Annotated in this window: 107 protein-coding genes and 1 riboswitch (2 of these 108 cut by a window edge); of the genes, 96 read left to right on the top strand and 11 right to left on the bottom strand. The window is 52.0% G+C overall.

What is annotated here, in order from left to right; all coding sequences use genetic code 11:
• The 13 genes from PVA01S_RS07850 to PVA01S_RS07790 all read left to right on the top strand — a co-directional run.
• Positions 1 to 209: the final stretch of an MFS transporter gene (locus tag PVA01S_RS07850; protein WP_127606596.1), read on the top strand. 1,018 nt of this gene lie to the left of the window's left edge; 209 of the gene's 1,227 nt are visible here — the last part of the coding sequence; its start codon lies off the left edge, out of view; the stop codon is at positions 207 to 209.
• Positions 210 to 304: 95 nt separating this feature from the next.
• Positions 305 to 2,518 (top strand): xanthine dehydrogenase family protein molybdopterin-binding subunit, encoded by a 2,214-nt coding sequence (locus PVA01S_RS07845; RefSeq protein WP_127606594.1) that lies wholly within the window; start codon positions 305 to 307, stop codon positions 2,516 to 2,518.
• Positions 2,515 to 3,039 carry a (2Fe-2S)-binding protein gene (locus tag PVA01S_RS07840; RefSeq protein ID WP_054795348.1) on the top strand — a complete coding sequence of 175 codons (525 nt, stop codon included), beginning with the start codon at positions 2,515 to 2,517 and terminating at the stop codon, positions 3,037 to 3,039. Before PVA01S_RS07845 ends, PVA01S_RS07840 begins: the two co-directional genes overlap by 4 nt.
• A complete protein-coding gene (locus tag PVA01S_RS07835; RefSeq protein WP_164751771.1) occupies positions 3,026 to 3,910 on the top strand; it encodes an FAD binding domain-containing protein in 885 nt (294 codons plus the stop codon). The genes PVA01S_RS07840 and PVA01S_RS07835 overlap by 14 nt, the downstream gene beginning before the upstream one ends.
• Positions 3,907 to 4,359, top strand: a complete 453-nt coding sequence (locus PVA01S_RS07830; RefSeq protein ID WP_127606591.1) for an SRPBCC family protein — start codon at positions 3,907 to 3,909, stop codon at positions 4,357 to 4,359. Before PVA01S_RS07835 ends, PVA01S_RS07830 begins: the two co-directional genes overlap by 4 nt.
• Positions 4,360 to 4,412: 53 nt before the next feature.
• The gene (locus tag PVA01S_RS07825; RefSeq protein WP_127606589.1) at positions 4,413 to 5,345 is read left to right on the top strand and encodes a hydroxymethylglutaryl-CoA lyase; all 933 of its coding nucleotides are present in this window, start codon (positions 4,413 to 4,415) and stop codon (positions 5,343 to 5,345) included.
• 38 nt (positions 5,346 to 5,383) lie between these two features.
• Positions 5,384 to 5,881: a hotdog family protein gene (locus PVA01S_RS07820; protein WP_127606587.1), complete on the top strand. Its 498-nt coding sequence runs from the start codon at positions 5,384 to 5,386 to the stop codon at positions 5,879 to 5,881.
• A 54-nt stretch (positions 5,882 to 5,935) separates the two neighbouring features.
• Complete coding sequence (locus PVA01S_RS07815) at positions 5,936 to 6,469, top strand: FAS1-like dehydratase domain-containing protein (RefSeq protein WP_164751770.1); 534 nt, start codon at positions 5,936 to 5,938, stop codon at positions 6,467 to 6,469.
• Positions 6,470 to 6,518: 49 nt separating this feature from the next.
• Positions 6,519 to 7,610, top strand: coding sequence for a CoA transferase (locus tag PVA01S_RS07810; RefSeq protein ID WP_127606583.1), 1,092 nt, complete (start codon positions 6,519 to 6,521; stop codon positions 7,608 to 7,610).
• Between the two features lie 68 nt (positions 7,611 to 7,678).
• On the top strand, positions 7,679 to 8,839 hold the full coding sequence (locus PVA01S_RS07805; protein WP_054798887.1) for a CaiB/BaiF CoA transferase family protein: 1,161 nt from the start codon (positions 7,679 to 7,681) through the stop codon (positions 8,837 to 8,839).
• A gap of 42 nt (positions 8,840 to 8,881) precedes the next feature.
• Entirely contained in the window at positions 8,882 to 10,285 is a 1,404-nt protein-coding gene (locus PVA01S_RS07800; RefSeq protein WP_127606581.1) for an FAD-dependent oxidoreductase, read from the top strand.
• Between the two features lie 187 nt (positions 10,286 to 10,472).
• On the top strand, positions 10,473 to 11,516 hold the full coding sequence (locus PVA01S_RS07795) for an XdhC family protein (RefSeq protein WP_127606579.1): 1,044 nt from the start codon (positions 10,473 to 10,475) through the stop codon (positions 11,514 to 11,516).
• A gap of 29 nt (positions 11,517 to 11,545) precedes the next feature.
• Positions 11,546 to 12,178, top strand: coding sequence for a nucleotidyltransferase family protein (locus PVA01S_RS07790; protein WP_127606577.1), 633 nt, complete (start codon positions 11,546 to 11,548; stop codon positions 12,176 to 12,178).
• 45 nt (positions 12,179 to 12,223) lie between these two features.
• Here the strand turns inward: PVA01S_RS07790 and PVA01S_RS07785 are convergent, their stop codons facing one another.
• Together PVA01S_RS07785 and PVA01S_RS07780 are read right to left on the bottom strand one after the other, a co-directional pair.
• A complete protein-coding gene (locus tag PVA01S_RS07785; RefSeq protein WP_127606575.1) occupies positions 12,224 to 13,249 on the bottom strand; it encodes a cytochrome d ubiquinol oxidase subunit II in 1,026 nt (341 codons plus the stop codon).
• A complete protein-coding gene (locus tag PVA01S_RS07780; protein WP_127606573.1) occupies positions 13,242 to 14,603 on the bottom strand; it encodes a cytochrome ubiquinol oxidase subunit I in 1,362 nt (453 codons plus the stop codon). Before PVA01S_RS07780 ends, PVA01S_RS07785 begins: the two co-directional genes overlap by 8 nt.
• Before the next feature lie 213 nt (positions 14,604 to 14,816).
• Between PVA01S_RS07780 and PVA01S_RS07775 the strand changes: the two genes are divergently transcribed.
• The 24 genes from PVA01S_RS07775 (at position 14,817) to PVA01S_RS07660 (ending at position 42,735) form a co-directional block, all read left to right on the top strand.
• On the top strand, positions 14,817 to 15,770 hold the full coding sequence (locus PVA01S_RS07775) for an MBL fold metallo-hydrolase (RefSeq protein WP_127606571.1): 954 nt from the start codon (positions 14,817 to 14,819) through the stop codon (positions 15,768 to 15,770).
• Between the two features lie 86 nt (positions 15,771 to 15,856).
• On the top strand, positions 15,857 to 16,066 hold the full coding sequence (locus PVA01S_RS07770; protein WP_127606569.1) for a hypothetical protein: 210 nt from the start codon (positions 15,857 to 15,859) through the stop codon (positions 16,064 to 16,066).
• Positions 16,067 to 16,353: 287 nt separating this feature from the next.
• Positions 16,354 to 17,658, top strand: a complete 1,305-nt coding sequence (rpoN, locus tag PVA01S_RS07765; RefSeq protein ID WP_127606567.1) for an RNA polymerase factor sigma-54 — start codon at positions 16,354 to 16,356, stop codon at positions 17,656 to 17,658.
• Positions 17,659 to 17,772: 114 nt separating this feature from the next.
• A complete protein-coding gene (locus PVA01S_RS07760; RefSeq protein ID WP_127606565.1) occupies positions 17,773 to 19,740 on the top strand; it encodes a sigma 54-interacting transcriptional regulator in 1,968 nt (655 codons plus the stop codon).
• A 420-nt stretch (positions 19,741 to 20,160) separates the two neighbouring features.
• Complete coding sequence (locus PVA01S_RS07755; protein ID WP_127606563.1) at positions 20,161 to 21,438, top strand: ABC transporter substrate-binding protein; 1,278 nt, start codon at positions 20,161 to 20,163, stop codon at positions 21,436 to 21,438.
• A 96-nt stretch (positions 21,439 to 21,534) separates the two neighbouring features.
• The gene (locus PVA01S_RS07750; RefSeq protein WP_127606561.1) at positions 21,535 to 22,404 is read left to right on the top strand and encodes a branched-chain amino acid ABC transporter permease; all 870 of its coding nucleotides are present in this window, start codon (positions 21,535 to 21,537) and stop codon (positions 22,402 to 22,404) included.
• A 4-nt stretch (positions 22,405 to 22,408) separates the two neighbouring features.
• A complete protein-coding gene (locus tag PVA01S_RS07745) occupies positions 22,409 to 23,392 on the top strand; it encodes a branched-chain amino acid ABC transporter permease (RefSeq protein WP_127606559.1) in 984 nt (327 codons plus the stop codon).
• Positions 23,393 to 23,396: 4 nt separating this feature from the next.
• Positions 23,397 to 24,173, top strand: a complete 777-nt coding sequence (locus PVA01S_RS07740; RefSeq protein WP_127606557.1) for an ABC transporter ATP-binding protein — start codon at positions 23,397 to 23,399, stop codon at positions 24,171 to 24,173.
• Positions 24,157 to 24,858, top strand: coding sequence for an ABC transporter ATP-binding protein (locus tag PVA01S_RS07735; protein WP_127606555.1), 702 nt, complete (start codon positions 24,157 to 24,159; stop codon positions 24,856 to 24,858). The genes PVA01S_RS07740 and PVA01S_RS07735 overlap by 17 nt, the downstream gene beginning before the upstream one ends.
• Before the next feature lie 18 nt (positions 24,859 to 24,876).
• Positions 24,877 to 25,944, top strand: coding sequence for a zinc-binding dehydrogenase (locus PVA01S_RS07730; RefSeq protein ID WP_127606553.1), 1,068 nt, complete (start codon positions 24,877 to 24,879; stop codon positions 25,942 to 25,944).
• A gap of 16 nt (positions 25,945 to 25,960) precedes the next feature.
• Positions 25,961 to 27,415 carry an aldehyde dehydrogenase family protein gene (locus PVA01S_RS07725; protein WP_218029631.1) on the top strand — a complete coding sequence of 485 codons (1,455 nt, stop codon included), beginning with the start codon at positions 25,961 to 25,963 and terminating at the stop codon, positions 27,413 to 27,415.
• A gap of 48 nt (positions 27,416 to 27,463) precedes the next feature.
• Complete coding sequence (locus tag PVA01S_RS07720; protein WP_127606551.1) at positions 27,464 to 28,816, top strand: MmgE/PrpD family protein; 1,353 nt, start codon at positions 27,464 to 27,466, stop codon at positions 28,814 to 28,816.
• Positions 28,817 to 29,011: 195 nt separating this feature from the next.
• Complete coding sequence (locus tag PVA01S_RS07715) at positions 29,012 to 29,773, top strand: fumarylacetoacetate hydrolase family protein (protein ID WP_127606549.1); 762 nt, start codon at positions 29,012 to 29,014, stop codon at positions 29,771 to 29,773.
• A 54-nt stretch (positions 29,774 to 29,827) separates the two neighbouring features.
• Entirely contained in the window at positions 29,828 to 30,742 is a 915-nt protein-coding gene (locus PVA01S_RS07710; RefSeq protein ID WP_218029630.1) for a hydroxymethylglutaryl-CoA lyase, read from the top strand.
• Positions 30,743 to 30,789: 47 nt separating this feature from the next.
• Entirely contained in the window at positions 30,790 to 31,575 is a 786-nt protein-coding gene (locus PVA01S_RS07705; RefSeq protein WP_127606545.1) for an enoyl-CoA hydratase/isomerase family protein, read from the top strand.
• A gap of 37 nt (positions 31,576 to 31,612) precedes the next feature.
• The gene (locus PVA01S_RS07700; protein ID WP_127606543.1) at positions 31,613 to 32,770 is read left to right on the top strand and encodes an acyl-CoA dehydrogenase family protein; all 1,158 of its coding nucleotides are present in this window, start codon (positions 31,613 to 31,615) and stop codon (positions 32,768 to 32,770) included.
• Positions 32,771 to 32,841: 71 nt separating this feature from the next.
• Positions 32,842 to 33,939 carry a CaiB/BaiF CoA transferase family protein gene (locus tag PVA01S_RS07695; protein WP_054795375.1) on the top strand — a complete coding sequence of 366 codons (1,098 nt, stop codon included), beginning with the start codon at positions 32,842 to 32,844 and terminating at the stop codon, positions 33,937 to 33,939.
• A gap of 88 nt (positions 33,940 to 34,027) precedes the next feature.
• The gene (locus PVA01S_RS07690; RefSeq protein WP_127606541.1) at positions 34,028 to 34,786 is read left to right on the top strand and encodes an electron transfer flavoprotein subunit beta/FixA family protein; all 759 of its coding nucleotides are present in this window, start codon (positions 34,028 to 34,030) and stop codon (positions 34,784 to 34,786) included.
• 15 nt (positions 34,787 to 34,801) lie between these two features.
• Positions 34,802 to 35,773, top strand: a complete 972-nt coding sequence (locus PVA01S_RS07685) for an electron transfer flavoprotein subunit alpha/FixB family protein (protein ID WP_127606539.1) — start codon at positions 34,802 to 34,804, stop codon at positions 35,771 to 35,773.
• 45 nt (positions 35,774 to 35,818) lie between these two features.
• Complete coding sequence (locus tag PVA01S_RS07680) at positions 35,819 to 37,939, top strand: (Fe-S)-binding protein (protein ID WP_127606537.1); 2,121 nt, start codon at positions 35,819 to 35,821, stop codon at positions 37,937 to 37,939.
• A 298-nt stretch (positions 37,940 to 38,237) separates the two neighbouring features.
• Positions 38,238 to 39,218: a sugar ABC transporter substrate-binding protein gene (locus tag PVA01S_RS07675; RefSeq protein WP_127606535.1), complete on the top strand. Its 981-nt coding sequence runs from the start codon at positions 38,238 to 38,240 to the stop codon at positions 39,216 to 39,218.
• Positions 39,219 to 39,291: 73 nt separating this feature from the next.
• Positions 39,292 to 40,770 carry a sugar ABC transporter ATP-binding protein gene (locus PVA01S_RS07670; protein WP_218029629.1) on the top strand — a complete coding sequence of 493 codons (1,479 nt, stop codon included), beginning with the start codon at positions 39,292 to 39,294 and terminating at the stop codon, positions 40,768 to 40,770.
• Positions 40,771 to 40,786: 16 nt separating this feature from the next.
• Positions 40,787 to 41,785 (top strand): ABC transporter permease, encoded by a 999-nt coding sequence (locus PVA01S_RS07665; RefSeq protein WP_164751768.1) that lies wholly within the window; start codon positions 40,787 to 40,789, stop codon positions 41,783 to 41,785.
• A 5-nt stretch (positions 41,786 to 41,790) separates the two neighbouring features.
• A complete protein-coding gene (locus PVA01S_RS07660; protein WP_127606529.1) occupies positions 41,791 to 42,735 on the top strand; it encodes an ABC transporter permease in 945 nt (314 codons plus the stop codon).
• A gap of 61 nt (positions 42,736 to 42,796) precedes the next feature.
• On the opposite strand, the gene PVA01S_RS07655 is transcribed toward PVA01S_RS07660, so the two are convergent.
• Positions 42,797 to 44,392 carry a helix-turn-helix domain-containing protein gene (locus PVA01S_RS07655; RefSeq protein ID WP_127606527.1) on the bottom strand — a complete coding sequence of 532 codons (1,596 nt, stop codon included), beginning with the start codon at positions 44,390 to 44,392 and terminating at the stop codon, positions 42,797 to 42,799.
• Positions 44,393 to 44,609: 217 nt separating this feature from the next.
• Here PVA01S_RS07655 and PVA01S_RS07650 point away from each other — a divergent pair, with 217 nt between their 5' ends.
• The 28 genes from PVA01S_RS07650 (at position 44,610) to PVA01S_RS07515 (ending at position 73,991) form a co-directional block, all read left to right on the top strand.
• On the top strand, positions 44,610 to 45,395 hold the full coding sequence (locus PVA01S_RS07650) for an SDR family oxidoreductase (protein ID WP_127606525.1): 786 nt from the start codon (positions 44,610 to 44,612) through the stop codon (positions 45,393 to 45,395).
• Between the two features lie 17 nt (positions 45,396 to 45,412).
• Positions 45,413 to 46,462, top strand: a complete 1,050-nt coding sequence (locus tag PVA01S_RS07645) for a zinc-dependent alcohol dehydrogenase (RefSeq protein WP_054795385.1) — start codon at positions 45,413 to 45,415, stop codon at positions 46,460 to 46,462.
• A 48-nt stretch (positions 46,463 to 46,510) separates the two neighbouring features.
• On the top strand, positions 46,511 to 47,377 hold the full coding sequence (locus tag PVA01S_RS07640; RefSeq protein ID WP_127606523.1) for a transketolase: 867 nt from the start codon (positions 46,511 to 46,513) through the stop codon (positions 47,375 to 47,377).
• 3 nt (positions 47,378 to 47,380) lie between these two features.
• Complete coding sequence (locus tag PVA01S_RS07635; RefSeq protein ID WP_127606521.1) at positions 47,381 to 48,343, top strand: transketolase family protein; 963 nt, start codon at positions 47,381 to 47,383, stop codon at positions 48,341 to 48,343.
• 78 nt (positions 48,344 to 48,421) lie between these two features.
• Positions 48,422 to 48,592 carry a GapA-binding peptide SR1P gene (locus PVA01S_RS27480; RefSeq protein WP_127606519.1) on the top strand — a complete coding sequence of 57 codons (171 nt, stop codon included), beginning with the start codon at positions 48,422 to 48,424 and terminating at the stop codon, positions 48,590 to 48,592.
• A gap of 205 nt (positions 48,593 to 48,797) precedes the next feature.
• A complete protein-coding gene (locus PVA01S_RS07625) occupies positions 48,798 to 49,199 on the top strand; it encodes an alcohol dehydrogenase catalytic domain-containing protein (RefSeq protein ID WP_127606517.1) in 402 nt (133 codons plus the stop codon).
• Between the two features lie 439 nt (positions 49,200 to 49,638).
• On the top strand, positions 49,639 to 50,637 hold the full coding sequence (locus tag PVA01S_RS07620) for a Gfo/Idh/MocA family protein (protein WP_127606515.1): 999 nt from the start codon (positions 49,639 to 49,641) through the stop codon (positions 50,635 to 50,637).
• Positions 50,638 to 50,686: 49 nt separating this feature from the next.
• Positions 50,687 to 51,925, top strand: coding sequence for an MFS transporter (locus PVA01S_RS07615; RefSeq protein WP_307720670.1), 1,239 nt, complete (start codon positions 50,687 to 50,689; stop codon positions 51,923 to 51,925).
• Between the two features lie 81 nt (positions 51,926 to 52,006).
• Positions 52,007 to 53,455 (top strand): aldehyde dehydrogenase family protein, encoded by a 1,449-nt coding sequence (locus PVA01S_RS07610; RefSeq protein WP_127606511.1) that lies wholly within the window; start codon positions 52,007 to 52,009, stop codon positions 53,453 to 53,455.
• A gap of 39 nt (positions 53,456 to 53,494) precedes the next feature.
• Complete coding sequence (gene iolG, locus PVA01S_RS07605) at positions 53,495 to 54,508, top strand: inositol 2-dehydrogenase (protein WP_127606509.1); 1,014 nt, start codon at positions 53,495 to 53,497, stop codon at positions 54,506 to 54,508.
• A gap of 46 nt (positions 54,509 to 54,554) precedes the next feature.
• The gene (iolD, locus tag PVA01S_RS07600) at positions 54,555 to 56,420 is read left to right on the top strand and encodes a 3D-(3,5/4)-trihydroxycyclohexane-1,2-dione acylhydrolase (decyclizing) (protein ID WP_127606508.1); all 1,866 of its coding nucleotides are present in this window, start codon (positions 54,555 to 54,557) and stop codon (positions 56,418 to 56,420) included.
• 33 nt (positions 56,421 to 56,453) lie between these two features.
• Positions 56,454 to 57,311 carry a transketolase gene (locus PVA01S_RS07595; RefSeq protein WP_127606506.1) on the top strand — a complete coding sequence of 286 codons (858 nt, stop codon included), beginning with the start codon at positions 56,454 to 56,456 and terminating at the stop codon, positions 57,309 to 57,311.
• On the top strand, positions 57,311 to 58,270 hold the full coding sequence (locus tag PVA01S_RS07590) for a transketolase family protein (protein WP_127606504.1): 960 nt from the start codon (positions 57,311 to 57,313) through the stop codon (positions 58,268 to 58,270). Before PVA01S_RS07595 ends, PVA01S_RS07590 begins: the two co-directional genes overlap by 1 nt.
• A gap of 11 nt (positions 58,271 to 58,281) precedes the next feature.
• On the top strand, positions 58,282 to 59,088 hold the full coding sequence (iolB, locus tag PVA01S_RS07585) for a 5-deoxy-glucuronate isomerase (RefSeq protein WP_054795416.1): 807 nt from the start codon (positions 58,282 to 58,284) through the stop codon (positions 59,086 to 59,088).
• Positions 59,089 to 59,104: 16 nt separating this feature from the next.
• The gene (locus PVA01S_RS07580; RefSeq protein WP_127606502.1) at positions 59,105 to 59,932 is read left to right on the top strand and encodes a sugar phosphate isomerase/epimerase family protein; all 828 of its coding nucleotides are present in this window, start codon (positions 59,105 to 59,107) and stop codon (positions 59,930 to 59,932) included.
• Positions 59,933 to 59,952: 20 nt separating this feature from the next.
• The gene (locus PVA01S_RS07575; RefSeq protein ID WP_127606500.1) at positions 59,953 to 61,104 is read left to right on the top strand and encodes a sugar ABC transporter substrate-binding protein; all 1,152 of its coding nucleotides are present in this window, start codon (positions 59,953 to 59,955) and stop codon (positions 61,102 to 61,104) included.
• 132 nt (positions 61,105 to 61,236) lie between these two features.
• Complete coding sequence (locus PVA01S_RS07570; protein ID WP_280531811.1) at positions 61,237 to 62,742, top strand: xylose ABC transporter ATP-binding protein; 1,506 nt, start codon at positions 61,237 to 61,239, stop codon at positions 62,740 to 62,742.
• Position 62,743: 1 nt separating this feature from the next.
• Positions 62,744 to 63,913 carry a sugar ABC transporter permease gene (locus PVA01S_RS07565; protein ID WP_230875979.1) on the top strand — a complete coding sequence of 390 codons (1,170 nt, stop codon included), beginning with the start codon at positions 62,744 to 62,746 and terminating at the stop codon, positions 63,911 to 63,913.
• A 25-nt stretch (positions 63,914 to 63,938) separates the two neighbouring features.
• The gene (gene iolG, locus PVA01S_RS07560) at positions 63,939 to 64,943 is read left to right on the top strand and encodes an inositol 2-dehydrogenase (protein ID WP_127606615.1); all 1,005 of its coding nucleotides are present in this window, start codon (positions 63,939 to 63,941) and stop codon (positions 64,941 to 64,943) included.
• A 94-nt stretch (positions 64,944 to 65,037) separates the two neighbouring features.
• Complete coding sequence (locus PVA01S_RS07555) at positions 65,038 to 66,036, top strand: LacI family DNA-binding transcriptional regulator (RefSeq protein WP_127606494.1); 999 nt, start codon at positions 65,038 to 65,040, stop codon at positions 66,034 to 66,036.
• Between the two features lie 39 nt (positions 66,037 to 66,075).
• A complete protein-coding gene (gene ppaX / locus PVA01S_RS07550; protein WP_127606492.1) occupies positions 66,076 to 66,720 on the top strand; it encodes a pyrophosphatase PpaX in 645 nt (214 codons plus the stop codon).
• 288 nt (positions 66,721 to 67,008) lie between these two features.
• The gene (locus PVA01S_RS07545; protein ID WP_307720668.1) at positions 67,009 to 68,043 is read left to right on the top strand and encodes a zinc-binding dehydrogenase; all 1,035 of its coding nucleotides are present in this window, start codon (positions 67,009 to 67,011) and stop codon (positions 68,041 to 68,043) included.
• Between the two features lie 286 nt (positions 68,044 to 68,329).
• The gene (locus PVA01S_RS27475; protein WP_230875980.1) at positions 68,330 to 68,491 is read left to right on the top strand and encodes a GapA-binding peptide SR1P; all 162 of its coding nucleotides are present in this window, start codon (positions 68,330 to 68,332) and stop codon (positions 68,489 to 68,491) included.
• Between the two features lie 168 nt (positions 68,492 to 68,659).
• A complete protein-coding gene (gene thiM, locus PVA01S_RS07535; protein WP_054798912.1) occupies positions 68,660 to 69,472 on the top strand; it encodes a hydroxyethylthiazole kinase in 813 nt (270 codons plus the stop codon).
• 69 nt (positions 69,473 to 69,541) lie between these two features.
• A riboswitch (cyclic di-AMP (ydaO/yuaA leader) is annotated at positions 69,542 to 69,680 on the top strand.
• A 167-nt stretch (positions 69,681 to 69,847) separates the two neighbouring features.
• On the top strand, positions 69,848 to 70,192 hold the full coding sequence (locus PVA01S_RS07530; RefSeq protein ID WP_127606490.1) for a hypothetical protein: 345 nt from the start codon (positions 69,848 to 69,850) through the stop codon (positions 70,190 to 70,192).
• 80 nt (positions 70,193 to 70,272) lie between these two features.
• On the top strand, positions 70,273 to 70,875 hold the full coding sequence (locus PVA01S_RS07525; protein WP_127606488.1) for a DedA family protein: 603 nt from the start codon (positions 70,273 to 70,275) through the stop codon (positions 70,873 to 70,875).
• Positions 70,876 to 70,993: 118 nt separating this feature from the next.
• Positions 70,994 to 72,397, top strand: a complete 1,404-nt coding sequence (locus tag PVA01S_RS07520; RefSeq protein WP_164751767.1) for a diguanylate cyclase domain-containing protein — start codon at positions 70,994 to 70,996, stop codon at positions 72,395 to 72,397.
• Between the two features lie 142 nt (positions 72,398 to 72,539).
• Complete coding sequence (locus PVA01S_RS07515; RefSeq protein ID WP_164751766.1) at positions 72,540 to 73,991, top strand: FAD-dependent oxidoreductase; 1,452 nt, start codon at positions 72,540 to 72,542, stop codon at positions 73,989 to 73,991.
• 226 nt (positions 73,992 to 74,217) lie between these two features.
• Here PVA01S_RS07515 and PVA01S_RS07510 read toward each other — a convergent pair whose 3' ends face one another.
• Entirely contained in the window at positions 74,218 to 74,895 is a 678-nt protein-coding gene (locus PVA01S_RS07510) for a GntR family transcriptional regulator (RefSeq protein WP_054795400.1), read from the bottom strand.
• A gap of 464 nt (positions 74,896 to 75,359) precedes the next feature.
• Here PVA01S_RS07510 and PVA01S_RS07505 point away from each other — a divergent pair, with 464 nt between their 5' ends.
• From PVA01S_RS07505 to larA, 14 genes are all read left to right on the top strand, one after another.
• Positions 75,360 to 76,424 carry a sugar ABC transporter substrate-binding protein gene (locus tag PVA01S_RS07505; protein ID WP_054798918.1) on the top strand — a complete coding sequence of 355 codons (1,065 nt, stop codon included), beginning with the start codon at positions 75,360 to 75,362 and terminating at the stop codon, positions 76,422 to 76,424.
• 227 nt (positions 76,425 to 76,651) lie between these two features.
• On the top strand, positions 76,652 to 78,199 hold the full coding sequence (locus PVA01S_RS07500; protein ID WP_127606482.1) for a sugar ABC transporter ATP-binding protein: 1,548 nt from the start codon (positions 76,652 to 76,654) through the stop codon (positions 78,197 to 78,199).
• 32 nt (positions 78,200 to 78,231) lie between these two features.
• Complete coding sequence (locus tag PVA01S_RS07495) at positions 78,232 to 79,263, top strand: ABC transporter permease (RefSeq protein ID WP_127606480.1); 1,032 nt, start codon at positions 78,232 to 78,234, stop codon at positions 79,261 to 79,263.
• A gap of 142 nt (positions 79,264 to 79,405) precedes the next feature.
• Complete coding sequence (locus tag PVA01S_RS07490; protein WP_127606478.1) at positions 79,406 to 81,067, top strand: GMC family oxidoreductase; 1,662 nt, start codon at positions 79,406 to 79,408, stop codon at positions 81,065 to 81,067.
• 19 nt (positions 81,068 to 81,086) lie between these two features.
• A complete protein-coding gene (locus PVA01S_RS07485) occupies positions 81,087 to 81,794 on the top strand; it encodes a gluconate 2-dehydrogenase subunit 3 family protein (protein WP_127606476.1) in 708 nt (235 codons plus the stop codon).
• Positions 81,795 to 81,994: 200 nt separating this feature from the next.
• Entirely contained in the window at positions 81,995 to 83,506 is a 1,512-nt protein-coding gene (locus tag PVA01S_RS07480; RefSeq protein WP_054798927.1) for an aldehyde dehydrogenase, read from the top strand.
• A gap of 140 nt (positions 83,507 to 83,646) precedes the next feature.
• Positions 83,647 to 84,309 (top strand): GntR family transcriptional regulator, encoded by a 663-nt coding sequence (locus tag PVA01S_RS07475; RefSeq protein WP_127606474.1) that lies wholly within the window; start codon positions 83,647 to 83,649, stop codon positions 84,307 to 84,309.
• A 56-nt stretch (positions 84,310 to 84,365) separates the two neighbouring features.
• Entirely contained in the window at positions 84,366 to 85,370 is a 1,005-nt protein-coding gene (locus PVA01S_RS07470) for an amidohydrolase family protein (protein WP_127606472.1), read from the top strand.
• 17 nt (positions 85,371 to 85,387) lie between these two features.
• Positions 85,388 to 85,711, top strand: a complete 324-nt coding sequence (locus tag PVA01S_RS07465; RefSeq protein WP_054798920.1) for a NifU family protein — start codon at positions 85,388 to 85,390, stop codon at positions 85,709 to 85,711.
• Between the two features lie 157 nt (positions 85,712 to 85,868).
• Complete coding sequence (locus PVA01S_RS07460) at positions 85,869 to 86,807, top strand: FAD synthetase family protein (RefSeq protein ID WP_164751765.1); 939 nt, start codon at positions 85,869 to 85,871, stop codon at positions 86,805 to 86,807.
• Between the two features lie 29 nt (positions 86,808 to 86,836).
• Positions 86,837 to 87,262 (top strand): GlcG/HbpS family heme-binding protein, encoded by a 426-nt coding sequence (locus tag PVA01S_RS07455; RefSeq protein WP_054795410.1) that lies wholly within the window; start codon positions 86,837 to 86,839, stop codon positions 87,260 to 87,262.
• A 98-nt stretch (positions 87,263 to 87,360) separates the two neighbouring features.
• Positions 87,361 to 88,962 (top strand): malate synthase A, encoded by a 1,602-nt coding sequence (gene aceB / locus PVA01S_RS07450; protein WP_127606468.1) that lies wholly within the window; start codon positions 87,361 to 87,363, stop codon positions 88,960 to 88,962.
• A 56-nt stretch (positions 88,963 to 89,018) separates the two neighbouring features.
• The gene (locus tag PVA01S_RS07445) at positions 89,019 to 89,807 is read left to right on the top strand and encodes a fumarylacetoacetate hydrolase family protein (protein ID WP_127606466.1); all 789 of its coding nucleotides are present in this window, start codon (positions 89,019 to 89,021) and stop codon (positions 89,805 to 89,807) included.
• A gap of 84 nt (positions 89,808 to 89,891) precedes the next feature.
• The gene (gene larA, locus PVA01S_RS07440; RefSeq protein WP_127606465.1) at positions 89,892 to 91,175 is read left to right on the top strand and encodes a nickel-dependent lactate racemase; all 1,284 of its coding nucleotides are present in this window, start codon (positions 89,892 to 89,894) and stop codon (positions 91,173 to 91,175) included.
• A gap of 157 nt (positions 91,176 to 91,332) precedes the next feature.
• Here the strand turns inward: larA and PVA01S_RS07435 are convergent, their stop codons facing one another.
• Genes PVA01S_RS07435 through PVA01S_RS07425 form a run of 3 tightly spaced genes read right to left on the bottom strand, consistent with a single transcriptional unit; the run spans position 91,333 to position 93,610 of the window.
• Positions 91,333 to 92,073 carry an ATP-binding cassette domain-containing protein gene (locus PVA01S_RS07435; protein ID WP_127606463.1) on the bottom strand — a complete coding sequence of 247 codons (741 nt, stop codon included), beginning with the start codon at positions 92,071 to 92,073 and terminating at the stop codon, positions 91,333 to 91,335.
• Positions 92,073 to 92,741, bottom strand: coding sequence for an ABC transporter permease (locus PVA01S_RS07430; protein WP_127606461.1), 669 nt, complete (start codon positions 92,739 to 92,741; stop codon positions 92,073 to 92,075). Before PVA01S_RS07430 ends, PVA01S_RS07435 begins: the two co-directional genes overlap by 1 nt.
• Before the next feature lie 20 nt (positions 92,742 to 92,761).
• The gene (locus tag PVA01S_RS07425) at positions 92,762 to 93,610 is read right to left on the bottom strand and encodes an ABC transporter substrate-binding protein (protein ID WP_127606460.1); all 849 of its coding nucleotides are present in this window, start codon (positions 93,608 to 93,610) and stop codon (positions 92,762 to 92,764) included.
• Positions 93,611 to 93,813: 203 nt separating this feature from the next.
• Here PVA01S_RS07425 and PVA01S_RS07420 point away from each other — a divergent pair, with 203 nt between their 5' ends.
• Entirely contained in the window at positions 93,814 to 95,622 is a 1,809-nt protein-coding gene (locus PVA01S_RS07420) for an aldehyde ferredoxin oxidoreductase family protein (protein WP_054795411.1), read from the top strand.
• Between the two features lie 46 nt (positions 95,623 to 95,668).
• Here the strand turns inward: PVA01S_RS07420 and PVA01S_RS07415 are convergent, their stop codons facing one another.
• Both PVA01S_RS07415 and PVA01S_RS07410 read right to left on the bottom strand, forming a co-directional pair.
• Positions 95,669 to 95,941 carry a MoaD-like domain-containing protein gene (locus PVA01S_RS07415; RefSeq protein WP_054795412.1) on the bottom strand — a complete coding sequence of 91 codons (273 nt, stop codon included), beginning with the start codon at positions 95,939 to 95,941 and terminating at the stop codon, positions 95,669 to 95,671.
• A 7-nt stretch (positions 95,942 to 95,948) separates the two neighbouring features.
• Positions 95,949 to 96,224 carry a ubiquitin-like small modifier protein 1 gene (locus PVA01S_RS07410; RefSeq protein ID WP_127606458.1) on the bottom strand — a complete coding sequence of 92 codons (276 nt, stop codon included), beginning with the start codon at positions 96,222 to 96,224 and terminating at the stop codon, positions 95,949 to 95,951.
• A gap of 92 nt (positions 96,225 to 96,316) precedes the next feature.
• Between PVA01S_RS07410 and PVA01S_RS07405 the strand changes: the two genes are divergently transcribed.
• The 5 genes from PVA01S_RS07405 (at position 96,317) to PVA01S_RS07385 (ending at position 102,045) form a co-directional block, all read left to right on the top strand.
• The gene (locus PVA01S_RS07405; RefSeq protein WP_127606456.1) at positions 96,317 to 97,558 is read left to right on the top strand and encodes a molybdopterin molybdotransferase MoeA; all 1,242 of its coding nucleotides are present in this window, start codon (positions 96,317 to 96,319) and stop codon (positions 97,556 to 97,558) included.
• 53 nt (positions 97,559 to 97,611) lie between these two features.
• On the top strand, positions 97,612 to 99,516 hold the full coding sequence (locus tag PVA01S_RS07400) for a molybdopterin biosynthesis protein (protein WP_127606455.1): 1,905 nt from the start codon (positions 97,612 to 97,614) through the stop codon (positions 99,514 to 99,516).
• Positions 99,517 to 99,544: 28 nt separating this feature from the next.
• Positions 99,545 to 100,570 carry a GTP 3',8-cyclase MoaA gene (gene moaA, locus PVA01S_RS07395; RefSeq protein ID WP_127606452.1) on the top strand — a complete coding sequence of 342 codons (1,026 nt, stop codon included), beginning with the start codon at positions 99,545 to 99,547 and terminating at the stop codon, positions 100,568 to 100,570.
• Positions 100,571 to 100,697: 127 nt separating this feature from the next.
• Positions 100,698 to 101,348 carry a rhomboid family intramembrane serine protease gene (locus PVA01S_RS07390; protein WP_127606451.1) on the top strand — a complete coding sequence of 217 codons (651 nt, stop codon included), beginning with the start codon at positions 100,698 to 100,700 and terminating at the stop codon, positions 101,346 to 101,348.
• A gap of 67 nt (positions 101,349 to 101,415) precedes the next feature.
• Positions 101,416 to 102,045 carry a TVP38/TMEM64 family protein gene (locus PVA01S_RS07385; protein ID WP_127606449.1) on the top strand — a complete coding sequence of 210 codons (630 nt, stop codon included), beginning with the start codon at positions 101,416 to 101,418 and terminating at the stop codon, positions 102,043 to 102,045.
• A gap of 93 nt (positions 102,046 to 102,138) precedes the next feature.
• On the opposite strand, the gene PVA01S_RS07380 is transcribed toward PVA01S_RS07385, so the two are convergent.
• The gene (locus PVA01S_RS07380; RefSeq protein ID WP_127606447.1) at positions 102,139 to 102,633 is read right to left on the bottom strand and encodes a metal-dependent hydrolase; all 495 of its coding nucleotides are present in this window, start codon (positions 102,631 to 102,633) and stop codon (positions 102,139 to 102,141) included.
• Positions 102,634 to 102,863: 230 nt separating this feature from the next.
• Between PVA01S_RS07380 and PVA01S_RS07375 the strand changes: the two genes are divergently transcribed.
• From PVA01S_RS07375 to PVA01S_RS07345, 8 genes are all read left to right on the top strand, one after another.
• Positions 102,864 to 103,229: a hypothetical protein gene (locus PVA01S_RS07375; RefSeq protein ID WP_054795414.1), complete on the top strand. Its 366-nt coding sequence runs from the start codon at positions 102,864 to 102,866 to the stop codon at positions 103,227 to 103,229.
• A gap of 199 nt (positions 103,230 to 103,428) precedes the next feature.
• The gene (locus PVA01S_RS07370; protein WP_127606445.1) at positions 103,429 to 104,427 is read left to right on the top strand and encodes a LacI family DNA-binding transcriptional regulator; all 999 of its coding nucleotides are present in this window, start codon (positions 103,429 to 103,431) and stop codon (positions 104,425 to 104,427) included.
• Positions 104,428 to 104,433: 6 nt separating this feature from the next.
• Positions 104,434 to 104,595 (top strand): hypothetical protein, encoded by a 162-nt coding sequence (locus tag PVA01S_RS26535; RefSeq protein ID WP_164751764.1) that lies wholly within the window; start codon positions 104,434 to 104,436, stop codon positions 104,593 to 104,595.
• Positions 104,596 to 105,021: 426 nt separating this feature from the next.
• Positions 105,022 to 106,026, top strand: coding sequence for a sugar ABC transporter substrate-binding protein (locus tag PVA01S_RS07365; RefSeq protein WP_127606443.1), 1,005 nt, complete (start codon positions 105,022 to 105,024; stop codon positions 106,024 to 106,026).
• Between the two features lie 256 nt (positions 106,027 to 106,282).
• On the top strand, positions 106,283 to 107,272 hold the full coding sequence (locus PVA01S_RS07360) for an ABC transporter permease (RefSeq protein ID WP_127606441.1): 990 nt from the start codon (positions 106,283 to 106,285) through the stop codon (positions 107,270 to 107,272).
• Positions 107,273 to 107,323: 51 nt separating this feature from the next.
• Positions 107,324 to 109,012: a methyl-accepting chemotaxis protein gene (locus PVA01S_RS07355; protein WP_127606439.1), complete on the top strand. Its 1,689-nt coding sequence runs from the start codon at positions 107,324 to 107,326 to the stop codon at positions 109,010 to 109,012.
• Between the two features lie 21 nt (positions 109,013 to 109,033).
• Complete coding sequence (locus PVA01S_RS07350; RefSeq protein ID WP_127606437.1) at positions 109,034 to 110,524, top strand: sugar ABC transporter ATP-binding protein; 1,491 nt, start codon at positions 109,034 to 109,036, stop codon at positions 110,522 to 110,524.
• Positions 110,525 to 110,565: 41 nt separating this feature from the next.
• Positions 110,566 to 111,393, top strand: a complete 828-nt coding sequence (locus PVA01S_RS07345) for a sugar phosphate isomerase/epimerase family protein (RefSeq protein ID WP_127606435.1) — start codon at positions 110,566 to 110,568, stop codon at positions 111,391 to 111,393.
• Positions 111,394 to 111,513: 120 nt separating this feature from the next.
• Here the strand turns inward: PVA01S_RS07345 and PVA01S_RS07340 are convergent, their stop codons facing one another.
• Positions 111,514 to 112,191, bottom strand: a complete 678-nt coding sequence (locus PVA01S_RS07340) for an SIMPL domain-containing protein (RefSeq protein ID WP_127606433.1) — start codon at positions 112,189 to 112,191, stop codon at positions 111,514 to 111,516.
• Positions 112,192 to 112,323: 132 nt separating this feature from the next.
• On the opposite strand from PVA01S_RS07340, the gene PVA01S_RS07335 reads away from it, so the two are divergent.
• The 3 genes from PVA01S_RS07335 to PVA01S_RS07325 all read left to right on the top strand — a co-directional run.
• Positions 112,324 to 112,908, top strand: coding sequence for a hypothetical protein (locus tag PVA01S_RS07335; protein WP_127606431.1), 585 nt, complete (start codon positions 112,324 to 112,326; stop codon positions 112,906 to 112,908).
• Positions 112,909 to 113,536: 628 nt separating this feature from the next.
• The gene (locus PVA01S_RS07330; RefSeq protein ID WP_372813946.1) at positions 113,537 to 114,667 is read left to right on the top strand and encodes an ROK family transcriptional regulator; all 1,131 of its coding nucleotides are present in this window, start codon (positions 113,537 to 113,539) and stop codon (positions 114,665 to 114,667) included.
• A gap of 62 nt (positions 114,668 to 114,729) precedes the next feature.
• On the top strand, positions 114,730 to 115,343 hold the 5' portion of the coding sequence (locus PVA01S_RS07325) for an extracellular solute-binding protein (protein ID WP_127606609.1). 466 nt of this gene lie beyond the right edge of the window; only the first 614 of its 1,080 coding nucleotides appear in the window; its start codon is at positions 114,730 to 114,732; its stop codon lies beyond the right edge, outside the window.

The following is a 115,343-nucleotide window of genomic DNA, read 5'->3' as shown; positions in this document are numbered from 1 at the left end:
AGATGTTCTCTTCTGATTTGCGCTCCACCGGTGTTTCGGCAGCTTTGCAGATCGGCCGTGGTCTGGCGTTCTTCCCTCCGCTCATTGCGGCGAGCATGTCGGCTGCATGGGGATATCAATCCGTTGTTCTGGTAGGCGCGCTTGAGTTTTTGGCACTCGCCGCATGGGCTTGGGTGTTCAAAGAGACGCGCGGCATCAAGCTCGATTAACCCGGGAGTCGCCTGACGCTCCTGTGTTCGGGCTCGGGCGCTCCTCACGCTCGCAGTTACACGTTGTCCATCTCACTTAGAGGAGGGGGTAAGCGATGAGTTCGCAAACGCCGCCAATTACACAAAAATCGAATCGGGTCGACGGCTTTCAGAAGGTTCGTGGCGAAGCGCGGTATACGGATGACATCACCTTGCCGGATATGCTCTATGGGGCCGTCTTGCGAAGTCCCTATGCACATGCGCGTATCGTATCGATTAACACCGAGGAAGCCGCCCGATTGCCCGGTGTTGTTGCCGTTATTACGGCAAAAGACATTCGAAGCGGCACATTTGGCCGGATCGTAAGGGATATCCCGGTTCTTGCGAGCGACAAGGTTTTGTTCGCGGGCGATCGCGTCGCTGCCGTCGCCGCCACAACAAGAGACATTGCGGAAGAAGCCTTGGCGCTCATCGAGATGGAGTACGAACCGCTTCCGGCCGTTTACGATGCCAGAGAGGCGCTGCAGGAGGGGGCGCCTATCCTGCACGACTCTCCATGGAATTACAAGGGAGCCGTCACGAAGGATACCGATGCTGCGAATTTGCAATCCCGCATATGCTTGTCGAACGGTGGAGACGTATCCGAGGCGTTGGCCCGTTCGAAGTATGTCTTCACTGAAACGTTCACAACGGCGGCTCGTCACCAGGGGTACCTGGAACCGCACTCCTGTATCGCCCGAGTCCTTGGAGATGAGGTTGAAATTTGGGCGCCGAACAAGTCACCGTACCGGCTTCGCCAGCAAATGGCCGATTGGCTGGCGATTGACGCGTCGCACGTTCACATTCATCCTGTTTTTGTCGGCGGCGACTTTGGAGGTAAAGGCTCTCCTATGGAAATTCCGTTAACGATCGCCCTTGCGAAAGCTACAGGGCGCCCGGTGAAGCTTCGAATGACCTATGCCGAAGACCTGATGGGAACGAATCCCCGGCATTCGGCTTCCGTTAAGGTTCGTCTAGGTCTCGATGAGCATGGCAAATTTACTGCGCTCGATGTCGACGCGGTGTTGAACGGCGGCGCTTATGCGGGGTACAAGGCAGGGGTTAACGTGAACCTTATCGGGATTCCGGACGCGGGTTCCGCTTACCGTATTCCGGTCGCCCGTATTCAAAGTACGATCGCCTATACGAACACCGTCCCCCGTGGCCATGCCCGTGCGCCAGGCTCGGTTCAGATGCACTTCCCTGTGGAAAGTGTGATCGATATGGCTGCACGCCAGCTTCAGATCGATCCGCTGGAGCTGCGGGAGCGGAATATGCTTCAGGATGGAGACCCTTCTCCCACCGGCGATCACTTTCTGGAGGTCCGTTCCCGGGAGACGCTTGCAGCCGTGAAGGAGCTTGCGGACAGCGTGCCTGTTCGCCCGCTTCCGAAGGAGGGAGAGTGGGTGCGGGGCACCGGGTATGCCTTCTATCAAAGGCCGACACACGGCGGTATAACTGAAATCGGACTGGAGCCCACGAGTTCCGGACAATTAGTTGTGCATGTTCCGTTCCCTGACCAAGGGGGCGGACAAATGACGCTCGGCCGCAACATTTTAAGCCGGCTGTTATCACTTCCGGGCGAGCTGATTACCGTTCGCCAAGCTGAGACCCATGAACTGAACTACGATACGGGTTGTGGGGGAAGCCGTGTGACGGTCACGGCCAGCGAGGCGTTTCACAAGGCAGCCAAGCTGCTTGTGCAGGAGCTCCAAAGCCGGTTCGGCTTGCCGGGCACGTATGAGCTGCCCGATCTTCGGGCCGCCTTGGCCCGGTTCGCACGGGAGAGGGAGGGCGACTGGCTTCGTGTCGGTCATGATGCCAGTGAAATCGAACATGTCTGTTCCTACAACGTAACCCTAGCAAGAGTTCGCGTTGACCTTGGAACCGGTCAAATTGTCGTGGAGGATCTCATCGCAGCGTACGACGTGGCGGGCATTATCAATGAGGCGTCACATTACATCCAGTTGGAGGGCGGCGTTGTTTTTGGCTACGGCGAGGCTGTTCTCGAGGACTTGGTCATTGAGGAAGGCCGCGTTACCCACGCCAGTCTGGGCGAATATAAGCTGCCGTCTCAAGAGGATATTCCAGCCGTTCACATGTCTTTGGTCGAAGGCGGACGGGGCATTGGGGCGGAAAATATTAAGGCGGCAGGCGAATTGTCCAATGTAGCGGTCCCGGCCGCCATTGCCAACGCGATCGCGGATGCGGCAGGCGTGCGGATGAAGCAATTGCCGATCACCGCCGAGAGCGTGTACTTCGCGCTTCGCGGGAAGGAGGAGGCACAATGACGCAATCGATTCAGCTGCAGGTAAACGGCCGCCGTATTTCGGCCGAGGTGGATGAGGGCGAGCTATTAATCGACTTTCTGCGCAATCAGCTTCAGCTGACAGGTACGAAGGAAGCATGCTCCATCGGAATTTGCGGACTATGCACGGTGCTTGTCAACGGGAAAGCCATCAGCTCCTGCCTGATGCCGGCCGTATTTGCCCATGAAGCGAATGTGTTTACCGCGGAAGGGCTTCGTATGCTCACGGATCAGGATACGCTTCCGGAAGCTGCGCCGGATCCGAGGCTGTGGGCCATTGTGCAGGAAACATTCGTCGAATGCGAAGGACTCCAGTGCGGCATCTGCACACCCGGGCAAGTTATGTCGGCCGTCAGCCTGCTTCGCGAGCATCCCGATCCGACCGAAGAGGAGATCCGCCGGTACATGGCCGGGAACCTATGCCGGTGCACGGGCTACTTGTCGATCATACGGGCGATTCAACTTGCTGCGCAGAAATGGGGGGCTGAACGTGCCGTCCTTTAAGCTTACTGTTCCGAGCAGTCTTGACGAAGCCTTATCGTTGTTGAATCCGGACGACGACGTCCTCTTGTGGGGCGGCGGGGTGGCGTCGACGATTCTTATGAAACAAAAGCTGCTTGCGCCCTCCGTCGTGATCGGTTTAGAACGCGTGCAGGAATTGTACGGAATTACACAGGAGGAAGACGGGAGCCTCCGGTTGGGGGCCATGGTACGGCTGCGTGACATGGAGCTCTCTCCCTTGCTTGCCGGGTTGCTTCCAAGCTTGTCCGAAACGGCCAAAGTCATTGCGAACGTCCGCGTCCGGAATGCCGCCACGCTCGGCGGCCACCTCATCCACGCGGACCCGGCGCAAGACTTGCCGCCTATGCTGCTGGCCTTGGATGCGGCCGTGAAGCTCCAATCGAAGACGGGTCAACGCATCGTCGCGCTGAACGAGTTTTTTGCAGATACGATGGAAACGGTCATTCGTCCCGACGAAATTCTGGTCGAGGTCGCGATTCCGGCCAAGGCATTGGCCCGGGCTTCCCGTTATGTAAAGTTTCGGCCCCGCAGCCAGGACGATTACTGTACGGTCGGGGTCGCAGCGAGCATCGCCTATGAAGCGGACGGCAGCACGGTCCGTGAAGCATCCGTTGCTGTAGGCGGTGCGGGACCGGTTGCGTGCAGATTTCCCGATGCGGAAAGGCTCCTGGTAGGCAAATCCTTAACGAAGTCCCTGTTAAACGAAGTCGCTGAGGTTGTTCATGAGCAAGCTGAGCCATGGGACGATGCGCGAGGAAGCGAAATTTACAAGCGCGACATGGCGGCTGTCTGGACGAAGCGCGTGCTTGCTTCGTTGGCTGGAGATCCGACAAGTGAGGAGACGATCGCGTGAAGTTTTTGTATAAAATCGCTGTAGCGAGCGAAGCTGCGCAGACGTGGGAGAAGATGCAGGATACGCTTGCGATGGTTCACTGTATCCCGGGCGTTGAGGAGGCCGATGAAACTTCGGAAGGCCATTATGACGTGAAAATTGTGACGAAGCTCGGACCGGTTTCGCTGCGGTTTAACGGCAGCGCAGAGCTGGAGATTCATCAAGAGGAGCGGGCCATGCAAGCGGGCGTTACCATGAGCGATTCCCGCTCGGGTAATGTGTACGGTCAATTCACGATGAGGCTGGTTCCGGATGAGGCCGGCAACGGCTCGATCCTTCAGATCGACGCCGATATTGTGATAGCCGGCAAACTGGGCGAGCTTGCACAGCCGCTGATCAAGCGAAAGGCAGACCAGATTGTCCAGGAGTTTTCCAAAAAACTGACCAACTACCTCGAAACGGCACAGTAAGCATCGCGTGGGCAAAAACAACCAAATAAAAATGACCGGGGGAGTGACGAATCTTGAGCAATTCGAATCGGGTATGGTTTACTGATGTGGCGGCGCGTGACGGATTTCAAATCGAGCCCCAGCGGGTATCGACGGAAACGAAAGTTGAGACGATTAACGCGCTGGGCGCGGCCGGCGTGCCGTGCATTGAAGCTACTTCCTTTGTCCATCCCAAGGCCGTGCCGCAGATGGCTGACGCCGAGGAGGTCATGAAGCGCATCACCCGGTATCCGGGAACGCGCTATACCGTGCTTGTGCCCAATTTACGCGGCGCAGAGCGGGCTTTGGCGTGCAAGCCGGACATGATTACAACCGTCGTTTCGGTGAGTGACAGTCACAATCGAGCCAATATCCGCCGCCGCACCTTCGAAACGTTGAATGAATTCGAGCAGGTGGCGCACCTCGTCCATTCGGCCGGCGTCACCCTGCAAGGGGCGATGAGCACGACGTTCGGCTGCGCCTTTGAAGGGCGGATTCCGCTGGAACGGGTACTGGAAGTCGTAGAACATTACGTGGCGCTTGAGGTGGATGGGGTCGTCTTGGCCGATACAACCGGGATGGCTAACCCGGCCCATGTACGTCAGGTCATTCGCGCGATTCAGGATCGTTGGCCGGACCTGGAATTGCATCTGCACTTCCATAACACAAGGGGGATGGGCTTGGCTAATGTGTATGCGGCCTACCTGGAAGGCGTCCGCCACTTTGAAGGCTCGCTCGGCGGGATCGGAGGCTGCCCCTTTGCTCCGGGGGCCACTGGAAACATTTGCACCGAAGACGCCGTGCACATGTTCATGGAGATGGGAGTGGAGACCGGCATAGACTTGGATAGGCTGCTGGAAGCATCCCGGGATATGGAGCGGGCCTTGGGTCACGAACTGCCGGGTCAGGTCATGAAGGCGGGCAGAACGCTTGATCTTCATCCCTTGCCGCCTGGTGAGGCGGGTTAAGCGCGGTAGGTTCAATCGTACAAGGAGAGGTGAAAGCTGTGAGTGAAAAATACTATGAGGATGTCGACGAAGGGCAAATATTAACCCCGCTGCAGCGAGGCCCGATGAATACGATGCTGATGATGCGTTGGTCCGCATTTCAGGAAAACTGGCATCGTATCCATTACGATTATCCATTCGCTACCGGGCATGACGGGCTGCCTGACATCGTGGTCAGCGGCTCATGGAAGCAGCATATGCTCGTTCAGATGTTGAAGGAGTGGGCTGGACCGCTGGGCTGGATATGGAAGGTCAAGTACGAATATCGCGGTTGGGATGTAGCCGGGGACGTATTGACGGCGGGCGGCCGCATTGACCGGAAAGAAGTTCAAGACGGGCTCGGCTGTATTCATTGCACCATCGGGATCGAGAATCAAAGAGGGGTGCGTTCTACAACGGGCGAGGCCGTTATTGTTTTGCCCATGCGGGAAGGCCGGAAGATTCCGTACCCGTTCGTGCCGCCCCGGCAAGCTGCGCAGGACGGAACGCTGGAATAGCCGTGAAGCATGGACGACAACAGCCGCATCATTACCGTAAGGAGGATCTGTTGCATGAATTATATAACTTCAGAGGTTCGCTCCTTTATCGGACGCGAATCGGAACCGGTTGTCGCTTGGGACCCTGTGGAAACAGGCGCAATTCGCCGAATGGCTCAGGGGATTATGGACGACGATCCCGTCTACTGGGATCAGGACTATGCCAGCACCACGAAGTTTGGCGGCGTCGTTGCCCCGCCGCTTTATCCTATGCACGCGATCCGGCGACTTCCCGGCACGCCCGATCCCTTGGTGTTCAGCGATGCGGACCCCGACTTTGACGGTGCGGGTCAATCGCACGGGGAAGGGTTGGGGCTGCCTCCCGTCCCGATTCCTTTAACGCGATTGATCAATGGGGGCAACGAGGTCGAGTTTTATGCCTTTGCGCGCCCGGGCGATCGGATTGTGGCGACAAGCCGGTACCGGGATATTTACCAGAAGGAAGGATCGTCCGGTCCGCTTGTGTTTGTAATAACCGAAACGTCCTATACAACCGAGAAAGACAGCACGCTGCTGATGATCAGCCGGCGCATTCAAATTTTTCGTTAACGCCGAGAACGCAGCATGGAACCGGCGGTGCAGGGGAGGTTAGTCGGATATGTATCCGTTATTAGAGGGCGTACGGATTCTGGAGGTAGGAAAGAGCGATTCGGCGCGATATTGCGGTAAAATTTTGGCCGAATTGGGTGCGGAAGTGTCGATGCTCTCAAGCATCGGGACGGCTCGCGCAGAGCAACGCGACAACCAAAGTCAACCTAGGCGCACACGGGAAGTGTTCGACCGCTACCTGAACCAAAACAAGGCAGTCCGCACCGGAAGCGGGCGGCTGGCGGACGAAGAAGAAATCAAACGGTGGAGCGAAGAAGCCGAGCTGTGCATTCTAGGTTATGAAGCTGCCGATATGGCACACCTGCCGTCAGCATTGCTGGCCGGAGGCACGAGTGTCCTCGCCATTACGCCGTTCGGGCTGACAGGGCCGAACGCCCATGCTCCCGGCGGAGATCTTATAGCCAGTCACGCTGGAGGATATGCTTATCACCTGGCCTTTCCCAGCAGCTCTCCCGAGGACAATCCGCCTACACGCGGTCCGGCCGGACAATCGCTATTATTCGCCGGGCTCATCGGCGCGGTAGCGGCCATCGGCGCTCTGCTTGGAACCGGGCGAGGCCAGCCATCAACATTCATGGACCTGTCGGAGCAAGAGGCCGTTGCTTCCTTATTATTCGAGGAATTAGCCGCCTACAATGAGGGCCATCTGCCCGCTGCGAGGCAGGTGGAGAACGCGGCGGAAGGTACGCCGGTTGCCGGAGGCTTGGTAGGCATTATGCCATGCGCCGACGGATTTGTCATGTGTTCCCCCCGCGAACAGCACCAATGGGATCGGGTTGTGGAATGGCTGGGTCGCCCCGGTTGGGCTGCGAGGCCCGAATTTGCAAGCCCGTCGTCAAGGATGCAGCATTGGTCTCAATTACAGGCCTATTTGAGCGAACAGACCCGTCACATGACGAAGCGGCAAGTTCACGAGGAGCTGCAGAAAAATAAGGTGGCGTGCTTCCCTGTCAATACGATTAAAGAAGCTTTTGCTATTGAGCAGCTTGACTTTCGGAAGTTTTGGCACACCTTGAATCCGGAAACAAGCGGACCTGCCGTCGTCTTGCCGGGGCTGCCTTTTTTGTTGAAAAGTACGTAGGTCTCGTTGATTGGCGACTCCTTTCATAAGGCAAGATTGCTCCAATCGAAGGGGAGGTAAGCAACCTGATGCTGCTTAAAGGTATCCGTGTGGTCGATTTTACTTGGGTCGTAGGAGGGCCGATTGCTACGCAATATTTAGGCCTGATGGGGGCGGAGGTCATTAAAGTGGAGTCAGCTACCCGGCCGGAATATCGGAAGCGAAGCGGATGGTTTCCTGCATTGAATGGTTCCAAGCTTAGCTGTACCCTCAATCTTAAGGAGCCGGAGGGCCAGGAATTAGTTAGAGAGCTGATTCGGAAGAGCGATGTGGTGGTTGAGAATTTCTCGACAGGGGTTACCGAGAAGCTGGGTATTGATTACGCACGGCTCCGTCCGATCAATCCGCGGCTCATCATGCTGTCGATGTCCGGTTTAGGGCGGGAAGGCCAGGCGCGGGATCTTCTCGGGTACGGATCGCTGCTGCAAGCGTACAGCGGGTGGACGTCATTGGTCAAGGAAACGGACTTGAGCGTCGAAGGGATGGGCGTCCGTCCGCCGTTGACGGATCATGTTGCAGGCGTTATGGGCGTGCTCGCCATATTGGCTGCGTTAAGGCGGCGCGACCAGTCCGGGCATGGAGCGTTGATTGACTTGTCCCTGCTGGAGTCGATTATGACGCTGCTGGTCGAGCCGCTGATTGAGGTGTCTTTGACCGGCGAATCGCCCCCGGTGGTCGGCAACGGTTCGCCCCATGCCGCCCCGCACGGTTGTTACGCTTGCTCGGGCGAGGACCGGTGGATCGCTTTGGCTATCTATGATGATGACGAGTGGGAGCGATTGGCCGATTTGATGGGGAACCCGGAGTGGGCACGGTCTTACCGCACAGGCGCGGAACGTTTGGCAAATTCGGAGCTCATCGATCGCACAATAGCGGGGTGGACCCGGTCCTGGGATTGTCATCAACTGGCAGAGCGTCTCAGGGAAATTGGAATTGCCGCTGCAGCGAGCAGCTCTTTTCACGACTTAGTCGCGGATCCGCATCTCCTGGATCGGGGGTATTTCACTCCGCAAGGCGACCAGACCGGCACATGGGTCAGGGGGCTCCCCTGGATCGATTCGCGCATGCAGCGCGGACATATACGGCCAGCCCCCGGTTTGGGCGCCGATAACGAATATGTGTTCAGGCAGCTATTGCAATTGAGCGATGCACAAATGGACGATTTGCGTTTCCGGGGCGTCTTGACATAAGGCGCAGCTTCCATTCCGGTCAAACCAAGGGAGGGTCATGTCATGGAAAAACAGGTTGACTTCGATATTGTGATTGTCGGCTGCGGCGTCGCAGGAGCGGCTGCCGCTCTGTCTGCAGCGGAACATGCCAAGCAAACCGGAAAAAACGCGCGCATTGCCATACTGGAGCGGACCGATTATCACCATCGGGGCGGAAACTCCCGTTGGACGGCAGCATTCCTGCGCATGGAGAGCCTGGAACGGACAGCAGACAACTTTGTCGAGGATATGCTGTCGTTCTCAAGCTATTATTCGGATAAGAAATACATCGAAACTCTGGCTGAACATGCTGGCGAAACGCTCAAGTGGGTGCATGAAAAAGGCGTCGATTTTGACCACCTCCCGACGATGTTTCTCACTTCTTCCAAACCGCGTTTACTGCCCGTCGGCGGGGGGCGCGCCATTATCGATTGTCTCTTGCGGCGTGCCGAAGCGCTTGGCGTACAAATGATTTATGAAACGACCGCCTGGCAGCTGCTGCTGGACGATGAAGGCGCGATAGAAGGGCTTATGGTCCGCGTTAAGGGCGGAACCTCGTACCGGCTCGGAACGAGAACCGTCATTCTCGCAGCCGGCGGATTCCAGGGCAATCCCGAAATGATGGCGCAATATATCGGCAGAGACGCCCATCAAATTCCGACCATAGCGGAAGGCGGGCTGGCCAACAAAGGGGAATGCATCCGGATGGCGATGGCCATAGGGGCCAAAGGGGCAGGTCAGTGGGATTCCTTCCATGCGGAGCCTGTTGACCCGCGAAGCAAGCGGGAAGAGGCTACCGTCATGACATACCCGTATGCCATATTGGTGGACCGGAACGGCAGGCGTTTCCTGGACGAAGGGATCTCCACGGTGGATGAGCAATACGAATCGGTTGCGCGAACGATCTTCTATGACTTGCCGGGCCGAATGGCTTATATGGTGTCCGACCAAAAGATGTTCGCCATTCCGAATTACGAACGGGCGCTGCAAACCGAACAACCGCCCATCGAAGCGGACACGATTGAGGAGCTTGCCGGGAAAATCGGGGTACCGCCGGAAAATCTCGGTGAAACGGTGCGGGCCTTCAACGAAGCGATCCAGCCTGGACCTTTTTACTGGGACCGGAAGGACGGTAAACATACCAGCGGGATTACACCGCCCAAATCGAACTGGGCGATTCCGATCGATCAAGGTCCGTTTATCGCCTACCCGGTCATCTGTTCCAATGTGTTCTCCTACGGCGGCTTGTTCACGGACACGGATGGACGTGTATTAACGGGCGATAACGATGCCATTCCGGGTTTATATGCCGCCGGTGAAATAACAGGTCTTTATTACGGCAAGTATCCCGGGGCCACGTCTGTCCTGCGCGGGCTTGTGTTTGGCCGCCGGGCCGGGGCGCATGCGTTAGCCTATGGGCTAAAGTAGAATCGGTATGCGATTCCGCGTGCCGCCCTTCATGCCGCATTTGATGCGGCAAGGCTGCTCTTAATGGACGGAACAAGCGAGCGTATTCCGATGCTGTCCTGGGAAGACCGGCAATCACTAGTGAGATTCCCGGAATTATCGGAGCTTGAGAAGCGGTATCAGGATTAAAACCGGAGGTAGAGTGACCATGAACGATGCTTACCGGATTTTAAAAAAAATGAAAGAAAAAAAGGAACAAACATTTGCTCTGGCGACGATCGTTCATGTGGACGGTTCGGCTTACCGGCATGCGGGAGCTAAAATGCTGATCGGGGAAGACGACAGTCTATACGGGACCCTTAGCGCCGGATGTCTGGAAGAGGATTTGGCTTATCATGCCCGGGAGGTGCTTCAGACCCGGCAGCCGCAGACGTTAATTTATCATTTAAAGGCCGAGGATGATTTATCCTGGGGGCAGGGAGCGGGCTGCAATGGGAGTATTCAGGTGTATGTGGAGCCTTGCGAATGGGAAGCCAGGCCGCGCTTTCAGGATGAACCGGTATGGCCTCAAGTGGAATCGCTGCTGGATTCGGGTAACAAGGTCGCAAGTGCAAAAATAATAGGCGAAGATAACGGCCAAAGCGTACCGCTCTTTTATGCGGACAACGGCACGGTACTTGGGGACGCGGATCAAGAAACGAGGCGGAGAATCATCCCCGGACTCAAGAGGTTTTTGCAAAGCGGGCAAAAGCTGCAGGTCGTTAAGCCAGCCCATGCCGATGCCGATCTCTTGTTCGAATTGTATGAGCCCCGGGAGCAGCTCTATCTATTCGGAGCAGGGCCCGATGTAGAACCGATTGTCCGGCTGGCCTCCAGCCTGGATTTCTATGTTACCCTCATTGATCCCAGAAGCAGCCGCTGCAACAAGACGGTATTTCCGGCGGCGGATCGATGCATACCCGAACATCCGGAAGCTTATTTGCAAACGAATCCGATACCGGGGAAAAGCTATGTGCTCATCATGACGCACAGCTTTCAGCGGGATCGGCATATTTTACGTCATCTGCTTTCATCGCCCCCCTATTATGTAGGGGTACTCGGGCCTAGACGAAGGACAGAACGTCTATTCTTGCCCGATGCAATGCCGGACTGGGTTCATGCTCCGGTAGGACTGCGCATCGGCGCCGAAGGACCTGAAGAGATCAGTGTAAGCGTCATGGCCGAGCTGCTCCAAATCAGGAATCGAAGGTAACGCGAGTAAGGAGTGAAACCATACCGGATATGGGCGCGATCGGAGCGGTTATTTTAGCGGCGGGGATGTCAAGGCGAATGGGACAGCCCAAATTGCTGCTGCCTTTTTTGGGGAAGCCTCTTTTTCGTTACAGTGTGGATGCGGCTATCCAGGCCGGTTTGCAGCCCGTAGTGATAGTCGGAGGCAGCCGCATGGAGGAGCTGCTTCGGCATGTCGCGGACTGCGCGGACATCGAAGGCATCGAGAACAAAGATTATCAATCGGGGATGGCTTCTTCGCTTCAAGCCGGCCTGCAGGCGGTAAAGGGGCGTGCCAATGCCGCGATCGTATTTTTGGCGGACCAGCCTCTCGTAGCTCCTGTCGTCATCAACGAGATCGTACGGCATTATAATCTTCATCGCCATGAGGGGATTCGTATTGTACGACCCGAGTATCAAGGACGTCCCGGACACCCCGTTTTGTTCGATGCCGATTTGTTTGCTGAGCTGGAACATATCCAGGGCGATGAAGGCGGAAAATCCATCCTGATCAAACATCGTTCCCTGCTGCACGTCGTTCCATTCGCTAATGAGCAATGGGGGATGGATATCGACACGCCCGACGATCTGCGGAAGCTTGAAAAAATAGCTTATGCGGCTGGCGGTGAAGACGGGCCGAAGTGAGCTTCGGCCCGGTTATAGCCTTCATCGTTATAAGCGGTTGTCCGGCTATTCTTGGCGCAAATAACGCTTGTCTTTCAAAAACAGTTTCCAAAACAGGTAGAAAGCCGGGCCGAGAATGAGCAGTCCGATGACATAGGCGACAAGCAGAGCCCGGAATGTGCTGGGATTGGTGAACCCTTCCTCCACCGTCAAGTACGGATAGATGATGTACGGAAGATGCGAGAGGCCGTAGCCGATGCTGGCGAAGGCGTACTGGACGATAATCGCCGTGAACGCGACTCGCGGCACACCCGGCCCGCCATCCGGCCGGCCCCACAGCAAAGCCGTGTATCCAAAGACGAATGCGAGAATCGAGAAGATGAACCACAGGCTGTTGCGTTCGATGGCTTCCACGATCCAGTACGCCTCCGGCACCATGCCAAAGGTGGTGATGACCGCAAAAAACAGCGTGAAGGGACCGAGCCAAATCGCTGCTTTGCGGTACAGCCTGTAAGCCCCGTTGTCTCCCGATTCGTTGGAGTAATCGGCCAGAAACAACGCGGCCAGGTAGAGCTCGGTGGACAAGCCGAAGCCCAGGTGGGTCCAAAGCGTCCGGGAAGCCAGCAGCTGGCCGAAATGCAGCGAAGGCACGCCATCCACGATGTCGATGAAGCCGCCTAGCGAAATCGGCAGTACGGCTACAAGCAATCCGGGGATAAGAAGACCGGTCACGCCGGAGACGACGTTAAGCTCTTTGCCGTATCTTTTGGAGGAATAAGCGTATACCATAAAGCTGCTTCGGATCAACAGCAGGATCAGAACCAAGCTCACCGGCAGCAGCAGGGCGGTTCCCAGCATGGCGACGGCCTTCGGGAAAAAACCGACCAGCGCGACCACCACCAGAACGAGAAACGTATTGGTCACTTCCCAGGTTGGCGACAAGAATCGGTTCGCCAGCGCCCCCGCATTCGTCGCGTCGCTGCGGCCGAATACCATCCCCCAGAAGCCAGCCCCGAAATCGATGGAGCCCAGAATGGAGTATACGAATAACAGCAGCCAGACGAGCATAATCGCGAGTGTCGGTTCAGACATGAGTCCGTACCCCCTCATCGTCCAGCACCGGCATCTGCGGGTTCAGCTCTTTGGAGGCCGGATGGCGCTTGAAGTAGTAGAGCAGGACGAAAGCGGTCAGAAACAGCAGAATCACGTAAATGCCTACAAATAGCGCGAACAGCAGTCCCAGGTTGCCCGTTTTGGTGGCGGCATCCTTCGTGAGCTGCATGTGGTAAATCGTCCACGGCTGGCGGCCGGTGCAGCTGAAGATCCAGCCCGTTTCGATGCCGATAAGAGATAGCGCGCCCGAGCTTGCGAGAAGCCACAGCCCCCATCGGGGCAGCGTCCGCTTCAGCACGTAACGCCAAACCAGGGCGCCGAAGGACAAGCCGATGAGCACCATGCCGATCACGACCATAATATTGAACAGCGTATGAATATAAAGCGGCGGCCACAGCTCTTCGGGGTATTCGTTCAATCCCTTCACGACCGTATCGAAGCTGTTGCCCGCCAGGAAGCTGAGCGCCCCCGGAATTTCGATGCCGCCCTTCACTTCTCCCGATTCCGGGTCGGCCACCCCAAATATAGCGAGCGGCGCATGGTCCGTCGTTTCGAACAGTCCCTCCGCGGCGGCCAGCTTCTCCGGCTGGTAATGGTGCAGCATTTGCGCGGTGGCGTGCCCGTTCAACGCCGTGAACAACGAGAGCGCCCCGCCCACGACCAGCCCGAGCAGCAGGCTCCGGGAATGGTATTCGCGCTCTTCCGCCGATCTCCCCCGTTTCAACAGCTTATAAGCGGCCAACGACACGATGCCGAACGCTCCCGTCATATAGGCGGAAGATAGGACATGCAGCGCCGTCGTATAGAGGCTCGGGCTGAAGATCGCCGCGATCGGGTCCACGTTCGAGACTACGCCGTTCACGAGATCGAATCCCCGCGGCGTATTCATCCAGGCATGGGCGTCTGTGATGAGGACGGCGGACGCACTGGCTCCCAAGGCAACGAAAAAGACGCTGACGATGCGAAGCAGCGGCGAGAGTCTATCCGCGGCGTACACATAGATCGACATGAATAAAGCTTCAAGCAGGAAAGCCCAGATTTCCACCTGAAAAGGCACGGCGATCACCTGGCCCACGATGGCCATAAAGCCGGGAAACAGCAAGGACAGCATGACCCCGACGATCGTGCCCGATGGAATCGCCACCCCCAGGATGATAGCAAAGCCTTTGGTCCAGCGCTTTGCCAGAATGGCATAATATTTATCTTTCCGGATATGGTACATCAGCTCCGCGAATAAGACCATGATGGGGATTCCAACCCCGAGCGTCGCAAAAATAATATGAAATGCCATTGAAGTGCCGAACAGAGCGCGGGCCAATACAACGTTATCCATTGTTTAAACGCTTCCCTTCAAACCACCGTTGGAATGTGTTCCTTCATCGAAGTTAATATGAACGGAAATGTCCCAGAATATGCATAAATATCCTGTAACGGATTTTCAAACCAACAAAGCTCGAAGAGATGATGATTGTTTATTCGGAACGAGGAGGATAGAATAGACAGAGAATGATTTTCGGGGAAGAGACGGAAGGGACGAGGGAAGTTCATGCTAATTCCAGTAGCAAGTCATATCGATAAAGTGGTCATTGCATTCCCGCAAGGCGGGGACGTCAATTGTTATCTCCTGAAGGGGGAAAGCGGGTACACCCTGGTCGATACGGGAATTCATTCCGAATCGGCGATCCAGCAATGGGAGAACGTGCTCGCGAACGGACTGACGATCGACAAGGTCGTGCTTACGCACACGCATCCCGATCATATCGGATTGGCAGGCTGGTTTCAGAAGCGCCTGGGGGTTCCTGTTATCATGTCGCGGATCGGGTACGAGACGATGCGCAAGGCCTATGAGCTATGGCTGGCCTATGCGGACGGCGAGAATGAGCCGTATCGGTTTTTACTGAAGCATGGCGGACCTGCCGTGCCGTACAAGCGAATGCTGAAGCAAGCGAGCGCCGGGTTTATGGAACCTGACGGACTCTTCGAGAACGGAGAGGAAATCCGCCTTGGCGACGGCATGTATGAAGCGTTATGGACACCTGGACATGCATTCGATCATTATTGCTTTTACGATCGCGAGAACGGCCGCCTGCTTGCAGGTGACCATGTGCTCGGCGATATTTCGCCCGTGATCACGCTTTGGTCCGATGACGGGGGAAATCCGCTTGAAGATTATTTCCGATCCTTGGAACAGATAGAGAAGATTTCGGCAGAGCTTGTCCTTCCTGGCCATGGGGGGCTAATTTCCGATTTGAAGCAGCGGGTATCGGAGATCCGGGACGGTCATCATGTTCGCATGCGCCAAATTATCGATATTCTCGGAGAAGAGGAAATGACCGCGGGAGAAGTGAGCCGAATCGTATATAACAACCAGGATGACAACGCCCGATTCATGATGGAAATTCAGTCGTCGCTCGCCCGTTTGACTTACCTTGAATCGCGGGGAGAGGTGTCTTCACGGCTTCAGGACGGGAAGGTGTTATTTGGCATCGCCCGATCCTGATGTTGTTTTGTAAATCCAATGTCAAAAAATTGTCCAGGACTTGGGGCCGGTCGCCAAAAAGGACCGTTTCTGCAAGAAACAACCCTTTGGCTAGAGAGCAAGTTGCCGATTGGATGGAAGAGACAATGAATGAAGTGGGGGGAGACGGCTTTCTCTTAAGTCCAGCCTATTTGCCCGGTTCGGTGGAAGAGTTTGTGGAGTTGGTTGTGCCGATTTTACAAAAACGCGGGTTGGCCAGGACGGAATATGTTGAAAACGGAACATTGAGGGATAATATGAGGGCGCTTAACGCCTAAAAACGCATTGTATCTACCAGAAGATCAAACAGGAGTTTAATGGCAGTAATTTGAAAAACCTTTGCCGGAAATATGCGCCCGAGCGATCGGCAAGTGCGTCATATCCTTAACACGCCATAGTATGCGAATCGCCTGAAAAGCAGGGGTGCAAAGACACCCCTGCTTTCACTTCGATTTTGACAGCTATTTTGAGAAAACAACCCTCCGGAATAATTAATGCTTCCAATTCCAAGGGTCGTTATATTATAATTAGCAAAAAAGAAAGCGCTAACAGAGGAGGCGGGAAGATGGAACTAGCGTTGACGTCCGCGCAGCACCAGAAGCTGTCGATCACGCCGCAGCTGCGGCAATCGATGGAAATTTTGCACATGTCCTCGCTTGACTTGAGCGAGTATATAAGGGAGCACACGGCCGATAATCCTTTTATCGAAATAAACGCCGATCCCTATAAAGCAAAGTTCGGCCCATCTATGAAATATAGAAGCCTCTCCCCGAATGAATGGTGGTTAAATAGGAATCACAAGACTGAGAGCACCCTGGAGTCGGCTCTTCTGGAACAAGTGAAATATTTGAACCTCGACAAAGTAACCTTCGAGTTATGTACGCTTGTCATCGGCAGTCTGGATGAGAGGGGATACTTGCTTCAACAAAAGGAATGGATCGTCGAGCGTCTGGGCGTTTCGATCGAACAGGTAAACCATGCGGTGCAAATTATACAAAGCCTGGAGCCCTATGGTCTGGCTGCTTCTTCGCTGGAGGAATGCCTGCTTATTCAATTAGACCAGCTGGGGGATACGGATACGTTAATTCGCGATTTGGTCCGGTATGATCTGATGAGCATCGCCAAAGGCAAGATCCAGCAGTTGGCTAAAAAATACGCGACGGATGCTGCCGACATTCAGCAAAGGATCGACCGGATAAGCAAGCTCAACCCAAAGCCAGGCTCGATATTCAGTAATGAAAATCCTCATTATATCATTCCGGATCTTGTTCTGAAGAATACCGGACATACGATACAGCTATTCATCGAAGAACAATCCCTTCCCCAACTTTCATTAAATACCTACTATCTCGACATGATGAAACAAAACGATTCGAAGGAAGTATCCGGTTACCTGAAGAAAAGATGGCAAGCCGCCAAATGGGTGATGCAATGTATCGATCAAAGAAAAATGACGCTCTTGAGAGTAGCCGGCGTTATTTTTGAAAGGCAATCCGAATTTTGCAGGAAAGGTCCGTCATTTATTCAGTCCATATCCATGAAGCAAGTCGCCGATATGCTGGACATCCATGAATCGACGGTTAGCCGCTCGGTCAACAACAAGTATGTCATGACGCCATGGGGATTGTATGAATTGAAGCATTTCTTTACCTCCTCCATTAAGCAGTCGGACGGGGAATCCGTATCCGCGGTACAGATGAAAGAACGGATTCGCGAAATCATCCGACAAGAAAATAAGTTGGCCCCGCTGTCGGATCAAAAAATTGCCGAGTATTTGCAAAAGGAAGGGCTCACGATTTCGCGACGAACCGTCACGAAGTATCGGGAGGACTTGAACATATTGTCGACCGCCCAGCGGAAAAAGTATTGAGCGGTTGCAGGGTTGGCATCGGGCAGCCGCCGTCATCCATAAGAAGAGCCGTTTTCTTCCTTCCATGGGAGGCTGTTACCGGCTCTTCTTTTACGCTTGAAGGAGGGATCGAGTTTGTCTACGGTAATTTTTACTTCGCCCTATCATGAAATGACGGTCATGGCCCATAAAGTGGCTAAAGAACTGAAATTGGAAATGACGATTGTGGAAACGGCGCTGGACGAAGCGGTGGAGATGGTCCGACCGTTCGTTCATCGGGACGGAGATGCCATTCTGGTGAGCAGAGGGGCCACGGCCAACCTGTTGGAAAAGGAATTTCCCGCCGTGAAGCTGTTAAGGGCGGAGTCGACGGAGTTCGATGTCATCTGTGTGCTGCATGAAGCCAAGAAAACTGGGAAACGGACAGGTTTGCTCTGGTCCAAGGAAGAGGAAATGAGATATAAATTGGACCATCTCATCCAAATTATCGGCATGGAGGTTTCTTATTATTTTTTTGAGAATTCGCTTGACTTTGCCTATCAAGTGGACCGGGCTAAATATGACGGCATGGAGATTATGATCGGCGGAGGATTGCGCGGCAAGCAAATGTGTGCGGAACGGGGAATCGGCCATATCAACGTGATTCCCGGTCTATCGACGATCCAGCAGGTGTTAGCCAGGGTTTGCGATATTTTGCATACAAGGGCGAAGGAAAAGCAGGCCTCTGAATTTATCCAAACCGTCATCGATTTGTCTCATGAAGGAATTATAGCCATCGACGAGCATGAACAGATTGTGGTGTTTAATCCGAAGGCCGCGCAGTTTTTTGGCGTTCAGGCTTCCGAGGTGTTGTACAAGAAGTTGACCGAGATCCATGAATCCGCGAGGTTCGGCAAGCTGTTCGGCGGGCCGGTGAACAGTCTGGAGGAAATTCAAGAAATATCCGGCATCACGCTTTTGGTGAATCGGGCGTCCTACATGGTCACCGGCGAGAACAAAGGAATCGTCGTCACCTTCCGGGATGCGACTCAAATTCAAGAATCGGAGCAGCGCATCAGGCGCAAGCTGTACTCCAAGGGGCTAGTGGCGAAATATACGTTTGACGACATCTTATATACCAGTGTGCCGATGAACCGGCTCATCCAAAAAGCGAAAAAATATGCTCATGTCGATTGCAACGCTTTAATCATCGGCGAAAGCGGCACCGGCAAGGAACTGATGGCGCAAAGTCTTCACAATGCACATCCCGAGAGGAAAAACGGACCCTTCGTCGCCGTCAATTGCGCCGCGCTAAACGATCAATTGCTTGAAAGCGAATTGTTCGGATATGAGCCGGGCATGTTCACAGGCGCGCAAAAGCAGGCCAAGCCCGGTTTATTCGAGCTGGCGCACGGTGGAACTATCTTCCTGGATGAGATCGGTAAAGTTTCCATGGATCTTCAGGATAAGCTGCTGCGGGTGATCCAGGAGCGGGAGATTCGCCGGATCGGGGGGGAACGTAACATTCCGATAGATGTACGGGTCATTGCGGCCGTTAATGACGATATCCATGAGCTGATTGAGAAAGAGAAGTTCAGGTCTGACCTGTATTACCGTCTGGAGGTGCTAGTCTTGCCTATCCCACCGTTGAGGGACAGGATTGAGGACATTCCGGATCTGGTCAATTTCATGTTGAAAAAATATGCCCTCAAATACGGCAAGCGCGTTGCGCCTCTGCGGGAAGACCTGATTCGCCAATTGTGCGCTTACAACTGGCCGGGAAACCTGCGGCAGATGGAGAATATCGTAGAACGGTGCATGGTTATGGCGGACAATTCGGACGAATTGTCCACGGTTCTGATCCAAAACTTACAGGATGAATTCGGCAGAAACGAGGTCCGACAGGCTGATCCTCCGAAGGTTGACCAGCCTGACCCGGCCGATTCCCATACGCTTGCGGTAACCATTGGGACAATGGACGACATGCAGCGAAGCTTAGTGAAGCAGCTGCTGGAGAGAAGGGAGTATACCAAGACTCAATTAGCCAAAAAATTAGGAATCAGCAGAACAACCTTATGGAAATTGCTTCAGGAAGGCGACGATATCCTCATGCTGGACGGCTAGGCGGGCCTAACTGTTCGGCAGACGGTATGACCATGGTGCGGTGATCTCTTCCCGGTACATGCCACGGAGAGGTCACTGTTTTTTTTCTTGGCTGTTCACTTTATTGACAAAGCCGAATCCTATTCACAATTTAAACAATAACCGTTTGTATGTTCATATATTTAACAGAATATGTTTAAAATGAGAACAATTCTGTTGTGAATAAAAAAATCCCGGTCATTTTTGTTGGCATGCTACTTGCTTAATAATTAGTATTAGAAGAACTTGCTTTGATAAAAGGGGCTTCTAGAGGAATGGGGGTGACGTTAACCAATTTGATAGCGCTTTCAATTCTTTCTTAAAGGTGGAACGACTGACTTGATGACTAGAGGAACAGGCAGGCAAGCGAGCGGGGAATTTCATTAAAATGGAGGTTCTGAGATGAAAAAGAATACATTATCCAAGCTTTTGGCTGTCGGTCTGGCAGCGGTGCTGACGTTAACCGCTTGTTCGGGGGGAAGTCCCGCAGGCGGCAGCTCCAAGAGCGGCGGCCCGCAAAGCGGAGGAACGGCACAGCTGGCCCAAGGGGTCTCGGAGAAAGAGATTCTTGTCGGTCATCTAGCGCCCCAGAGCGGTGTTTCCGCTGTCTATGACTTGATCCGGCAAGGGATTCAGGCCTACTTCAACTATACAAACGAACAAGGAGGCGTACACGGCCGCAAGCTTAAGCTGATTGCTTATGACGACGGGTATCAGCCGGCGAAAACTGTACAGCTCGTCAAAAGACTCGTAGAAGAAGATAAGGTATTTGCCTTGCTGGGCAGTGCATGCACACCGTGCAATGCGGCCGCACAGCCTTATCTTACGGAAAAAGGCACGCCCGTCATCATGGTCAGCACGGGAGCCAAGCGCTTCGTTGACCCGCCGGTTAAAAATTACTTCGGCTCCTCCTTTCTCAATTATCGCGTAGAAACGAAAGTGTTTATGGACTACACCGTGAATAAGCTCGGTAAAAAACGGATCGCGATCGTGTATCAAAACGACGACTTCGGAAAAGAAAATTTGGAAGCCAGCCATGAGGCCGTGAAAAATTACCCCGGTGTTGAAATTTTAGGAGAAATTCCTTTTGTCGTATCCGATCCCGATATGAGCTCCCAAGCGCAAAAGATCAAGCAGCTCAACCCTGAGGCCATCATCATGTTCGGCCCGCCCAACCCGGTGGCCAACTTCAAGAAAGAACTGCATAAATACGGGATAAAAGATACTCCTTTTATTGTTTCTTCCATTGGAGCGAACGATCTTAATTTATTCAAACTGGCAGGAAGCGACGTCTGGGCGGGGACCATTAGCTCCGCGGTCATTCCTATGCCGGACGCCGTGGACGATCCGGGGATGAAGCTGTACGTAGAGCGTTTCTCGAAGGACTTCCCGGGCTCCTCCTACCATGGATTCGCCCAGTGGGGATGGTCCGCAGCGCAAGTCATGGTAGAAGGACTGAAGCGAACCGGACCGGACATCACTTACGATAAATTTTTCGACGCTATGCATACATTCGATAACTGGAAGGGATCCATGTATTCGGGCGTCACCTTCGCGCCGGATAACCATTACGGACTGACGAGTATGTTCATTACACAGGCCGTCGACGGGAAGATCATTCCGATTTCCAAAACGATCAACTTCAACCCGAAAACCAATGAGATCACTTATGAAAAATAAAGCATAAACAGAGCATCGCGGAACGGAAAGGAAGTGTCCGGTCTTTCAACGGACCGGACACGGCAGCAAGGTTAATGAAAGGCGGGATGGACGCATATGCTTCAACTCATTGTGAGCGGTCTTATTTTTGGCTGCATCTATGGACTCGCGGCTTTGGGGATTGTGCTGATCTTCAAAACCACGGATATCGCCAATTTTGCGCAGGGTGAAATGGCCATGATTACAACTTTTGTCAGTTTTATGTTTTTGACGAAGCTGGAACTCCCGTATCTGATTTCGTTTATTTTAGCTTTGGTTTTTGCCGGTATATTCGGCACTGTTGTCCACCGGATATTTATGAAACCGATTCAATCGGCGCCGCCCTTGAATCAAATCGTGCTGACGCTAGGGCTGTTTCTGGCGTTCAACGGGGTGGCCGGTTTGATCTGGGGGCACACCCCGGCTCCATATCCGCCGGCCTTTGCGGGAGACCCGTATGATCTGGGCGGCGTGTTCATCTCGATGAACGAAGTTTTCGTCATTGGCGTTACGGTGATCCTGATGCTTGGATTTTTCCTGCTCTTTCGCTTCACGGCAATCGGGCTCGCCATGCGCGCGTCCTCACAGGATAGCATGGCGTCGGAGTTGATGGGCATCAAAGTTTCCAGCGTCTTTACATGGACCTGGGGAGTAGGAACCGTCCTCGGCGGGGTGGCGGGAATGCTTACCGCTCCGTTCACCTTTCTTCAACCGAGCATGATGGCGGACGTGCTGATTATGGGGTTTGCGGCAGCGGTATTGGGAGGTTTCATCAGCCTTCCCGGAGCGGTTATCGGCGGCTTGATTATCGGCGTTTTTGGCAATTTGATCAGTTTTTATGTATCGCCCGAGATGAAATTGGTTTACACGTTCCTGCTGATCATCGTCGTTCTGTATATTCGACCGACCGGCTTATTTGGCGGAAACCAGTACTTGAAGAAGGTGTGAAGACATGCTGAGAAACCATTGGGTCAAAAAGGTCTTGCTGGCGCTGGTTGTCCTGCTGATGGCGGTCTACCCGCTGCTCGTTGGCTATTCGAACTATTTCCTGACGCTGTTCAGCATCACCTGCATCTATATTATTTCTTCGTTATCGCTCAACATCCTGGTCGGTTACGGGGGGCAGGTGTCCGTTGGTCATGCGGGATTTCTGGTGATCGGGTCGTATACGGTAGCCATATTAGGGGAAAGAGGAGTTCCATTCTTCGTATCCTTCCTGATGGCGGGCATCGTCAGCGGGGTGATCGGGCTGCTGATCGGCCTGCCCGCTGTGCGGCTTCGCGGTCACTTTCTGGCTGTGGCTACGCTCGGCTTCGGGCTGTCGGTGCCGTTGCTGGTTCTGAACTGGGATTCTTTAACGAAAGGCTATCAAGGCATGGCCGTATCGAGACCCGTTTTTCTATCCTCCGATATCGAATTTTTCTATGTGATCGTCGCCATGACGGTTCTCGTCACCTGGTTCATCCGCAACATTGTCGCAAGCAGTCTGGGCAGGGCTTTCGTGGCCATCCGGGATAGCGAGGTGGCGGCGCAGGCGATGGGCATTCATGTCGCGTTGTATAAAACCGTCATGTTCGTCATCAGTGCCTTCTTCACCGGATTGGCGGGCGGGTTGTATGCCTACTGGCTGGGCTACATCAGTCCGAGCGATTTTTCGGTGACCACATCCTTCCTCTTGCTGGCGATGATCGTGGTTGGGGGACTGGCCTCCATACCCGGCGCCATCATAGGCACGATTTTGTTTTCGGTGCTCCCTCATTTCACAGAACATCTCATTGGCATGCACAGCATCGTGATCGGTTCGGCGATGGCGTTAATTATTTTATTACGGCCGGCAGGGCTTGTGTCCTTGAAGGGGCTTTTCAAGCGGAAGCTGAATAAAACCGTGGCGGAAGACCGTAACTCATGGTTATCGCAACAGGCAGGAGGTGAATAGGCGTATGCTGACGTTCCGTCATGTAACGGTAACTTTCGGGGGAATTAGAGCGATCAACGACCTCTCGTTTGAAGTGCCCAAGGGGGTAATTTACTCGCTCATCGGACCTAACGGGGCTGGCAAAACGACCGTGTTTAATTGCATCAGCCGATTCTATACGCCGATGTCCGGGGAGATCGTATTCAACGGGGAAGATCTGAACAAATACAAGCCGCATCAAGTCATCCGGAAAGGGATCGCCCGAAGCTTTCAAAATGTGGAGTTGTTCAAAAAAATGACGGTCATGGATAACCTCCTGACGGGTTACCATCCCAGAATGAAGAAAAATATCGTCTCCATCGCTCTGAATTTACCGGCCAATCGGGCCAGTGAACGAAATGCGGTGAGAAAAGCGCATGAAGTGTTGGAGCTGCTCAATATTTCCCATCTTGCCGGTGAAGAAGTATCGAACCTGTCCTTCGGCTATCAGAAGATGGTTGACATCGGGCGGGCGATGATGGCCGACCCGAAGATGATTCTGCTTGACGAACCGGTAGCCGGGATGAACCCGGTGGAGACGGAGCGTATCAGCCATCTCATTGTGCAATTGAAGAAGGAGATGGGTTATACCGTTCTGCTGATTGAGCATGACATGTCGTTGGTCATGAAGGTTTCCGATTATGTCACGGTCATGAACTTTGGGGAAAAAATAGCCGAAGGCCAGCCCAAGGAGGTCCAGAACGATCCGGCTGTCATTGAAGCGTATTTAGGGGAGGTGGATAGCTTTGTTAAAACTTCATGACATCCATGTTTACTATGGGCATGTCCATGCCTTGAAGGGTATTTCCCTGGAAATACCGCAAGGAAAGATCATTTCCTTGCTCGGGGCCAACGGCGCCGGGAAGTCGACTACCTTGAAGATGATTTCCCGTCTGATTCCGCCCAAGCAGGGAAGCTATGACCTGGAAAGCGAATCTATGCTGAAAAAAACGCCCAGCGATCTCGTGAAGCGCGGGGTGATACACTGTCCGGAAAACCGAAGGCTGTTCCCGCTGCTGACCGTTGAAGAAAACCTCCGCATCGGCTCTTTTACCCGAAAGGACAAGAAGGTGGCGGCCGATCTGGAGAAGGTGTTTGCCTACTTCCCGCGGTTGAAGGAACGGCTGAACCAATACGCCGGCACTTTAAGCGGCGGCGAGCAGCAAATGCTTGCCATTGCTAGGGCTTTAATGGGAAATCCGAAAATTTTACTGCTCGATGAGCCATCCCTTGGCCTCGCGCCCAATATCATTCGTGACATCTTCCAAATCATTATGAGAATCAATGAGGAAGGGACGATGATTCTGCTTGTGGAGCAGAATGTCCATTTGGCGCTGGAAATATCGCATTATACGTACGTGCTGGAGAACGGCAGAATCGCACTGGAGGGCGAATCCCGGCACATTAAAGAAAACGACAAAATTCGCCAGCTTTACCTTGGGGCATAAAGGATGAGGTGCTAGCACATGAAGGGTAAAATTGTTTATCAGACCGAACCGATGAAAATTGAGGTTCGGGAACATGAGTTTTCCGAGGAAGTCGAAGCGGGCTCCGTGCTGCTGGAGGTGCTTCAAACGAACGTATGCGGTTCGGAACTGCACGTGTTTAAAGGCCATCACCCTACCTTGAAGTGCGGAGTCATCGGTCATGAAATGATAGGCCGGATTGCCAAGCTGGGGGACAACGTAAAGACGGACAACGCGGGCAATCCGGTGCAGGTAGGGGATCGCGTCGTGCCGGTCTATTTTGTAACCTGCAATCAATGCAGAGAATGCTTGGCAGGTAATCTCCATCATTGCATTCATATGTATAAATACCAGGGGCAGAGCGGAACATTCGCCTCTTATTACATGGTTCACCACGATCAATATTTTTTCAAAGTGCCTGACGGCGTGTCCAATGCGGAAGCGGCCAGTGCGAACTGCGCTTTCGCCCAAATCTTATTCGGCCTTGACAAAATCCATATCAACCCGGGCGATTCCATCGTTATTCAAGGGGCCGGCGGATTGGGATTAACCGCTTGCGCCGTCGCCAAGGAGAGGGGGGCTAAAGTGATCGTGATCGACAGCGCGCCCTCGCGTTTAGTTACGGCTAAGAAATTCGGAGCAGATGAGCTTATCGATATGAACGCCTACGATACGCTGGATGCAAGAGTGAACCGCGTCAAGGAGCTGACCGGCGGCTGGGGGGCCGATTTTGGCTTGGAGGTAGCCGGCGTCCCCGATGCGTTTAGCGAAGGCATCCACCTTGTGAAGCAGAATGGCAAATATGTCGTCATGGGAAATATTACGCCGGGGCATACGACGGCATTTGATCCCGGTTTGCTGGTCCGGAAAGCCATTGAGATTATTCCTGCCAATCGCTATAACCCGGAGTATCTGTATAAGTCCTTGCAATTTTTAGAGAGAAACGCAGGGAAATATCCGTTTGCCGGCTTGTTGGACGCTGCATTCTCCTTGGAAGAAGCGACGCTTGCTCTGGAGAAATCCGCAAACCGTGAAGTAACGAGAGCCACAATTCTAGTAAATAAATAATAAGGAGTGAGGGCGAATGGATCGACAAATCGCTTTGCAGGAAACATATGGGCATTTCATTGGCGGTCAATGGGTGGAGCCGGCCAATCATCAATATTTTGAAGGGGTGGACCCTTCTACCGGGAACAAGATTGCGAGCTTTGCCCGCGGGAACAAGGAGGATATCGAGCGCGCCGTCCGCAGCTCGGAAGAAGGGTTTCAGGCTTGGTACGCCTTGAAGCCGAGTGCCCGCGGACAAATTTTAAACCGCGTGGCCCAGCTTTTGCGTAAATACAAACAAGATTTTGCTTACATGGAAACGATCGATACCGGGAGACCGCTCGTTTTTTCAGCATCTTTGGTAGAAACGAGCGCCAGGTATTTCGAATATTTGGGCGGGGCGGCGGACAAAATTTTCGGCGAGGTGATCCCGGCCAGCAACGAACACCTGACGTATACATATCGCGAGCCGTATGGGATAACGGGACATATTACGCCATGGAACGTGCCCATTACGCAGGCGGCGAGAGGAGCGGCCAGCGCGCTTGCCGCGGGGAATTCCGTCGTGATGAAGCCTGCCGAGCAGGCCTGCCTTTCTACGTTGGAGCTGGCTAAGCTTTGCGTAGAGGCGGGGATGCCGCCCGGCACTTTCAATGTGGTCACGGGCTACGGCGAGGAAGCAGGCGCCCCGCTCATCAACCATCCTGCGGTACGGAAAATCGCTTTTACAGGCTCGGTCGAAACCGGACAAATCGTCATGCGGGCCGCCGCCGATCGGATTGTTCCCGTTTCCCTGGAGCTGGGCGGTAAATCGCCGAATATCGTGTTTGATGATGCGGATTTACATCCGGCTGCGGCAGGTTCCTTGCGAGCCTTTACATTTAATACCGGCCAGGTGTGTTCGGCGGGTACGCGCTTAATCGTCCAGCGTTCGATCCTGCCTGCCTTTGTCGAACAATTAATTGAAGAAGCCCAACAAATAAAGATCGGGTATGGCATCGATAATCCGACGATCGGTCCTTTGGTTTGTGAAGAGCAGCTGCACCGCGTGCTCCGGTATGTGGAAATCGGCAAACAAGAAGGAGCCCGGTTAGTTTACGGCGGCAGCCGCATGCAAGAAGAGAAATTGAAAGACGGCTATTTCATGCAACCTACCATTTTCACGGATGTTACAAACACGATGACCATTGCCCGGGAAGAGATATTTGGCCCTGTCGTCGTCGTCATTCCCTTTGATACCGAGGAGGAAGCGATTCGATTGGCCAACGATACAGAGTTCGGTCTGGCGGCTGCAGTATGGACGGAAAATATACACCGGGGGCATCGTGTCGCCAAACAACTGCAGGCCGGCCAAGTTTATATTAACGATTACAGTCCGATCGATGTGGAAGCCCCTTTCGGAGGGTACAAGAAAAGCGGAATCGGCCGGGAAAAAGGCTTGGAATCGCTGCACACGTATACCCAAGTAAAAGCGATAAGCGTTAAGCTGTAAAAATTTCTTATACGCTCCGGTCTGGAGGGCGGTGGAGGATGGATCGATATGAGCTTGGTTGATGAGATGGCGAAGTTTACAGTAAGCGAAGCAGTCGGGAAGATCGGGGAGAACCACCGCCGGCGTGCGATTGAGCATATCCTGGATACCCTTGGCGTCGGATTGGCCGGAAATACCGATCCGATCGCTTCCAGCCTGCTAACCTATACAGAACGCCTGGGAGAGCGGGGAGGCTATACCCTGCTGGGGAACGCTGTTTCTGCATCGTTGTTACAAGCTGCGTTTGTAAACGGGATTCTTTGCCACGCCCTGGATTATGACGATTCGTCCTGGCGGCTGATTGGGCACCCGAGTGCCGTCGTTCTTCCTTCCGTCATGGCAACGGCAGAAAGCATGGATGCCGGCGGACGGGAGCTCGTAACGGCTTATTTGATCGGAACCGAAGTTTCCTGCAAAATCGGGGCAGCGGCGGAGCCGGAGCTTTATCAGGCCGGCTGGCACGCGACCGGCGTCGTCGGCGTTCTGGGCGCAGCGGCGGGAGCGGGGTATTTGCTTGGTTTGAGTCTCGACCAGATGATCCATGCTTTGGGGATAGCCGCGTCCTCGGCTAGCGGCTTGAGGCAAAATTTCGGCTCCATGACCAAGCCGTTCCACGCCGGAATCGCCGCCCGCAATGGAGTTAACGCCGCCTATTTGGCCCAATGCGGCTTTACCTCCAATCCGGAAGCGTTGGAAGGAAAAACAGGTTTTTTCGCCAACTTCGCCAATAAACAACCGGTGTTGAAAGAAAGCATGGGAGAACCCTTCGACCTCTTGCAGCCCGGTTTTTTTGTCAAGCCGTATCCGTCGTGCGCAGCTACCCATACGGCCATTGACGCCATGCTGTCGCTGGTCAAGGAGTATGGATGCCAAGCGGACCAAATCGAGAGCATCTATGCGGGCTGCGGTCCGGTCGGGCCGATCATGCTGGTTCACAACCGGCCGCTTCAAGGGACCGAGGGAAAGTTCAGCATGCCCTTTGTTCTCGCGGCCGCAGTGGCGGACGGCGAGGTGGGGCTGGATACGTTTACCGATGACAAAGTGAACGATCCGGTCATTCGGGCGCTCATGGAGAAGGTGGAATTTGGAATCGATGAGCAATATCGGACCCGAAGCGTGGAAGAGGCCCCTGCTCTCATTCGGGTCAAGCTGAAGGACGGGAGGGTGCTGGAAAGGAGCAAGCAAATGGCCGACGGCAGCCCGGAGCATCCCCTTAGCTATGAAGCGTTAATCGGCAAATACCGGGATTGCGCAGGGCGGGTACTCAGCCCTGACCGTGTCGAACGCAGTCTGGAAAAGATTGTATTCCTGGACAGCCTGCCGCGTATTTCTTCCCTGACGACAGAACTGAGACCCGGCTGAGTTCCAGATAGGGATGTTCACTTTTTTAACAACTTTAACGACGGGCGAGATGAGTTCAAATAATGAACATCCTTCGTTCAATATTTGCACAGCTTAACGGTACGAGGCTGGAAAAACCCGCATGAAACGGTTGGCATGATACTTGCAATATGAATAATCATAACGAAGATTATTATTCCAGGAGGTAGAAGGGACATGATCGTTCGATATCAGGTTCAAGATGAAGTTTGTTACGGCTGGCTGCAGGAAGGGGAAATCGCCAAGCTGCAGGGCGATATTTATGGGGAATATGCTCGCGGCGAAGCGCGGACGCCTCTAAGCAGGGTCAAGCTGCTGTCTCCCGTTCAGCCATCCAAAATCGTTTGTGTCGGCTTGAATTATGTCGACCATGCGAAGGAAGTTAACCTGGATCTTCCCAAAGAGCCGCTGCTCTTTCTGAAGCCGTCCACCACGGTGGTCGGACCTGGAGACCCGGTCATCTACCCCGCCCAAAGCAAACGTCTCGATTATGAAGCGGAGCTGGGGGTGGTTATCAAGAAAAAGGCTTACCGGATTCGTGAGAACGAAGCAGCGGATTATATCCTGGGCTATACATGCGCGAACGATATTACGGCCCGGGATATCCAGTTTGCGGACGGTCAATGGACGAGGGGGAAATCGTTCGATACGTTTTGTCCGATCGGTCCCGGCATCGTTCCGGGTATCGATCCGTCCGGCCTGGAGATCAAGCTGACGGTAAACGGTGAAGTGAAACAGAGCTCCAATACGAAAAACCTGATTTTTTCCGTCCCTTATCTGGTTCATTATATCAGTCAGGTCATGACGCTGCTGCCGGGCGACGTCATCATCACAGGAACTCCTGCAGGCATCGGGCCTATGCAAATCGGCGACGAAGTAAGCGTTTATATCGAGGGAATCGGCGAGTTGAACAACGATATCGCCGGCGATGAGCGGTAGCGAAGGGCGAGTCAGGGGACCGCTCATGAAAGGTGAACAGGAAGGGGAATGAAAGTGTCTGACAATCGCGTATGGATTTCGGATGTATGTCCGAGGGACGGGTTTCAAATTGAGCCCGAGCTCGTCCCGACCGAGGTCAAAATTAAGGTGATCGACGCTTTATCGGCTGCAGGAGTTACCGCGATCGAAGTTACAGCGTTCGTACATCCGAAAGCGGTTCCGCAGATGGCCGATGCGGAGGAAGTGATGCTGAACATCAAGCGAAATCCGGGCACCCGCTATGAGGTGCTGGTGCCCAATTATCGCGGGGCGGAGCGCGCCCTAAGGACCAATCCCGATCAGCTCAATTTGGTCGTATCGGCGAGCGAGAGCCATAACCGCTCCAATCTGCGCCGTGGGACCTTTGAAACGTTGAACGAATTTGTGGAGGTTGCCAAACTGTGCGCCGAAGCGGGAGTGCCGGTGCGGGGCGGTGTCGCGACATCGTTCGGTTGTCCGTTCGAAGGGAATGTTGCCCGGTCTCGCGTACTTGAAGTGATTGCTCAATACCTGGATTTGGGAGCGGAGTCGGTTACGCTCGCCGATACGACCGGAATGGCCAATCCCGAGCTGGTCCGGGAAACGGTTCGAGACGTGAAAGCGAAATGGCCGCATCTGGAAATTCATATGCATTTTCATAATACGCGGGGAATGGGGCTGGCCAACGTTTATGCGGCCTATGTGGAGGGAATCCGTCATTTCGACGCTTCCTTAGGGGGCATTGGTGGTTGTCCTTTTGCGCCGGGGGCAACGGGAAATATTTGCACCGAAGATACGGTGAATATGTTTCATGACATGAATATCGCAACAGGCATAGATCTGGATCAGCTGTTGGCCGCAAGCCGCCGTTTGGAGCGGCAGCTGGGTCATCAGCTGCCGAGCCAAGTGTTGAAGGCAGGTAAAACGATGGAGCTGCACCCGCATCCCTAAGGGAATAGTAAAGCCCGGACCCGACGATCGGGAAAGAGGAGGATCTGATGAACGGTTTGCTGGAGGAAAGAGTGGAGCAGGGCGCTGTTGCGGTGCTTACGTTACATCGCCCGGAGGTCATGAACTCGATTAACACCGAATTAGGGTTCGCGTTAAGAGATGCGCTGGACCGATTAAACGAGGATGCATCGGTTCGGGTTATTGTTTTCACGGGTGCAGGCGAGAGGGCCTTCTGCACCGGCGGGGATTTGAAAGAACGAAATCAAATGACCAATGAGCAGTGGCTTAAACAGCATCGGCTGTTTCAAGACGTATTCCGCAAAATTCGTCAATCCGACAAGCCGGTCATTACGGCGGTCAACGGGTTTGCTCTCGGAGGCGGGTGCGAATTAGCGTTAAGCGGTGATTTTGTATATGCTTCGAAATCCGCCAAGTTCGGGTTACCCGAAGTGACGCGCGGCATAATCCCCGGGGTGGGCGGAACGCAGACGATTGGAAGATTCCTTCCCCGGGGGCTTGCCCTGGAGCTGCTGTTGACAGGGAAACCTCTCTCCGCGGAAGCAGCGTTCGAATATGGAATGGTCAATAAACTGCTTGAGCCGGGTGAATTGTTGAAGGAGACGCTGCAAGCAGCCCAGACGATTGCGCAAAATTCGCCCTTGGCGGTAAGAATGGCCAAGAAAGCATTTCGCTTGGGCATCGATCTTCCGCTGGAGGAAGGGATCGAACTCGCCCTTGAGTGCTACAACCGCACCATTGTGCACCCGGACCGGGAAGAAGGGATTCGGGCATACAACGAAAAAAGGCCGCCCGTATTCCTGGATATCGTCTGAGTCTATAACAAAATCCAACTGAAACGAGGAGAAAACTATGAAATCGACGGAAAGCGAACACCAGATCATACGGGAAAGCATACGCGCTTTATGCAAGAAATTCCCCGATGCTTACTGGAGAGACAAGGATGCGCAGCATCAGTACCCGGAAGAGTTTATTGACGAGCTGACCAAGGAAGGATGGTTGTCGGCGTTGATTCCCGAACAATACGGGGGCTCGGGTCTCGGCATGATGGAAGCCGGCATTATCCTGGAGGAAATTAACCGCAGCGGCTGCAATGCGGCGGCGGGCCATGCTCAGATGTATACGATGGGGGCTTTGCTTACGCACGGAAACGAGGAGCAAAAGCAAAGGTGGCTTCCCCAAATCGCCTCAGGTGAAGTTCGGCTGCAGGCGTTCGGCATTACCGAGCCGACGGCCGGATCGGATACGACGAGCATCACGACGTTTGCCGAAAGAAAAGGGGACCGGTATGTGATCAAGGGCCAAAAAATTTGGACCTCCCGGGTGCAGCATTCCGATTTGATGATGGTGCTTGCGCGCACCACGCCTAAAGACAAGGTGGCGAAGAAAACGGACGGACTTAGTTTGTTTATTCTCGACTTGCGGGAGCAGGAGGGGAAAATTCAGGTCAGGCCGATCGAAACGATGATTAATCATGAAACGAATGAGGTGTTCTTCGAAGGGGCGGAAGTGCCGGTAGAAAATTTGATCGGCGAAGAAGGCAAAGGATTTAAATATTTGCTGAGCGGGGTCAATGCGGAACGGATTCTCATCTCTTCGGAATGTATCGGAGACGGCCTGTACTTTGTCGATAAAGCGGTGGAATATGCCTCCTCGAGAGTGGTATTCGGGCGTCCGATCGGACAAAATCAAGGCGTTCAATTTCCAATCGCGCAGGCTTATATGGATATTGAAGCGGCAACCTTGATGCGCAACCAAGCCGCCCGGGAGTTCGATCAGGGCGACACGCGCGGGCCGGAGGCGAATATCGCGAAATATTTGGCCTCCGAAGCATCCTGGAAGGCGGCCAATATGGCCATGAACACATATGGCGGATTTGGTTTTGCAACCGAATACAACATTGAGCGGAAGTTCCGTGAAGCCAGACTGCCGCTGGTCGCGCCAATTGCCAATAACCTGGTCGTCAGTTATGTCGCCCAGCATGTGCTCGGGCTGCCGCGCTCCTATTAGATTCCGGATTGTTGCGCGGCGATCGTCAGGGTGGGATCAAGCTTGAAGACTAACGCATTACAGGAGGGAATATGTGGCCTTTAGATGGAATTCGCGTCGTTGATCTTACGCAAAATGTCGCCGGTCCCTATACCGCTATGATATTGGCCGATCTAGGGGCATCCGTGACGAAGGTGGAGCCTCCGGGCGGGGATGCGACCCGCGGTTGGGGTCCCCCCTTCTGGGAAGAAGCCAGTCCGACTTTTCTTGCGTTAAACCGGAATAAAGCCCAAGTTTATCTCGATATCAAAACGCAAGAAGGAATAGATCAGCTGCATGGCCTTCTCCAGGATGCGGATGTGCTGCTGGTCAGCAGCCGCCCGGGAGCGATGGAACGTCAAGGATTGGACTTCGAAAGCTTGGCGGAAAGCTACCCCCGGCTTATTTACGGGGAAGTAACCGCATTCGGGAACCACGGCCCGAGACGGATGGAGGCCGGATATGATCCGCTGCTGCAGGCGATGGCGGGAATCATGAGCGTAACGGGTCATGAGGGTCAGGAGCCCGTTCGCGTAGGGACTTCCATCATTGACATGTCGACCGGCATGTGGCTGGCGCTAGGCGTGTTTGGGGCTCTGCGGCTGCGCGAGCAGACAGGAAGAGGACACCGGATCACCAGTTCGTTGTATGAAACGACGATCGCTTGGATGTGCTATCATATTCCGGCCTATTGGGCATCGGGCGTATCGCCCCAAAGATGGGGATCGGGACCGGCCATGATTGTCCCCTACGAGGCCTTTCCGACGCAGGACAAATGGGTTGTTATCGCTGCCGGCAACGATGGTTTGTTTCATAAGCTTTGCGGCGTTCTGGGCAGGGAGGAATGGATCGCCGACCCGCGTTTTGTCACCAATGCGGAGCGCGTCATCCATCGAAATGAACTAAGAGCCTTGATCTGTGATATTACCCGGCACGAGAGCTCGGCCTATTGGATCGAAACGCTGGTCAAGAACGGCATTCCGGCGTCGCCTGTCCTCAATGTGGCCGAGATGATGAAAGAGCCCCAGCTTGAAGCCAGCGGCATGATTCAATCTATTGGACACAGCCGGATCGCGGATTTTAAATCGGTAGGGCTGCCCTTGAAGATTGACGACGAACGTCCGCCGCTTCGAGTCCCGCCACCCTTGTAAGGGCACGCAGAGGGCTGTCTGATGTCCGCCCAGAACGGCCCTTGTCTTTTATAGACAGGAAGCAGCACCATCAAAGGAGGGGAACGGTTTGAACATTTGGGTTTGCTTGAAGCAAACGTTCGATACCGAAGAGAAGATCAAGCTGGTAAACGGTCAAGTGGTGGAAGACCAGGCCAATTGGGTGATTAATCCGTATGACGAATATGCGGTGGAAGAAGCGCTCAAGCTGCGCGAGCAATTCGGCGGCGACGTTACCGTCATCTCGGTCGGTCCCGCGCGCGTGGAAACGGCGCTTCGCCATGCACTCGCCATGGGAGCGGACCAGGCCGTCGTCATCAGCGGAGTGGAGGGGGACGAATATGTCGTCTCCAAAGCGTTGGCCCATTATTTGAAAGACAAGGAAATCGATATGATCCTTACGGGAAACCAGTCGGTCGATAACGGGGCGGGGCAAGTGGGGGTTCGTCTGGCGGAACAATTGAAGATTCCTTATGTCACATCGGTCGTCAAGCTGACCGTCGAACAAAACCAGGTGCAGTTGGAGCGGGATGTGGAAGGCGACATTTATCAAATCGAAGGCCAACTTCCGCTGCTTCTCACATGCCAGCAAGGACTCAACAATCCACGATATCCCTCGCTTCCTAACATTATGAAATCGAAGAAAAAAGCGATACATACGATCCCGTCCGATGCATTCGCCGGTATGGATCAGAACGCCAAGACGGAAACGGTGGACCGGTACTTGCCTCCTCAGCGAAAGGCGTGCCAATTCGTCCATGAAGGCGATTCGTCCGGTTCGGCGCGCGCACTCGTCAGCATCCTATTCGATAAAGCTGTTATCTATTAGGGAGGAGAACGTCTGATGAATAAAAAAGTGTTAGTGTTCGCGGAGTCGAAGGGCTCCGTCCTGCGCCAAGTATCGTTAGAGGCGCTGTCGCTCGGCAAACAAATCGCAGGTCAGGGCGAATTGATCGCCGCCGCATTCGGCAGCGGGGCCGACGGCTATGTGGAAGCGCTCGGTCAACATGGCGCGAATCAGGTATGGACCTTATCTGATGATCGGTACAACCGCTATCATTCGGATCTTTATTTTCATGCTTTCGTCCAAGTCATTCAAGAGACGAATCCGGATGTGATCATCGTCGGACATACGGCGAACATGAAGGACGTCGCACCGCGGATTGCTTCCCGGTTCGGATATGGCTTGATTACGGATTGCACCGGGGTGGAATTCGAAGGCGAGGAGCCGATTTATATCCGCCCGATTTATGCCGGGAAAGCTTTTGAGAAGAAACGGTTTACCTCCTCCGGGGCTATGTTTATTACGATTCGTCCGAACAATTTCAAGGTCGAGCCGTCCCCGACCCTGCCGGCAACGGTTCCGTTTCAAGCGGAGCCTGTCGATCTGCAAACCGTGATCCGCGAAATCGTGCTCAAATCGACCGGAGCGATCGATTTGGCGGAAGCCAAGATCGTCGTTTCCGGCGGGCGCGGCGTGAAGCATCCGGATGGATTCGAGCCGCTGCAAGAGCTCGCGTCCGTATTGGGCGGGGCCGTAGGAGCTTCCCGTGGGGCATGCGATGAAGGATACTGCGATTACGGCTTGCAAATCGGCCAGACGGGCAAAGTCGTCACACCCGATCTCTATATCGCATGCGGAATCTCCGGGGCGATCCAGCATGTGGCCGGCATGTCCAATTCGAAAGTGATCGTTGCGATTAATAAAGACCCGGAGGCGCCGATTTTCCAGATTGCCGATTACGGCATCGTGGGCGATCTGTTCGAGATCGTTCCATTGCTGACGGCAGAGTTTAAAAAGAAAATCGCCAATTGATTTGAAGTGATCGATTATATAGATTACATACGGGGAGAGATTGCGATGTGGGCTGGGGTCCAACTTTTATTGTTTTTGATAGTAACGGGAACCGGGCTTTATTTCGCTGCCAAAGTCATCTATGCCCGCTACAGTTATATACGATTAGGCCAGCCTGCATCCGTCCCCTATACGATTAAAGAGCGGTTGAAGGCGTTTGCCGCTGAAATTTTCGGTCAAACGAAGCTGCTCAAAGACCGGAAAAGCGGATGGATGCATGTCATCATCTTCTATGGCTTCTTGATTGTGCAATTGGGCGCCATCGACTTGATTTATAAAGGCATAGCCGGAAAGCCTTTGCCCATTCCGGGGTATTCCGTTTTTTCGCTGCTGCAGGAAACGACGGTCGTTCTTATCCTGCTCGCCACGGGCTATGCCGGATACCGAAGGTATGTCGAGCGAATCAAACGGCTTAAGCGGGGCTGGAAGCCGAGTATCGTCATCTTTTTCATTTTCTTTCTGATGCTTTCCGTTATGTTGTCTCTAGCTTTGGAGCGCGCTATGCTGCGGCATGTTGAATTTTCCTGGGACGCTCCCCTGTCTTCTCTGATGGCCATTCCGTTTCACGGTATGTCAGCAACGGCGAACCATGTTTTGTTTCTTGCCTGTTGGTGGATGCATCTGCTGATCCTCCTTTCCTTTGCAATCTACGTCCCGCAATCGAAGCATTTTCATATTATTGCGGCGCCGATCAACATATGGTTCAAGCGAAGCGAACCGGTCGGAAAGCTGAAAAGCATCGATCTGGAAGATGAGAACGCCGAATCGTTCGGGGTAGCGAAAATTGAAGATTTTAGCCAAAAGCAAATGCTGGATTTTTATGCGTGCGTCGAATGCGGCCGATGCACCAACGTTTGTCCCGCGTCGAACACCGGAAAATCTCTTTCTCCGATGCATATGATTTCCAAGATGCGCGATCACTTAACGGAGAAGGGCCAACGCTTAACGTCGCAATCCCCTTGGGTGCCAAGCTTTGTAATGGGCTACGAAGGCGTGCATACGTTCCGCAACGGGAGTCCGCACGGCTCTTTCCCGGAGCGCGACGGAACCGATATTGCGCCTACGATGCATTTGCAGCAAGCGGGCTGGTCGGTTTCGGATCAATCTATCGAAGACGTCAACTTGATCGGCGACGTCATGAGCGAGCAAGAAATATGGGAATGCACCACATGCCGGAATTGCGAGGATCAATGTCCGGTCGGGAATGAACATGTCGACAAAATTATCGATCTGCGGCGGCAGCTTGTCCTTATGCAGGGCAGCATCCCTTCGGGCGGGCAGCGTGCGCTCCAAAATATTGAAAGACAAAGCAACCCGTGGGGGTTCAGCCAAAAGGACCGTTTTAAATGGAAGCACGATTTCGTGGATTTGCACGTCCCCACGGTCCAAGAAAATCCCGACTTTGAAATTGTTTATTTTATCGGCTCGATGGGCTCTTATGACGCCAGAAGCAATAAGGTGACCCGTTCGTTCGTCCAGCTGCTCAACAAAGCGCAGGTCAATTATGCCGTGCTCGGCGAAGAGGAGAAAAATTCCGGCGATACGCCACGCCGGCTGGGCAATGAGTTTTTGTTTCAGGAGCTCTGCAAGGAAAATATGGAAACGTTCAAGAAATATAACGTAAAAAAGATTGTGACGGCTTGTCCGCATACGTATAACACGTTGAAAAACGAATACCCGGAGTTTGGGCTCGAAGCGGAAGTGTATCATCATACGGAATTGCTGGATGCATTGATCAAAGAAGGAAAGTTAATTCCCAAACGCGAAGTCAGGGAGCGGATTACTTACCACGATTCCTGTTACTTGGGACGGTACAACCAGGTGTACGATCAACCGAGGGACATCTTAAGAGCGATCCCCGGCGTGGAATTGGTGGAAATGGAGCGAACCCGCGAGAACGGGATGTGCTGCGGAGCGGGCGGCGGTTTGATGTGGATGGAAGAGACGGCCGGCAAACGCATTAACGTGGCGAGAATCGAACAGGCGATGTCCGTTAACCCGACAACGGTCAGCAGCGCCTGCCCCTACTGTCTGACGATGATGAGCGACGGGGCGAAGGTGAAGGGCATCGAGGAGCAAGTAAAGGCGAAGGATATCGCGGAAATCTTAGCGGAATCCGTTTTGTGAAATGGACCTTCGCATCCTATGTATATAGGCGAGCGCCAAGACTTACAGGCTGTATGCTGTAGGTCTTTTTGCGTTGCGGCAATCTGTGATCATTACCCCGGGCCTCTGCGCCCAATAATAATGGAAAAGCACACGTATTGATAAAAAAAACACACCAATTCCCGAATCAATCTAAGTAAAATACAAGTAGTAAAAACAATAAACCAATGGGGGGAAATGATCCGGGGCGGTTAGAAAACTTAAAAATGTAAGCGTATTATTATCTGATTCTATTACTTATATAATTTGGAGGAGAAAGATGAAAAAAATAACTAGTGTCGTTGCAAGTGTATTACTCGTTGCGTTGCTCCTTACAGGATGCGGTACATCAAACCCGGCAAATACGGCAAACCAGGCAAATTCATCCGGCAATAGTCAGGCGGGCAATAAAAAGATCGGCGCCTTGTGGTCCACGACATCCATCCCGCCGGTACAGGTCATTATTAACAAAGCGGAACAAGACGCCAAGACAGCAGGGGCCGAGATTGTCAATATGGATGCCCAATTCGATCCCTTCACGCAGGCTACGCAAGCTAAAAATTTGCTGTCGCAGCGTGTTGGCGCCGTTCTTGTGAACGTCATAGATCCCGAGGGAATCGTTCCCAGCTTAAAGCAATTTCATGATGCGGGAATCCCCGTAATCATCGGGACGCTGCCGGTATCGAAGCAGGCAGATCCCTATATTACGTCGTTTGTAGGTCCGGACAACATCGCCGCCGGTAAGCTCGCAGGCGAGTTAATGGCCGAGGCCCTGGGGAGCGCCGGCGGTAATGTCGTGATCATTGAAGGTGCGCCGGGGATTACGGTACAGGATCGTACGGCCGGATTTAAAGAGGGCTTGCAAGGCAAGAACATCAACGTGCTGAATATTCAAACCTCGCAGTGGGACCGTGCCAAAGCTTTATCCATTATGCAGGACTTCTTATCCAAGTATCCGGATTTGAACGGTGTGTTCGTCCATAATGACGACATGGCGATGGGGGCTATTCAGGCGATTAAGCAGGCGGGAAAGACGGACCAAGTCAAAGTGATCGGGTTCGGTGGAACGAAAGAAGCGGTCAAAGCTCTCGAGCAAGGAGACATGTATGGAACGGTTACGGAAGATTTAGTCTGGACCGCTCAGAAAGAGATCGAAGTGGCTTTGGCTGCCATAGAGAAAAAACCGGTAGAAAAAGCGATTTATGTTCCGACAGGGAAGCTTACGAGAGCAAACTTAGCCGGTTACACCCCGACCTATTGACGGGCACCCGTCAGGGCTACATGCCTGAAAGAGCCGGTTGATTAAAATATGAATGGATTGCAGGTGTTCATCCATGGATGTATTAGAGATGAAAGGGATAAGCAAATCGTTTCCAGGCGTGAATGCTCTTCAGGACATCAATTTAATTGTCAAAAAAGGAGAGGTTCACGGTTTGCTGGGCGCTAACGGGGCCGGGAAGTCCACGTTAATGAAGGTATTGTCGGGCGTCATCCAGCCGGATGAGGGAGAGATCCTTTTTCAAGGAGAACGGGTAAGCTTTAGCTCTCCGCTGGCTGCTCAGCAGAAGGGAATCGCCATTATTCATCAGGAGCTTAGCCTTGTTCCGGCCTTGTCCATCGCCGAAAACATCTTCTTGGGGCGGTTATTCGGCAAGTCCCATAACATTGACTGGAAGCAGGTCAATCAACAAGCGGCCGCCCTGTTGAAGCAGATCGGTACTAATCTGAGTCCGAATACGATCGTGAGAAACCTGAGCGTGGCGCAAATGCAGCTGGTCGAAATTGCGAAAGCGCTGTCGTTTGAAGCCGACCTCATTATCATGGATGAACCGTCGGCTGTATTGAGCGGGCCCGAATTGTCCCAGCTGTTCGATACGATCAGCTCCTTAACGGCCAAAGGAGTGACCGTTATTTACATCTCCCATCGGCTGGAAGAAATTTTTACGATCTGTAACCGAATAACGATTATGCGCGATGGCCAGGTCGTAGAGACGAGGCTTGTCGCCGATACGGACAAAGATCAAATCATACGCGGAATCGTGGGCCGCGATCTGAATGAAGAATATCCCGCGCGCGAGTTTATCGAGCTTGGCGAAGAGATTTTATCGGTCAAAGGGTTAAGTTTAAAAAATAAGCTGCACGATATTTCCTTCGATGTAAAACGCGGAGAAATCGTAGGGTTGGCCGGGTTAGTCGGCTCGGGAAGAACGGAGATTGCCCGTTGTATTTTTGGCGCAGACCGCTATGATCAAGGTGAAATCAGGTATAAAGGGACCCGGGTCGATATCCAGAATCCGCGCAAAGCCATTGCACTCGGGATCGCCCTGGTTCCGGAAGATCGGAAGGACCATGGGTTAATTACAAAATTCCCGCTCCGGTTAAATTTCACGATGGCGGCGATACGTAAAATCGTCAAGTGGGGATTTATCAAGTCAAAGGCGGAACGCCAAGCTTCCGAGAATCTCGTCACGCAGCTTAACATCAAGACGCCCTCGATCGAACAAATTGCGCTGAATCTTAGCGGCGGCAATCAACAGAAGGTTGTCGTGGCCAAATATTTATTTTCCGATGCGGATATTCTCATTCTGGACGAACCTACCCGTGGCGTGGATGTCGGGGCGCGGAGAGAAATCTACCTGGTTATCCGGGAACTCACCCGGAGGGGGAAGGCGGTTGTGCTCATTTCATCGGATTGGGAAGAGCTGATTGCCTTAAGCGATCGCCTGGTCGTTCTTCATGAAGGAAGAATTAAGGGGGAAATGTTTCAGTCCGAAGCGAGTGCCGAGAGCATCTTGAAGCATGCGCTTATTTAGAGAAAGGATGGATACAGTGGATACGGTTACAGCTGCGCAAAATCAGACCTCTGTCAGTCGGATTAAACAACGAATGGGATTAGCCGATTTCGGCCCGGTCCTGGCCCTGTGTCTGTTACTCGTCATCGGCTCGTTGTTATCCCCTGTGTTTTGGTCGAAAGGGAACATCATCAACGTACTGACTCAAATCTCTGTTCTGGGATTGGGCGCGCTCGGGATGACGTTTGTTGTAATTGCCGGTTTTTTTGACTTATCGATCGCCGGCATCTTATCGCTTAGCTGCGTGCTTGCGGTGGGGCTTCTTCCCGTCCTGGGTACGGTAGGGTCCGTTATCACGGTTATAGGCATAGCCGTTATCATTGGGATCATGAATGGTTCGATCCTTCGTCTCATTAAAGGCGACTTTGGAGCTTCGATTATGATTACCTTTGGTACGGGAACGATATTATCCGCCCTGGCTCTTATGTATACCAAAGGATTTACGCTTATGCTGCAAGAAGATCCGCTGTTTAAATGGTTTGGCTACGGGCAAGTGTTAGGTCTCCCTTCCCCTGTCATCCTGATGATCGTTTGCGCGGTCATCCTGCATGTGATTTTACAAAACACTTCCTTAGGCCGGTCTATCTATTTAACGGGAGCCAATCCGGAAGCCGCCCGTTTGTCCGGTATTCCTATTCATCGGATTCGGACGATTACATACATTGTAGCGGCCGTGTTAGTCGCGATCGGTGGTTTTATTCGAAGCTCGCAAACAGTCAGCGCATCTCCCGTAGCCGGAGTCGGCTTCGAATTAGATGTTATTGCGGCAGTTGCGATAGGCGGAACGAGCTTGGCCGGCGGCGAAGGAAACATCATTCGCACGATGATAGGCGTACTGTTAATCGGGGTACTCAGCAATCTTTTTGTTCTCGTCGGGTTAAGCAATTTTGACCAGATGATGGCGAAGGGGCTCATCATTATTGCGGCTCTCATTTTGGATAAACGTAAAGAAACCAGGGGTATTCGCAGGAGGTAAAAGAAATGAGCGTCTTAAGAAACGTGTACGAACAAAAAGTATTGCTTATCTTAATCGGGATGTTTGTTATCGCCTCCTTCTGTGCGCCTTATTTTCTAACGTTCCAGAACATCAATAATTTAATTATGCAGATCAGTATTTACGGAATTATGGCGTTTGCGATGACGTTTGTCATTTTGATCAAGGAATTCGACCTGTCGATAGGTGCAGTGATGGCGTTTTCAGGCATATTTCTGGTGAAAATGTCATCCTATACAGGCATGATGGCCGCTATTTTGATCACGCTGCTGGCTGGCGCCTTGATCGGCTTGCTCTCGGGTCTGTTAGTCAGCGTGATGCGCCTGAACTCCTTTATCGTCACGTTATGCGCCATGTTTTTTTACAACGGTCTGGCTCTCAAAATATCGAGTGGAAAACCGATTATGACGCAGGATCCGATTTTAAACTGGCTTGGCAACGAGACAACGCTTTGGATTCCCAACCTCATTTGGATCTTTGTCATATTCTATGTGATTTCGGAATACGTACTTCGCAAAACCAAGTACGGACGTAATGTATATGCCGTGGGCGGAGATGTCAAAGTGGCGGAGCTAACGGGAATTGCTGTTCCGTTTTATAAGATTAGCGTTTTCGTTATTTCCGGTGTCTCTGCTTCCATGGGCGGCATTCTGCTCACCGGCATGTTGAATTCGGCCTCGCCGTTTGTGGGCGGAGCCGCTGCCTTAACGGTCATTTCCAGTGTCGTGATTGGCGGAACGAGCCTGGCCGGAGGAGAGGGAAGCGCCACTCGGGCCGTAATGGGGCTGTTTATACTAGGCATTCTGGATAACTCTCTGGCTTTGCTCAATGTGCAATCGTTCTATCAAGCCCTTCTCAAAGGTATTCTTTTGGTGGTCGTGATTGGCTGGGATTACTATGTTCGCAAGGCCCGGGTTGCCCATGCTGTATAAGTGAAATGAAATGCCCTAACTCCGTAACTTATCGGTGAGCTAGGGCATTTTCGCCGTATCCTTAAATATATCCGGCCTTCATATTCTGTTTTTTGTACTGCATAGGGGATAAGCCGGTCACTTTTTTGAACGTTTTGGAAAAATGCTTGACTTCAAAAAAACCGACTCTGGCGGCTACATGGCAAACCAGCTCGTCGCTTGAGGCAATCAGCTCCTTGGCTTTTTGTATGCGATAAGTGATGATGTATTTGATGATGCTGATGCCCAGCTCCTTCTTGAAAATTTGACTTAGATAGGAATTGCTTATATTTAAGTTGGATGCAATGAAATGGACCGTGATATCTTCCCTGTAGTGCTGATGTATAAATTCGATGGCCTGAAATACGATGGAGTTTTTAACCGTATTTTTGATGGATAGCTCCGCTTTAAGCAAATGAAGGGATTCGATAAATTCGGAGCATTTTTGTTCAATAGAAGAATAGTAGAGTTGGCTGGGGGCATTGCTGTCGGTTATTTTTTTATTGTATAAATCGCCGTACTTATCGCTTAACGTGGATAACAGGGATGTGTGGCAATAGTAGTAAAGATTGTAGTTGAGACTTGGCTTAATAATAGTCAGGAACAGTTTCTTGATCAGCTCGCTCAATTTAGGGTTGAACAGATCGTAATTGATCAGCTCCCTGATTTCACGGAGCATGTCATCAATATAGTGATAGTTGATTTCTTTACGCAAGGAATTCACGTACTCCTGGGTAATTAATTTAACGTCCCTGCAGAAAAAATTGTAAATTTTCAACCGGTCAAACGATTCGTAAGCGCTCCGGATATCCTCTATATTTTTGATATAACCGCTCATATATCGGAACGCTGTTTTGCAATTGGTTACATTGTTCAGCTTCGAGATAATATCAAGAAGCTTATACTGCTTGCCGGCCTGGCTAACGGAATCATAGTCATTGATCATGATGCACAATCGGGTCGGATTAATATAGAAAGCTTCGCCGCCTCCATATTCGTCGAGCACCTCCTGACATTCGTTTACAAATTCCTCTCCGACGAAGTAGTAAATATTTTTGTTCAAATCGTGATCCGCATATTCGATTTCCATCAAATTCCATAGATATAAATAATACCCGGAATTATTCAGGTTCAGACCGGCCTTTTTCTTATAATACAAAAACTCGCTGTTCGTGACTCCCCGCAATATATCGTTCAAATATTCGGTCTTTTCAAGCCTCTTAATCCTCGAATCCATGATCAGGTTGGAGTCTTCTTCTTCCCCGATATAATTAAATCGACAATGATAAGCCGGGCTTAAAGCATGGGTGAAAAACTGTTTGATTTGATTCATATAATGAATGTCTTTATGGGTCGTAACGGAGTAAGCGATTTCATTTTCCGATATGACATTAAAAATGAGCAGAATAGGGGAGATATTGAATACCGCTAAGTCATGGAAAAAATTTTGGATTTTATAGACGGGATGGGTGACTTGAAAAATGATCACATCGGCAGCGAGTTCCACCGCTTTTTCAGCACAAGCATCATAAGAATCGGCCCTATACGAGATGGTAAACCCGCTTGCGTTTGCAGTGCTGCAATCACGGAACATGCTCTTTAGATGATCTTCCGCATACAGGATGACTTTTGAAGCCATAACCTACCTCCGTATTGTAGTTAAATTCTGGATATAGTCATTATAATTTTAGGATGAGAACGTTGTCAAACCGAATCGTTTCGTGCAGATGAGGGCTGGCGGCCCCCGTCATAAACATGAAAATGCACACGTATTTCTAAAAAAAGCACACCCAATCCGCCGGACGAATCAGTAAAATCAATATATAAATTCATTTCATATAAAGAGAGGTGCCAGCATGTCACAGGGACTCGCAGATTTTTCATTGGATGCATTTTCGTTGAAAGGCAAGGTCGCCATGGTAACCGGCGCCAACCAGAACCTTGGCATGGCGTACGCGGTCGCCTTTGCCAAAGCAGGCGCGGATCTGTTCATCCCTCATTTTACGGATGACGTATCCGAGGTCAAGCGGCTTATCGAAGAAACCGGCCGGAAGGTCGCGTTTCTGCAAGGGGATTTGACCGACAAATCTTACATCGAGCGTGTAGTCCATTCCTGCATGGAGCAGTATGGGAAAATTGACATTCTCGTCAACAATGCCGGCGCCAGCATGTTCGGCGAGTTTCTGGACTATCCGGATGCGGCGTGGCAAAAAATTATGGATATTAATTTGAATGCCGTCTATTACTTGAGCCATCGGGTGGTGAAGGAGATGGTCAAGCAGAAATCGGGCAAGATTATCAATATTGCTTCGGCGCTCGCTTTTACCGCCGACAAAAAATGCCCGCCCTATACGACCAGCAAGCATGCCATTGTAGGGTTGACGAAAGTGTTTGCCAATGAAGCAGGCCCGTACAATATTCAAACGAACGCGATCGCCCCCGGCTTTTTGGCTACCGACGTCAATAAGGAATTGCACGAGGATAAAGCATACTATGACAAAATTACAAACCGTATTCCCAGTGAGCGCTGGGGTGTGCCTTCCGATCTGATGGGAACGGCTGTGTTCCTGGCAAGCCGCGCCTCGGATTACATCAACGGCTGGACCATTAACGTCGACGGCGGGTTTGCCACTACATTGTAAAAAGGAGATCAGCCTCTGTGAAAACGATTGCGGCAGTGAAAATAGGCAGCTTGAAAGACCCCAATGAAGCAACAAGAGGGCGCGTTCAGGTCATCGAAATTCCCGAGCAGGAGATGGGGGACGAGGATGTCAAAATCAAGGTCGCCTATTGTTCCATCTGCGGTTCCGATCCGCACCTGGTGGAAGGCATATTCGATTTGGAACCGCCGTTCGGGCTCGGTCATGAGGTTTCCGGCACCATCGTGGCCCTCGGGCCAAAAGCCGTTAAGAAAGGGCTGAAGGTCGGCGACAGGGTAGCGGGCAACTTCTTGAGATTTTGCGGCACCTGCTATTATTGCCTGAACGGGCAGGAGCAGTTTTGCGAACATATGATGGAGTATAACAGACCCGGCATGTCCGAATCGATCGTCTGGCATGAATCCCAGGTATGGAAAATTCCTGACGATGTTAGCTTGAAGGAAGCCTGCCTTCTGGAGCCTGTGTCGATTGCGGTAAGAATTGTGGACAAGGCGAACATGAAGGCGGGGCATCGCGTGGCCATTTCAGGCGGCGGCCCCATCGGTCTGCTGACCCTTCAACTGATCAAGAGGTTTGGCGCCACCTCCCTGACACTCATCGAGCCGATCCAGAACAGGCGGGACTTGGCCCTGGAATTTGGAGCCGAGCATGTGATCGACCCGGTAAACCAGGATGTCCGGGAGGAATCCAGGAAAATTACCGGAGGGCGAGGCTTCGATCTGGTTATTGAAGCTTCCGGTTCTCCCAGAGCCGCCAACGCGGCATGCGACATTGCGGCAAGAGGCGGCACCGTGCTCTATATCGCGATGTTCCCGAAGGACTATGAGATGCCGTTCAATCTGTACGACAAATGCTATTGGAACGAGCTTACGGTTTCGGGTATCTTCGTGGCTCCGTATGCGTTTCCCCGGGCCGTTCAGCTGCTGCCGAAGCTTGATTTGAAACCGTTTACGCAGAAAGTTTTCCCGTTGGCTCAGGGGGAAGAGGCATTCGCTGCCCATGTTAGCGGCAACTATACGAAGGTGCTTATCCAATGCAACGAAGATTAACGAGCTTGGCGATTGATCAATCTGCGATGTACAAAGGAGATCTCAACGATGAGTAATGTCGATTTGGAACTGGTTCAAAAACTGGAAGACAAGGCCGTCGAAATCAGAAAAAATCTGTGTACCTTTATTTACAGAATCGGCACCGCCGGTCATTTGGGCGGCGAATTGTCCATCGTGGACGTTGCCGTTGCCCTCTATTACAAATACATGAACTACGATCCGAAAAATCCGAAATGGGCAGAAAGAGACCGGCTCATTTTGAGTAAAGGCCACTGTGCCGAAGCGCTTTATACAATCTATTCCGATATGGGAATGTACACGATGGACTACATGGTCGAACATTTCGAATCGCTTGACACAGCGGTGTTCAGCATGCACCCTAACCGGAAATATATTGATGCCATCGAGGCCTCAACAGGCTCGCTGGGGCACGGTATGCCCCTCGCCACCGGCCTCGCGCTAGGCGCGAGAATGTCCAAGGCCAACTGGAGAACCTTCTGCATTATTGGCGACGGCGAGCTTCAGGAGGGCACGAACTGGGAAGCCTTCATGGCGGCCGGACAATTTAAACTGGGCAATCTGGTAGCAATTATCGATAAGAATGACCTGCAAATGTCGGGTCCGACCAAGGATACCGTCAGCGTCGATCCTCTTGGAGATAAAATGCGGGCTTTCGGCTGGGATGTCATCGAAATCCAGGGCAACGACATGTATGAGGTATGCAGCGCGCTGGAGTCCCTGCCTCCGGCAGACCCCGTTACCCCGAGAAGGCCGATCTGCATTATTTCCACGACAACCAAGGGCGCGGGCGTTTCCTTCATGGAAAATGTCGTCGCGTGGCATGCAGGCTCGCTGAACAAAGCCAAGTGGGAAGAAGCCCTCGAATCCATCGAAAGCAAAAGGAAGGTGAGATAAGCTATGGCAGTGGAAATTAGTTTGAATTTTGATCAAATTTTGTCTTCGGCCAGAGAGGTTTATGGTTCAGAGTTGATGAAAATGGCCGATGAAGGGTTGGAGTTTGCCTTTCTTTGCTCCGATAACGTAGCTCCATCCTCGACTGTCGGCAAATTCATGAGCAAATATCCGGACCGCTGCTTTAATGTCGGGATCGCGGAAGCGAACCAGGTGGGCATATCGGCAGGATTGGCGTTATCGGGCAAAATTGTGTTTTCGCAAGTGTTCGGACCGTTCCTGCCTCTGAGAGCCGCAGACCAGATCCATGCGGATATCGCCTACAATGATGTGCCCGTCAGGCTCATTGGCACTCACGCGGGAGTCACATCCGGCGGCGGGCCCACCCACAATGCGATCGCCGACCTGTCCTTCTACAGGGCGGTGCCGAATTTGACCATTATTTGCCCCGCCGATGCCAACCAGTGCGCAAGAGTGGTCCGGGAATCGATGAGTTATCCGGGTCCCATGATTATCCGCATTGCCAGAGGCGCGGAACCGGACGTCTACCTGAATAACGATTATGAATTTCAAATCGGCAAGTCCATCACCGTTCAGGAAGGCAAAGATCTGACGCTGATCGGCACGGGCAGCAGCGTATACTGGTCGTTGATGGCGGCCAAAGAGCTGGAACAATCGGGGATCAAGGCGAGAGTCATCGACATGCACACGATCAAGCCGTTTGATACGGATGCGGTGCTCCGAGCCGCCTTGGAGACAGGCTGCGTCGTGACCGTCGAGGACCAGAGCATCAACGGAGGCCTTGGCGGCGCTGTGGCCGAGATTATTGCGGAGGCGGGCGTTGCCTGCAAGTTTAAGCGAATCGGCCTGCCCGACCAGTTTGCCGTTCTCGGCGAGCCCAACGAAGTGTACAAATATTACGGGATGGACCCTCAGGGGATCGCCCAGACCGTGAAAAGCTTGTTATAACGAAAGGCGTTGCGCAGCGGGTTATGCCGGCCATGTTTCCGAATCCGTGCAGCGGATGGAAGAAAGGATGGATCATGTATGGACAACGCAACTTCCCGGGTTGAGCTTGGAACGATCCTGTGCAAGTATTGCGAGCATATGATTGCAACATTCGATTCCGAGAAAATAACTTTTTATTATTCCGACTGTCAAAGGCCCGATTGCTTGGAATCGCGGGTGAAGACGGACCGGCCAATGACGGAATGCTGACATCCGAACAATCGGACTGAAAAGTAGCAGGACCAAGGCGGGGGGCTCTATGGAGTCTCCCGTCTTGTTTTTATGAACAGTCCAGCGCTAATAATTTTGTTGTACAGTTCTAAAAATAATGCTAGTATAAGCTCATTGGAGGGTAAAGGTTTACCTTGCCAAATCGAATCCAGGGGAGGGTGAAAATGAAAGCTGTCGTAAAAACATTTGCGGAACGGGTCTGCATATTTACCATGACACCTATAAGAGTTACCCGCCTGTGAGCATCGGGCATGAATTTTCGGGGATCGTTGTTGAAGCAGGCGAGAAGGTGAAACATATCAGGAAGGGGGATCGGGTGACCGTTCTGCCTTCCACCGCCATTACATGCGTCATATGCGCGTACTGTACAACGGGAAATTATATATTATGCAATGACCGCAGATCATTAGGCTCAGGTATAGACGGCGGCTTTACGAAATATGTCATGGCCCGAGAGGATATGATTTATAAAATTCCGGACCATGTCACGCTTGAAGAAGCGGCCCTAACCGAGCCGCTGGCCTGCGCCGTTCAAGCGACGGAAGAGTTGACGTCGATTCATGCGGGCGACACCGTGCTTTATTGACGTATGACGAATAGGGAATAGGCAGGGTGCGAATAAGCGCCAAAGAATTTCAGGGTTGATAAATATTGCCATATATGCTAAAATAAAAACCATAGAATAAGGAAAAGGCTTTCCCTAAAATGCAGACCAATTAGCGAGGTCAGACGATAGTTAGAACGCATGAATGTGAGTAATATCCGGCGATACGGGCTGGATTTAAGGGAATTTATCGTAAAGCAGCTCCGCTTAGTTGGAATTAAATGCGCAAACCAGCAGAATTCAGGTTAAACACTTTCCTTATATAGGCCTTACATAACCGATAACCTCCGGTCGATAGAGAAGGAGGATGCAACTTAGACAGGGAGAGGCGGCAGCCATGCAACAAATCCCTTTTGAAAGCGCTTCCGTTCATCTGCGGCCACGTACCTGTAATGCCATAAAAACCGGAAGGGGTCAAACGATGAGTAACAAGGTTCGATGGGGAATTATCAGCACGGCCAAAATCGCGCAGGAGGAATTGCTTCCGGCTTTTCGGGATGCGGTCAACGCGGAGGTGACAGCAATCGCCAGCTCAAAGCCGAGCGCGAAAGAAATCGCTGCGCGATTCCAGATTGAGAACGTGTACGAGACGTACGACGCGCTGCTGGAAGATCCGAACATCGACGCGGTCTATATTCCGCTGCCGAACTCGCTCCACGCCGAGTGGGTGATCAAAGCCGCAGAGAAAGGCAAACACGTCTTATGCGAGAAGCCTGCCGCATTAACGGCCGAAGAGACGGCACATATGATCGAAGCTTGTCATCGGCACGGCGTTATTTTTATGGAAGCGTTCATGTACCAATTTCATCCGCAGCATCAACGGGTCCGGGAGATAATAGCTTCCGGCGAGCTCGGAGAACTCAAGACCATGAAGGTAAGCTTTTCGTTCTTCCTTGAGGGGCGGGAAAGCAACATTCGCACGAATCCGGAGCTGGGCGGAGGCTGTTTGTATGATGTGGGCTGCTACTGCGTGCACGCGATCCGGAATGTGCTGGGTACCGAGCCTGAGCGGGTGTTTGTATCGGCTAAGAAAGATAAGCCGGGCGGGGTGGATCTGTCGGCAGCCGGGTTCATGGAGTTGAAGAACGGGATGACGGCCTTGTTCGATGCCTCAATGGATCAGAAGCAGCGGCATCATTATGAAATTGTGGGCACCAAGGGATGCGTGAGGGTGAACCGGGCGTTTTTACCGCAATTAACGGACGGGGTATCCTCGATCACGGTGGAAACGGACGATGGGGCCTCGAGGGATGAAACGATCGCGGGCCATCAGTATGTGCTGCAAGTCGAGCATTTCTCGCAATGTGTGCTGGAAGGCTTGACGCCATTCTATACGCCGGCCAACACCATCCAGAATATGAAAGTGATTGACGCCTGCTATGAATCGATCGAGAGGGAAGCTTTCGTCACCGTCGATTAAAGTCTTGCTACGAAGGAATGCGCAGGCTGCCGTATGCGCATAGAACTCCATCAAGGAGGTTGTAGACATCGAGAAAATTCATGGTATCCGAGTCAAAGATCATGCGCTGTTTATCGCGGTTACCTTCCTGTTCTGGTCTTCCCAGTATGTGTATTCGCCAATCTTATCCTCCTATCTGGAGCAGAAGGGGGCCGGTCATCTCTTGATCGGCTTGATTCTGGGCAGTTACGGCATTACCCAATTGCTTATCCGATTTCCACTGGGCATGATGTCGGATTATTTAAGCCAAAGGAAGCTGTTCGTTTCACTCGGTTTGGTTATGAGCATGCTGAGCTGCATGGGCTTATTAATGGGGGATTTCGGCTGGATCTTAGTGTCCAGACTTGTCTCGGGCGTATCCGCGTCGACTTGGGTCGTCTTTACGGTTCTGTATTCGGCTTATTTTGCAAGCGGGAACATAGCCAAAGCGATGTCCAACATACAGTTCGTTACCGTGGCTGCTCAGCTTCTGGGAATGAGCGCAAGCGCATTTCTCGTCAGCGGTTGGGGGTGGCACGCCCCCTTTTGGGTCGCACTCGCTTTCGCTATGCTAGGCGCGCTGCTTTCTCTGGGCATTAAGGATACGGAGAGCCAATCTTTCAAGAAACCTGTGGGTTGGGACGGATTGACCGCCGTTGTGAGAGAGCCGAACTTGTTGAAAGTATCCTTGCTCTCCACGATCTGCCACAGTACGTTGTTTATTACCATATTCGGGTTTACACCGCTGCAGGCATTCAAGATTGGCGGAACGGAAGAGGCCATCAGCATGCTGGTCGTTGCTTTTATGATTCCCCATGCAATCGCCACCTTCCTGTCGGGTCGACTGTTTATGAAACGATGGGGGAGCTGGACGACTTTGACGATCGGTTTTGCAGGCAGCGCCGTCTTTACGCTCGCCACCCCGTTTATTCATGATCTTGGCTTGCTGTGCTTGACCCAGGGGATCAACGGATTTGCGCAAGGACTGAGCTTTCCATTGTTGTTAAGCTTGGCGCTGCGAGGGATCAGCCAGGAGAAGCGCGGAACCGCTATGGGATTTTATCAGGCGTTCTACTCGCTCGGTATTTTCCTGGGACCTTTCCTTGCCGGATGGTTTAACGACGGCTCCGATTTAACCGGCGGCTTCCTGTTCTCAGCGGCGACAGGCTTGCTCGCGGCCTGTTTGACCGTGTACTGGAACCGTTCGGACAAATCGGCGAATGCTCATGCGAGGGACAGCAGAAGCGCAAGCGCAGCGGGAAGCGGATAAAATAAGGCAACTATTTATAGCTTTAGGTTAAAGGCTTTCCCCAGGTGTTATGCTATTAAAAAGGAATGAAGGAGGGTCGCCATGCTGGCGCAAAAAACAATTAAGCCGCTGTTCATAGGCGGTGAATGGGTTGAAACTTCCGAGCTGCATCCTATTTACAATAAATATACAGGTGAATTATTCGCACAAATTAGCAAGGCGGGAGAAGCGGAGAAGAATGCGGCGCTGGAAGCGGCGGAGCGGGCGTTCAGGCAATCCGACTTCGCTCCCGCCCAGAGATTTCAGGTTCTGATGAAGATGTATCATCTGCTGCTTGACCATCTGGAGGAATTCGCGGAGGCGATTGCCGCCGAAGGCGGTAAGCCGATTGTGGATGCCAGGACTGAGGTAAACCGGTCGGCGCTGATTTTCTTGTTGTCGGCAGAGGAAGCGATCAAAATTACCGGCGAGATGATTCCGGCTCAAGTGGCGCCCAATCTTAACATCGGCAAGCGGCTCATTTACACGATCAAAAAACCGATAGGCCTTGTTTGTGCGATAACGCCTTTCAACTTTCCCTTAAATCTGGTTGTCCACAAGGTCGCTCCGGCCTTGGCGGCAGGCAATCCCGTCATCATTAAACCGGCTTCGGATACCGCTTATTCCGCTCTGAAGCTGTGCGAGCTTCTGGAGAAAGCCGGTTTGCCGAAAGGTTTCGCAAGCTGTTTGGTGGGAAGCGGCTCCACCTTGGGCGATCAATTACTCACGGATCAACGGATCCATAAGTATACCTTTACCGGGTCTCCCGAAGTCGGGAAGCATATCCATCGAACGATCGGGATGCGAAGAGTGACGCTGGAGCTGGGGTCGAACTCCGCAACGATTGTCCACCAAGACGCCGATGTGGAAACGGCTGCGGCCAAGCTGGCTCGAATGTCCTTTGCGCATGCAGGCCAAATTTGTATCTCCGTACAACGCATCTACGTGCACAAAGAGATCGAACAAATTTTCATGGAGGCGTTTCTCAGATACACGGCAAGCCTCAAGGTCGGCGATCCGCTGGATCCTTCCACAATCGTTGGGCCTATGATCAGTGAGAAAGAAGCGATCCGCATTGAAGGGTGGGTGAACGAGGCCGTTGAACAAGGCGCGAAGATTTGGACCGGCGGCAGAAGAGAGAACAACGTGTATTACCCGACGGTTCTTACCGGCGCTACCAAGGGCATGAAGGTCGTCGATGAGGAGGTGTTCGCTCCCGTCGTATCGATTGCCACTTATGAGACGATCGAAGAAGCCGTCCGGCTGGTCAATGACTCCAAATACGGCTTGCAGGCCGGTGTATTTACCCAATCGGTTTCTCTTGCGCACACGATTCCTTATTTGCTTGAGGTCGGGGGAGTCATGATTAACGATACGAGCAGCTTCCGCGCCGATCAAATGCCTTACGGCGGAGTCAAAGAAAGCGGTATGGGCAAAGAGGGGCCGGCATTTGCCATCGAAGAGATGCTGGAAACCGTAACCGTAGCCGTGAATTTGGAAGAGCAGCTATAAACATCAAACCAAACAAATCAAAAGAAAGCGGTGGACAGCATGAAGCAAATTCGTTGCGCTGTATTGGGATTAGGTCGTTTAGGGTACTGGCATGCGGAAAACTTGGCGACAAAAATCAGGGGGGCACGGCTGCTGACCGTCATCGATCCGATTGCAGGCCGGGCGGAGCAGGTCGCGAGCGAGCTGGGGATTGAAAGCTATTCGATCGATCCGGACGACGCGTTTAACAATCCGGATATCGATGCGGTGGTCATTGTGACGCCTACTTCCACACATGCGGAGATGATCAAAAAAGCGGCTGCAAAGGGAAAACAAATTTTTGTGGAAAAGCCGATCACGCAAACGTTAGCGGAAGCGGACGAAGTGATTGAGGCGATTCGTAAAAACAACGTCGTCTGTCAGGTCGGATTTATGAGACGATTCGACCCCGCCTATCACGAAGCGAAGAAGAGAATCGCGAAGGGGGACATCGGCCAGCCGATTTACTTCAAAGGCTTAAGCCGGGACGGCAATGTGCCGCCGGCCTCGTTCATCAAGCACAGCGGAGGCATTTATTTGGACATTTCCATTCACGACTATGACATCGCCAGATATTTGATGAATGCGGATGTCGTCTCCGTTCAAGCAACGGGTCATGTCTTGATGCACGCCTTCTTGTCCGAATACGGAGATGTCGACCAGGCTCTGACAACGCTTCAATTCAGCAACGGAGCGGCTGGCGATATCGAAACGATGCGTATTGCGCCTTACGGCTACGACATCCGGGGAGAAATCGTCGGTACGGAAGGGGTTATCACAATCGGCTCGCTGCGCGAGCATAACATCCAAATTTTGAACCACCAAGGCAGCACATACGACATTATTCCTGATTTTCCAAGCAAGTTTAAAGATGCTTATTTGCTGGAGATGGCTCATTTTATTGAAAGTCTGATGAACGGAACGAAACCGGATTGTACCGAAGAAGACGGCAAGGCTGCACTTGCGATCGCGATCGCCGCAACGGATTCGTTCAAATCCGGGAAGCTTGTCCAGATCCAAACCGTCAACGCTTAATCCGGGTCTTCTTGAACCCCAATCCATATCAAGGAGTGTTGCAAGCATGCAAACGATACGATTAACGATGGCTCAGGCCTTGCTGAAGTACCTGGATAACCAGTATATCCGTGTCGATGGGACGGAACGCAAATTCGTCAAGGGTGTCTTCGGCATTTTCGGCCACGGGAATGTGACGGGAATAGGGGAAGCCCTCGAGAATGATCGGGGAAGTCTGACTTACTACCAAGGTAAAAACGAGCAGGGTATGGCCAATGCGGCAATCGCTTTTGCCAAACAAAACAATCGGACGGAAATTTTCGCTTGCACGTCGTCGATCGGACCCGGAGCGCTGAACATGGTGACGGCCGCAGGGACGGCAACCGTAAACCGCATTCCCGTCCTGCTGCTGCCTGGCGATATTTTCGCGTCCCGGCAGCCGGATCCGGTATTGCAGCAAATCGAAAATCCGAGCGATTACACCATATCGGCCAATGACGCCTTCAAGCCGGTGAGCAAGTATTGGGATCGCATAACCCGCCCCGAACAACTGATAACTGCGCTTACGAATGCGATGCGCGTGCTTACGGATCCGGTTGATACGGGAGCGGTAACGTTGGCGCTCCCGCAAGACGTACAGACCGAAGCCTACGATTACCCTGCCGCGTTCTTCAGGAAACGGGTTCATGATGTGGAGCGCGCAGCGCCGAATAAAGAAACCGTCGCACGGGCCGTTGAGCTGATCCGAGGCAAGAAGAAGCCGCTGATCATTGCCGGGGGAGGCGTTCATTATTCCCAGGCTGCCGAATCATTAAAGGCATTTGCGGAAGCGTTCCACATTCCGGTGGCGGAGACGCAAGCGGGGAAAAGCGCCTTGCCCTGGGATCACCCCTTGAATATCGGGGCGGTTGGCGTAACCGGCTCGCTCGCGGGAAACCTGCTGGCCAAGGAAGCCGATTTGATCATTGGGATCGGAACGCGTTTGGCGGATTTCCCAACCTCCTCCAAAACAGCGTTCCAAAACCCGGACGTCGATTTCTTATCCATTAACGTCAGCAAGTTTGATGCGTATAAAATGGATGCCAAGCGGATCGTTGCCGATGCGAAGGAAGCGCTTCCGGTTTTGGCGGAGGCCTTGAAGCAAGCGGGGTACCGGAGCGGTTATGAGGCCGGTCATATCGAGACTTTGAAGAAGCAGTGGGATGAGGAGGTCGACCGTTACTACAGCGCCGAGAACCCCGACGGATTAGCGCAAACGCGTGTATTGGGCGAAATCAACCGTTTCATCGATGAACAAGACATCATCATTTGCGCAGCCGGCAGCATGCCGGGGGACCTGCAGCGGTTGTGGAGAAGCAAAGTGCCTAAAACCTACCACATGGAATACGGTTTCTCGTGTATGGGTTACGAGGTGAGCGGGGCGTTAGGCGTTAAGATGGCGGAGCCGGACAAGGAAGTGTACGCGCTTGTTGGCGACGGCAGCTATTTGATGCTTCACTCCGAGCTGGTCACCTCTATTCAAGAAGGCTATAAAATCAATGTCCTGCTGCTCGACAATAACGGTTTCCAATGTATACACAATTTGCAACGGGGCCAAGGCAGCCAAGGATTCGGCAACGAATTCCGTTACCGTTCCAGGGAAACCGGCCGGCTGACCGGCGACTATGTGCAGATCGATTATGCCGGCCACGCGAGAAGCCAGGGCGCGGTTGGCTACACGGTACGCACGCTCGAACAATTGCACAGCGCACTGGCCGACGCGAAGCAGCAGCAGGTATCGACCTTGATCGATATCAAAGTGCTGCCGGGAACGTGCACGACCGGCTACGAATCGTGGTGGAGATTGGGCGTCGCGGAAGTATCGGAAAGCGAAGATGTCCAAGCGGCCTATCGGCAAATGCAAGACAAAGTCCAATCCGCGAGAGTGCTGTAAACCGTGGATCAAGCAGCTGAAGGAGGAAGCGAAATGAATGGAACCTTAACCCAGCTTCGTTTACAGGAGCTTGAAAGGTTGGCCTCCAAGACGAGGCAGTTGATTTTGGAAACGGTCCATCATGCCAATGCAGGGCATATCGGGGGACCGCTTTCGGTTACGGATATTTTGGTCAGCCTGTATTTTGAAGCGATGCATATCAACCCCGAGGATCACCTCGGACGCGACCGGGACCGCTTCGTATTGTCGAAGGGGCATTCGGCCATCGCCTTATACACCGTCCTGGCGTTGAGGGGCTACTTCCCGGTCGAGGAGCTCCCGACCTTTGACGAAATCGATTCCCGCCTTCAAGGGCACCCCGACATGAATTTGCTCCCGGGCCTGGATATGTCCACCGGCTCCCTCGGCCAAGGAATTTCCGCAGCGGTCGGCATGGCGCTGGGCGCCAAGCTGCAAGGCCAATCGTTCTATACGTATTGTGTGATCGGCGACGGCGAGGCCCAGGAAGGGCAAGTATGGGAAGCGGCCGATGTGGCAGCGAAGTATAAGCTGGACAACTTGATCGTCGTGATGGATTACAATAAGCTGCAGCAATATGGCTGGAAGGGCAGCGAAGGCGATTTGCGCGAGGCTCCCGTCCAGGACCCGCGACTGCGGTGGGAGGCGTTCGGCTGGCATGTGAGCGAGGTGGACGGCCATTCGATGGAACAACTGCTCGACGCCTTCTCGGACGCGAAAGCGGTGCAAGGTAAACCGGTTATCGTCATTGCGCATACGTTGAAGGGCCGAGGCGTCAGCTTTATGGAAAATAACTACGTCTGGCACGCGAAGGTACCGAACGCCGAGGAATTGAAGAAAGCCTTGCAACAATTACAAGGGGGGAGTCGCTGATGGCGGTTCAGTTGGGAAACGCGGTTGCGATGAGGGACGTCTTCGGAGATACGCTGGTCCGGCTTTCGCAAACCGATCCGCGAGTCTATGCATTGGACGGCGATTTGGCGACCTCGACCAAGATGGATAAAGTCGCCGAAGCCAACCCGTCCAAATTTCTCCAAATGGGGATAGCCGAGCAAAATATGGTCGGTGTGGCGGCAGGTCTCGCAACGGTGGGCCTGCAGCCTTGGGTTTGCTCGTTCGCCGCCTTTATTACCAAACGCGCTTTGGACCAAATCATGGTGACGGTCGCACAACCCAAGCTGGATGTCAAGATGATCGGTGCCTACAGCGGGCTTCTTACCGGATGTACCGGCAAAACCCATCAAGGTCTTGAGGATCTGGCGATTATGCGCAGCATTCCTAACATGGTAGTGCTTTCTCCGGCCGACGGGGTGGAGGTCAAGAAAATGATGGAGTTCGCCAACCAATACAACGGGCCTGTTTATATCCGGCTTGCCCGGGACCCGCTGCCGACGATTTTCGATGAAGTCTCCTATTCGTTTACGCTGGGAAAAGGGATCAAACTCAAAGACGGTGAAGACGCGACGATCATCTCAACCGGTACGCAAACGGTTCGTTCGCTGGAAGCCGCCCAGACGCTGGAAAGCCGGGGCATCCGGGTTACCGTGCTTCATATGCCTTCCGTGAAACCGATCGACCAGGCGGCCATCGTGGAGGCGGCCGAGCGGACCGGCGCCATCGTAACGACGGAGGAGCACACGATCTATGGAGGCCTTGGAAGCGCTGTTGCGGAAGTGCTGGTAGAAAATTGCCCCGTTCCGATGCTGCGGGTAGCCGTTCAGGATCGCAATTCCGAATCCGGTTCCAACGATGCGCTGCTGAAGAAATACAACATCGGACCGGAGAACATTGTCCATGCCGTAGAGCAAGTTTTACAACGAAAGGGGAAATGACGTTGAACTCATTGAACAATTTGATCGTACCCTCGTCTAAAGAGCCGGGCAGCAACGGGAACCGGCTTGTCGTCACACCTGAAAGCGCAGGCTGGAGTCACGTGGGATTCGAGGTATATACGTTAGCCGAAGGCCAGTCTTTGCACAAGGAAACCGGCGGGAACGAGCTGTGCGTCGTCCTATTAAGCGGGAAGGCGACGGTGGCTACGCAGAACAAAACCTGGGAGCATATCGGCCAGCGGATGAGCGTGTTCGAGCAAATGGCTCCTTATTCGGTCTATGTGCCGCCGGGCGACTCTGTGAGAATTGCTGCAGATACGGAGTTGGAGATAGCGATTTGTTCGGCCCCTGGCAAGGGAACATACGAAGCGAGATTGATATCGCCTGAAGATGTCGCCGTTGAAATGAGAGGGACGGGCGATATGGAGAGGCAAGTCAACAATATTTTACCCGAGAGTGCGCAGGCGGACAGTTTGCTGGTCGTCGAGGTGTTCACGCCGAACGGGAATTGGTCCAGCTACCCGCCGCATAAACACGATCAAAATAACTTGCCGGACGAAACCTATCTGGAAGAGTCGTACTACCACCGGATTAAACAGGAGGGCGGTTTTGCGATCCAGCGCGTTTATACGGACGACGGCTCCCTGAATGAGACGATGGTTGTGAAGGACGGAGACGTGGTGCTCGTGCCGAGAGGCTACCATCCGGTCTCGGCGCCCCCGGGGTATGACCTGTATTATTTGAACACGATGGCAGGCCCGGTACGCACATGGAAGTTCCAGGATGATCCCGACCACGCATGGCTGAAATCGAAGTGACGGAGGGAACGCCATCATGGTAAACCGATCGTATAAGCTGGGCATTTGCCATTGGTCGCTGCCTATCGACGGGCCTTACGCTTGCAGGACCGCCTCCGAACTTGGGTTTGAGGGCATCCAGCTCGAAATTGGAAGCTACGAAAGAGGGTTTCCTGTATCGCGGAGAACGGTCCAACAAGCTTATCTGGGGCTGGCCGAGCAATATGGCATCGCTTTTCCGTCCATTGCCGTTCGCGTAACGGATGCGTACAGCATGACGCAGCCTCCCGACTCCGTCGACAGCGGGATCGTGAAGGAAGCCATCATGCGATCCATTGAGGCGGCGGAAGCGATGAACATTCCTACGGTCATGATCCCGAGCTTTCAAGTGAGCGATATCGTGAGCGAGCAGGATCTCATTCGCAGCGCGGAGATGCTGATCTCCGCCTGCGATTACGCTCAGCAGCGGGGCATTGCCGTGGCTACGGAAAATTTGCTGGCTGCGCAGATGATGTTCCGGTTGGCCGAAATCGTCAACCGGCCGAACTTGAAGCTTTATTTCGATACCCAAAATTACGCTTTGTTCCGGGGATATGACGCCCCCGCCATGCTGAAGGAGCTGGCTCCCCTGCTAGGTGATGAAATCCATGTGAAAGACGGAAAACACGGTAAAATCAGCTCGTCTCTGCTCGGAGAGGGCGATTCGGGATTTTACCGCAGCATGGAGGTATTAAAGGAGATCGGTTATAACGGCTGGATCATCCTGGAAAATTATTACGATCAATTGCCGCTGCGTTCGAAGCATGACGAACCGGAATCACTCATCAAAGAAGATATGCGCCTATTAATTAAAGCGCTTTCTTAATATGAAGGGGGAGTTTTGGAATGAAGAAGAATGTTTTGAAGAGCGTTTCGATGATGATCGTGCTGCTATCCGCCTTTATGACCGCTTGCAGTCAGCAGGCGGGAACCGGTGCGCCGGCCGGGCAAAACGCGGGCTCCAGTGAACCTGGCGCCAGCGCCGCAAAAAGTAAAAATGATGAAGTGGTCATCGGTTTCTCCGTCGGCACCATGAAGCAAGAGAGATGGCAGCGTGAAGTGAAAATGGCACAAAAATATGCAGACGAGAAGGGATTCAAGCTGATTGTCCAGTCTTGTGAAGAAGATGCCGCGAAACAGGTACAGCAGGTTGAGGGCATGCTGACACAAGGGATTGACGCCCTGCTGATCTCGGCACAAGACTCGGAATCGTCCGGCGTTATTGTGGAAAAGGCGCATCAGGCCGGAGTGCCGGTAGTGGCCTATGACCGCTTGGTCCGTAACGGAGACCTGGATTATTATATTACGTTCGACAACGTCAAGGTAGGCGAGCTGCAAGCCAAGATGCTCGCGGACCGGTATCCGAAAGGCAATTACATTTGGGTGCTCGGCGGTCCGGAAGACAATAACGCGCATCTATTGAAACAAGGGCAGGAAAGCGTGCTCAAACCTTATATGGACAAGGGCGACATTAAGATCGTCGTTCAGCAATGGGCGAAAGGCTGGAACCCGGAGGAGGCGCTGAAAATTGCAGAAAACGGCCTGACCAAGGCGAAGAACGACGTCGTTGCCGTTATTGCCTCCAACGACGGTACCGCAGGCGGTGTAGTCCAAGCGCTGGAATCGCAAGGCTTGGCGGGTAAAGTGGGCGTTTCCGGCCAAGATGCCGACATCGCCGCCCTTCAACGGATTGTGGAAGGCAAACAAACCGGCACCGTGTACAAGCCTACTCAAGTTCTGAACCAAACCGCGATGGATCTTGTCTACGCTTTGGCGGCAAAAGACGAAGAGAAAATCAAAGAGTTGAACAGCGGAAATTTCAAAAACGGTCACGTCGGAACGGTGGATAACGGTACTAAAAAAGTGACAAGTCTGCTCATGGACGTGCAGCTTGTAACCAAGGAGAATGTGGTAGACACGGTAATTAAAGACGGCTATCAAAAAATGGAAGACATCTATAAAAATATGCCGAAGGATCAATGGCCTAAAGCCCAATAGAGCATTATGCCGCTTTCGTAAAAGCTGGAGGGTGGGAAAGGGAGCGGGGCACCGCCGCTTCCTTTCTTTCCTGATCTATCCTTGGAAACTTAAACTCCGAATGGTCAAGAAGGTGATACTTTGAGCGAATATATGTTGGAGATGAATCGCATAACCAAAGAGTTTCCTGGCGTCAAGGCGCTCAATCAAGTGAACATACAAATTAAAGAGGGCGAGGTTCACGGTCTTTGCGGAGAGAACGGCGCTGGAAAATCGACGATTATTAAGATTCTTAGCGGCGTATACCCATACGGCACTTACGATGGGGAAATTGTAATCCGCAAGGAAGTGCAGCATTTTCAGCATACGGCCGATTCCGAGCGGGCAGGCATCGTATGTATCCATCAGGAGCTGGCTCTCGTCCAGGAGCTTTCCGTGCAAGAAAACATTTTTCTCGGCAACGAACCGACAAAGATGGGCGTCATTCAGTGGGATGAGCTTTACCGGAATACGACGGCGTTGTTGAAAGAGCTGGATTTAAAGATCAATCCTAATGAAAAGGTGAAGAACCTGGGTGTCGGACAGCAGCAGTTGGTCGAAATTGCCAAGGCGCTGTCGAAAAAAGCAAAAATTTTAATCCTTGACGAGCCGACCTCGGCATTGACGGAGCACGAGGTCGAGATTCTGATGAACATCATAAGGAAGCTTAAGGAAAATGGCGTAACCTGCATCTATATCTCCCATAAATTCAACGAAATTTTTGAAATTTGCGATTCTGTTTCCATTCTTCGGGATGGGACCTATGTCGGAACGAAAGACATTCATGAGCTTGACCGTGAATCGTTAATCTATATGATGGTCGGCAGAAAGCTCGATAAAATGTTTCCCCGCGAGCCTCATACGAGGAAAGAGCTTTCCCTTGAAGTGAAAAACTTCTCGGTATACGACGAGCAGAACCCCGGGCGGAAGCTTGTCGACCGTGTCAATCTTCAAGCTTACAAGGGCGAAATTCTCGGCATATCCGGCTTGATGGGCTCGGGAAGAACAGAGCTGGTATCCGGCATTTTCGGCGCATTCCCCGGGAAGAAGGAAGGGGAGGTATGGATTGATGGGGTTAAAGCGAGGATCGAGAGTCCCGTCGAAGCGACCGAATACGGCATCGCGCTTGTTTCCGAGGATCGGAAAAAATACGGTCTTGTGCTCGACATGAGCATAGCTGAGAATATCACCTTAGCCAGCTTGAATAAAATTTCGGCATTCGTCCTTCATCCCGATGATGAAATTCAGTATTCCCAAAAATACGTCTCCGCTTTAAACGTTAAGACATCCAGCGTCGAGACACAGGTTAAAAATCTCAGCGGGGGCAACCAGCAAAAAGTCGTCATCGGCAAATGGCTGATGACCGAGCCTAAAATTTTGATTCTCGATGAGCCCACGCGCGGCATCGACGTTGGGGCGAAGTTTGAAATTTATAAAATCATGAACGAGCTTGTAGAGGCGGGCGTTACCGTCATTATGATTTCATCGGACCTTGAAGAGGTGCTCGGCATTAGCGACCGGATCCTGGTTATGTGTGAAGGCAGAATCGAAGGCGAGCTCGACTATCGGGAGGCTACGCAAGAGAAAATTATGCATTATGCAACCGGAGGAGGTAGATGAAATGGAACATAAACTGGCCGCAGCTCCGGGCACTCCTGCAGGGCAGCTGACGAAAAAAATCGATATCCGTTCGTATGCGATGATTGCGGGATTAATTATTTTATGGATCATCTTTTCCGTATTAACGGACGGAACGTTCCTTAGCGCGCGCAACATTTCCAACCTGACCGTACAAATGTCGGTGGTCTCGATATTGGCTACCGGAATGGTGCTTATCATCGTAACCGGGAATATCGATCTTTCGGTCGGTTCTCTTGTCGGATTGGTCGGCGGGGTTGCGGCAGCTTTAATGGCCTGGGAAGGTTGGGGAACGGTTCCAACCCTATTCGCCGTGCTTCTTTTGGGCGTGATCGTCGGAGGCATCCAAGGCTTTGCGACTGTTTATCTGAATATTCCGTCTTTTATTGTCACGCTTGGCGGTATGATGGTGTTTAAAGGAATATTAATCGGCATAACGAAAGGGATTTCGATCGCGCCGATGAATCCGAGCTATAAAGTGCTGGGCGATCAATATGTAAATAGTTTGTTCGGCCTGATCTTGACGATCATGGCGATTGTTCTCCTAGTTTATTTTACGTTAAAGAAGAGAGGTTCCAGGAAGAAAAACGGCCTGGAGCTGGAACCGGCCGGCAAATTGGCCGCCCGCTTGATTTTATTTACCGGTTTGATGGTCATTTTCTATCTCTCGATGCACTCTTACAAAGGCTATCCCATTCCCGTCCTCATCATGCTGGGACTCGTTCTGCTGTTCTCGTTCATTGCGGGCAGCACGAAGTTCGGGCGTTATATTTATGCCATCGGGGGCAATATGCAGGCGGCAAAATATTCCGGTATCCAAGTCAAAAAGATTGTGCTGCTCGTCTTTATGCTGAACGGCTTGGTAGCGGCCATCGCCGGTATCGTCTTATCCGCAAGGCTTAACGCCGGTGCTCCCAGCTCGGGTAATATGATGGAGCTTGACGCGATTGCCGCGGCAGTTATCGGCGGAACGAGTCTGATGGGCGGCCGGGGCAAGGTGGTGGGCGCTATCCTGGGGGCGCTCATTATGGCAAGCCTGGATAACGGCATGAGCCTGCTCAATATGGAAGCTTTTTGGCAGTATATTGTGAAAGGCCTTATTCTGGTATTGGCCGTATGCTTTGATGTCATGACGAAAAATAAGAGCGCGTAAGACGCGTGGAGGGACAGGTGTGGATATGCAGGGAGACATTCGTTGCGCGGCTATCGGGCTGGGCCGCTTGGGGTATTGGCACGCCGAAAATCTTCATACGAAAATCAAATCCGCCAAACTGGTCAAAGTGGCGTCCTCCCGGGCGGAGACGGCAGAAAGGGTGGCAAGGGAGCTCGGGGTCGAGGCATGGACGACGAATCCGGATGATGTGTTTACGGACCCGGATATCGACGCTGTGATCCTATCGACGCCTACCGATACCCATGCCCGATTTCTGAAAACAGCGGCCTTGCACGGCAAACATATTTTTGTGGAAAAGCCGATAGCGAAGTCTGTGGAAGAAGGCCGCGAGCTTGTTCGCTTGGTGGAAGAAACCGGCATTACCTGCCAAGTCGGGTTTATGAGGCGCTTTGATCCGGCCTACGCCGAGGCGAAGAAAAGAATCAATGCCGGCGATATCGGCCGGCCGATCTATTTTAAAGGCGTCAGCCGGGACCCCGTATCTCCGCCGGAGGCGTATATTAAACATAGCGGCGGCATCTTTCTCGATCTTGCCGTCCACGATTTTGACATGGCCCGATACTTAATGGGGTCTGAAGTGCGGTCCGTCAGGTCTATGGGAAGCATTCAGCTTCACGCCTTCATGGGCGAATACGGGGATGTCGATCAGGCGCTAACCTACCTAAACTTCGAATCGGGCGCGGCCGGCGATGTCGAATCGAGCCGGAACGCCGGCTACGGATACGACATCCGGGGCGAGGTGGTCGGGACGGAAGGCACGCTGCAGATCGGCTCCTTGAGGCATCACGATTTGCGCATTTTGGGACCCAAGGGAAGCAGCCACGATATTATTCCTGAGTTTGCGACAAAATTCAAGGATGCGTTTCTGCTGGAAATGACTCATTTTATCGATTGCCTTCGTCATGGACAAAAGCCTTCGTGTACGGCCATCGACGGACTTCGGGCCTTGGAAATTGCCCAAGCGGCTGCCGACGCCTTTCTCTCCAAGGAAGAAACGAGGGTGCTTTGAATTCCTCCATTGCATGATCAAAACCTTTGAAAGTATAATATAATGAAGGGAGTTAAACGTTTTCCTTGAATATATAGAAAATGAGGTTTGTGCAATGGGTATTAATATTTTCGACATTGCTAAGGAAGCCGAAGTATCCATCGCTACGGTATCGAAAGTTGTCAATAATACCGGCAGAATTAGTGATAAAACGAGAAAAAAAGTGTTGGAGATTATCGAAAAGCATAATTATACGCCGAATTCGCTCGCTACGGCTTTAACCGGAAAATTCAGCTATACGCTCGGATTGATCATTCCGAATTTGGCCAACCCTTTTTTTGGGGAAATCGCCAAAAGCGTCGAGGACCGCGCGAGGGAACTCGGTTTCAGCGTGATGATCTGCAGCACGGATTACGATGCGGACAGGGAAGCTTCCTATTTTACACTGCTGCAAAAAAAACGTGTGGACGGAGTCATTATCCTGTCGGGCTTTGAAGACCAGCAAACGATTACGAGAAATCTGGTCAAGCCGAATATGCCTGTTGCTCTGATCGCCCGGGATATTCCGACCATATCCATCAACTCCGTTTCGATCGATGATTTTGTCGGAGGCTATGAAGCAGCCAAACATCTCATAGGACTCGGCCATCGCAGAATGGGGCTTATTGTGGAAAATATCCGGTGCGCCAAGGAAAGGGTTCGCGGCTTCAATCAGGCTCTGGAGGAGCATGATCTGCAGCTTGATGAAAGCCTTGTCCTGCTTGGCGAGGCCACCGTTCCTAACGGGAAAAAGCTGGCTCTGCAGCTGCTGAGCGGGGACGAACCGCCGACGGCTATATTTGCGACCAACGACCTTCTGGCCATCGGCACGATCCAGGCGGCGAACGAGCACGGACTGAAGGTGCCTCAGGATGTATCCGTGATCGGCTTTGACAACACGATGCTGGCCACGATTACGGACCCTCCGCTAACGACGATAGCTCAACCGATGGAACAGATGGGAAGGCAGATCGTCGATTTGCTTGTTCAGGAATTGAAGGGCGATGTGACGCATAAACAGCGGATTGTGCTGCTGCCGGAGCTTGTAGTGAGAAAGTCTACGGGTTTACGATAAGGGACGGGCCGTAAAATAGATGGAGAAGGTGGGAGGACGTTGTTTACAACGGTTCTTTTTGATTTGGACGGGACAATTGTCGATACGAATGAGCTGATTATCCGTTCCTTTATGCATGTTCTGAAAGACGCTCCCCATGCGGAAAGCTGCAGCCGGGAGTTTATCGCCCAAAGCATGGGGCTGCCATTAAGAGAGCAGCTCGAGGTCTATACAAAGTCAACAGAGGTAGAGCCTTATATAAAAGCTTACCGAGCGTATAACGAGACCCATCACGACCGTTTAGTGAAATCGTTTCCTCATGTGAAAGAGACGTTAGAAGCGCTGCACGAGGCAGGTATCCGGCTAGGCGTTGTGACAAGTAAAATAAAGAAAACGGCCGTGATGGGGTTACAAGCAACCGGACTGCTGCCCTATATGGATACGCTTGTTACGGAAGAAGACGTCCAAAGAGGGAAACCGGACCCGGAGCCGATTCGGAAGGCGCTTGCCTTGCTGGATGCCTCCCCGGAGCATACCTTGATGGTCGGCGACAGTCACTATGACATTTTGTCCGCCCGTGGCGCGGGAGTAGCTTCCGCCGCGGTCTCTTGGTCGCTCAAGGGAGAAGCGTACTTGAAAACTTTTTCTCCCGATTTTGTGATTCGGGATATGAGGGAACTGAAACGGATCGTTGGCGTCGAATAGTGTCCGGCAGTTTCCGAATAAATAAACGGAAGTATTGACACAAATGCACAACCATGGTATTTTTTTCTTGTATAAATTTTGAGTTATTCATCTCACTATCGGTGCGAGGCGGCAGCACATTCGACTGGAAGCAGGTGCGCCGGAAAGCGTTGGACCGAAGAAGAAGCATTGCCATAACATATTCGGGAAGCCCGGCAGTCATGCTGGGCTTCTTGAGCAAACGCGTAGTGCTGCCCGCCGCGATTGGCCTGGACGTTCTGCAGCCTGAACATACCTGAGGAGGAAACAATGATGAAAGCGCTTGTACTGGAAGGTGCTAAAAACTTGATCCTGAGGCAAGTCGAAGATCCGAAGCCGGCGGAAGATGGCGTTCTGCTGAAAGTTATGGCGAATGGCGTATGCCGAAGCGATCATCACTTTTGGGAAAGCGGGCTCGTTCCCGTTAATATTCTAGGCCATGAATTTAGCGGCGTTGTGGAAGAGGTAGGCAGCAAAGTGACCCGGTTTAAGAAGGGCGATCGAGTCACGGTGCCGTTTTCCGGAAGCGAAGGCGCTTGTCCGCATTGTGTAAGCGGCCATTCCCATCTTTGCGATTCGCTCTTAATGCCCGGCTTAACGTATCAGGGCGGCTACGCCGAATATGTGGCGGTTCCTGTCGCTGACCGGAATATGATCCATTTGCCCGAAGAAATCAGTTTTGCCGAAGCATCGGCCCTGGGCTGCCGATTTATTACCGCTTTCCACGGCATCGTGGACCGGGTTCAGGTGCTTCCCGGCGAGTGGGTTGTTGTTTACGGCTGCGGAGGGGTAGGTCTATCGGCGGTCAATATCGCCTCCGCTATGGGGGCGAATGTGATCGGCGTGGACATCAACGATGCCAACCTCGATTTGGCGAAGCAAATGGGAGCCGCTTACACGGTCAACAGCAGGACGACCGATCCGATTGCAGCCGTCAACGAAATGACACAAGGCGGAGCGGATGTGTCGGTAGACGCGCTCGGGCTGTCGCAGACGGCGGTTAGCGCGATCAGAAGCTTGCGCAAGCGCGGCCGGCATCTTCAAATCGGCATGACGTCGAAGCAGGATGCGGGGTCCATCGCGATTCCGGTCGATGAGATGATCCTGAAAGAACTTTCTTTCATTACGAGCTTCGGCATGCCGGCGCATCGCTATCATGCTGTACTGCCCCTCGTATCCAACGGGAAATTGACGCCGGGGAAAATGGTGACGCGAGAAGTTTCGCTTTCCGAGGTGAACGGCATATTCGAGGAAATGAGCAGCTTTAAAAATACGGGAACGTATGTCGTCACCAAGTTCGGGTAAAGCGGCGTTGGCCGGCAGCTGCCGGTATAGTCGTGTTGGCGGGCGCCGGCAATGCAGGTCAAACTCGGCGAGTTGTGAGCAATAAAGGAAGATTTTCTGCTATTCCGTGTGTACTTAATGAAATTACAACCTGAATTAAATATTTTATTCGAGATTATCGTTAAATATAACGACATAAATAAGAAGAATAGTGTATAATAAATAGGAATAACATGTTATTGAAAAGGCGAATGCCAGCTTGGCTGCCGAGCTAATCCGACTTCATGAAAGAAAGGATGGATCATGCATGGAAAACTCCTCGATTAGCGTAGACCTGGGTGTAATCTTGTGTAAGCATTGCGCTGAAATTATTGGCACGTTCGATTCCGAGAAGGTGACTACGTATTATTCGGATTGCCAGGAGCCGGACTGCTTGGAAACGAGAAAGAACCCCAATAACCAACAATGAAAGCTATCGGGAAAGCTCTGCAACATGATCAAACCTAACGGGATTTGAAGCTCTCGCGGGTGTATGGCGGGGGCTTCTTTATTTATATCTGTGCGCTCGTATAAAGCGCTTGGCAAACCATCCGCGATATGAGATAGTATCATGTAACCGGAAGAAGGGGATGGGGTAATGAACGTTCAATATTTCGCGGATATTCTTGATAAGGTGCGGATCCATAAACCGCTCGTGCACAATATTACGAATGTAGTCGTAACGAATTTCACGGCGAACGGCCTGCTGGCCTTAGGAGCATCGCCGGTTATGGCATATGCTCACGAAGAGGTTGCAGAGATGGCGCAAATCGCCGGCGCCCTCGTCTTGAATATAGGCACGCTGGACGACCGTATCGTTCACGCCATGCGGATCGCGGGGCAATCGGCGAACGCGCATGGCGTTCCGATTGTTTTCGATCCGGTGGGAGCCGGGGCGACGGCATATCGCACGGAAACGGCCCGTTCGCTCATGAAGGAGCTGCGGATCTCGGTACTTCGAGGCAATGCTGCGGAAGTGGCTAACGTCGTCGGGAAATCGTGGAGCATTAAAGGCGTGGACGATGCAGGCAGTGCGGCCGGGGAAGTGCCTGCGCTTGTCCGGCAAGCGGCGCGGGCGATGAGCTGTGTCGTCATCGTCACAGGCCGTGACGATTATGTGAGCGACGGCGAGGCGACGTATCGGGTGAGCAATGGTACGCCGCTGCTGACCCAAGTGACCGGAACAGGCTGCTTGCTGACTTCGGTGGTCGGCGCCTTCCTTGCGGTGGAGAACGATCAAGCGGCTGCTGCTGTGGCGGCATTGGCTTATTATGGGGTTGCCGCAGAGCGAGCGGTCCAGATCGCCGGCTCCGACAATCCGGGCAGTTTTCAGATCGAATTGCTGAATCAGCTGCACAAGACGGATGGCGAAGTTGTACGTCGGCAGGCGAAAATAACTCGCGTGGAGTAAGCGACCGGAACAACTTCTCAATGAATTGTAAGATTTTGGATTATTGACTTGCGAATAGCAGTTTTGTATGATGAAATCACGCTTAATTTCCGGTTTACACGAAACCGGAAAGCGGGGGAACCAATGAAATTGGGGCGAATCATTCCATGTAGGGAACCATCTTTCCCGAGCCCGACAGCTAACCTCGTCAGCAGTAGATGGGTCAAATTGTGTATGTATGCAGACTTGCATCGTTGACCCGTGAATCCGGGTCTTTTTGTGCTCCAGACCCGTCGCAGTCCAGGACGATAAGCGCTAGATGATAGCGCATCCTGGCTGGATTCGGGTCTTTTTTGTTTTTATGATAACATCATAGCTTAAGTAAGGAGGATCATGATGCTCCAGCGAATTACTTCTTCCCACCTGCAAGAACTGACAGATGTTCAAAAAGAATACCTGCGAAACCATTGGATTCCACAAGAAGGCGAATATATAGCTATGGGTGACCACGAAGAGATGATTTATTACTTGAACGGGGTCGAGAAACATAAAGCGCTTCCATTATTAACGATCGGACAAATGTTAAGCTACTTAAATAAACATGACCATTCCGTCCGTATTCAACATGTTTCCGGAGAATGGGTCGTGCAGACCTCTATGATTGAAACGAAGGCTATTGAATTAAGTCATGCTTTATGGGAAGCGTTTAAATCGGTTTTGGACAAGAACACAACACGATGATGTTGTGTTCTTGTTTGTATGAGACCTGAAACCGTCGATTTTTTTTCGCGTATTGCTACGGAAACAAGATGAGGTGAGTAATGGAACAGATATTATTGGAGTTTATTGGCTATTTCAAACAATTATCGTACATAGGCGTCGTTTTGGCGCTGACTTTCGAGTTTGTTCCGGCAGAGCTGGTTCTTCCCCTCGTCGGTTATTGGGTCTATGAAGGGGATATGAACTTGGGGCTGGCTATTCTGGCAGGGACAGTCGGAGGGGTAACAGGACCCTTGACTCTATACGCATTAGGAAAGTATGGGGGGAGGCCGGTGATAATAAAGTTTGGCAAGTTCTTTTTTATACGGACGAAAGAGATTGATAAGGCCGAACGATTTTTCCATAAGTATGGGGCGGGCGTAGCTTTTCTGGGCCGGTTTATCCCGGGGGTTCGGACCGCTGTTTCGCTTCCGTGCGGCATGGCCAGAATGAGTGTCTGGAAGTTCTCGTTATTTACGTTTTGTGCCATGCTGCCTATAACGAGTTTATACGTTTATCTTGGGTACAAGCTTGGTCCCAATTGGCACGAGGTCGGGGAGCTGGCGAAGGGGTATTTGTTCCCGGTTGCCGCCGTGATTGTGGCCGGTCTTCTCGTTTATTCAGCTGTGAAATTATTCAATCGCAATAAAGAAAGAACGACGTAGGAGACGAAAGACGGTGTGGTTTTTGAATGGTAAAATTTTAACGGGCATGGAGGATGCGGATGGTTCATGTCGAATATGTGAGTAATTATTTTACCTTCACGGAACTGAGATGGTGCCCATGTTAGAACATATAAAAGAGAAGACAAGTGATTACCTGCTGACATTAATTCAAATCATGCCTGATATCATTGTTTTTAAAGACGGTAAAGGGGCATGGGTTGAAGCGAATGATGCTGCGCTGCAGTTATTTGAGTTAGACCGTGACGCGTATAAGGGGAAAACAAATCTTGATTTTCAACGTTCTAAGCCGCATATGGAAGAGTTTTTTCATACATGCGAAGAAACCGACAATGAAGCCTGGAGACGAGGCAAAACGATTCATTTTGAAGAAAAATTCAAGCGTTCCGACGGCTCGACCGTAATTATCGAGTTTATTAAAGAACCTGTTATGGCCGAGGATGGTCGGCGGGAGTGGTTAATTGTTGTCGGCCGCGACATTACTGAACGAAAGTTAATTCAAGATCATTTGAACGAGCAAAATGTGGTTCTGGAAATGGTTGCCAAAGGCAGGCCGCTACAAGATATTTTAGGTCACATTATTGAATTTGTAGAGAAGCAAACAGAGGCTGTTTGTTCCATTCTGCTGCTTGAAAACGATTTATTAAAACATGGAATGGCTCCCCGTCTTCCGGCTTCTTTCTTGCGGGCTGTAGACGGCATACGAATTGGACCGGACATGGGTTCTTGCGGAACCGCCGCCTATTATAACAAAAATATTATTGTATCTGACATTGAGAATGATCCGTTATGGCGGGATTTCCGCGAGATTGCGCTGGATCACGGGTTTCGGGCTTGCTGGTCTGTCCCCTTTACGGATAAAGACAATCAGGTGATCGGAACATTCGCTATCTATTACAAGACTCGAAAATCTCCCGAAACCAGGGAACTCCAAATGATCGAGCGTTCCGCTTATTTAATAGGGCTGGTAATCGAACGTAATAAAGCGGAGGAAACCATTCGGAAATTGGCATTTTTCGATTCCTTAACTGAACTCCCCAACCGTAAATCGTTTCAACATATCCTTGAAAAGACGATGGCCGAAGCCAAACAAAAAAATCAATTGTTTGCCGTGCTTTATCTGGATTTGGATGGATTCAAATTCATTAATGACTCGATGGGTCATTCCGTCGGCGATCTTCTTCTGCAGCGTGTGTCCCAGCGCTTACAAGATCTTGTATCGGATAAAGGGATTGTTTCACGTCAAGGCGGTGACGAATTCACCATCCTACTGCCAAATACGTCAAAAGCGGAAACGGAAGCTTACTGCCAGAAGATTATGGAGGCATTGAATGCGCCCTTCCATATTCAAGATCATGATCTGTATATTTCAACAAGCATTGGGATCAGCATGTTCCCGTTTGATGGAGAAACGATAGAAGCATTGGTAAAAAATGCGGATATGGCGATGTATCATGCGAAGAGGCAGGGCAGAAATCACGGAATGCCTCGCCATGAAGCTTGACCGAGCCGCAAAAACATGAAGAAGCCCCTCTTCGGATGGGGCTTCTTCATGTTTTTGGGCTGAGATGTGTAAATATAAATATTGACAATTCATTGATAACGCTTTAATATACATGTATACAAGACGTTATACATGTATACAAGTGCTCCGCGAGGAGCAGCAATCAACCGACACTTCTACATATCGTAAAACTTTCAGAGGAGGGATTGTTATGCAAGTGCATGATCAATGGGATGTAATTGTGGTTGGCGGGGGAACGGCGGGGGCGCCGGCAGCTATTGCGGCAGCTAGAAACGGGGCCAAAGTACTTGTGGTCGAAAAGAATGGTTACCTGGGCGGGGCTTCAACTTCTGCACTGGTGTCGCCGTATGCGAACCATTATGACGCTCATGGCGAACCGACGATAGCCGGTCTTTTTAAAGAAATACTTGACTCCTTAAAGGAAATGGGAGCATGCCATGGTCCTATCCGCCCCAAGGAAGGGAACCCGCCTTGGGGGAAAAATCCCGTGATTACGCCTTTCGATGATGAATACCTGAAATTTGTGTTAACGAAGATGGCCAAAGATGCCGGAGTGAGCTTTTTATACCATACCTTGTTGAAGGATGTATGGGTTGAGGATGGCGTAGTGAAAGGCATTACGGTGTTTAACAAATCCGGCGCTCATACTTTATTCAGTAAAGTCATTGTCGACTGCACCGGGGACGCCGACGTCGCTGTGAAAGCGGGGGCCAAAACGGTAAAAGGCCGGGAAAAAGACGGGGAAAAAATGCCCGTCACCGTGTACTGCCGAGTCGGTAACGTGAATGTCGACCGGGTCGAAGAAGAAATCAAGAGAAACCGGGACAATTTCAGATGGTACGCGATAGGCAGTGCGGAAGGAGATCTTCCTGCCGGCAGCCAGCGTAAACAGCTGTTTTGTTCAGGATTTTGGCAGGAAATAGCTGCGGCTAAAGAAAACGGCGAATATAACATAGGCAGAGAAACCTTGAATTTGTTTACAAACGTAAGGGAAGGCGAAGTTACCGTTAATGCTACCCGCGTTAATTTCATAGATGGGACCAATGCGTCTGAAGTTACAGCTGCAGAGGTGGAGCTGCGATACCAGACGATGTCGGTTGTAGATTTCTTAAGAAAACGAGTGCCTGGTTTTGAAAAGTCATTCCTCATCAAGACGGCCAACGAAGCAGGCATTAGGGAAACCCATAGAATCATCGGCGAATATATACTCACGCAGGAGGATGTCGTGAAGGGTACAAGGTTTGATGATGTCGTGGCGCGTGGTGGATATGCTATCGATATTCATAATCCCGGAGATTCGAAGAGCACCTGGATCCAGGTAGACGATAGCTACGATGTACCCTATCGCGCGTTATTGCCTGTTGAACTGGAAGGCTTGCTGGTCGCCGGCCGTTGTATTTCCGCTACGCATGAAGCGGCTGCTGCCGTCCGAGCAATGCCATCCTGCGTGGCAATCGGCGAGGCTGCAGGAACTGCGGCTGCTCTCGCCACGACGAGAGGGCTCACTCCGAAAACAATCGATGTCCAGGAATTAAAACAGGTGCTAACTCAAAATGGCGTTTTACTTGCTTGATGCCGGCTGCTCTTATTCATCACGTTCATCTCCTATGATGGAGATCATCTTCGATCCGGCTGCTGACCAAGGTCAGCAGCCGTTCTTTATTATTGGGGAGAACGATCGGCGGGGCTTTGTTCATCATCTGAGAACGCATCAAAAAGGGACCCTCGAGTTTTTCTCGACGATCCCTTGCTGAAGGTGCTTTGTTGTCTTTTTCAAACCGGACGATTTGCCCGCTGTATTAGAACATCGCTTTCAATATTTCCTTGGTCGTTGTGAAATGCTGACGTAAAATTTGAACCGCCAATTCGTTATCGCCTTGCTTGAGATGAGTCAGAATCTGGGAGTGATCATCCTCCAGGTCTTGGGCCAGCTTGTAGTTTGTTTTGGAGTACAGGCTGTACCGGGATATGGTGTCCTGAAGCGAATCGACAAACTGCTTTAATTTGTTATTTTGTAAGGCGGAAATGATGGTGAGATGAAATTCCGAATTGGTTTTATGAAGCTCCTGCAAGTTTTCCTTTTCAAGGTGGACCTTCGCCATTGTAACGCAATTTTCCAGCTGTTGGATAATTGCGCTGTCGTCTGCTGTAATTTTGCGGAGGGCCTCCGCTTCCACAATCAAGCGTATGTCATAGATTTCTTCGATTTCCTGAATCGTCGGGATCGATACAATCACTTTACGGCCTGAAAGTACGGAAACCAGATTTTCGTTTTCCAAGCTGCGAAGGGCTTCCCGAACCGGGGTACGGCTCACCGATAATTTGTTAGCAATCAGATTCTCGCTCAGCAGCTGTCCGGGCTTTAAATTTCCGTTCAGTATCGCCTTCTTTAAGGTTTGATATACAACTTCTCGCAAAGGCAGGTAGGCAGGGAAGTCTTCAAGCGCTTCCAGCATGATTTCTTCTTGTAGAACCATTTCGTTCATTCCTTTGGTCTTTATAATAATTTCATTACTCAAATTCTAGTCGTATACTTGTATACATATATTATAAACCAGAATCTGAAGTTAATCAATAGCCATCAGCAGGAATTCGTTGCATCGTGGCTAAATGGTTAGGGGGCTGCAGGCGAATTGCGATTGGATACGGCTGCTTAATGGGCGGAAATGAGTTGTGCTGAAGTCGGTTGATGGAGAATATCGCATAAAAACTGGGATATTTGTAGATAAATATATATCTTTCCACATATAGTTTTCAAGCCTTGACAATGGTATTCACTTGGTATACTATTGTGACAACGCTTACATAAGTCAGAATGCTTGAAAAAAATAAGGCGGGATGGAGGAGCTCAACATGCCGGTTAGGTAGAATTGCCATCGAACGGAAGCTGGCCGATGCCGTCAATGTGGGAACAAAAACTGAATAAAGGAGTGTGGTCCAAATGAAAAAGATGGGTCGTACTGTGTTAGGCTTAGGGCTTATTGCGTTAACTCTCAACGGTTGCAGCCAACCGTCCAGTGCGGGTGAGTCCGGGACAAAGGGAGGCGATAACCTCATCATCGGCTTCTCACAACACCGCATTGCCGGAAGCGATTGGTATAAGATGCTGATTGAAGGGGCCAAAGCTCAAGCCGAGAAACAGGGTGTGACGATCTTAGTAACAGACGCTGGAGGAGATGCAGTCCAACAGAACTCGGATATTCAGAACATGATGAGCAGAGGCGCTAAGGGCATTGTAGTGAATGCGCTTGATCCTCGAGGTATAGCGAATACCGTCAATGAACTGGAGAAAGAGGGCATCCCTCTCGTTGCGGTCAACACCCGTCTTAGCCCAGAGCTTGAGAAGAAGTCGTACTGTTTCGTAGCGGAAGATCAGCTGGACACCGCTGCCTCGGCAGGTAAAGAGTTAGCGAGAAAAATTGCGCAGAAATACAGTAAAGACGAGAAGGTCAAACTGGCCGTCATTGGCGGCTACTCCGGCGAAAGTACGACGGCATTACGGCAAGAGGGCTTCCTCAAAGGCTTCAATGGCTACTTCGAAGCGAACCCGGGCCACAAAATTGAAATCCTTCCTATCCGCTATGGCGAATGGCTGCCGGACAAAGCTCGCGTACCGGTTCAACAAATCGCCACGGCGAACCCCGATTTGAAAGCGGTATTCAGCATGAGTGACGTTATGCACGCCGGCATTGAGCAAGGCTTGCGGGAAGCCGGCGTCCTAGACAAAGTGATTATAGTCTCCTACGATGGCGCTATGGCTCTTGCCAAGAAGATGATGGACGAACCGAATGGTCCTCTCCAAGCGACTGTGTCGAACTCGCCGTACCTGCAAGGTGCAACGGCCGTTCAGATGGCGATAGACGCGGTCAAGGGGAACAAGACGAGCTGTCCGGGCGGAGCCAGATACACGGAAAACGTCCTTATCACCCCAGAAAACGCCAAACAGTTCTACGACCCCAACATCAGCTACTACTATTCCAAAGAATCTCTCACCAAACTTCAATAAAAGTATCCCGAACGGGAACATACATGCAGGATGCAGGAAAAGCCATATGACGAACGGTTAACAAGCGCAGTTTACCGCTGAGGTCGAGAAGGCATAAGACGACAGGCAGAGGATCAATGACTTCGAATGCCGGACGCTCGCTGGACGACGGTGAGCCTGCCGATCATGTGTCAGGCTTCCTTCGTCGAAGCGAGCACTCTCACAAATGTGAAAGGAGGCAGCGTCAAATGGTCGAACAAGAAGAGTTGGCTCTCTCCCTTCGAGGGCTCTGTAAGTCATACTCCGGTATCCAGGTGCTGCACCGTATTAACCTGGATATTCGCCGGGGTGAAATCCACTGTCTGGCCGGCCAAAACGGCGCCGGAAAATCTACGATCATCCGTGCGGTGTCCGGAGTGGAAAGGCCTGATAGCGGCACGATTGAGCTGGAGGGCAGACCTGTACGGTTCAACAATCCGCACGACAGTCAACGCGAGGGGATCTTCACTATTTATCAGGAGCTCAGCCTCGTACCGGGCCTCTCGATCGCTGAAAACATTTTTCTCAGCGACTTACCGCGTGGCGCCGGCGGAGTCCTGAATTGGCGAACGATGCGGGAGCGGGCCCGCGAGGCGCTTGAGTGGCTCGGCATCAACATCGATGTGAATCAGCCGGTCAGCTCGTTAACCACCGCCCAACAGCAGGGCGTTGAACTCGCCAAGGTGCTGCATGTGGCAAAAACGCTCCACGGTCGCCCTCCAATCATACTTTTGGATGAACCGACAGCCACCCTGCCTGCGCAGGACGTTAAACGTCTGCTCCAGGTGCTGAAAAGCCTTCAGAAACAGGGTGTGACATTCATCTATATTTCTCATCGAATGGATGAGGTTTTTGAAATCTGTCAGCGGATCACCGTATTGCGCGACGGCCGCAAGGTGGGAACGTACGAGGTTGATCAAACGACGCCGGCGGACATCGTCCGGGCGATGATCGGGAGAAACCTCGGGGGCTTGCTCTTGGGAGAATCGTTGGGGGGAGGCGAGAAGCCCCGTTACGGACTAGGAGGCGATCCCGGGCATGTCGCACTTTCCGTCGAGAACCTCCATGATGGCTCCGTTCTCCACGATATAAGCTTCAAGCTTCACCGTGGCGAGGTGCTCGGCGTGGCGGGTTTGGTGGGAAGCGGACAGTCGGAGTTGGCCGCTTGCCTGTTCGGCGCACGCGAACGGATAAGCGGAAAGATCACGATCAACGGTCGGCCGACGAAGCTCCGAAGTCCAAGCGAGGCCATCCGCGCAGGGATCGGACTTCTTCCGCAAAGCCGCAAAACCGAGGGCCTTGTGTTGAATATGTCAGTAACTGAGAATGTGACGATGGCCAGTTTATCCGATGTGAGCCGCTATTCGGTGATTAACCGCAACCGGGAGGAGCAGAGCGCTCGGGAACTGGGCCTATCGCTGAACATAAAGATGAGGGGTCCGGATCAAAAAGTCGTGAATCTTAGCGGCGGTAACCAGCAGAAAGTGGTGCTTGCCAAATGGTTGGCCAGCCAAACGAAAATATTGATCTTTGACGAGCCTACACGCGGCATTGATGTCGGGGCCAAAGAGGAGATCTACAAGTTGATCGGGGAGTTCGTGCGTGAGGGAGGATCCGTGCTGCTCATGAGTTCGGAGCTTCCAGAAACGCTTATGTGCGATCGTATTCTAGTCATCGCCCGAGGTCGGATCGTTGGCGAGTTCTTGCACGATGAAGTGGATCCTCACGGCGATGTGGTCATCGCGCAATGCTACTGATACAAGAATACAAGTGAAAGGTGGGGACAGTCATGCAGACGCTGAATAAGTCCAGTAAGGAAGAGACGTCGGTGGTATCGCGGGGGCCGCTGTTCGCTTCATCCGGCATCGTCGATCTCATCAAGCGAAGCTACCTCGTTATTTTCTTGGGTCTGGCTGTGGTGGCAGGAGCGATCGCCTCGCCCTATTTTTTGACCGGCCGCAATATCGAGAACATCATCGTGACTGGAGTTGTTGTTTCGATCCTGGCGATCGGTCAGTTCAAAGTCATTGTCACACGCGGCATTGACTTGTCGGTCGGTTCGATTGCCGCTCTGGGAACGGTGATGGTCGCTGTCCTGCTGCGGCAGGGGCTGCCGATTCCGATCGTCATTGCGTTAACCTTGGCCGTATGCGCTGCAGCGGGTTTGATCAACGGCATTGCTGTCGTTTACGGGGGCATTACACCCTTCATTGCCACCTTCGCCATGCTCAGCATCGCCCGAGGGGTTGCGTATCTCATTCAAGTCGGCACCCTGATTGAGGTCTCCAATCCAACCTACCTGAAGCTATTTACAGGAAGTCTCCTGGGAATACCGAACTCCGTCATTCTGGTTATTGTGGTGATGCTCGTCACTGCCTTTATTATGAAATATACAACCTTCGGCCGCCAGCTGTACGCCATCGGCGGCAACCCCGAAGCCGCCCGTCTCTCAGGGCTGCCCGTCAATCGCAATCTGATCACCACCTATGTCATATCCGGACTGTTCTCAGGTCTGGCGGGACTCATCCTGGCCGCCCAGCTTCAGCAGGGCAGCTCGCTGCTCGCCAAGGGATATGAGCTCAATGCCATCGCTTCCGCGGTAGTCGGAGGGACGTCGCTCTTCGGCGGGACCGGCAATCCGATCAGCGCCGTTATAGGCGGTCTCCTCATCGGCATCATTTCCAACATCATGAACCTGGTCGGCATCCTGCCGGAGCCCCAACTGATCGTGCTGGGATTGGTCATTCTCATCGCCGTATTCTTTACCGGCGGGGAAGGTCCCAAACGGCTTAATAAACTGATTAAATGGTTTCGGCGTTGAGGTGAAAGCGAGAGCACAGATTCACTATCCCGGTTCGGCAGCATTCGTCAAGAACGGATGAAACCGATTACAAAAAAGAAGAAGGAAAAGGATAACCTGCCAGAGAATTTATATTGTACATAAATTAGGGAGGGTACGAAGTATGAATTACGCTCATAAGCCAGATCCAGTCGACGTCCTCATCATTGGAACAGGAGCAACCGGCGCAACGGCGGCCAAGGTTTTGACCGAGTCCGGTCTGAAGGTCGTAGCGTTGGAACGCGGTCCATGGTTGAAGCCCGAGCAATTCTCCGGGGATGAACTGAAATTCCTCAACCGGAACTACATTTGGCCGGACGAGAAATTAAAACCGCGTACTTACCGGCCCGATGAGAACGCCCAAACGGTGGTTCGCAGGTTCTCGCCGACTCCCAACCTGGTGGGCGGAGGAACTGTACATATGAGCGGGTGGTTCCCGCGCGCTGCGAAGTCGGATTTCATGCTTCATACCTTGCACGGAGATGTCCCGGGCGCCAGCCTTGCCGATTGGCCTATTACCTACGAAGAGCTCGAGCCGTATTACACCAAGGTGGAGTGGGAGTTCGGCGTATCCGGGAAGGGCGGCTTGAATAAGTACGAGGCACCGCGCAGCAAAGAGTACCCTTGCCCGCCGATGCCGTTGTCCCCTTACGGGAAGGTGTTTCACGAGGCATGCTCCAAGCTGGGCTATAATTCATTCCCGATGCCTCAAGCGGTAATTACAAAGGAGCACAAAGGAAGAAAGCCTTCTAACCACTCCGGGTTCGTGCAGCAGTTCGGCGACCCGACAAGTGGCAGGTCGAGCACCTTGCATACGTTTGTTCCGGAAGCGCTTTCGACGGGGCTGCTGGAACTGCGGCCCGATACTTACGTCCGCGAAATTACGCTGCACAAGGACGGACGCGCCAAGGGAGCCATCTATATCGACGAGAACGGACGCGAGGTCGAGCAGGAGGCCAGCATCGTGATTCTAGCCTGCGGGGCCATTGAATCGGCACGCTTGCTGCTTGCGAGCAAGTCGAATTTATTTCCGGACGGACTGGCGAACAGCAGCGGTCAAGTGGGGAGAAACGTGACTTTTCATGAGTACATCTTCGCCATCGGCTTGTTCGATAAGGAAATTCACGACCCGCTTTACGGCTGGGCGGGATCTTATGTGAATGGAGCTTCCATGGAATTTTACGAGACGGATCAAAGCCGGGGACATATTCTTGGTTCGCTGATCTGTGCGTCCGGCTTGGGCCTTCCGGTGAACTGGACCTTTCCAGGACGGCCGACCTGGGGCAAGGCGGCCAAGGACACAGACCGGGAGCTGTTTAACCACAGCATGAAGATCGGCGTCCTCGTTAACGATCTGCCCCGGGAGACCAACAGGGTTGAACTGGATCCGGAGGTTAAGGATGCCTGGGGACTCCCGGTCGCACGAATAACGCATACCGCTCACCCTAATGACATCCGTCAAGGGAACTGGCAGGTCGATAAGAACATCGAGATATTGAAAGCGGCCGGCGCGAGCAAGACCATCCCCGTGTACATGGATGGCATTAACGGCAACACCTGCCATGAGCAGGGCACAGCCCGGATGGGTAACGACCCCTCGAAGTCCGTGTTGAACAAATGGTGCCGGGCGCATGACGTCGACAACCTGTACGTACTTGACGGGAGCTTCTTACCGAACCTGGGAGTCAATCCGACGCTTACGATTATGGCTAACGCTTGGCGCTGCTCGGAATATATCGCCCAGGTGCACGGCAAAGGTCTGGACGTAGCCGTTCAGGCACGATAAGAAAGGATGTGTAGGAGCGATGACTAGCCAAAGCAACTGGGAGATGCTCCCGATTGACGCCAATACCGACGAGCGGTTGTTCTTCGACGAACACCAATGGTTGACCATCGAGGCCGCCACGGCGCGCATCATTCCCACCGATCACGACCCGGGCGCGCGAGAAGCGAATGTGGTGCGGTATATTGACCGCTACATATCCGGTACCGACTACATTTATGCTAACGCCGACGGCAGCGGATTCCTGCAGCTGGCGGGCAAAGACTTCGAAGCCTGGATTACGCGCATGCAGGCCATGCAGGATAAGTACACGGAGGGCGTCCGCGAGCTGGACGAAGTAAGCCGGGAGAAATTCGGCGCAGCGTTCATCGCGTTGACCGAAGAGCAGCAGGATGAGGTGCTGCTTACGCTCTCCGGCGAGCCGCCGGTACAGCCGTTCCTGATAAACGCGGAGGCCGGGGACGAAGACTCGACCGCCGGCGGCGCACCTCCATCCAATCAGCCCGTTTCGGATGAGGGACTGGACTTTTTTCACACGCTGGTCTTTCATACGAGACAAGGCTTTTATTCAGATCCGGTCTACGGAGGCAACAAAGATCATATCGGGTGGAAAGTAATCGGCTTCGAGGGGCCCAAGTCGCTGGCCGAGACTCAAGATGGCAGTCACACCACGAAGGCATTCCTGAACATGAATGGATGGCCCTATTCCCAAGACCCGCAAAGTCCATGAGAAGGTCCGGACCATGCTGCGGCGTGCCGGGTTCATCCTCATGCGGCAGTGCTTGGACCAGTGAAGGGCGGTCAATCTTGACCCGAAGAGAAGTGGTAATATTGCCAAAATTTCCTTGATTATGGTATTCAATTGGTATACAATTAAAGTAAAGACACACCCTTTACACTAAACCGAGAGAGGTGAACGAGTTGGGGAAAATGAAGCTGATCGAGGCACCGAAGGCTGTCGATGTTCGTGACTACAAGATGTTTATCGGGGGAGCGTGGGTCGACGCCCGCTCAGGCAAAACCTTCGAGACGATTAATCCTTACACGGGCAAAGTTTGGGCCACCGTACCTGAAGCTGACGCAGAGGATGTAGAAGCTGCGGTTGATGCCGCTCGCCGGGCATTCGACGAGGGCCCGTGGGGGAAGATGACCGGGACGGAGAGAGCGCGGCTTATGCGTCGCTTGGCCGAGCTGATTGCGGATCATACGGAAGAGCTCGCTACCATCGAGAGTATGGACAATGGCAAGCTCCTGAGAGAAACGCGCGGACAGCTCAGCGCGATGTCGGAGTGGTTCTACTACTTCGCAGGCGCCGCGGATAAGATCCAGGGGGAAACCATTCCTTCCGACAAGCCTAATTTCTTCGTTTACACGAGGAGAGAGCCCTTAGGCGTGGTCGGCGCCATTATGCCGTGGAACTCGCCGCTCTTTCTGTTAACCTGGAAACTCGCGCCAGCGCTTGCTTCGGGCTGTACATTCGTAGTCAAATCCGCCGAGCAAACGCCAGCCTCCACGCTGGAGTTCGCGAAGCTTATTCAGGAGGCGGGCTTCCCGGATGGCGTATTCAATGTTGTAACCGGTTACGGCGCCACTACGGGGAGCGCTCTTGTCCGGAATCCTGGCGTGGACAAAATAGCCTTCACAGGCTCTACGGAGACCGGGAAACGGGTGATGAAGGATGCTGCGGAACATATCGCCAAGGTCACGCTCGAGCTGGGCGGCAAGTCTCCGAATATCGTCTTCGATGATGCGGACCTCGATGCAGTGGTCAACGGGGTTGTCGCCGGTATTTTCGCGGCTACCGGTCAGACGTGCATCGCCGGATCCAGACTCATTGTCCAGGAATCCATCCATGACGAGCTGGTCAAGCGGCTTGTTGAGAAGGCCCGCTCCATCAAGCTGGGTAACCCGCTGGAGATGGAGACGGAGATGGGACCGATCGCCTTCAAGGAGCAGCTCGACAAAGTGCAGAGCTACATTAACATCGGTCTGGAAGAGGGCGCCGAGCTGGTTTACGGCGGCAAAGCCCCGTCGGAAGCGGAACTTCAAGACGGCTTCTTCATCGAACCGACGATCCTTACGGGCGTAAACAACAAGATGAGAGTGGCCCGGGAGGAAATCTTCGGTCCGGTGCTCAGCGTGATCGCCGCCAAGGACGAGGAAGAAATTGTACGTCAGGCGAACGATAGCCCGTTCGGCTTGGGAGCCGGTATCTGGACCAAGGACGTTCAGCGGGCACACCGGGTAGCGCACGCCCTGCGCGCCGGCACGATTTGGATTAACTCCTATCGCACCATCTCCTTCAATACGCCTTTCGGCGGCTACAAAATGAGCGGTATCGGGAGAGAGAACGGGCTCGAGTCCATCAAGGAGTATACGCAAGTGAAGTCCGTTTGGGTGGAGCTATCCGGTCAGAGCCGCGACCCTTTCAAGCTGGGCTAGTCATGCCGGTGGTCAGAGCGTCTAATCAACGATGAGCCCGGTTATGATACCCGGTTCAGGCACGGTCTTGAACGATATAGGCTGGGGGGGACGAAATACGGTATACGGAATGGAAATGAAATTGAAGTGAGGTTTTACCTATGAGCATGAGTAAGCAAGAAACGATATATCGTCAGATTCAAGAACGCATCTTGCAGGGCTATTACCAGCCGGGTGACCCGATCATCGAGCGTGTCGTTGCCGAGGAGCTGGGCGCAAGCCGAATTCCGGTCCGCGCAGCGTTGCTGCAGCTGGAGCAAGACGGTTTAGTCACGCTCATACCCAATCGGGGCGCAAACGTCCGGATATTAAGCCCGACCGATCTCAGAGATCTTTTTGTGGCCCGAATGGCGATAGACGGTATGGCGGCGCGCCTCGCTGCGCTTTACATGGATCCGTCCGAGCTGGAGCTGGTGGATAATGAATACCGTCAAATTTTGAACAAAAATGAGGCTCCCGATCCCGAACTCATGGTCGCGCTGGGAAGCGACTTCCATGACAAGATCACCGGCGGGTGCGGTAACCCCGTCATCGCCCGGATGGCGGTATCTATCGCCGACCAGGTGCGTCTCTCGCGTCGGCTGTACTTTCCGCATACTTCATCGGTTCAGATGCTGCGTTTTGCGAATCAGCATATCCGGATCGTTGCGGCGATTCGGGATCGTGACCCGGACCTCGCGGAAAAGCTGATGCGCGAGCATATCGCTGAGACGTACGACCTGTTTCGAGTATCGCTGGATGGCCTCGGATCGAAGCAATTATAAGTCTGTTAGCCTGAACTGATCGATGAAAGATCATATAAATTTGGAGGCGAAGAGATATGAGAAACGGTGCAATCGTTTTCGATGCTGTGGTACATGCAATGGACTTTCGGGAGCAGCAAATGATCAATGACGCTTCGCGAATGGGCAAGGCGTCCATGAAAGGATTCCTCGACTTCACAGGCATCAACGGCCAGCAGGTGTCGTATGCAGGGATCGAGAATCCGCCGGAGTACGAATGGGCGAATAAGAAGCTGTTTGACGAGTCCGATACGGACTTCGCGGTGGTGCAGCCGATTCCGGCCTTCGGAGTCTTCAAGGATGGCATGGCGCCTGTTCGGATAGCGTACGAAATCGCCCAAACGAAGCCCGATCGCTACTTCTTCTGTGGCGCGGTTGATCCTCTCTACCAGGGGCTCAACGGTGCGATGGAAGAGATGGAGCGCCAAGTGAAAGAAATGGGCGCTGTCAGTATCAAGTTCTACCAAGCTCAGACCATCAGGAACTGGTGGAGCGCGGACGACGAGAAAATCGCCTACCCGCTATTTGAGAAAGCTATCGAGCTCGGCATCAAAACCGTGCAGTTTCATAAAGGGCTGCCGATTGGACCTACCCAGCGGGTGGAGCACCTGCGTCCGAACGACCTGCAGCAGGCGGCGTACGATTTCCCTCAGCTGAACTTCGCCATGCACCATTTTGGAGACCCTTACATTGACGAGGCGATCAACATTGCTTCGCGGTTTTCCAACATTTATATGATCATGCCTCTGTGGTTCAACCAATACTTCGTTGCTCCGCGGGCGATGACCGAACTGCTCGGCAAGGCGCTTCTTCACGTTGGCGCGGATCGCATCTGTTACGGAACGGACGCATGGCTGTGGCCGAACGTCCAGTCCTACATTGATATTTTGGATAACTTCAAAATGCCTGAGGACCTTCAGGAAGGCTACGGTTACCCGGATGTCACAGAAGAAATGAAGAAAAAAATATTTGGCTTGAACTATGCCAAAGCATTAGGAATCGACCTGGATGCCAAAGCGCGCGCGATCGGACTTATCAAATAAGGTGAGGAGCAAAGCCTATGAACGAGACTATGTCTACCCACGTTCCGTCGATTAAGGAAATCAATGATTCGATTAAAGATGTCAGAGCGCGTCTGCGGGGACATGCCGGCGATCTCATCATCCATGACATCGACGAAGATGGTGAAGTGTCGATCGAATTCATAGGGGCCTGCAGTGCATGTCCGGCCATTGGTTTTACATACTTGGCTATTGTCGAGCCTGCATTGACCGAAATTAAGGGTGTAAACAGCATTAAAACTCATCAGGTCCATCTCTCACCGGCGTTTCGTAAGCGAATGAGCACATTTACGCAAGGGAGTTCCTCAAGAATAGGCTCTTAGCAGCTGCGGATGAAATCGAAGATGAGCAGGAGCAGGCGGCATGGGTGAACTGCGACCTGCTCTCGACTTCGGGCCCGGCCTGTCTCAACCATTTTTCCGATAAGTGATGTGATCCGGCGTTATTTTGTCTATATATCTCTTTGAAGGGAGAATGGCCGTGAATTGTTATGACTCACCCGTAAACCCGAATGGCGATCAGGCCAAGCAGCCTTGTGTGCTGGTCTTGGGATTTTTTGACGGGGTTCATCTGGCTCATCAGCATATTATAAACAGCGCTAAAAAATTGGCTATCCAGGAAAACATGCAGCTGGCGGTCATGACCTTTTTCCCGCATCCCAAAGAAGTGCTTGACCCCCGGGAAATCCAGAGACCCTGCATGACGCCGTTGTCTTTAAAAATAAAAATATTCGAACAAATGAAGGTTGACGCCCTGTACGTCATTCGTTTTGATAAAGAATTCTCATCGCTTGCTCCGGCTCAGTTTGTTTCCGACTTTATTCTTCCGCTAAACCCCAAACATATCGTTGCGGGATTTGATTTTACATATGGAAAATATGGACGCGGCAATATGGATTCCCTCCGGGACCATACCATGGGGCAAGTAAACATCGTTACGATTGAGAAGCTTGAGCGTCATGGTCAGAAAATTGGCTCCACGCTAATCAGGCAGCTTATACAATCGGGTAAAGTCGATCGTGTGCCGGACTATTTAGGCGATTACTATACGATTCATGGGAGCGTATCGCCAAGCCAGTCCAAATTTTTTAGTTTTAAAGTGAAGACCTCGGAAAATTATATGTTCCCTCATTCCGGACTTTATCAGATCGCTTGGCATCAGGATGAATACGAAGTGAATGCTTCTTGTTTAATAGACGCAGACTCGCCTGCTCCGAAATGTTTAGTGAAGCTGCCTGACAAATTCATGTTTCCACCAGCCTACGGAAGCGAAATAACGGTAAAGTTCATCACGAAAATAAACGGGATTTATGAAATGACCTGGAACCATGCGGAAACAAGCGGCTTGATTCATCTCTCCCCGACATCGAATTGGAGAAGAGATGACCTGGGGAAAACCGCAAATTACGGCAAGTCCTGATTCAAGATCATAGCAAAGGGGAAATTGCAGTGGCATTTGTTGGACAAAAACCGGTTTTGACGCAAGAGATGACGATGACAATGATAGAAACTTGTGTGCATAAAGCGAATGAATTAGGCATAGCCGTCAATATTATGGTCATGGACGACGGAGGGAACCCGAAAGGGTTTCTTCGTATGGACAAAGCTTCTTTGATTGGTCAGAAAATTGCTCATAACAAGGCCTACACGGCAGTTGGCTTCGGAATTCCGACTTCCGAGTGGTACTCCAAAATCAAAGATAAGCCCGAGCTGCAAGGCATAGCGCATATCGACAACATGATTATTCTTGGAGGCGGCTTGCCCATTTATCACGATTCGCACTTAATCGGCGGTATCGGCGTTTCAGGAGGAACCTCGGAACAAGATATCATTTGTGCGCAGGCGGCTCTGGACGCTTTGGCCGGACGATCATGACCTGACGGCGGTACGGGATACCCCAAATGCATGGAATCCTACGCCTCGGAAATAGCAATCGGTCAGGGATAAATCAAATAACGAAGGGACGATTCGGCATGAAAGAGAACTATCAATTGGATCATGTAGTCATTCAAGGGAAGCAAACAACCGAAATTATGGAAATACTGACTCCCGAAGCGCTGGAGTTTGTCGTGTCGCTGCAGCGGAAGTTTGGAAATACGCGAAAAGAGCTTCTGGCCAAACGGTCCGAGCGGCAGAAAAAAATCGATGAAGGGCATTTGCCGGATTTTCTTCCATCTACCGCAGATATCCGCAGCGGAAAGTGGACGATTGCCCCGGTACCGGCTGACTTGCAGGATCGAAGAGTTGAAATAACGGGGCCGGCCGGCGACCGGAAGATGGTGATCAACGCGCTGAATTCCGGTGCGAAATTGTTCATGGCCGATTTTGAAGACGCCAACTCGCCTACGTGGGAGAACACGATGCTGGGGCAAGTCAACATGCGGGATGCCGTGAATCATACGATCAGTTATGAAAGCCCGGAAGGAAAGTCTTATCGGTTGAATGATAAAGTGGCTGTTTTGATTCCGCGTCCGCGCGGCTGGCATATGGAGGAGAAACACGTTCTTGTCGACGGGGAGCCCGTTTCGGCCAGTTTGTTCGATTTTGGCCTGTACTTCTTTCACAACGTCCGAACGCTGCTTGGCAAAAACAGCGGCCCCTATTTTTACTTGCCGAAGCTGGAATCGCATGAAGAGGCAAGGCTGTGGAACGAAGTGTTCGTCTTCGCTCAAGAAAGGCTCGGGATTCCTCAACAAACGATTAAAGTAACGGTGCTGATCGAAACGATTCTGGCCGCTTTCGAAATGGACGAAATCCTGTATGAATTGCGCGATCATATTGCGGGTCTCAACTGCGGCAGATGGGACTACATCTTCAGCTATATCAAAAAATTGCGCAACAGACCGGACGTCATCCTGCCGGATCGCAGTCTTGTGACGATGACGTCTCCATTCATGCGCGCTTATTCGCTGCTTGCGATCAAAACTTGCCATAAACGGAATGCGCACTGCATTGGCGGGATGGCTGCGCAAATTCCGATCAAGAACGATCCTGAAGCCAACCAGGCGGCTATGGACAAAGTGCGGGCCGATAAGGAGCGGGAAGCTACCGACGGCCACGACGGCACATGGGTGGCGCATCCGGGTCTTGTGCCGGTTGCTATGGAGGTGTTCGATCGGATCATGCCGGCGCCGAATCAGGTGGGCAAGCAGCTGGACCACGTCGAAGTGACGGCCGCCGATTTGCTGGAGGTCCCGCAAGGACCGATCACGGAATCGGGGCTTAGAACCAATATCAGCGTAGGCATTCAATATATAGAAGCCTGGCTGCGCGGATCTGGAGCCGTTCCGATTCATAATCTGATGGAAGACGCGGCTACTGCAGAAATATCGAGGGCTCAAGTGTGGCAGTGGATTCGTCATCCCAGAGGGGTTTTGCAAGACGGAGGCCCGATCACGGAACAATTGTTCGAGCAAATGGTCGTTGAGGAATTGGCCAAAATTCGAAGTGCGGTCGGTGAAAAACAATATACGCAAGGGAAATATGAACAGGCCAGAGAGCTGTTCAGCCAGATGACCCTCGCTCCTGATTTTGAAGAATTCCTGACGCTGCCCGGTTATCGGCTGCTTGCTTAGTCGGGATAATCGTTGATCGAACAGCTCCTCATCCTAAATAAAGAAGGTGTAAACCAGTGAAATTTGCGCGATTTACCGCAGCGGGAGATCCAACCGTTCGGTCCGGGGTAGTGGTGGACGGAACGGTCCAAGAAATCGTGGGAAATGTATTCGAGACATGGAATTATACGGGGAACAGCTATGCTTTGGAAAGCGTTCAGCTTGTCGCTCCTCTTCAGCCCAGACATATTATCGGGATCGGCAAAAATTATGTGGAATTCGAGCATGAGAGACCGCAGACGTTGCCCAGCATACCTGTTTTTTTCTTTAAACCGGTCAGCACCGTCATTGGTCCGGGAGAGGAAATCATCATTCCGTCCACGCTGGAGCAGGTCAAATTCGAAACGGAAATTGCCGTCATCCTAGGGAAGGAAGGCAAGAATATCCCCGAAGATGATGTGGAGCGTTATATTTTTGGATATACCGTTGCAAACGATGTCGCTTCGCCGGAATATTTCCATCCGGACGGTCATTGGATGGTAGGCAAATCGTTCGATACCTTCACCCCGCTCGGACCTTGGATTGAAACGAAACTGGACACCCGATCTTTGCTGCTGCAAACGCATGTTAACGGTAAAGTGCTGCAGGACAGCAGAAGCAACCTGATGATTGTCGGAATCAATCATATGATTTCTTATCTCAGCAGAGTCATGACCCTGCAGCCTGGAGATGTCATCCTGTCGGGAACGCCGGCCGGAGCTGATTTTATCAAGGACGGGGATACGATTGAGTGTACGATTGAAGGAATCGGAGCTTTAACCAATAAAGTGGTGAAGATCACCCGCACCGGCGCGGCAACTTTGTAATCTGATTGGCGACCCGCCTTATGAATGGGCGGGCGCCTCTTTCATCGTTCGTGATAATGGATAAAGGCATCGGGGGGGTTTTTCTTGAAAACGACGATTTTATACGGAAAAGAAAGCTTACACATCAACGTGCCTGATCATTCGGTCATCATTGAACCGCACCATCTCGAAGGCTTAAAGGACGAGAAGCATGCCGTCATGAATGCGTTAAGGCAGCCTATCGGCTTACCGCCGTTAAGAGAACTCGTCAAAGCTACGGATCAAATAGCGATTGTCATTAGCGATATTACCAGACCGACTCCGAACGATAAGCTGATTCCATGGATCATTGAAGAACTTCCGCATGTTCCGCTGGATAACTATGTCATTATCAACGGAACAGGCACGCATCGGGACCAGACAAGGGAAGAGTTCGTTCAGATGTTGGGTGAATGGGTCGTGGATCATATCCGCGTTATTAACCATCACTGCCATCATCAAGACGAGCTGGTGAAGGTCGGACACAGCGAATTCGGGTGCGATGCTTATTTGAACAAAGCTTATGTAGAAGCTGATTTCCGTATCGTCACAGGTTTTATAGAGCCTCACTTTTTTGCCGGGTTTTCAGGGGGGCCTAAAGGTATCGTCCCCGGAATTGCGGGGATTGAAACGATTCTGACCTTCCACAATGCCAGGATGATCGGAGACCCTTTGTCCACCTGGGGGAATATGGTCAACAATCCCTTGCAGAACATGACGAGAGAAATAAATCGTATGTGCAAGCCGGACTTCATGTTGAATGTGACCTTGAACAGTCAGAAAGAAATAACGCAAGTGTTTGCCGGAGAACTGTTTGAAGCTCATGATGCAGGCTGCGCATTTACGAAAGAGCATGCCATGATCAGGTGCGATCGCCGGTTTGATGTTGTGATTACTTCCAATTCGGGTTATCCGCTCGATCAAAATTTGTACCAAGCGGTCAAGGGGATGAGCGCGGCCCACAAAATCGTGAAAGAAGGAGGTACGATTATTTGCGCCGCCGAATGTTCGGACGGTCTGCCTAATCACGGTAACTATGCGGAAATTTTGCAAATGAGAAAAACTCCACAAGAAATACTGGACATGATTAATGACCGTTCCTTTAAAATGTTCGATCAGTGGCAGGTACAAAAACAGGCGGTTATTCAAGTTTGGGCGGATGTTTACGTCTATTCGACCTTGGGCGATGAAGACGTCCGGATGGCCATGTTCAAGCCGACCCGGGACATTGAAAATACGTTGGAGCAATTGAAGGCCAAATATGGCGAGGAGATGACGGTGGCCGTGCTGCCGCTTGGTCCGCTAACCATTCCGTATGTGGAGGAGAGTAGGGAAGGAGCTGCGATATGAAAATTTATCATTTAAATAACGCGGCCCGGTTAGTCCAGTATCCGGTTGAAGGTAAATGAGCGATGAAACGGGATGAAGCAGGGATAAGCATGCATGGATGCTTATCCCTGCTTCATGAGCGGCCGGGGTATGGTGCCCGTTCGTCATCCGTTGATCGTCAGTAGACCATTTTTCCGCTAATGAAATCTTGCAGGGTTTCATGCCGAGGCGATTCGAAAAAAGCTTCCGTATCGTTCTGTTCGATGATCTGTCCTTGATGGAGGAACAGACATTGATCGGATAATCGCCGGGCTTGCTGCAAATGGTGGGTAACCATCAGGACCGTCATAGCTCTTTCTTTGCGGATTCGAGTAATGATCTGTTCGATGATAGCTACATTCGCCGGGTCCAGATTCGAGGTCGGTTCATCCAGCAGGAGGAGCTTCGGTTCCAGGACGAGCGCCCGCGCCAGAGCAATTCTTTGGGCTTCTCCCCCCGAGAGAGAGGTCGCTTTACGGCCCGCGGCTGCCTCAAGACCGACCAGGTCGAGCGCTTTCCTCACCAGCTGTGCCCGCCTGCTTCGGGGAACTCCTCTATAGCTGAGCCCCAACGCCACATTGTCAAAAACCGTAGTTTGGAACATCACGGGCTTCTGCGCGACAAACGCCATCTGTCTTTGTAAATGAACACCCTTCGAGTGGGATAGCTCCGCTGCATTCACCTTATGCCCCCAGATCGATAAGCTCCCTGAACGAGGCTTTTCCAAGAGGTTCAACACCCGTAGAAAGGTGCTCTTCCCGGCACCGCTAGGTCCTACAATTCCATACATGACGCCTTCATCGAAAGATGCAGCGGGGATGGACAAAAGGATGCGCTCCCCGGAGGCAACAGTTAGATTGTGAATTTCTAGCGGTTTCATCAGGTTTTTCTCCTCCCGTCGTTCAGGTTTTGCAAGGCCCCCGCCACGAGAAAGCTGTTAAAAATAAAGCTGATGAGCAGCAGCACAGCACCGATTTGCAGGGCGATATCGAAATTGCCTTTGCGGGTCTCCAGAATAATAGCGGTTGTCATGACGCGAGTCTCATGCTCGATATTTCCGCCGACGAGCATCACCGCGCCGACTTCCGATATCGCACGCCCGTATGCAGTGGAAATGCCGGACCAAATTCCGCCTCTGGCTTCCTTAAGAATCGTCCATACAAGCTGCAAGGGAGTGGCGCCGAGACTTTTGGCCGTTTCGTAATACGTTCTTTCCCGTGCCTGAACCGCAGACATCGTCAGTCCCGTAATAATCGGGGTCACGAGGATGGTCTGCGCGATAATCATAGCTTCGGGGGTGAACAACAGCTGGAAAAAACCGAGCAAACCATATTTGGACAGCGCCATATAAACGATAACGCCGATGAGAACGGGAGGCAGTCCCATCAAAGTAAAGAGCAGAATAACAATAAAGCGCTTTCCCGGAAAGGAATACAGACCTAGAAAAGCGCCGCAGGGGATGCCGACAAGCATACCGAATAGAACGGCTATCGTGGAAACTTGTATGGATAACCCAATAATCTCCATGACCTGCAAGCTAAAAATCATAGACACGCCCTTTTAAACCTTTATCTTTTTTTGGCATTCGGGACGAACAGGCCTTTCCCGTAGTCGGCCTTGCCGAACTCTCCGATAAGCTTTTGGCCATCCGGGCCGACGAGGAACTGAATGAACGTTTCCCCATACTCCGCTTTACCGCTGGATTTCACTTGAATGACCCCATATGGATTGAGCAGGGTAGGATCGCCCTCCTTCAATACGACAAGACTTCCTTTGTTGGATAAGTACGTCGCTTCGTCCGTAAGGGTATAGGCGTTCTTTTCATCCGCCATTTGGAGCGTGGCCCCCATTCCCTGGCCGGCTGAAAAATACCACGGGCCTTCGGGCTTGAGCCCTGCGGTTTTCCAAATGGACAGCTCCTTCTTATGGGTCCCCGAATCATCCCCGCGCGAGATGAAAGCGGCCTTTGCCGCAGCGATGGCCTTAACAGCGTCCGTTGCAGACGTCATCCCCTTCACCCCGGCAGGATCTTCCTTGGGTCCGACAAGCAGAAACTGGTTAAACATCACATCATAAGCGTTCACACCGTAACCGGAAGCGACAAAATCGTCCTCGTCTTTCCTGGCATGAACGAGAAGAACGTCGGCATTCCCGTCTTTCCCCAGTTGGATCGCTTGTCCGGTACCTACGGCTACGACCTTGACCTGAATCCCGGATTGCTTCTCAAAGACTGGAAGAATAACATCCAGTAAACCCGAGTCTTGCGTACTGGTCGTTGTTGCCAGTACAATCGATTTTGTGTCTCCGGCGCTTGCAACGGTACCCTGCGCCGGACTGCTACAGCCTGCGATTACGCCAAACAGCAGCAGGAAACCTACAAGATAAGAGATCACTTGAATCCTTCCGTTCGGCCTCATGGCTCATCCTCCCTAGCAGATCTTTTCCAAAAGATAGAAGTAGTTTCAATTATTAATGTATTACGAAGTTCCTGACATAGCAATCTTTTTTAAAACGGGCGGGGCGCTCGTGAAAAAGCAGGAATTTATTGGGATGTGTCGAAATAATATGAATAGAATGTCAACTTTTTACTTGTTTCACAACCTTTTGGGAGGCGAGTTGAATGAAGTTAGGCGGATTTAAAAATCGAGAAGTCGTTGTCGATCTAACGTCCCGAACCATTGCTTACAGAGAGATTAACGAGGATTTGGCCAGGAAATTTATCGGCGGCCGTGGTCTTGGGGTGAAGTATTTATTAGATAACGGCCCTGATGTGGAAGCGTTTTCGGATGACAATATGCTCTGTATTATGACGGGGCCGGTGTCCGGTTCGAGAACCGTGATGAGCGGGCGCTTATGCGTGGTTACGAAATCTCCGCTCACCGGCACCGTAACCGATTCCCATATGGGAGGATGGACGGCGGCCAGGCTGAAATGGGCGGGCATAGACAATATCATCTTCAAAGGCAAGAGCGACAAGCCCGTTTACCTGTACATCGAGAACGGGCAGGCCGAGCTTCGCGATGCCGGCGATGTGTGGGGACAAGGAACGCGAGCCACCATACAGACGATGAAAGACCGTTATGGGAAAGACAATCTTAGCGTCATGACGATCGGACAGGCCGGAGAAAATCTCGTGCGCTACGCCGGCTTTATGAACGAGAACGACCGTGCGGCCGGACGCGGAGGAACAGGGGCCGTCGCAGGCTACAAAAACCTGAAGGCGATTGTCATCAAGGCTGAGCAAAAAGGAAACATGCCCGTTCCTTCCCGGGACGAAGCCTATAAGAAAGCGAATCAGAACGGTCTTAAGGCTATTATGGAAGGCGGGCTTACCGCTCCGAAGAAGGGCGGATTATCCGTATACGGCACGAACGTGCTCACCAGTCTCATTAATGAAGTCGGGGCTTTGCCGACCATGAACTCCAAATATACGAACTGGGACGGCGCGGAAGGGCATAGCGGGGAGACGGTCAACGCTACGCTGTTGGTTGCCGATAATACGTGCCACGCCTGTCCGGTCGCCTGTAAGAAGGAAGTCGAAGTTAAGGAAGGCAAGTACAAGACCCGCGTGGAAAGCTTCGAATATGAATCGGGCTGGGCGCTGGGGGCGAACTGCGGATTAAGCGATGGAGCCGCGATCTCCTTCATGATCAACATGTGTAACGAATATGGGATGGACACGATTGAACTGGGGAATGTCCTGTCCGTTACGATGGAGGCGGCTGAGAGAGGGCTCATCTCCGAGAATCTCAACTGGGGCGACGCCGATCGGATGATTGAATTGATCGAACAGATGGTTTTCCGCCAAGGCATCGGGGATATCTTAGCGGAAGGGCCTACCCGTGCGGCCGCGCAGTTCGGGGATCCGAATTTGGCTATGGCGGTGAAGGGACAATCGATTCCCGCTTATGACCCTCGCGGTATTCAAGGGATCGGATTGGGCTATGCGACAAGCAATCGCGGAGCCTGTCACCTGCGCGGCTATACCGTAGCCAGCGAGATTGCGGGAATTCCCGAGCCTACGGACCGTCTGAAGGCCGAAGGCAAAGGAGCCCTGCTTAAAGTATTCCAGGATCTTCTCTCGTTCTCCGATTCGATGAACGTCTGTAAATTCTCTTCCTTCTCCGAGAATGCCGACAACTATGCGCAGCAGTACTCGACGATGACGGGCGTGGAGGTTACCGCCGACGATGTGATGAGAATCGGGGAGAGAATCTATAATCTGGAACGTTACTATAACAACCTGGCCGGGTTTAATAAGCGCGAGGACGATTACCTGCCCAAACGCTTCACGGAAGAACCCGCGACAGGGAACAGCGCGGGATCGGTAAGCCGTATGGATATTATGCTTGATGAATATTATCAGGTTCGCGGCTGGGTGAACGGCGTCGTTCCGGAAGAAAAGCTGAAAGAGCTGGAGATTATTTAACTAAAGCACAAACGGGAAAAAGGTGGAATCCAGATTCCACCTTTTTCTACCCTCCTGCCCGAAATGTTTTACGGCGATAGGCGGCAATCACATCCTGGAGCTCCTGTTCGGATGAAGCTTCAAAACGGACAAAAACCGCATTGACAACAAATCGGGATGTAATCCGGACCTGATCTTCCCTCAGGATGTCCGCGCGCCAACCGGGACCATGAAAGACATAAGGAAATGCAAAGGTTTGCTGTTCCGCCTCCAATTCCTTGAAATAATTCATCAGATGCTCGCAGCGAATACCACGGAATTCCAGCGTTTGTTCCGCCATCTTCGAATTATCCTCCTGCTACCGGAGGGAATAGAGCGAACTGGTCCTCCCCGCTAACGAGCGTGTTCAATCCATCTTCGTGAATGATATTTTTTCCGTTAATAAACACATGAACGAAGGGCATAAGCTTCCGGTCGCCGTCGAATACTTCCTTTTCCATGGCGGGATAAAGCTTGATTAAATCTTCAAGCACTTGAGCGACAGAGCTCCCGTCAGGGGAAGGCACTTCGACGACTTTGTCCAGGCAAATATCACGGAAATTGGCAAATAGCTTGACCTTCATAGGTTCTGCCCCCTTCTTCGTACCTCTTAATTATAATGGATTTCAACCATATTTGTGTAGATTTGTTACTAATTTCAGAATCGGGAGGGCGCATGAAATTTTTTAATGTAAAAACCGTGGACGAAACGATGGCCGTGATCGAAGAGCAATTCGCCCCTATTCATGAGCCCGTTCGAATTTCGATACTGGAGGCGGTGGGCCGCATACTTGCGGAGGATGTGTTTTCCCGGGAACAGGTTCCGCCGTTCGCAAGATCTACGGTAGACGGTTATGCGGTTCAGGCGAAAACAACCTACGGCGCCTCCGATTCCTTGCCCGCTTTCCTTGACATTACGGGTAACATCCATATGGGCAAGAGGGCGGAGCTGCCGCTTGTTGAGGGACAGGCCCAATACATGCCTACAGGCGGGATGCTGCCGGAGGGCGCCGATAGCGTCGTGATGATTGAGCACGTGGAAGAGGTGGGCGACCTGCTTAATGTATATCGGCAGGTCGCTCCCGGAGAGAATGTGATCCGCGCCGGGGATGACGTACGGGTCGGGGATCGTGTGCTGGCCCGGGGGAGCAGGCTCCGCCCGCAGGATGTAGGCGTATTGGCCGCGATTGGCGTAACGGAAATAGCGGTGTACCCCATCCCGATCGTGGGTATTCTGTCCACTGGAGATGAGATTGTGCCTCCGGACAAAGCGGAGCTTTCCCCGGGAGAGATACGCGATATTAACAGCATCATGATCGGCGCCCGGCTTGCCCAACTGGGAGCGAAAGCGGTGTATGGCGGCATCGTGCGGGATGAGTATGAGGAGTTGCTAACGCGTGCTAAAGCCCTGTTCGAACAGGTGGATCTTCTTCTTCTGTCAGGCGGCAGTTCGGTCGGGACGCGAGATTTCACCGTTCAAGTGCTCGAGGCGCTAGGCGAACCGGGGGTGCTTGTACACGGGGTCGCCACGAAGCCGGGCAAACCGACGATTATCGGGAAGTCACAGGGCAAACCGGTCGTAGGGTTGCCGGGACACCCTGTATCGGCTCTGATCATGTTCGATTTATTGGTGGTGTCGATTCTAAGACGGCTTCAGGGCGAATCAAACGAGGTCCCGGATAAACGAAGCCGGGCGCGCATTTCCCGTAATGTTCCTTCGGCCGTGGGGCGAAGCGACTATATCCGGGTTCGTCTCGAAGAGCGCGGGGACGAGCTGTGGGCCGTGCCCGTGTTCGGCAAGTCAGGACTCGTTACAACGATGGTCGAAAGCGACGGCATTGTGGAAATCGCAGCGAACAAAGAAGGCGTTGTCGAAGGGGAACAGGTGAAGGTCATGCTGTTCGGGAGCTCCTATTAAGGACAAATACATAGGGATGACATGGAAGCAGATGGTGTCGGGAGGAGTAAGCAATGCGTAAAATTTATTTGGAAGACACTCCGCTGCAGGACGCCCAGCGTGAATTTGTGGAGAAGATCACGTTTGACCGGAAGATCGAGCGGGTCCGGACAACCGACGCCCTTGGCAGAGTCACGGCGGAGCCTGTTTATGCCAAGGTGTCGATGCCGAATTATCATGCCTCGGCAATGGATGGAGTCGCCGTCCTGGCGGTAAAGACGCATGGGGCGGATGAGAAGAATCCGGTCCGTCTTCAACAAGGCGTTGATTATGCAATCGTCGATACAGGCGATCCGATTCCTTCCGGGTTCGATGCCGTCATCATGATCGAGCATATCCATCAAGTGGATGAGCATACGATTGAGATTCTGGAACCGGTAGCCCCTTGGCAGCATATTCGTCCTATTGGAGAAGACGTCGTCGTGGGTGAAATGATCGTCCCGGCTCACCATGCGCTGCGCGCGGTCGACCTGGGGGCGCTGCTGGCAGGTGGCAACGTAGAGGTGCCTGTCCTGTGCAGACCGAAGGTTGCGATCATTCCGACAGGCACCGAGCTCATCGAGCCGTCCGAGACCGTACATAACGGGGAGATCATCGAGTTTAACGGCACCGTCTTTGCTTCGTATCTGAAAGAATGGGGAGCGGAGCCGATTTACTTCGGTATCGTGAAGGATGAGTACGCTGTCATTAAACAAAAAGTGCTTGAAGCGGCTCGGATCGCCGATATTGTCATTCTGAATGCAGGCTCTTCCGCGGGAACGGAAGATTATACGGTTCACGTTATCGGCGAATTAGGTCAAGTCTTTACTCATGGAGTGGCGACCAGGCCGGGCAAGCCTTCCATTACGGGCGTGGTGGAGGGGACGCCGGTTATTGGAGTCCCCGGATACCCCGTGTCGGCCTATCTTTCGCTGGAATGGTTTGCACGGCCGTTGGTTTACCATTATTATGGTCTTATCGAGCCTAAGCGAGCCGCATTGCCCGTCAAGCTCGGCAGACGAGTCGTCTCCGACGTTGGGGCGGACGATTTCGTTCGGATGACGATCGGTTATATTCATGGCGCGTATGTGGCGAATCCTTTGACCCGCGCGGCCGGAGTCACCATGTCTATGGTGCGCGCGGACGGAATGCTTCGAATTCCTGCGGGGCATATGGGCTATGAGCAAGGCGAAGTGGTAGAGCTCGAGCTTTATCGGCCCAAAGAGCAGATCGATCGTACGACGGTTATAACCGGTAGCCATGACCTGTCCGTCGACGTCCTGCATACGCTGCTGCGCAAAGAACATCCGGATCGTTTCCTGGTATCCTCTCATGTTGGAAGTATGAGCGGCATTCTCGCCATCCAGAAAGGAGAGGCCCATGCGGCCGGTATCCATCTGTTCGACGAGGAATCGGGAACCTACAACGTTCCTTATATTGAAAAGCACTTAAAAGGGCATGATGTCGTATTGATTCAATTAGTTTATCGCGAACAAGGCTGGATCCTTCCTAAAGGGAATCCTTTAGGAATAAGATGTATGGAAGATCTTGTAAAGCCTCACGTCACTTACATCAATCGTCAGCGGGGAGCTGGGACGAGGCTGTTATTTGATTATTTGTTAAAAAAAGAAGGTCTCAGCCGGGAAGCGGTATACGGATACGATCGCGAAGCGATCAATCACCTCAGCATAGCGGCGGCTGTGGCGGGAGGAGCGGCGGATGTCGGTCTCGGCATTTATTCGGCGGCCCAGGCGATGGGTCTTGATTTTATCCCGGTAGCCGAAGAGCGGTACGACCTCTTGATGACCAAGCGCTTTTACGACAGTCCGGAAGGGCAAATGCTGGTGCATGTCATTCAATCCGAATCGTTCAAGACGGAGATGGAAGCCTTGGGCGGGTACAGCTGCAGGGAGTCCGGACAGATTGTTTTTGAGAACTAACTTCGATCGTAGAGGGAGTGATTAGCACATGCAGGAACCAACACATCCTATTGTTGACAAGCTACAACGCCCTCTTCGTGACCTGCGGATGTCTGTGACGGATCAATGCAATTTCCGTTGCCGGTATTGTATGCCGGAAGAAATATTTGGGCCTGATTACAAATTCCTTCCTAAGGAAAAGCTTCTAACCTTCGAAGAGCTGACCCGGATTACCCGGATATTTGTTTCGCTCGGTGTGGAGAAAGTGCGCATCACCGGCGGGGAGCCGCTCATGCGCAAAGAACTTCCTGCGCTCATCCGCATGATCCGTGAAATCGACGGAGTCAAGGACATTGCCATGACGACCAATGGCTCTTTACTCGCGAAGCACGCGAAATCGCTAAAGGAAGCGGGATTACACCGGGTAACGGTGAGCCTCGATAGCCTGGATGATGATCGGTTTGGGCAGATGAACGGACGCGGTTTTAAAGTATCCCGCGTTCTGGAAGGAATTGACGCCGCTGCGTCGGCGGGCTTGCAAGTGAAAGTGAATATGGTCGTCCAGAAGGGAACGAATGACCAGGATGTTGTTCCCATGGCTAAATACTTCCGCGAGAAAGGGCATATCTTGCGTTTTATTGAATATATGGACGTCGGCAATTCCAATGGATGGAGACTCGATCAAGTGCTTCCCAGCCATGAGCTTGTAGCGCGAATCCATCGTGAAATGCCGATCGAGCCGGTTAAGCCCAATCATTATGGGGAGGTGGCCTCGCGGTACCGCTATGTAGGAGAGGAGCGGGAGATCGGCTTGATTTCTTCGGTTACTCAAGCCTTTTGTTCTACATGTACCCGGGCAAGGCTCTCCGCGGAGGGGCAGCTGTACAGCTGTTTGTTCGCTTCAGCGGGCACCGATCTTCGCGCCCCCTTGCGTGAGGGGTGGAGCGATCCGCAGATCCGGGAATTTATCAGGGATTACTGGAGCCAGCGCAAAGATCGTTATTCCGAAGAAAGGCTTTCCAATACGCCGGGACTCAAAAAAAAGAAAGTCGAAATGTCACACATCGGAGGCTGACAGGACGGCTCTGTTCGCACAATGGCGACGGAGTCGTTCTTTGTTCCAACGTTAAACATAGGGAATAACGGGTATGGCATGGGGCGATTCCAGGTGAATTCGGCTAAAAGGGAAAGGAAGAGGAAGCTTGTTTGCTCGAAGAGAAAGTTTGAAGCAGTACGTTCGGCTGTATCCGGTCACCACGACGCTGATCGCGATTCATTTGCTCCTCATGGCGGCCATGGAAGTGTACGGGTCGTCGAAGGATACCGCCACCTTGCTCCGGTTTGGAGCGATGTTCGATCTTCCCGGTTTGCAGCCGGAACCGTGGCGATACGTATCGTCCATCTTCTTGCATATCGGGTTCGAGCATTTACTGTTTAACAGTTTTGCGCTTTACGTATTCGCGGCGCCGCTTGAACGAATGCTTGGCTCCTGGCGGTATGCGGTTTTCTATTTGATATGCGGGATTATCGGCAACCTGGCCAGTGCGTGGCTGCACACGGATTCCTATGTCGGGGCCGGGGCGTCGGGAGCGATCTACGGCGTGTATGCCGCGTACTTGTACTTGTCGGTTTTCCGCAAGGATCTGATCGACTACCAGTCGAAGCAAACGGTTAGAACGATTGTCATTATCGGGTTCGTCTACTCCATCCTGATTCCGAATGTCGACATCTATGCCCATGGCGGCGGGTTCGTCGGCGGGCTGGCGGTATCGGCTATCTTGACGCTGTTCGTGAAGAAACGGAAAAGCAGGGGGAGTGAGGGAGATCAGAGCGGAACAATTGAAGGAAATTGACCATGGAGCGTTTTAGAATAACAACAGATATGCGAAACTAGCAGTTATTACGGTTTGGGAGACTATCATGTACAAAAAACTAGGTTTGGCGATCCTCTACTTAGGAATTGCCTATCTCATTTACATTTACGGGGATGTCATCCTGGCTTGGTTCCATCCATCTAATCATGTGGCAGTAGTCATAATTATCGCAACGTTGATGGCCTTATTTCCGGTCATTCCCTATCCTGTTGTCGGGGGCGTGATCGGCGCGGCATATGGCCCTGCCCTAGGAGCGGTTATCACGTGGGCAGGCTCCGCAACGGCTTCGATGCTGATGTTTTTATTTATTCGTTATGGATATCAAGAATGGGGCGTGCGAATATTGCACCGTCACAACAGCCTGGGAAAAATCACGGCGTTGTTCGAACAAAATGCGTTTTTGGCCATTCTCTTTACCCGATTGATTCCGTTCGTTCCTTCTATCCTTGTAAATATATATTCGGCCCTAAGCCGCGTTTCGTTTGCCGCTTATGCCGCTGCTTCCTCCCTGGGCAAAATACCGGCGATGCTGTTGTTTGCTCTGGTGGGGGATCATTTGATGACGGAGCCGGGGAATATCGTGATCACGATTGGCATCTATGGTGTTTTTCTGGGGCTCATTGTCTTGATTTATCATCTGTGGAAAAAAAAACGGGGCTTCGTTCAAGAAAATTGAAACAAGGATAGTCTACCTGCAGCGGCGGCGCATGACCGGCAGTGTGACTATCCTTTTGGCATGATTGGCAGGCACTCAAGGAAAGCTTGGTGCTCAGAATTCAATCGTTCTGAAAGGAATCCACAAGCTTATGGCAAGCAGCAGCCATTGAAATACCGTCTCGCTCATCGATCCCGTATCCACAGCCAGAAATTTGGGAAGTACGCGAACTTTCAATTTCAGCGGCCAGAACAGCTGCACGCCCTTCTCATTGAGTAAATCGATAAGCGGGTGTGAAGCATAGGCGGCGATGAATACCCAGTAATAAAGTACGGGCAAAGGAAGAGCCAGAAGCATTAAAGCCCCGATAAACAGACAGGAATGCGTAACCGTCCTGTGACGTACGTTCAGAATGCGGAGCAGCGCCGACAACGGAAAAAGCACCCTGGCCATCGTCGACCCCTGTTTATCTACATCGGCCAAAGTGCCGGCTAAGCAACCAAGCAGAAGAGCCCCGGCCGCCTCCCAGGATAAAAAAGTCACGTCATGATAAACAAGCGTGATTTCAGCAGCCACGAGCCCTGCCGCGCTGTGTGTTTTTTGTAATATAAAAACTCCTCCTTAGCATATACCCCAAACATGATGCAGAACAGTATAGTTTTCGGATCGTACATCCGATTACGGTAGGTGACAGCAGAAAAAATTCATGGACAGTTTCCGGTACACCGCTGTTTGAAGCCGGATACAAGCCGAGGCGGGCTGTGATATAATGGGGAACGAACTTTGCTTCAACGGTTGGGATAAGGGTTGTTTCCAATTTTCGCGAAAATGGTGATGGGATGGAACAGTTTGGAGCTTGGATCGGTTTGGGGCTGCTGCTGCTGGCCGGCTATGTGCTGCGTCAAAGACACAAGCGCACCGGGCCCCTGGGAAAAGCGCTCTCCAGGCTTCGCGAGCTCACCCGAAGAGTACGGGAGGGAGAGAGCGCGAGCACGGACTTGGCGGAATGGGAGGATAACCTTCGGACGCTCGAAGGTTATCCGAATAACTACAATGAACTGAACATGGAGATTCAATTCATGGTGGCGTTCCGTAAGTTCCTGGAGCAGCATGCTCCGGAGGATGCCAGGATCGAAACGCTGCTGGAGATCGAGCGGCACCGCAAAGATACGATTCTCGGGTTCAACATCCATTTGGATAAATAGCGCAAGCAAGGGTCCCGCAGTTGCTATAGTGCCTCCGGGATCTTTTGCTGTTTGCGGAGTTCAGTGGGCGTGACCGCAATACAATTCCCGAAAAGTCTGTTGGTTTCAAAAAAAAGTAAATGGTAGTGTTTTCATTGGTATTATAGTACAATAACAAATCAAATGACATGTTTTCATCAAAAGAAAGAGTGTAATGCCTATGAAGCCGACCATTTATGACATCGCCAAGGTCGCAGGTGTTTCGACCGCTACTGTTTCCAAGGTTATCAACAACAAGGGAAGAATAAGCGATAGGACGAAGGAGAAAATTTACCAAATCATGGACGAGATGCGATATCGGCCTAATGTACTGGCTTCCGCATTGAAGGGGAAATGCACGTACCAGATCGCACTGCTGATCCCGGATATGGATAACCCGATTTATGCGCAGTACTTGAAGCATATCGAGGATCGCGGGCAAGAACTTGGTTTCAGTATCGTGATGTGCAGTACCGACAATAATCCGGAGAAAGAAGCAAAACATATTACGCTATTAAGGCAAAAGAAGGTCGACGGTTTTATTATCGCTTCAAAATTTAGCAACGAAGAGCTGCTGAGCGAGCTGCTTCAAGATGAAGTTCCCGTCGTGCTCTTTGCGCACGAGCGGCCGGAAATGGCCATCGATAGTGTGACCGTCGACGATTATTGGGGCGGATTTATGGCGACCGAGCATTTGATCTCCCTGAAACACGAAAAAATAGGCGTTATTGCTGACGATTCGATCAGCTGCCGGGAGCGAATCCGCGGGTACACATCGGCTTTGCGCAGTGCCGGGCTTAGCGCGGAGGACAACATGATTGTCATAACCCGCTCCAAAATGGCAGATGCGGAAATCGCCGCCGGAACTTTATTGGATTTGACGGATAGGCCCACTGCGATATTCGGATGTAACGATATCATGGCGATTGGGGTTATGCAAGCGGCCAGAAAACGTCATCTTACAGTCCCGGACGAACTGTCTGTCATCGGCTTCGATAACACACAAATGTGTACAATCGTAGTTCCTGAACTTTCTTCCATTGCGATGCCGGTCCATGAATTGGGGAAAAAAGCAATCGATATGCTGATTGACAAAATTGAACGCCAAGCGAATCTCAAGCAGAACATAAAAATGCCCCCACAGCTCGTGATTCGAAATTCCACCTCGAAGAAAAAGTAAGAAAGCATGGCGAAAATCGGAAATAACCAAGAACTTTGTTGCAAAAAAAGAGCAAATAAATTAAAATGTGCTAAAAAGGTAATCGATTACCCCGAAAAGGAAGCGCTTACTTTAGGGTTGGCTGCGCCAAACTGCCGGCAGTGGCAGCAGGATGGTTCAGCAGCATAAAATTCGATCCGGCAGGAGGATGCCTGTTCGTATACCGACAAAATTCTTATGAAAGGGATTGCAAGAAATAAAAGGTTATAGTAAAATGCAGGTAAAGCGCTTAATCTAGTAAATGTTTCTCTGGAATGAGTGCTTTACTTTATAAAGGGTAAAGCGCTTAACCCAATTTACGTAAAGAAGCTTGCAGGCGATGATAAGACGAGTAAGCGGCAGCAAATCGATGCAGGATTCACGAGGTGGCTGGAGAAATGTCCGTCGTCCGCAAGAAGAACGAACCACGAACGCCGTATCCTGCGAACGCTTACATCACACTTTAAGGAGGTGAGGAAAGGAAAGACTGGGAGTTTACACCATCCAGTAAGTGAGTTATAGCGTCTAGTCAGTCACAGGAGAGCGCTTGATCAAACTCGTTGAGGGGGAAGTACTATGAAAAAATTCAGCATGGTCCTATTGTTAAGTTTGGTGTTTGCAATGATCGTTTCCGCTTGTTCTTCCGGCACTAACCAATCCACAGCACCGGATCAAAGCGGGGCCAAGCCTTCCGGTGGTAATGATGCCGCTTCCGGCGGTAAAAAAATCGTGATCGGCGCCGCGCTCCCGGACTTTAGCGACAAGTGGCTGAGCTATCTGCAGGACGGGATGAAGAAATACCAGGCGACTCAGAAAGATGTCGAAGTGACCTACGTTGACGCGCAGAATGATGCGAACAAACAGCTGGCGCAAGTTGAGAATTTCATCTCGCAGAAGGTTAACGCGATTGCGATTGTTCCGGTCGATACGGTATCCATTGTAGACATGGTGGACCGCGCCAATAAAGCCAACATTCCGATCGTCGTTGTGAACCGTTCTTATGATGGTGTGGATAAAGCGACGTCCTACGTTGGTTCCGAATCCATTACGGCGGGCATTATGGAGATGGAAGAAGTGGCCAAGCTGCTGAATAACAAAGGAAATATCGGCATCATGACCGGACAATCGGGGCAGGAAGCGCAAATCAAACGGACTGAAGGAAATAAACAAATCATCAGCAAGAACCCTGAGATGAAATTGGTACTGGAAGGAACGGGTTCCTGGGATCGTGCCAAAGGAATGGCTCTGATGGAGAACTGGTTGAACTCCGGTCAAAAAATCGATGCGGTTGTCTCCAACAACGACGAAATGGCGATCGGCGCGATTATGGCGGCGGAAGCGGCAGGCAAAGCGAAGGACATCGTGTTCGCAGGCGTCGATGCAACCCCGGATGCGCTCGAGTTCGTGAAATCCGGCAAGCTGCATGTCACCGTGTTCCAAAATGCGGACGGCCAAGGCAGGGGCGCATTGGAAACGGCTATTAAAGCGGCAAAAGGCGAGAAGGTAGAAAAGAATGTTTACATTCCTTATGAGCTTGTGACCAAAGCCAACGTGGAAGAGTACATCAAAAAATGGCAGTAATCCAATACGGGTAGCCTTATAGTTTTATAGTTTCATTCGAACGACATTCAGCGTGGAAGGACACCCCATCCGGGATGTGTCCTTCCGCAACAAGTCTTTAAGCACGATGTTTGGTCTATGAGATGCAGTTCATTCAAGGCTCAACGGCGAAAAGAAAGTCATTTCTTCCACCGAAGGATGCTATTACATATGTAGTCCGTGTTGACGCAAGCCGGACGCGATTTAAAGAAACACATTCATACTGGAGGATAAGCATATGAAAGAAACTGTAATTGTACAGGGCCAAAAACCGGGTCCGCAAGAACGTTCAACGAAGGCGAAAGCTTTGCTCGGTCGTTACGGCATGCTGCTCATATTGATCGGTCTCGTCATTCTCATGTCCTTGCTGTCCCCTACGTTTTTCACCTCAGGCAATATTTTGAACATTATTAGACAGATGTCCGTGGTAGGTATCGTCGCCATCGGCGTGACTATGATCATTATTACGACGGGAATCGACCTGTCTTCCGGATCCGTCATCGCCCTTACGTCCGTCGTCGTCGCCAGCATGTCGCACCCCGGCAGCTTTCCGCTGGCCCTTGCGCTTCTGGTCGGGCTGGCTATCGGAGCGGGCACGGGTCTAATCAGCGGAACGATTATTGCCAAAGGGCGGATTGCTCCATTCATCGTCACTTTGGGCATGATGACAGCAGCTAGAGGAGCCGCCTTGCTGTTTACCGGCGGGAAGCCGATCGGCAATCTTTCCGACTCCTTCAAGTTCATCGGGCAAGGCAGCGTACTAGGAATTCCTATGCCGATTATCATCTTTTTCATTGTGGCTCTTGTGTCCTACATTATTCTGAACAGAACGAAGTTCGGTAAATATATTTATGCGATCGGCGGCAACGAACAAGCGGCTGTGATTGCAGGCGTTAATGTGGAAAAATATAAAATACTGATTTACGGTTATGCCGGCTTGCTGTCCGCGATTGCCGGTATCATTCTGACTTCCCGGATTGCATCCGGTCAGCCGACGGCCGGTATGATGTATGAGCTTGACGCGATCGCTGCAGCCGTTATCGGGGGAACGAGTCTTTCCGGCGGCATCGGTACGATCGGCGGCACGGTTATCGGCGCGCTGATCATCGGGGTCATGAACAACGGGTTGGATTTGCTGAACGTGTCCTCGTACTGGCAGCAAATTTTGAAGGGCGTCATCATCACGGTAGCCGTATTTATCGACTCGAAGAAGAACAAGAAAAAGTAAGAGAATGTCAAGAGATGACTCGGGGAATGACGGGAAAGGGGGGGTTACAAGATGAGAATATCCATTCTGCAAAAACTGCTGGCCGGTTTTCTGGTTATCGCCGTGATCGCCGGTTGTGCGGGTACCATGTATTATCTTTCCTTGAATCGAATCGATCAGTCCCTTTCCAACATCTTAGACCGTCATGCCGTCATGAAGTCTTACGCGGACAACCTCAAATATTACGCAACCACGCAAAACGGTAATTTGAACGCTTATTTATTGACCAAGGATGCCTTCTTTAAGACGGACTTTTCGAATACGAACGCACGCATGGACGAATTGTTCGCGCAGATGAAAAGCGCGCTTGCCGATCCTGCAATGCTGGAGCAGCTGGAGTATACGATCAAACTGAACAAGCAATATAAGGAGAAGGTGGACCGGATATTCGGGCTTCCCAAAGATCAGTTGGAAAGCGCCGTTCAGGAAGCGAAAACCGGTATACTTCCGCTTGGCGTCGTGATTGTCAAGTTCGCCGGGCAGTTGTCCGACAAGCAGGACCAATTGATGAATGCAGAGAAGGCGGCGAGTCAAACCGTCATCACCGATATTCGCAGGCTGGTCATCTCCGTCAGCGTCATCAATCTCGTGCTGGCTTTAATCATCGGGTATTTCATCTCAAGGATGATCTCGAAGCCGCTGCGCCAGTTGTCGGAGACGGCCAAGTCGATCTCCGGCGGCGATCTTGCGATTGCGGATGTGCAGGCAACGAGGCGGGATGAGCTCGGACAACTGGCTGAAGCTTTCAATCAGATGAAGAACAATTTGCATCATTTGGTCGTAGAAATCAACCAGGGCGCCGGTGAAGTCATCGCCGTATCTAAAGAAGTGTCCGAAGGGACGGAACAGACGGGGAAAGCTGCCGAGCATGTCGCCGAAATCATGACGCATTTATCGGAGAGCACGGAAAATCAGGTACAGAGCGTGGAAAGCAGCTTGCAAGCTGTTTACGATATGGCCTCGGACATTCGCCGGATCGATCAAAGCAGCCAGCACGCCATGGGAATTGCCGGAAACGCGCTGGAGAAGGCCGTGGAGGGTGACCGTGAGATCAACGGAATCACGAACCAGATGGAAACGATTCAGAAGCTGATGAGTCAGTTAGAGCATACCATGCAAACGTTGAGGGCCAGATCGCGCGAAATCGACGATATTAATAAAGTGATTTCTTCGATTGCGACGCAAACGAATCTGCTTTCATTAAATGCGGGGATTGAAGCGGCAAGAGCGGGAGAGCACGGGCGTGGATTCGCGGTCATCACCTCGGAAATCCGCAAACTGTCGCAGCAGACGAATGATTCGGCGGGACGGGTCACCGAGCTTGTGACCGGCATTCAAACGGAGACGATGTTCGCGGTCCAATCCGTTGAAGAGATGGTCGTGGAGGTTTCCAGAGGGATCAACGCCTCGACGGCCGTCGGAGACCTGTTCGGCGGAATCCGAGATTTGGTTCAGGATACGACGGAACAAATCCGCGACGTCTCGGAATCGCTGCGCCACTTATCGAACCATTCGGAGAAAATCGTCCAATCGGTGGAGCAAATATCGGGCTTCTCGGAGACGATAGCAACCGGGACACAAAGTGTAACGGCGGTTACGGAGGAACAGCTGGCATTTCTTCAGCAAAATACGGCCCATGCAAACACGCTGTATGCCATGGCCGAGAAACTGCACCGAACGGTTCATCAATTCAGAGTCTGAAATCCAAACGAGGTGATTATGATGGCCAACGATTACATATTGGAACTGGAGCATATTACCAAAACGTTCCCTGGTGTGAAAGCGCTGGACGACATCCAGTTGAAAGTCCGAAAAGGCACGGTTCATGCCTTGATGGGAGAGAACGGTGCGGGCAAATCGACGCTGATGAAAATCATCTTCGGCATTTATACGCCCGATCAGGGAACGGTGAAATTCAAAGGTCAGGAAATCAAGCTGTCCGGATCGAAGGATGCGCTGAGCCGGGGCATTTCGATGATTCATCAGGAACTGAGCCCGATCCCGCAGATGACGGTAGCGGAAAATATTTATTTGGGGCGGGAAACGACGACAGGATTCGGATGGCTCGACAAGAAAAAAATGGTGGAGGATACCCGCAAGCTGTTTGAAACGTTGAAAATCGATATCGATCCGAACGCCAAAATGATTGATCTCAGCATCGCCAACACGCAAATGGTGGAGATTGCCACGGCGGTTTCTTACAACGCGGATTTGATCATTATGGACGAACCGACGTCCGCTATTACCGATAAAGAGGTTGAACAGCTGTTCGCCATTATCGGATCGCTCAAGGCCAAAGGAGTTTCCATTATCTATATTTCGCACAAGATGGATGAAATTTTCCGGATTTGCGACGACATTACCGTGTTCAGAGACGGTCAATATGTCGGCACCAAAGCGGCGAAAGAGCTGGACCAGGAATCGCTGATCCAAATGATGGTCGGTCGGGAGATCAAGCAGGTGTTTCATAAGGAAGATGCGGATATCGGGGAAGTTGTGCTGTCCGTCAAAAACCTGTCGCGCGAAGGCAAGTTTAACAACATCAGCTTTGATGTAAGAAAAGGAGAGATTCTGGGTATTGCCGGATTGATGGGCGCAGGAAGGACCGAGGTCATCGAGAGCATCTTCGGCATTCACCCGCCTGATGCCGGCGAAATCTACATCAACGGGGTCAAGGTGAGCATCCGTTCGCCCCGGGATGCGATTAAACACAAGATCGGCTTATTGACGGAGGACCGCAAAATTACGGGAGCCTTCCTGCCTATCTCGATCCGGGATAATATGATCATCTCCAGCATCGACAGCTATTTGAATAGAGGCGGTTTTATTAAGAGAAAGCTCGTCACCGACATGTGCAACTTGTTCGTTGAACGGCTGAGCATCAAAACGCCAAGTCTGGATCAGCTCATCATGAATTTAAGCGGAGGCAACCAGCAAAAAGTGCTGCTCGCAAGATGGCTGTTGAACAACCCGGACATTCTCATTCTGGATGAACCGACACGGGGGATCGACGTCGGAGCTAAATCCGAAATTCATAAGCTGATGTCCAGATTGGCGCAGACGGGAAAAGCGATTATCATGATTTCTTCCGAGCTCCCGGAAGTGTTGGGCATGAGCGACAGAGTCGTCGTTATGCATGAAGGGCGCAAGAAGGGCGAGCTCAGCCGCGCGGAAGCGAATCAGGAAAAAATTATGGAATTGGCGTACAGTTAACGATTGAAGAAGACAGATACTTGTAGAAAGCGGTGGCTCCTGTGAAAATAGCTTTTAATCAAGCGACAACGATGAAGTATTCGACATTGCAGCAGGACTTGGAGGTTTGCGAGAAATACGGATACGATCTGATCGAAATCCGCTTGGATAAACTGAAGGCGTACTTGGAGAATCATACGGTAGAGGAGCTCAAACAGTTTTTTGAGCGGAATCGCATTAAACCGTATGCCTTCAACGCGTTGGAGTATATCAACCATAGAGACGAACCGGGATATCGGCAAATCAAGGACGATCTGAAGTTTCTTTGCGAAGTGGGCAAGGTCATCGATTGCAAGACGATTATCGTCGTTCCGACCTTTGATATCGGGGACTATACGAAGAGTCAAATTAAAGAGGAAACCGTGAAAGTCCTCCATGAATTGGCCGATATCGCGCAAGCCTACGATACGAGGCTCGCGCTGGAATTTGTAGGGTATCCGAACTGCTCGGTTAATACGTTCGGTCAAGCGTACGACATCGTGGAAGCCGTCAACCGGAACGATGTCGGCGTGGTGCTGGACTGCTTTCACTTTCATGCGATGAATTCCAAAATCGAAGATTTGCAGCGGGCGGAGCCTTCCAAAATTTTCGTGTTTCATATTGACGATTGCGAAGATTTGCCGGTTGGCGCGCTGCGCGACCATCACCGGGTGATGCCTGGGGAAGGCGCGGTAAACCTGGACTTACTCCTGCGCACTTTGAAGGATATCGGCTACAGTGAGATGGTTTCCGTCGAGCTGTTCAGACCGGAATACTGGGAGTGGGATATCGAAAAAACGATTCGTGTGGCTAAAGAGTCCACCGAGAAAGCGATCAAAGCTTATTTCTAGCGGTTCGCAGGACGGAGCGGGACGGATCGGTGTACTCACTCGCACAGCGCTGGTATGCGCTAAACAGGCAGGCAGCCCGATAAGGGCTGCCTCGTTTTTTTTATTGGATACCGTCAAAGCTTAGACGTAACTATATTGGGCCCTTACAGAAGCGGTAATTTTCAATTGTCCGGGTTGGATCGGCGTAGGTGCGGTTGCCGCGTAATGTAAGGCCTGATAAGGGACCGGTTCCCGTGTACGAGCTTCTTCTTGAATGTTGTCCGGATATTTCACAAGCGTGACGGCTAACGTTGTCGCAATGGTCATGGCCTTGCTTTCGGCATTTTTAACGGCTAACGACAGGGCCTGATGATAATAAGCGGCCGGGTGCGCCATTGAAAATTGAATGTTTAAGACGGAATTAGCGCCATGTTCAACAGCCGTATCGACAACAAGTCCTGTCCGGTCTATTTGATCCAGGGTAATTTGAAGCAGATGTGTCACGCGATAACCGGTAAAGATTTGCTTCCCATCCTCATAGGAATACTGCATCTCGATCCTGTAAGCGACGGTTTGTATACGTTCCTTCGGAATGTTTAGCTGCAGCAGGGAGTTTATAACATCTGTAACGGTGGCTGCATTTTCCCTTTGGGCAATCCGCAAGCTTGTGTTTTCGGTGATTGCGCCAAGTTCTATAACGGCTCTGTCGGGAGCGGCAGAAACCGTTCCTTCGCCAGAGACTTCAATAATATGGCGGTTATTGCGATACAAGGAAGCAGGCGCCGGAGGAGCTGGAGACAACGGTTGATTATAGTACATAAGCCAACACCACCTCGTCAATCATTTATTTCTGCTGTGCGGTTATGACAACGTTAAAACAATCCAGGCACCCTTAAGACTATCTACATATAGATAACATGCAGCATAATCTAAAGAGAAGGGTGATAGTTATTGATAACTCACGGCATCTCGAATCAGACAGAGCCGCCACAATTTTCGGTCAGTCAGAACGGTCCTATTCAAGTGATTTGTTCCTCGACTCCCGTCACAGAAACCGCGCTCATTACGTTTGAAGGCGGAGGGAATGTGCAGCCACTTCCCGTACCGGTTCCGGCGTGTTTCACCACGGCGCTCTTTTCACCGCAATGGTTGACATTGATTGAAGCCGGGGCCGGAGGGACAGGGAATTTTTCGAATGAGCCTTCGCCCGTAACCATCATTTTTACTCCGGCTAGCAACCAAGCAGACATCACATTCGGCAATCCCCTATCTGAGGTTAACTTTTTCTACACATCGGCCACTCCGCTTACGATTAACGCCTTTGACGCCAACAATAATCTTGTTGCCACCGCAACGGGGCCTTCAAACGCACCGCCGTTTAATGTGTTCTCCCCTCTGGGTGTCAACGCCGGTTTCAATCGGATTACAAGAATTACCGTTATCGGAGCGGCGAATCAATTCGGAATCGATAACCTTACGTTGACACGTATCCGGGAATACTTTACAATGCAGGCCCAAATGATGTCCACACCGTAACGGCCAGTCCCGGGAATCGCAGCAGGATGGCTTGCGCCGCCATGAGGCGGATGAAGAAGGCTAATTTCCGGCAGCTGCGGCTGCTTGGAATTAGCCTTTGTTTGGTTGGGCGCGTTCAGGTGAACATATATCGAATAAGTCGAGCTGTTTTTCGGCCTCCGGGAATCCTGATAAGTAATACGGATCGACGAGGCCGGTTTCGTTTTTGCGGTCTATCCATGAACTGTCCTAGTGTCATTGTCTCTTTACTCATGTGGATCACCCCGTGATTAGTTGTCTGTAAGTATATGCGGCGATCACTTCGTCCTATGTATAGGCAAGCCGAGACTGCGTCCAGTCAGGCGGACCGGCTCCGGGCGTCACGTGAGTTGGCGGTGAAGCTATGCGGGACCGCGTAAAAAGATGTTTGTGAGAATTGCCGAAATTTGAGCAAGTACATATGGAAGGATATACAAATAAAAGAAAAAGATACAATTTATCATTGAACATGTAAGTGCTTTCATTTATAATTAAACCCATCATACTTAGTTAGTCATTTTAACTAAGTAAGTTCTGCCGACGAAAGGCGGTGAACCAAGCTGCATTGAGAACGAGAGGTCAAACGGGAAATACCAAATTCGTGAAACAGATGAATCGTGAAGGCATTCTTTATCAGCTGAAGCAGAAAAGAATGTCCCGAGCGGAGCTCGCTGCGGAGACGAAATTGAGCCGTCCGTGCATCTCTTCTCTGGTGGATGAGATGATCGGCGAAGGACTGATCCGGGAAATTGGGACGGGACAGTCTCGGGGAGGCCGCAAGCCCGTTCTGCTGGAATACAATTCGCAGGCGTATGCGGTCGTTGGCGCTGTGTATGAGGGCAACTGCATCCACATGGCGATTGCCGATCTGCATGGGCACATCCTGTCCCGTTATCAAGCCCGCTTGAAGCCGCCTGCCGACGGGGAAAAGGCGCTTGCCGCTTTGGAAGCCGGACTGACGAAGCTGCTGGGGCAATGTTCTTTTGAGAGGAGCCAACTGCACGGCATCGGGATCGGGCTGCCTGGCATAACCGAGCGCAACAAAGGCACGATTTCCTTCGCGCCCAGCACAGGGTGGATGGGGCAGCCAGTCCGGCAGGCATTGGAGGAGAGATTGGGACTTCCCGTATTTATTGACAATGACGTTAATATGATGACCATAGGTGAATTTTATCAAGGCGCCGGTCGGGGAGCGAAGAACCTCATCCAGATTTATGTCGGCTCGGGCATCGGCGCAGGCATCGTCATTAACGGGCAGCTGTACAGGGGAAGCAAGGAGGCCGCCGGCGAGATCGGGTACATGATGATTGGCCCATTCCGCAACCGCAGCCAAAGAGAATACGGCGTGTTCGAGAGCAATTTCGGCGTACCTGGCATCTTGTCCAAGGCACAGCCCTTGCTGCCTTCATGGGAGGAAGGAGCGCCTATTCTTCCTCAGCTTCAGGCGGCGGCTGCGGAAGGCCATCCGGAGGCGCGCGCCCTTCTGCAAGATACCTACCGGCACTGGGCGTTCGGCATGGCCAATGTGGCCAGCATTATGGATCCGGAACTGCTGGTTCTCGGCGGAGAAATGATCCATCTCGATGAACAAGGGCTCCAAACGATTCAAGAGCTATTGTCCCGTCTCATTCCCGTCGTGCCGGTAATCAAGACGGCATCGCTTGGCGATCAGGCGGGCATTATCGGCGCGGTCCATTGCGTGCTTGAATCGTTTCCGAACCATAGGTCCTGGAGTGAATAAAACTTAAGGGGGAATTCGAATTGAATTTTGGAGTAGGAAAAGCAGCAAAATGGTTTAACGGCATGCTTGTCAGCTCGCTCGTTCTTGCTTTAGCCGCCTGCAGCGGGGGCGGGGCAAGCGTACAGCCGGCAGAAAAACCGGCGGAGAAGCCCGCCGAGAAACCGGCCGATCCGCCGAAGCCGGCTGAAGCGAAGAAGCTGGTTATTTATACGGCCAGGGATAAAACGGTCGTGGATGAAATCGTCCCCAAATTCAAAGAGCAGAACCCGGGCGTCGAGGTGGAAGTGTTGACGATGGGCGCACAGCAGGTTCTGGAGCGCGTTCGTGGAGAAAAAGCGAACCCGCAGGGCGATTTCTGGTGGGGCGGTACGCAATCCATGTTTATGACAGCGGCCGACGAAGATTTGTTGGCGGCCTACAAGCCAACCTTTGCGGGTACGGTTCCGGCTCAGTACAAGGACGGCAAAGACCGCTGGTACGGCGAGATGCTGCTTCCGGAAGTCATCATGTACAACCCGCAAATGTTGAAAAAAGAAGATGCGCCGAAAGATTGGGATGACCTGCTCGATCCCAAATATAAAGGAAAAATTTTGATTCGCGGCGTGCTCGCCTCCGGAACGATGCGTACGATTTACTCCGCGATGATTTTCAGACAGGGTGCCGGCGACCCGGCCAA

The organism is Paenibacillus validus NBRC 15382 (assembly GCF_004000985.1).
GTDB lineage: Bacteria > Bacillota > Bacilli > Paenibacillales > NBRC-103111 > Paenibacillus_G > Paenibacillus_G validus.
The sequence above is the reverse complement of the archived record's forward strand: the minus strand, read 5'-3'. Positions and strand labels throughout refer to the sequence as shown.

Bases quoted from the DNA above. Each gene is read 5' to 3' on its own strand.
- PVA01S_RS07845 (WP_127606594.1), top strand. From the start codon at position 305: ATGAGTTCGCAAACGCCGCCAATTACACAAAAATCGAATCGGGTCGAC.
- PVA01S_RS07840 (WP_054795348.1), top strand. From the start codon at position 2,515: ATGACGCAATCGATTCAGCTGCAGGTAAACGGCCGCCGTATTTCGGCC.
- PVA01S_RS07815 (WP_164751770.1), top strand. From the start codon at position 5,936: ATGAATTATATAACTTCAGAGGTTCGCTCCTTTATCGGACGCGAATCG.
- PVA01S_RS07810 (WP_127606583.1), top strand. From the start codon at position 6,519: ATGTATCCGTTATTAGAGGGCGTACGGATTCTGGAGGTAGGAAAGAGC.
- PVA01S_RS07805 (WP_054798887.1), top strand. From the start codon at position 7,679: ATGCTGCTTAAAGGTATCCGTGTGGTCGATTTTACTTGGGTCGTAGGA.
- PVA01S_RS07800 (WP_127606581.1), top strand. From the start codon at position 8,882: ATGGAAAAACAGGTTGACTTCGATATTGTGATTGTCGGCTGCGGCGTC.
- PVA01S_RS07795 (WP_127606579.1), top strand. From the start codon at position 10,473: ATGAACGATGCTTACCGGATTTTAAAAAAAATGAAAGAAAAAAAGGAA.
- PVA01S_RS07790 (WP_127606577.1), top strand. From the start codon at position 11,546: ATGGGCGCGATCGGAGCGGTTATTTTAGCGGCGGGGATGTCAAGGCGA.
- PVA01S_RS07785 (WP_127606575.1), bottom strand. From the start codon at position 13,249: ATGTCTGAACCGACACTCGCGATTATGCTCGTCTGGCTGCTGTTATTC.
- PVA01S_RS07780 (WP_127606573.1), bottom strand. From the start codon at position 14,603: ATGGATAACGTTGTATTGGCCCGCGCTCTGTTCGGCACTTCAATGGCA.
- PVA01S_RS07775 (WP_127606571.1), top strand. From the start codon at position 14,817: ATGCTAATTCCAGTAGCAAGTCATATCGATAAAGTGGTCATTGCATTC.
- rpoN (WP_127606567.1), top strand. From the start codon at position 16,354: ATGGAACTAGCGTTGACGTCCGCGCAGCACCAGAAGCTGTCGATCACG.
- PVA01S_RS07755 (WP_127606563.1), top strand. From the start codon at position 20,161: ATGAAAAAGAATACATTATCCAAGCTTTTGGCTGTCGGTCTGGCAGCG.
- PVA01S_RS07750 (WP_127606561.1), top strand. From the start codon at position 21,535: ATGCTTCAACTCATTGTGAGCGGTCTTATTTTTGGCTGCATCTATGGA.
- PVA01S_RS07745 (WP_127606559.1), top strand. From the start codon at position 22,409: ATGCTGAGAAACCATTGGGTCAAAAAGGTCTTGCTGGCGCTGGTTGTC.
- PVA01S_RS07740 (WP_127606557.1), top strand. From the start codon at position 23,397: ATGCTGACGTTCCGTCATGTAACGGTAACTTTCGGGGGAATTAGAGCG.
- PVA01S_RS07730 (WP_127606553.1), top strand. From the start codon at position 24,877: ATGAAGGGTAAAATTGTTTATCAGACCGAACCGATGAAAATTGAGGTT.
- PVA01S_RS07725 (WP_218029631.1), top strand. From the start codon at position 25,961: ATGGATCGACAAATCGCTTTGCAGGAAACATATGGGCATTTCATTGGC.
- PVA01S_RS07720 (WP_127606551.1), top strand. From the start codon at position 27,464: ATGAGCTTGGTTGATGAGATGGCGAAGTTTACAGTAAGCGAAGCAGTC.
- PVA01S_RS07715 (WP_127606549.1), top strand. From the start codon at position 29,012: ATGATCGTTCGATATCAGGTTCAAGATGAAGTTTGTTACGGCTGGCTG.
- PVA01S_RS07705 (WP_127606545.1), top strand. From the start codon at position 30,790: ATGAACGGTTTGCTGGAGGAAAGAGTGGAGCAGGGCGCTGTTGCGGTG.
- PVA01S_RS07700 (WP_127606543.1), top strand. From the start codon at position 31,613: ATGAAATCGACGGAAAGCGAACACCAGATCATACGGGAAAGCATACGC.
- PVA01S_RS07695 (WP_054795375.1), top strand. From the start codon at position 32,842: ATGTGGCCTTTAGATGGAATTCGCGTCGTTGATCTTACGCAAAATGTC.
- PVA01S_RS07685 (WP_127606539.1), top strand. From the start codon at position 34,802: ATGAATAAAAAAGTGTTAGTGTTCGCGGAGTCGAAGGGCTCCGTCCTG.
- PVA01S_RS07680 (WP_127606537.1), top strand. From the start codon at position 35,819: ATGTGGGCTGGGGTCCAACTTTTATTGTTTTTGATAGTAACGGGAACC.
- PVA01S_RS07675 (WP_127606535.1), top strand. From the start codon at position 38,238: ATGAAAAAAATAACTAGTGTCGTTGCAAGTGTATTACTCGTTGCGTTG.
- PVA01S_RS07670 (WP_218029629.1), top strand. From the start codon at position 39,292: ATGGATGTATTAGAGATGAAAGGGATAAGCAAATCGTTTCCAGGCGTG.
- PVA01S_RS07660 (WP_127606529.1), top strand. From the start codon at position 41,791: ATGAGCGTCTTAAGAAACGTGTACGAACAAAAAGTATTGCTTATCTTA.
- PVA01S_RS07655 (WP_127606527.1), bottom strand. From the start codon at position 44,392: ATGGCTTCAAAAGTCATCCTGTATGCGGAAGATCATCTAAAGAGCATG.
- PVA01S_RS07650 (WP_127606525.1), top strand. From the start codon at position 44,610: ATGTCACAGGGACTCGCAGATTTTTCATTGGATGCATTTTCGTTGAAA.
- PVA01S_RS07640 (WP_127606523.1), top strand. From the start codon at position 46,511: ATGAGTAATGTCGATTTGGAACTGGTTCAAAAACTGGAAGACAAGGCC.
- PVA01S_RS07635 (WP_127606521.1), top strand. From the start codon at position 47,381: ATGGCAGTGGAAATTAGTTTGAATTTTGATCAAATTTTGTCTTCGGCC.
- PVA01S_RS27480 (WP_127606519.1), top strand. From the start codon at position 48,422: ATGGACAACGCAACTTCCCGGGTTGAGCTTGGAACGATCCTGTGCAAG.
- PVA01S_RS07620 (WP_127606515.1), top strand. From the start codon at position 49,639: ATGAGTAACAAGGTTCGATGGGGAATTATCAGCACGGCCAAAATCGCG.
- PVA01S_RS07610 (WP_127606511.1), top strand. From the start codon at position 52,007: ATGCTGGCGCAAAAAACAATTAAGCCGCTGTTCATAGGCGGTGAATGG.
- iolG (WP_127606509.1), top strand. From the start codon at position 53,495: ATGAAGCAAATTCGTTGCGCTGTATTGGGATTAGGTCGTTTAGGGTAC.
- iolD (WP_127606508.1), top strand. From the start codon at position 54,555: ATGCAAACGATACGATTAACGATGGCTCAGGCCTTGCTGAAGTACCTG.
- PVA01S_RS07595 (WP_127606506.1), top strand. From the start codon at position 56,454: ATGAATGGAACCTTAACCCAGCTTCGTTTACAGGAGCTTGAAAGGTTG.
- PVA01S_RS07590 (WP_127606504.1), top strand. From the start codon at position 57,311: ATGGCGGTTCAGTTGGGAAACGCGGTTGCGATGAGGGACGTCTTCGGA.
- PVA01S_RS07580 (WP_127606502.1), top strand. From the start codon at position 59,105: ATGGTAAACCGATCGTATAAGCTGGGCATTTGCCATTGGTCGCTGCCT.
- PVA01S_RS07575 (WP_127606500.1), top strand. From the start codon at position 59,953: ATGAAGAAGAATGTTTTGAAGAGCGTTTCGATGATGATCGTGCTGCTA.
- PVA01S_RS07570 (WP_280531811.1), top strand. From the start codon at position 61,237: ATGTTGGAGATGAATCGCATAACCAAAGAGTTTCCTGGCGTCAAGGCG.
- PVA01S_RS07565 (WP_230875979.1), top strand. From the start codon at position 62,744: ATGGAACATAAACTGGCCGCAGCTCCGGGCACTCCTGCAGGGCAGCTG.
- iolG (WP_127606615.1), top strand. From the start codon at position 63,939: ATGCAGGGAGACATTCGTTGCGCGGCTATCGGGCTGGGCCGCTTGGGG.
- PVA01S_RS07555 (WP_127606494.1), top strand. From the start codon at position 65,038: ATGGGTATTAATATTTTCGACATTGCTAAGGAAGCCGAAGTATCCATC.
- PVA01S_RS07545 (WP_307720668.1), top strand. From the start codon at position 67,009: ATGATGAAAGCGCTTGTACTGGAAGGTGCTAAAAACTTGATCCTGAGG.
- PVA01S_RS27475 (WP_230875980.1), top strand. From the start codon at position 68,330: ATGGAAAACTCCTCGATTAGCGTAGACCTGGGTGTAATCTTGTGTAAG.
- thiM (WP_054798912.1), top strand. From the start codon at position 68,660: ATGAACGTTCAATATTTCGCGGATATTCTTGATAAGGTGCGGATCCAT.
- PVA01S_RS07530 (WP_127606490.1), top strand. From the start codon at position 69,848: ATGCTCCAGCGAATTACTTCTTCCCACCTGCAAGAACTGACAGATGTT.
- PVA01S_RS07525 (WP_127606488.1), top strand. From the start codon at position 70,273: ATGGAACAGATATTATTGGAGTTTATTGGCTATTTCAAACAATTATCG.
- PVA01S_RS07520 (WP_164751767.1), top strand. From the start codon at position 70,994: ATGTTAGAACATATAAAAGAGAAGACAAGTGATTACCTGCTGACATTA.
- PVA01S_RS07510 (WP_054795400.1), bottom strand. From the start codon at position 74,895: ATGGTTCTACAAGAAGAAATCATGCTGGAAGCGCTTGAAGACTTCCCT.
- PVA01S_RS07505 (WP_054798918.1), top strand. From the start codon at position 75,360: ATGAAAAAGATGGGTCGTACTGTGTTAGGCTTAGGGCTTATTGCGTTA.
- PVA01S_RS07500 (WP_127606482.1), top strand. From the start codon at position 76,652: ATGGTCGAACAAGAAGAGTTGGCTCTCTCCCTTCGAGGGCTCTGTAAG.
- PVA01S_RS07495 (WP_127606480.1), top strand. From the start codon at position 78,232: ATGCAGACGCTGAATAAGTCCAGTAAGGAAGAGACGTCGGTGGTATCG.
- PVA01S_RS07490 (WP_127606478.1), top strand. From the start codon at position 79,406: ATGAATTACGCTCATAAGCCAGATCCAGTCGACGTCCTCATCATTGGA.
- PVA01S_RS07485 (WP_127606476.1), top strand. From the start codon at position 81,087: ATGACTAGCCAAAGCAACTGGGAGATGCTCCCGATTGACGCCAATACC.
- PVA01S_RS07480 (WP_054798927.1), top strand. From the start codon at position 81,995: ATGAAGCTGATCGAGGCACCGAAGGCTGTCGATGTTCGTGACTACAAG.
- PVA01S_RS07475 (WP_127606474.1), top strand. From the start codon at position 83,647: ATGAGCATGAGTAAGCAAGAAACGATATATCGTCAGATTCAAGAACGC.
- PVA01S_RS07470 (WP_127606472.1), top strand. From the start codon at position 84,366: ATGAGAAACGGTGCAATCGTTTTCGATGCTGTGGTACATGCAATGGAC.
- PVA01S_RS07465 (WP_054798920.1), top strand. From the start codon at position 85,388: ATGAACGAGACTATGTCTACCCACGTTCCGTCGATTAAGGAAATCAAT.
- aceB (WP_127606468.1), top strand. From the start codon at position 87,361: ATGAAAGAGAACTATCAATTGGATCATGTAGTCATTCAAGGGAAGCAA.
- PVA01S_RS07435 (WP_127606463.1), bottom strand. From the start codon at position 92,073: ATGAAACCGCTAGAAATTCACAATCTAACTGTTGCCTCCGGGGAGCGC.
- PVA01S_RS07430 (WP_127606461.1), bottom strand. From the start codon at position 92,741: ATGATTTTTAGCTTGCAGGTCATGGAGATTATTGGGTTATCCATACAA.
- PVA01S_RS07425 (WP_127606460.1), bottom strand. From the start codon at position 93,610: ATGAGGCCGAACGGAAGGATTCAAGTGATCTCTTATCTTGTAGGTTTC.
- PVA01S_RS07420 (WP_054795411.1), top strand. From the start codon at position 93,814: ATGAAGTTAGGCGGATTTAAAAATCGAGAAGTCGTTGTCGATCTAACG.
- PVA01S_RS07415 (WP_054795412.1), bottom strand. From the start codon at position 95,941: ATGGCGGAACAAACGCTGGAATTCCGTGGTATTCGCTGCGAGCATCTG.
- PVA01S_RS07410 (WP_127606458.1), bottom strand. From the start codon at position 96,224: ATGAAGGTCAAGCTATTTGCCAATTTCCGTGATATTTGCCTGGACAAA.
- PVA01S_RS07405 (WP_127606456.1), top strand. From the start codon at position 96,317: ATGAAATTTTTTAATGTAAAAACCGTGGACGAAACGATGGCCGTGATC.
- PVA01S_RS07400 (WP_127606455.1), top strand. From the start codon at position 97,612: ATGCGTAAAATTTATTTGGAAGACACTCCGCTGCAGGACGCCCAGCGT.
- moaA (WP_127606452.1), top strand. From the start codon at position 99,545: ATGCAGGAACCAACACATCCTATTGTTGACAAGCTACAACGCCCTCTT.
- PVA01S_RS07385 (WP_127606449.1), top strand. From the start codon at position 101,416: ATGTACAAAAAACTAGGTTTGGCGATCCTCTACTTAGGAATTGCCTAT.
- PVA01S_RS07375 (WP_054795414.1), top strand. From the start codon at position 102,864: ATGGAACAGTTTGGAGCTTGGATCGGTTTGGGGCTGCTGCTGCTGGCC.
- PVA01S_RS07370 (WP_127606445.1), top strand. From the start codon at position 103,429: ATGAAGCCGACCATTTATGACATCGCCAAGGTCGCAGGTGTTTCGACC.
- PVA01S_RS26535 (WP_164751764.1), top strand. From the start codon at position 104,434: ATGGCGAAAATCGGAAATAACCAAGAACTTTGTTGCAAAAAAAGAGCA.
- PVA01S_RS07365 (WP_127606443.1), top strand. From the start codon at position 105,022: ATGAAAAAATTCAGCATGGTCCTATTGTTAAGTTTGGTGTTTGCAATG.
- PVA01S_RS07360 (WP_127606441.1), top strand. From the start codon at position 106,283: ATGAAAGAAACTGTAATTGTACAGGGCCAAAAACCGGGTCCGCAAGAA.
- PVA01S_RS07355 (WP_127606439.1), top strand. From the start codon at position 107,324: ATGAGAATATCCATTCTGCAAAAACTGCTGGCCGGTTTTCTGGTTATC.
- PVA01S_RS07350 (WP_127606437.1), top strand. From the start codon at position 109,034: ATGGCCAACGATTACATATTGGAACTGGAGCATATTACCAAAACGTTC.
- PVA01S_RS07340 (WP_127606433.1), bottom strand. From the start codon at position 112,191: ATGTACTATAATCAACCGTTGTCTCCAGCTCCTCCGGCGCCTGCTTCC.
- PVA01S_RS07330 (WP_372813946.1), top strand. From the start codon at position 113,537: ATGAATCGTGAAGGCATTCTTTATCAGCTGAAGCAGAAAAGAATGTCC.